The organism is Clostridium lacusfryxellense, assembly GCF_018861735.1.
In the GTDB taxonomy this organism is placed as follows: Bacteria; Bacillota; Clostridia; order Clostridiales; family Clostridiaceae; genus Clostridium_AD; species Clostridium_AD lacusfryxellense.
Map to the genome: position 1 here is coordinate 230,686 of NZ_JAHLEB010000001.1, position 93,149 is coordinate 323,834.

The 93,149-nt window shown below is 29.7% G+C and carries 87 protein-coding genes, 1 tRNA gene and 1 pseudogene (1 of these 89 running past the window's edge); 49 read left to right on the forward strand and 40 right to left on the reverse strand.

Annotated features, from left to right (window positions below):
- On the reverse strand, nt 1-1,385 hold the 5' portion of the coding sequence (locus tag KPL55_RS01160; RefSeq protein ID WP_216304865.1) for a glycoside hydrolase family 32 protein. 1,615 nt of this gene lie to the left of the window's left edge; the window shows 1,385 of its 3,000 coding nt (coding positions 1-1,385); its start codon is at nt 1,383-1,385; its stop codon lies beyond the left edge, outside the window.
- Nucleotides 1,386-2,024: 639 nt separating this feature from the next.
- Here KPL55_RS01160 and sacB point away from each other — a divergent pair.
- Together sacB and KPL55_RS01170 are read left to right on the forward strand one after the other, a co-directional pair.
- Entirely contained in the window at nt 2,025-3,473 is a 1,449-nt protein-coding gene (sacB, locus tag KPL55_RS01165) for a levansucrase (RefSeq protein WP_216304866.1), read from the forward strand.
- 185 nt (nt 3,474-3,658) lie between these two features.
- Nucleotides 3,659-5,143, forward strand: a complete 1,485-nt coding sequence (locus tag KPL55_RS01170) for a glycoside hydrolase family 32 protein (protein WP_216304867.1) — start codon at nt 3,659-3,661, stop codon at nt 5,141-5,143.
- Here the strand turns inward: KPL55_RS01170 and KPL55_RS01175 are convergent.
- Nucleotides 5,130-5,396, reverse strand: a complete 267-nt coding sequence (locus KPL55_RS01175) for a nuclear transport factor 2 family protein (protein WP_216304868.1) — start codon at nt 5,394-5,396, stop codon at nt 5,130-5,132. The genes KPL55_RS01170 and KPL55_RS01175 overlap by 14 nt on opposite strands.
- Before the next feature lie 116 nt (nt 5,397-5,512).
- Entirely contained in the window at nt 5,513-5,803 is a 291-nt protein-coding gene (locus KPL55_RS01180) for a DsbA family protein (RefSeq protein WP_281418783.1), read from the reverse strand.
- A gap of 27 nt (nt 5,804-5,830) precedes the next feature.
- On the opposite strand from KPL55_RS01180, the gene KPL55_RS01185 reads away from it, so the two are divergent.
- Nucleotides 5,831-6,454 (forward strand): CPBP family intramembrane glutamic endopeptidase, encoded by a 624-nt coding sequence (locus KPL55_RS01185; protein WP_216304870.1) that lies wholly within the window; start codon nt 5,831-5,833, stop codon nt 6,452-6,454.
- Between the two features lie 360 nt (nt 6,455-6,814).
- On the opposite strand, the gene srtD is transcribed toward KPL55_RS01185, so the two are convergent.
- The 3 genes from srtD to KPL55_RS26910 all read right to left on the reverse strand — a co-directional run bounded on the left by srtD (nt 6,815) and on the right by KPL55_RS26910 (nt 10,689).
- Nucleotides 6,815-7,459, reverse strand: coding sequence for a class D sortase, LPxTATN-specific (srtD, locus tag KPL55_RS01190; RefSeq protein WP_216304871.1), 645 nt, complete (start codon nt 7,457-7,459; stop codon nt 6,815-6,817).
- A gap of 72 nt (nt 7,460-7,531) precedes the next feature.
- Nucleotides 7,532-9,268, reverse strand: coding sequence for a fibronectin type III domain-containing protein (locus KPL55_RS01195; RefSeq protein WP_281418784.1), 1,737 nt, complete (start codon nt 9,266-9,268; stop codon nt 7,532-7,534).
- A gap of 125 nt (nt 9,269-9,393) precedes the next feature.
- Complete coding sequence (locus KPL55_RS26910; protein ID WP_216304873.1) at nt 9,394-10,689, reverse strand: VWA domain-containing protein; 1,296 nt, start codon at nt 10,687-10,689, stop codon at nt 9,394-9,396.
- A gap of 151 nt (nt 10,690-10,840) precedes the next feature.
- On the opposite strand from KPL55_RS26910, the gene KPL55_RS01205 reads away from it, so the two are divergent.
- The 6 genes from KPL55_RS01205 to KPL55_RS01230 all read left to right on the forward strand — a co-directional run bounded on the left by KPL55_RS01205 (nt 10,841) and on the right by KPL55_RS01230 (nt 17,914).
- On the forward strand, nt 10,841-10,981 hold the full coding sequence (locus KPL55_RS01205) for a hypothetical protein (protein ID WP_216304874.1): 141 nt from the start codon (nt 10,841-10,843) through the stop codon (nt 10,979-10,981).
- A 130-nt stretch (nt 10,982-11,111) separates the two neighbouring features.
- Nucleotides 11,112-12,065, forward strand: a complete 954-nt coding sequence (locus KPL55_RS01210; RefSeq protein WP_216304875.1) for a ParA family protein — start codon at nt 11,112-11,114, stop codon at nt 12,063-12,065.
- 15 nt (nt 12,066-12,080) lie between these two features.
- On the forward strand, nt 12,081-12,539 hold the full coding sequence (locus KPL55_RS01215; protein WP_216304876.1) for a hypothetical protein: 459 nt from the start codon (nt 12,081-12,083) through the stop codon (nt 12,537-12,539).
- Between the two features lie 616 nt (nt 12,540-13,155).
- Nucleotides 13,156-13,914, forward strand: a complete 759-nt coding sequence (locus tag KPL55_RS01220; protein ID WP_216304877.1) for an NERD domain-containing protein — start codon at nt 13,156-13,158, stop codon at nt 13,912-13,914.
- 320 nt (nt 13,915-14,234) lie between these two features.
- Complete coding sequence (locus KPL55_RS01225) at nt 14,235-15,290, forward strand: Shedu anti-phage system protein SduA domain-containing protein (RefSeq protein ID WP_216304878.1); 1,056 nt, start codon at nt 14,235-14,237, stop codon at nt 15,288-15,290.
- Nucleotides 15,291-16,033: 743 nt separating this feature from the next.
- On the forward strand, nt 16,034-17,914 hold the full coding sequence (locus tag KPL55_RS01230) for a dCMP deaminase (protein ID WP_216304879.1): 1,881 nt from the start codon (nt 16,034-16,036) through the stop codon (nt 17,912-17,914).
- A gap of 642 nt (nt 17,915-18,556) precedes the next feature.
- On the opposite strand, the gene KPL55_RS01235 is transcribed toward KPL55_RS01230, so the two are convergent.
- Together KPL55_RS01235 and KPL55_RS01240 are read right to left on the reverse strand one after the other, a co-directional pair.
- A complete protein-coding gene (locus tag KPL55_RS01235; RefSeq protein WP_376770418.1) occupies nt 18,557-21,535 on the reverse strand; it encodes a DEAD/DEAH box helicase in 2,979 nt (992 codons plus the stop codon).
- 384 nt (nt 21,536-21,919) lie between these two features.
- On the reverse strand, nt 21,920-22,318 hold the full coding sequence (locus KPL55_RS01240) for a (deoxy)nucleoside triphosphate pyrophosphohydrolase (protein ID WP_216304880.1): 399 nt from the start codon (nt 22,316-22,318) through the stop codon (nt 21,920-21,922).
- A gap of 551 nt (nt 22,319-22,869) precedes the next feature.
- Here KPL55_RS01240 and KPL55_RS01245 point away from each other — a divergent pair.
- From KPL55_RS01245 to KPL55_RS01270, 6 genes are all read left to right on the forward strand, one after another.
- Nucleotides 22,870-26,244, forward strand: a complete 3,375-nt coding sequence (locus tag KPL55_RS01245) for a DEAD/DEAH box helicase family protein (RefSeq protein ID WP_216304881.1) — start codon at nt 22,870-22,872, stop codon at nt 26,242-26,244.
- A 25-nt stretch (nt 26,245-26,269) separates the two neighbouring features.
- Nucleotides 26,270-30,010 (forward strand): DUF4391 domain-containing protein, encoded by a 3,741-nt coding sequence (locus tag KPL55_RS01250; RefSeq protein ID WP_216304882.1) that lies wholly within the window; start codon nt 26,270-26,272, stop codon nt 30,008-30,010.
- 381 nt (nt 30,011-30,391) lie between these two features.
- Nucleotides 30,392-32,134 (forward strand): MrcB family domain-containing protein, encoded by a 1,743-nt coding sequence (locus KPL55_RS01255; protein WP_216304883.1) that lies wholly within the window; start codon nt 30,392-30,394, stop codon nt 32,132-32,134.
- Nucleotides 32,109-34,592 (forward strand): DUF2357 domain-containing protein, encoded by a 2,484-nt coding sequence (locus tag KPL55_RS01260; protein ID WP_216304884.1) that lies wholly within the window; start codon nt 32,109-32,111, stop codon nt 34,590-34,592. The genes KPL55_RS01255 and KPL55_RS01260 overlap by 26 nt, the downstream gene beginning before the upstream one ends.
- 421 nt (nt 34,593-35,013) lie before the next feature.
- Complete coding sequence (locus KPL55_RS01265) at nt 35,014-35,553, forward strand: hypothetical protein (RefSeq protein WP_216304885.1); 540 nt, start codon at nt 35,014-35,016, stop codon at nt 35,551-35,553.
- Nucleotides 35,554-35,669: 116 nt separating this feature from the next.
- The gene (locus tag KPL55_RS01270; protein ID WP_216304886.1) at nt 35,670-36,077 is read left to right on the forward strand and encodes a hypothetical protein; all 408 of its coding nucleotides are present in this window, start codon (nt 35,670-35,672) and stop codon (nt 36,075-36,077) included.
- Between the two features lie 97 nt (nt 36,078-36,174).
- Here KPL55_RS01270 and KPL55_RS01275 read toward each other — a convergent pair whose 3' ends face one another.
- Nucleotides 36,175-37,023, reverse strand: coding sequence for an MBL fold metallo-hydrolase (locus tag KPL55_RS01275; protein WP_216304887.1), 849 nt, complete (start codon nt 37,021-37,023; stop codon nt 36,175-36,177).
- A gap of 225 nt (nt 37,024-37,248) precedes the next feature.
- On the opposite strand from KPL55_RS01275, the gene KPL55_RS01280 reads away from it, so the two are divergent.
- The gene (locus tag KPL55_RS01280; protein ID WP_216304888.1) at nt 37,249-37,764 is read left to right on the forward strand and encodes an SF0329 family protein; all 516 of its coding nucleotides are present in this window, start codon (nt 37,249-37,251) and stop codon (nt 37,762-37,764) included.
- 124 nt (nt 37,765-37,888) lie between these two features.
- Here KPL55_RS01280 and KPL55_RS01285 read toward each other — a convergent pair whose 3' ends face one another.
- Together KPL55_RS01285 and KPL55_RS01290 are read right to left on the reverse strand one after the other, a co-directional pair.
- Entirely contained in the window at nt 37,889-38,824 is a 936-nt protein-coding gene (locus tag KPL55_RS01285) for a ketopantoate reductase family protein (protein ID WP_216304889.1), read from the reverse strand.
- 18 nt (nt 38,825-38,842) lie between these two features.
- A complete protein-coding gene (locus tag KPL55_RS01290) occupies nt 38,843-39,415 on the reverse strand; it encodes a hypothetical protein (RefSeq protein ID WP_216304890.1) in 573 nt (190 codons plus the stop codon).
- A 274-nt stretch (nt 39,416-39,689) separates the two neighbouring features.
- On the opposite strand from KPL55_RS01290, the gene KPL55_RS01295 reads away from it, so the two are divergent.
- Entirely contained in the window at nt 39,690-40,415 is a 726-nt protein-coding gene (locus tag KPL55_RS01295; RefSeq protein WP_216304891.1) for a hypothetical protein, read from the forward strand.
- A 206-nt stretch (nt 40,416-40,621) separates the two neighbouring features.
- Here the strand turns inward: KPL55_RS01295 and KPL55_RS01300 are convergent, their stop codons facing one another.
- Together KPL55_RS01300 and KPL55_RS01305 are read right to left on the reverse strand one after the other, a co-directional pair.
- On the reverse strand, nt 40,622-40,825 hold the full coding sequence (locus KPL55_RS01300; RefSeq protein ID WP_312887184.1) for a DUF4177 domain-containing protein: 204 nt from the start codon (nt 40,823-40,825) through the stop codon (nt 40,622-40,624).
- A gap of 95 nt (nt 40,826-40,920) precedes the next feature.
- Entirely contained in the window at nt 40,921-41,082 is a 162-nt protein-coding gene (locus KPL55_RS01305; RefSeq protein WP_216304893.1) for a hypothetical protein, read from the reverse strand.
- A gap of 1,111 nt (nt 41,083-42,193) precedes the next feature.
- Here KPL55_RS01305 and KPL55_RS25880 point away from each other — a divergent pair.
- The 4 genes from KPL55_RS25880 (at nt 42,194) to KPL55_RS26240 (ending at nt 45,990) form a co-directional block, all read left to right on the forward strand.
- Nucleotides 42,194-42,286, forward strand: a complete 93-nt coding sequence (locus KPL55_RS25880) for a hypothetical protein (protein WP_246599261.1) — start codon at nt 42,194-42,196, stop codon at nt 42,284-42,286.
- 106 nt (nt 42,287-42,392) lie between these two features.
- Nucleotides 42,393-43,427, forward strand: a complete 1,035-nt coding sequence (locus KPL55_RS01315; RefSeq protein WP_216304894.1) for an ATP-binding protein — start codon at nt 42,393-42,395, stop codon at nt 43,425-43,427.
- 4 nt (nt 43,428-43,431) lie between these two features.
- Nucleotides 43,432-45,648, forward strand: a complete 2,217-nt coding sequence (locus tag KPL55_RS01320; protein WP_216304895.1) for a S8 family peptidase — start codon at nt 43,432-43,434, stop codon at nt 45,646-45,648.
- A gap of 213 nt (nt 45,649-45,861) precedes the next feature.
- The gene (locus tag KPL55_RS26240; protein ID WP_281418785.1) at nt 45,862-45,990 is read left to right on the forward strand and encodes a hypothetical protein; all 129 of its coding nucleotides are present in this window, start codon (nt 45,862-45,864) and stop codon (nt 45,988-45,990) included.
- Between the two features lie 235 nt (nt 45,991-46,225).
- Here KPL55_RS26240 and KPL55_RS01325 read toward each other — a convergent pair whose 3' ends face one another.
- Nucleotides 46,226-48,880 carry a hypothetical protein gene (locus tag KPL55_RS01325; protein WP_216304896.1) on the reverse strand — a complete coding sequence of 885 codons (2,655 nt, stop codon included), beginning with the start codon at nt 48,878-48,880 and terminating at the stop codon, nt 46,226-46,228.
- Nucleotides 48,881-49,551: 671 nt separating this feature from the next.
- Between KPL55_RS01325 and KPL55_RS01330 the strand changes: the two genes are divergently transcribed.
- The 5 genes from KPL55_RS01330 (at nt 49,552) to KPL55_RS01350 (ending at nt 53,956) form a co-directional block, all read left to right on the forward strand.
- Nucleotides 49,552-50,160, forward strand: coding sequence for a DUF421 domain-containing protein (locus KPL55_RS01330; RefSeq protein ID WP_216304897.1), 609 nt, complete (start codon nt 49,552-49,554; stop codon nt 50,158-50,160).
- Nucleotides 50,161-50,425: 265 nt separating this feature from the next.
- Nucleotides 50,426-51,379, forward strand: coding sequence for a methionyl-tRNA formyltransferase (gene fmt / locus KPL55_RS01335; RefSeq protein ID WP_216304898.1), 954 nt, complete (start codon nt 50,426-50,428; stop codon nt 51,377-51,379).
- A 9-nt stretch (nt 51,380-51,388) separates the two neighbouring features.
- Entirely contained in the window at nt 51,389-51,550 is a 162-nt protein-coding gene (locus KPL55_RS01340) for a hypothetical protein (RefSeq protein WP_216304899.1), read from the forward strand.
- Nucleotides 51,551-52,006: 456 nt separating this feature from the next.
- Nucleotides 52,007-52,576 carry a hypothetical protein gene (locus KPL55_RS01345; RefSeq protein WP_216304900.1) on the forward strand — a complete coding sequence of 190 codons (570 nt, stop codon included), beginning with the start codon at nt 52,007-52,009 and terminating at the stop codon, nt 52,574-52,576.
- 384 nt (nt 52,577-52,960) lie between these two features.
- Entirely contained in the window at nt 52,961-53,956 is a 996-nt protein-coding gene (locus KPL55_RS01350; protein ID WP_246599262.1) for an RpnC/YadD family protein, read from the forward strand.
- A gap of 314 nt (nt 53,957-54,270) precedes the next feature.
- Here the strand turns inward: KPL55_RS01350 and KPL55_RS01355 are convergent.
- From KPL55_RS01355 to KPL55_RS01380, 6 genes and pseudogenes are all read right to left on the reverse strand, one after another.
- Nucleotides 54,271-55,045, reverse strand: a pseudogene (locus tag KPL55_RS01355) (ABC transporter permease).
- A complete protein-coding gene (locus KPL55_RS01360; protein ID WP_216304901.1) occupies nt 55,046-55,807 on the reverse strand; it encodes an ABC transporter ATP-binding protein in 762 nt (253 codons plus the stop codon).
- Nucleotides 55,808-56,006: 199 nt separating this feature from the next.
- The gene (locus KPL55_RS01365; protein ID WP_216304902.1) at nt 56,007-56,195 is read right to left on the reverse strand and encodes a cysteine-rich KTR domain-containing protein; all 189 of its coding nucleotides are present in this window, start codon (nt 56,193-56,195) and stop codon (nt 56,007-56,009) included.
- An 18-nt stretch (nt 56,196-56,213) separates the two neighbouring features.
- Nucleotides 56,214-56,564 (reverse strand): DUF1048 domain-containing protein, encoded by a 351-nt coding sequence (locus KPL55_RS01370; protein ID WP_216304903.1) that lies wholly within the window; start codon nt 56,562-56,564, stop codon nt 56,214-56,216.
- 9 nt (nt 56,565-56,573) lie between these two features.
- Entirely contained in the window at nt 56,574-56,921 is a 348-nt protein-coding gene (locus tag KPL55_RS01375) for a DUF1048 domain-containing protein (protein ID WP_216304904.1), read from the reverse strand.
- Nucleotides 56,922-56,923: 2 nt separating this feature from the next.
- Nucleotides 56,924-57,226, reverse strand: a complete 303-nt coding sequence (locus KPL55_RS01380; RefSeq protein ID WP_281418786.1) for a PadR family transcriptional regulator — start codon at nt 57,224-57,226, stop codon at nt 56,924-56,926.
- Between the two features lie 229 nt (nt 57,227-57,455).
- Between KPL55_RS01380 and KPL55_RS01385 the strand changes: the two genes are divergently transcribed.
- From KPL55_RS01385 to KPL55_RS01405, 5 genes are all read left to right on the forward strand, one after another.
- Nucleotides 57,456-58,382, forward strand: coding sequence for an SMR family transporter (locus tag KPL55_RS01385; protein WP_216304905.1), 927 nt, complete (start codon nt 57,456-57,458; stop codon nt 58,380-58,382).
- A 97-nt stretch (nt 58,383-58,479) separates the two neighbouring features.
- Nucleotides 58,480-58,968: a DUF5673 domain-containing protein gene (locus tag KPL55_RS01390; RefSeq protein WP_216304906.1), complete on the forward strand. Its 489-nt coding sequence runs from the start codon at nt 58,480-58,482 to the stop codon at nt 58,966-58,968.
- Nucleotides 58,969-59,082: 114 nt separating this feature from the next.
- The gene (locus KPL55_RS01395) at nt 59,083-59,355 is read left to right on the forward strand and encodes a GNAT family N-acetyltransferase (protein ID WP_216304907.1); all 273 of its coding nucleotides are present in this window, start codon (nt 59,083-59,085) and stop codon (nt 59,353-59,355) included.
- Nucleotides 59,356-59,449: 94 nt separating this feature from the next.
- Nucleotides 59,450-59,815, forward strand: a complete 366-nt coding sequence (locus tag KPL55_RS01400; RefSeq protein ID WP_216304908.1) for a DUF4180 domain-containing protein — start codon at nt 59,450-59,452, stop codon at nt 59,813-59,815.
- A gap of 162 nt (nt 59,816-59,977) precedes the next feature.
- Nucleotides 59,978-60,319: a cupin domain-containing protein gene (locus tag KPL55_RS01405; protein ID WP_216304909.1), complete on the forward strand. Its 342-nt coding sequence runs from the start codon at nt 59,978-59,980 to the stop codon at nt 60,317-60,319.
- Between the two features lie 20 nt (nt 60,320-60,339).
- On the opposite strand, the gene KPL55_RS25885 is transcribed toward KPL55_RS01405, so the two are convergent.
- On the reverse strand, nt 60,340-60,720 hold the full coding sequence (locus tag KPL55_RS25885; RefSeq protein WP_312887185.1) for an EFR1 family ferrodoxin: 381 nt from the start codon (nt 60,718-60,720) through the stop codon (nt 60,340-60,342).
- 1,133 nt (nt 60,721-61,853) lie between these two features.
- On the opposite strand from KPL55_RS25885, the gene KPL55_RS01415 reads away from it, so the two are divergent.
- Complete coding sequence (locus tag KPL55_RS01415; protein ID WP_216304910.1) at nt 61,854-62,690, forward strand: nitroreductase family protein; 837 nt, start codon at nt 61,854-61,856, stop codon at nt 62,688-62,690.
- A 56-nt stretch (nt 62,691-62,746) separates the two neighbouring features.
- Here the strand turns inward: KPL55_RS01415 and KPL55_RS01420 are convergent, their stop codons facing one another.
- Nucleotides 62,747-63,865: an NAD/NADP octopine/nopaline dehydrogenase family protein gene (locus tag KPL55_RS01420; RefSeq protein WP_216304911.1), complete on the reverse strand. Its 1,119-nt coding sequence runs from the start codon at nt 63,863-63,865 to the stop codon at nt 62,747-62,749.
- Nucleotides 63,866-64,129: 264 nt separating this feature from the next.
- Here KPL55_RS01420 and KPL55_RS25890 point away from each other — a divergent pair, with 264 nt between their 5' ends.
- Entirely contained in the window at nt 64,130-64,306 is a 177-nt protein-coding gene (locus KPL55_RS25890; protein WP_216304912.1) for a (2Fe-2S)-binding protein, read from the forward strand.
- 160 nt (nt 64,307-64,466) lie between these two features.
- Here the strand turns inward: KPL55_RS25890 and KPL55_RS01430 are convergent, their stop codons facing one another.
- From KPL55_RS01430 to KPL55_RS01440, 3 genes are read right to left on the reverse strand one after another with little or no spacing between them, the layout of a single operon-like run.
- Nucleotides 64,467-65,108: an ABC-2 transporter permease gene (locus tag KPL55_RS01430; protein ID WP_216304913.1), complete on the reverse strand. Its 642-nt coding sequence runs from the start codon at nt 65,106-65,108 to the stop codon at nt 64,467-64,469.
- Entirely contained in the window at nt 65,108-65,968 is an 861-nt protein-coding gene (locus KPL55_RS01435) for an ABC transporter ATP-binding protein (protein WP_216304914.1), read from the reverse strand. The genes KPL55_RS01430 and KPL55_RS01435 overlap by 1 nt, the downstream gene beginning before the upstream one ends.
- The gene (locus KPL55_RS01440) at nt 65,965-66,345 is read right to left on the reverse strand and encodes a GntR family transcriptional regulator (RefSeq protein WP_216304915.1); all 381 of its coding nucleotides are present in this window, start codon (nt 66,343-66,345) and stop codon (nt 65,965-65,967) included. The genes KPL55_RS01435 and KPL55_RS01440 overlap by 4 nt, the downstream gene beginning before the upstream one ends.
- A 181-nt stretch (nt 66,346-66,526) precedes the next feature.
- Here KPL55_RS01440 and KPL55_RS01445 point away from each other — a divergent pair, with 181 nt between their 5' ends.
- The 5 genes from KPL55_RS01445 (at nt 66,527) to KPL55_RS01465 (ending at nt 71,710) form a co-directional block, all read left to right on the forward strand.
- A complete protein-coding gene (locus KPL55_RS01445) occupies nt 66,527-67,357 on the forward strand; it encodes a metallophosphoesterase (RefSeq protein WP_216304916.1) in 831 nt (276 codons plus the stop codon).
- Nucleotides 67,358-67,398: 41 nt separating this feature from the next.
- Nucleotides 67,399-68,013 carry a sugar O-acetyltransferase gene (locus KPL55_RS01450; protein WP_216304917.1) on the forward strand — a complete coding sequence of 205 codons (615 nt, stop codon included), beginning with the start codon at nt 67,399-67,401 and terminating at the stop codon, nt 68,011-68,013.
- A 51-nt stretch (nt 68,014-68,064) separates the two neighbouring features.
- Nucleotides 68,065-68,820, forward strand: a complete 756-nt coding sequence (locus KPL55_RS01455; RefSeq protein ID WP_216304918.1) for a MurR/RpiR family transcriptional regulator — start codon at nt 68,065-68,067, stop codon at nt 68,818-68,820.
- 176 nt (nt 68,821-68,996) lie between these two features.
- Complete coding sequence (locus KPL55_RS01460; RefSeq protein WP_216304919.1) at nt 68,997-70,322, forward strand: 6-phospho-alpha-glucosidase; 1,326 nt, start codon at nt 68,997-68,999, stop codon at nt 70,320-70,322.
- Between the two features lie 26 nt (nt 70,323-70,348).
- Entirely contained in the window at nt 70,349-71,710 is a 1,362-nt protein-coding gene (locus tag KPL55_RS01465; protein ID WP_216304920.1) for a PTS transporter subunit EIIC, read from the forward strand.
- Between the two features lie 181 nt (nt 71,711-71,891).
- On the opposite strand, the gene KPL55_RS01470 is transcribed toward KPL55_RS01465, so the two are convergent.
- Entirely contained in the window at nt 71,892-72,164 is a 273-nt protein-coding gene (locus KPL55_RS01470) for a ribosomal protein L7/L12 (RefSeq protein ID WP_216304921.1), read from the reverse strand.
- 309 nt (nt 72,165-72,473) lie between these two features.
- On the opposite strand from KPL55_RS01470, the gene KPL55_RS01475 reads away from it, so the two are divergent.
- Together KPL55_RS01475 and KPL55_RS01480 are read left to right on the forward strand one after the other, a co-directional pair.
- The gene (locus tag KPL55_RS01475; RefSeq protein WP_216304922.1) at nt 72,474-73,076 is read left to right on the forward strand and encodes a DUF3137 domain-containing protein; all 603 of its coding nucleotides are present in this window, start codon (nt 72,474-72,476) and stop codon (nt 73,074-73,076) included.
- A gap of 87 nt (nt 73,077-73,163) precedes the next feature.
- Nucleotides 73,164-74,072 (forward strand): VOC family protein, encoded by a 909-nt coding sequence (locus tag KPL55_RS01480; protein ID WP_216304923.1) that lies wholly within the window; start codon nt 73,164-73,166, stop codon nt 74,070-74,072.
- A gap of 94 nt (nt 74,073-74,166) precedes the next feature.
- On the opposite strand, the gene KPL55_RS01485 is transcribed toward KPL55_RS01480, so the two are convergent.
- Nucleotides 74,167-75,042 (reverse strand): YitT family protein, encoded by an 876-nt coding sequence (locus KPL55_RS01485; RefSeq protein WP_216304924.1) that lies wholly within the window; start codon nt 75,040-75,042, stop codon nt 74,167-74,169.
- A 127-nt stretch (nt 75,043-75,169) separates the two neighbouring features.
- A tRNA-Leu gene (locus KPL55_RS01490) sits at nt 75,170-75,254 on the reverse strand.
- Between the two features lie 145 nt (nt 75,255-75,399).
- On the opposite strand from KPL55_RS01490, the gene KPL55_RS01495 reads away from it, so the two are divergent.
- Nucleotides 75,400-76,212, forward strand: a complete 813-nt coding sequence (locus KPL55_RS01495) for a nucleotidyltransferase domain-containing protein (RefSeq protein ID WP_216304925.1) — start codon at nt 75,400-75,402, stop codon at nt 76,210-76,212.
- 105 nt (nt 76,213-76,317) lie between these two features.
- On the forward strand, nt 76,318-76,974 hold the full coding sequence (locus tag KPL55_RS01500; protein WP_216304926.1) for a DUF975 family protein: 657 nt from the start codon (nt 76,318-76,320) through the stop codon (nt 76,972-76,974).
- Between the two features lie 155 nt (nt 76,975-77,129).
- Here the strand turns inward: KPL55_RS01500 and KPL55_RS01505 are convergent, their stop codons facing one another.
- A complete protein-coding gene (locus tag KPL55_RS01505) occupies nt 77,130-77,789 on the reverse strand; it encodes a 3-oxoacid CoA-transferase subunit B (RefSeq protein ID WP_216304927.1) in 660 nt (219 codons plus the stop codon).
- A gap of 29 nt (nt 77,790-77,818) precedes the next feature.
- A complete protein-coding gene (locus KPL55_RS01510; RefSeq protein ID WP_216304928.1) occupies nt 77,819-78,535 on the reverse strand; it encodes a CoA transferase subunit A in 717 nt (238 codons plus the stop codon).
- A gap of 270 nt (nt 78,536-78,805) precedes the next feature.
- Between KPL55_RS01510 and KPL55_RS01515 the strand changes: the two genes are divergently transcribed.
- Nucleotides 78,806-79,051 carry a hypothetical protein gene (locus KPL55_RS01515; protein ID WP_216304961.1) on the forward strand — a complete coding sequence of 82 codons (246 nt, stop codon included), beginning with the start codon at nt 78,806-78,808 and terminating at the stop codon, nt 79,049-79,051.
- Between the two features lie 31 nt (nt 79,052-79,082).
- Nucleotides 79,083-79,571 carry a GNAT family N-acetyltransferase gene (locus tag KPL55_RS01520; protein WP_216304929.1) on the forward strand — a complete coding sequence of 163 codons (489 nt, stop codon included), beginning with the start codon at nt 79,083-79,085 and terminating at the stop codon, nt 79,569-79,571.
- Between the two features lie 62 nt (nt 79,572-79,633).
- Here KPL55_RS01520 and KPL55_RS01525 read toward each other — a convergent pair whose 3' ends face one another.
- The 5 genes from KPL55_RS01525 to KPL55_RS01545 all read right to left on the reverse strand — a co-directional run bounded on the left by KPL55_RS01525 (nt 79,634) and on the right by KPL55_RS01545 (nt 85,419).
- Complete coding sequence (locus tag KPL55_RS01525) at nt 79,634-81,310, reverse strand: ATP-binding cassette domain-containing protein (protein ID WP_216304930.1); 1,677 nt, start codon at nt 81,308-81,310, stop codon at nt 79,634-79,636.
- Between the two features lie 88 nt (nt 81,311-81,398).
- Nucleotides 81,399-82,037 carry a CPBP family intramembrane glutamic endopeptidase gene (locus KPL55_RS01530; RefSeq protein ID WP_216304931.1) on the reverse strand — a complete coding sequence of 213 codons (639 nt, stop codon included), beginning with the start codon at nt 82,035-82,037 and terminating at the stop codon, nt 81,399-81,401.
- Nucleotides 82,037-82,834 carry a DUF2705 family protein gene (locus KPL55_RS01535; protein WP_216304932.1) on the reverse strand — a complete coding sequence of 266 codons (798 nt, stop codon included), beginning with the start codon at nt 82,832-82,834 and terminating at the stop codon, nt 82,037-82,039. The genes KPL55_RS01530 and KPL55_RS01535 overlap by 1 nt, the downstream gene beginning before the upstream one ends.
- On the reverse strand, nt 82,831-83,727 hold the full coding sequence (locus KPL55_RS01540) for an ABC transporter ATP-binding protein (protein WP_216304933.1): 897 nt from the start codon (nt 83,725-83,727) through the stop codon (nt 82,831-82,833). Before KPL55_RS01540 ends, KPL55_RS01535 begins: the two co-directional genes overlap by 4 nt.
- A gap of 456 nt (nt 83,728-84,183) precedes the next feature.
- Nucleotides 84,184-85,419: a radical SAM/SPASM domain-containing protein gene (locus KPL55_RS01545; RefSeq protein WP_216304934.1), complete on the reverse strand. Its 1,236-nt coding sequence runs from the start codon at nt 85,417-85,419 to the stop codon at nt 84,184-84,186.
- 425 nt (nt 85,420-85,844) lie between these two features.
- Here KPL55_RS01545 and KPL55_RS01550 point away from each other — a divergent pair, with 425 nt between their 5' ends.
- From KPL55_RS01550 to KPL55_RS01560, 3 genes are all read left to right on the forward strand, one after another.
- On the forward strand, nt 85,845-86,438 hold the full coding sequence (locus KPL55_RS01550) for a CPBP family intramembrane glutamic endopeptidase (RefSeq protein WP_216304935.1): 594 nt from the start codon (nt 85,845-85,847) through the stop codon (nt 86,436-86,438).
- A 67-nt stretch (nt 86,439-86,505) separates the two neighbouring features.
- Nucleotides 86,506-87,072, forward strand: coding sequence for an accessory gene regulator B family protein (locus tag KPL55_RS01555; RefSeq protein WP_216304936.1), 567 nt, complete (start codon nt 86,506-86,508; stop codon nt 87,070-87,072).
- Between the two features lie 2 nt (nt 87,073-87,074).
- Nucleotides 87,075-87,212, forward strand: coding sequence for an AgrD family cyclic lactone autoinducer peptide (locus KPL55_RS01560; protein ID WP_216304937.1), 138 nt, complete (start codon nt 87,075-87,077; stop codon nt 87,210-87,212).
- Here KPL55_RS01560 and KPL55_RS26515 read toward each other — a convergent pair.
- The 3 genes from KPL55_RS26515 to KPL55_RS01575 form a co-directional block, all read right to left on the reverse strand.
- On the reverse strand, nt 87,198-88,463 hold the full coding sequence (locus KPL55_RS26515; protein ID WP_216304938.1) for a sensor histidine kinase: 1,266 nt from the start codon (nt 88,461-88,463) through the stop codon (nt 87,198-87,200). The two genes, KPL55_RS01560 and KPL55_RS26515, sit on opposite strands and share 15 nt — an antisense overlap.
- Nucleotides 88,464-88,477: 14 nt before the next feature.
- A complete protein-coding gene (locus tag KPL55_RS01570) occupies nt 88,478-89,218 on the reverse strand; it encodes a LytR/AlgR family response regulator transcription factor (protein WP_216304939.1) in 741 nt (246 codons plus the stop codon).
- Between the two features lie 274 nt (nt 89,219-89,492).
- Nucleotides 89,493-90,086 carry a TetR/AcrR family transcriptional regulator gene (locus tag KPL55_RS01575; protein ID WP_216304940.1) on the reverse strand — a complete coding sequence of 198 codons (594 nt, stop codon included), beginning with the start codon at nt 90,084-90,086 and terminating at the stop codon, nt 89,493-89,495.
- Between the two features lie 132 nt (nt 90,087-90,218).
- Between KPL55_RS01575 and KPL55_RS01580 the strand changes: the two genes are divergently transcribed.
- Together KPL55_RS01580 and KPL55_RS01585 are read left to right on the forward strand one after the other, a co-directional pair.
- Nucleotides 90,219-90,398, forward strand: coding sequence for a hypothetical protein (locus KPL55_RS01580; RefSeq protein ID WP_216304941.1), 180 nt, complete (start codon nt 90,219-90,221; stop codon nt 90,396-90,398).
- Between the two features lie 13 nt (nt 90,399-90,411).
- Nucleotides 90,412-91,059 (forward strand): flavodoxin, encoded by a 648-nt coding sequence (locus KPL55_RS01585; RefSeq protein WP_216304942.1) that lies wholly within the window; start codon nt 90,412-90,414, stop codon nt 91,057-91,059.
- A 56-nt stretch (nt 91,060-91,115) separates the two neighbouring features.
- Here the strand turns inward: KPL55_RS01585 and KPL55_RS01590 are convergent, their stop codons facing one another.
- Together KPL55_RS01590 and KPL55_RS01595 are read right to left on the reverse strand one after the other, a co-directional pair.
- Nucleotides 91,116-91,244 carry a small, acid-soluble spore protein, alpha/beta type gene (locus KPL55_RS01590; RefSeq protein ID WP_216304943.1) on the reverse strand — a complete coding sequence of 43 codons (129 nt, stop codon included), beginning with the start codon at nt 91,242-91,244 and terminating at the stop codon, nt 91,116-91,118.
- A gap of 155 nt (nt 91,245-91,399) precedes the next feature.
- Nucleotides 91,400-92,743: a metallophosphoesterase gene (locus KPL55_RS01595; RefSeq protein WP_216304944.1), complete on the reverse strand. Its 1,344-nt coding sequence runs from the start codon at nt 92,741-92,743 to the stop codon at nt 91,400-91,402.
- Between the last annotated feature and the right edge of the window lie 406 nt (nt 92,744-93,149).

The following is a 93,149-nucleotide window of genomic DNA, read 5'->3' on the forward strand; positions in this document are numbered from 1 at the left end:
CTTGGTGATTTTCCTGATTTTGAACGATCAATAGTTATCTTATCACTTTCAGTATTATACTTAACTATTGTTTCTTGACCTGCACCAACACGTAATTTAAATCCAACTTCTGTTGTATTTTCATCTGGCTTAAACTCTGCAATAATTTCATATTGGTCTCCTAATAAATCACTCATAATATTAGGCTGATCTGGAGATATTGTAACATTTTTAAAATTTGTAACACCTTTACGTAGTTTTTCATATTCTTTTATTGGTTGTTGAGTTAAACGGATTCCTTCATTTGTATTAACTAATTTTAATTCGCTTTGTAAAGTAAATTGTCCATTAAATGTTTTTGTTATTGGAGCGATATTATTACAGTAATCCCAATTATTCATCCAATTAATCATAATTCTTCTTCCATCAGGTGTGCCATTTTCATCTGTGCCATAATAAGTCTGAGCTGCATATGAATCTTTAGCAAAATTCATAACAAAACGCTCATCACTATCAGGAACAAATTTCCATACACCATCTACCTCTTTAAAATCACCAACACGATAATATCTTCCACCTTCACTTAATACCCATTTATTTTCTCCGATATCACCTACTTCTAATTTAAAAAGATCTGGGCATTCTGTTTGAATTTCTGGTTGCATTCCCTCTGGTTTCCAATTCTTTAAATCAGTTGATGAGAAGAATCTTAGCGGTCCCCCTGCTACTACCATCATCCACTTTCCTGATTCTTTATGATAGAATACTTTAGGATCCCTAAATGCTCCATTATTTAATGGATCATTTTCTGTTGAAATAACAGGATTACCTTCATATTTAGTCCATGTTCTTCCATTATCTTTACTGTATGCGATACTTTGTTTTTGTTTTTCTGTACCCTTATCATTTAGATAATCTTGAGTATAGATTGCAACTAATCCGCCACCTTTAATTCCATCAAAGAAACCACTAGTATTATCTTTATCTACAACTGCTGATCCTGAGTAAATTGTTCCGCCTTTATCTGGATACAAAGCAATTGGTAGTTCTTTCCAATTAATTAGGTCTTTACTAACTGCATGTCCCCAATGCATTGGTCCCCATACAGCATTATCTGGATTATATTGATAGAATAAGTGATATTCTCCTTTAAAATAAACCATTCCGTTTGGGTCATTTGCCCATGCCTTTGCAGGAGAATAGTGATACTGTTCACGATAATTTTCTAAATAATCGGTTGTAATACCCTTATTCCTATTACTACTTAAACTGTATTGTTGACCTAATGACGCATATGAAATATTTGATGCTGATGATTTTACCTCTGCTGATGCTCTCATTAAAGTAATACTTATTGTTGTCATAAGCGTAAGTACAATTAATTTTACTGTTTTTTTCTTGTTCATTTTATATCCCCCTCCAAATTAGTATGCAAAAACTCAATTGTATAAACAATTGATAACCCAAGCCAATAATTTTCCAAAAGCCACTATTAATTTATCCATTAGCTTAAATATAAATAATGTCTGTCTTGTGATAACGTTTTCAATTAACCCAATTAGACAATGCTATAAATATATTATAAGCTTATTTATAGCATTTTTAACCTATATTTTGTAATTATAACCATTACAATTATCATTGAAATTATTACAATTGTAATAATTGTGAAAAATGTCATAACAGAGTTCTGTGTTTTGCTAAAAAAGTAATGTTAAAACTATCATAAGTAACATCATTTGTGCGAAATTTATAGAAATAGGTAGTTATTTGTTGATGTAAAGGAGATAACCTGATTTGGGATATTTGACAGATATTCATTATTTATGTTAAATTTATGTCAAGCGGATATCATATTATAATGTTTGCTGTAATATTGTACTTTAAGCATTGAAATCAATCTTGTAAAGACAGTTGTAAATGGCCATTTGCAGATATGTAACTCGGACATATAAATTTTGTCGAGTGTGGGATCGATACCACAAAACTTTACGAAATATATAAATCACATAGCTTTAAAAAAATAAATATTAGGTGGTTAATTAATGATTAAATTGAAAATTGGTAACTTTATTTTGAGCGCTTCTCTTATTGGAATAGTACTTGTAGGAAGTCAAACTGTGGCTTTTGCGAAAAATGTTAGTGTGGACTACAAAGAAACTTATGATACTTCCCATATGACTCGTTCTGACATGTTGAAAATACCTGGACAACAAGACAATGCACAATTTAAGGTTCCTCAATTCGATATATCAACAATAAAAGATATTGCTTCTGCAAAGGGTAAAGATAAGGCGGGCAACGCCATTGATTTAGATGTATGGGATAGCTGGCCACTGCAAAACGCTGATGGAACAGTTGCAAATTACCATGGCTACAATATTAATTTTGCTTTAGCAGGAGACCCTAAAGATCCAAGTGATACGTTTGTTCATATGTTTTATCAAAAAATTGGTGACACATCCATTGATAGTTGGAAAAGTGCAGGGAGAGTATTTAAGGATACTGATAAAGATGTTCCAAATGATCCTTTTCTAAAAGATCAAAAGGAAGAGTGGTCAGGTTCTGCAACTTTAACTTCTAAAGGAGAAGTTCGCTTATTTTATACTGATAGACAGTCACCAAATGCACCCACTTATGGTAAACAAGTTTTAACAACGGCTCAAGTCAATTTATCACAGCCAACTGCGGATACATTGAAAGTTGATGGTGTAGAAGATCAAAAATCTATCTTTGACGGTGCAGATGGTAAAATTTATCAGAATGTTTTACAAAGTGTTGGAGTAGATAAGGACAACCATACGTTTAGAGATCCTCACTATGTTGAAGAAAACGGTCATAAATACCTTGTTTTTGAAGCTAATACTGGAACAAAAGACGGTTACCAAGGAGATAAATCTTTATATAATCAGGCTTACTATGGTTCAAGTAATGCATTTTTCCAAACTGAAAAAAATATATTATTGCAAAGCCCTAAAAAAGATTATGCTTCTGTAGCCAATGGTGCGCTAGGTATAATTGAAATAAATGATGATTATACTCTAAAAAAAGTAATGAAACCATTGATTACATCTAATACAATAACAGATGAAATTGAACGAGCTAATGTATTTAAAATGAATGGTAAATGGTACTTGTTCACAGATTCTAGAGGATCTAAAATGACTATTGATGGAATAGGCGATAAAGATGTATATATGTTAGGATTTGTAGCTGATTCATTAACAGGACCATACAAACCATTAAATAAAACCGGCCTTGTATTAAGCATGGATCAAGACCCTATGGATCCAACGTTCACCTACTCTCACTTTGCTGTTCCACAAGCGAAAGGTAATAATGTTGTCATTACAAGTTATATGACGAACAGAGGTTTCTTTGCAGACAAAAAATCTACCTTTGCTCCAAGCTTTTTAATGAACATCAAAGGATCAAAAACTTCTGTTGTACCAAATAGCACCCTTGATCAAGGACAATTGACAACTAATAAATAATGGACAGGAAAAATAAGTTAGTGATTAAAAAGTAAAACACAGTTATGAATAATATAATTGTCAGTTTGATTAGAAATCCAGTATAATTTTAAACTATACTGGATTTTTTTATTTCAAAATAAAGTTTAAAAAATATGCTCGTATCAAGAAATCAAATATTTTTTTTAAAAGGAGAGATAAGCAGGATGAAAAAAAGAACAGTTTCTATGGTTTTTATAATATTGATAGGCTTAATGTTATCAGGATGTGGAAGCGTTAATCAAGGTGGATTATCAATATTTCCAAAATCAAAACAAGGCTGGATAGGAGATCCTATGCCTTTTTTCGATGGTAAGAACTTTCAAGTGTTTTATTTGGAAGACCTTAGAAATGGTGATGAGGGATATCATCCATGGAGCTTATTTACAACAAATGACTTCTATAGCTATAAAAACGTAAACGCTGTTATCCCATATTCTCAAAATACATCTGATCAAGATATTGCATTGGGTACCGGTTCTGTAATAAAAGATAAGGACGGGTTATATCATGCTTTTTACACAGGACATAATCCAACGAAAGTACCGAAAGAAGCAATTATGAGTGCTACAAGCAATGACCTTAAAAATTGGACTAAAATACCAGCAAACACATTTTTTCCTTCAGAGCAGTATTCTGCTGATGATTTCAGAGATCCGTATGTTATTTATAATGAGGATTATAAACAATATTGGATGCTTATAACAACTAGACAAAATAATAAGGGTGTAATAGCATTATATACATCACCGGATCTGAAAAAATGGGCTGATGAAGGAATATTATTTACTAATGATATGGGAAATGATTCAAATATGGAATGTCCTACCTTAATTAAATATGGTAAATATTGGTATTTAACTTTCTCAGATCAATCTGCACAACGTGTTGTTCATTACAGAATAGCAAAGGATTCGAAGGGTCCATTTAATAAACCAAAACTAGATTATTTTGATGGTAACGGTTTTTATGCTGGAAGGCTTGAAAAGGATTCTAAGAATCTTTATATGTTTGGGTGGACACCAACAAAGGTAAATTATGATGATGCTGAGAAATATGACTGGGCAGGAAATTTAGTAGTACACCAGATTAAGCAGCAAGAAAATGGTGAACTTTATCCTTCTCCTATTGAAAAAATTGTAAAAAAGTTTAATCACTCAATTAAGCTTGATGCACTTGCTCAAACTCAAACAGTGAAATATTCAAAGCATGACTATTCTTTTTCAGGAGAACATTATGAGGTAGTAACTTTCCCTAAAATTGAAGGAATAAATAAAATTACAGGAAAAATAAAGATTAAATCTAAAACCAGTAGATTTGGGTTTATGTTCAATGTTGGGAAAGATGGTATTTCTCCTCTGAATATTGTTATTAATAATGAAACAAAGCAGCTCGAATTCTATAATGTTGCGACTGATAAAATTTTAAGTTCAGATCCTCAATCAGTAATCCCACTGGAATTTAAAGAAAATGATACTTTGGATTTTACATTGATAACAGAGGATTCAGTTTCTGTTTTATATGTAAATAATAAAGCCGCGTTAAGTTCACGGGGGTTTACTATGAATAATAATAAATGGGGAATATTTTCAATAGATAGTAATGTTGAATTTAGAGATTTGAAGCTAATAAACATGCCTAATTGGAATTAAACACCTTATTGACAGTTGCACTGTCTACAATTTGAATAAATTTTTTAACTTTGTCATTTTCATCAAACTCATATAGATGACAAAAATCAGCAATAAAGGATTTTCCGGTTAATTTATAGGTTCCGCTATATTTTCCATAGACGATAACAATGTTTTCATTAAATGTATATATATCGTCTTTAGCAGAATAAGCTTCCCATTCTGTTACTGTCAATTTTACATTATTTTGTTTTGTTTCAATTGTTTTAATCATAAAATTCTATCTCCTTTATACTAAAGTGTTTTTTAAATATTATGTGTTTAATCTTGATTATTCATGATCTCAAATTCTAGGCCATTTTTAAAAATAACTATAGAATTTGAGTTTATTTATTTGGTCAATGATCCAATGTTTTTTTCAATACGGGTTTTAACTTCCTCAAAGGGTAAATAACCAGAGGATACCAAGGTTGATTTTGCATTATTGACCAAAATTAAACTTGGATATGAGCTTACATCTAACTCGCTTGCAAAGTTAAATTGCTTAAAAGTCAAATCAATTAATTTCTTTGAAGAAAATTCTTTTTTGAAGCTATCACTATCAATTCCGAAATCTTCAGCTATTTTAGAATAAACCTCTACATCATTCATATTTTTACCATTAATAAAAAATATAATCAAGGAGAGTTTAAACCAGATTATATAGGAATGAAAGTAGATAAAAATAGCTTTAGGAATATTGGCTATGGGTTTGGGATAGTTGCTATAATGTTTATTTTGAGTTATTGTGCAATGTATACTTTTGGTATTATAACTTTTAAGGGTTATGGATTCGCTGGTCAATCACCAATAAACACTATTGGGACAATACTTCTAATACTTTGTACTACAGCTTTTCCTGGATTTTGTGAAGAAATAGTATATAGAGGGGTTATACAAAATTATTTAATGAAAAAGATGAGTACTCCATTAGCGTTGTTAATAGGTGCCATATGTTTTTCAATAACACATATTGGAAGATACCAGGATTTGATGTCATTATTGTGTATAGTTGTAATAGGGAGTGTTTTTGGATATATATTTGTAAAAACTAAATCTTTATACCTATCTATTGGATTACACTTTGCTTGGAATTTTTTCAGCTCACTTTTCGGTATTGGAAAATCAATGTTTAATACAAACTTTATTTTAGTGTTTGAAAGCTCTAAAACTAGTGATTTTTTTGCAAATCTAATAATAGCAATCACATTTAGCATATTATTTTTTGTTGTGGCATTTAAGTATAAAATGGATGAATCAAAAGGGAATTATAATTTGATAAATAAATCATAAATGGAGCCAGCGGATAAATTTATCTGCTGGCTCCATTTCTTTGGGTTTATATAAATTTATATTTAATTAAAGGGGGACTCTAATTAAAAAAAATCAATTACTTTCTATGTACTTATAATAACAATTCTTTGTGTCATTGTAGTGACAAAACTAAAGACTAATTGTAAATTTTCAACACTTATTGACAGGAGTGGTAATCTATGCTAGTACCTAGTACCTAGTACCTAGCACCTTAATAAATATTTTGAATATAACATATGGTATTGACTTGTTATGTTAAATTTATTGTAACATTCTTAATTAAGGTATTAGAATATTATTTGATTTAAAAATGCTAGACTATTATAGCTATAATAGTCTTTAGTGCACCAATTCTGCTTTTACTACAAACCTCTCAGGTGCGTCTCCTATATAGGAGAAAGGGTAACAAGTTACAAGCGTAAGTGTAGATTTTTTATCTTTTTCACTTATATATTTGTCATCCGGTTTTACTATTTTTGTTTCGTATATCGTATAAGAAAATGTACCTGTATAAGTTTCAATTACAATCATATCGGACAAAGCTACTTTCTTCAATCCACTAAATACTCCATCTCGATGTCCAAAAATAATGCAATTACCCTCTATACCTGGTAATGAGGATGAGAGATAATGTCCTGAACCTTTTAAAAGATCCTTTTCATCAGTTCCCTGAATAATAGGAATTTCTTCCTTAGTATTCTTAATAAGAATCTTACCCATTATTTCACCATTTTTTATATCTTTATTGAATATAGACTGTTTAATTATTTTAATTTGTGTGTTGTTTCCACTTTTTATTTTAGCTGATTCTTGAGAATTATTCTGAACATCTACAACATGGGTTTTATTATAATTCCATGTATTTAAAGATTGTTTATATGTTGATTTTGCTGAATATATTTTGTATGAGGCATAAACTATAAGTGAAATTGAACTTATACATAAAAATATAGAAGTTATTTTTACTAATGATGATTTTTTCAATGTATTGCCCTCCTATAAAAATATTAATAAAAAGAGTCCGTTAGTTATACTATCGGACTCTTTTGTAATCACTTACTTTACTTTTTTTCTTTTGCTGTCATAAATCCACAACCCTAGGCCAAACATAAATGTCATTAACCCTATAATAATATAATTATAGTATGGCGTAGCTGTCTTTGGCATACTCTGTGTTGATATCGTTGTTGGTGTTGATATTGCCGCTGGTGCTGCTACTGGGTCTGATATCGTTGTTGGTGTTGATATTGGTGTTGGCGCTGCTACTGGGTCTAATATTGTTACTGGAGTTGGTGCTACAGGAGTGGTTTCTACACTGTTGGAAACCTTACTATCTCCTATTTCATTGGTTGCCTTAACATCAAATGTGTATCTTGTTCCATTTGTTAATTCTTTTACTATTACTGATGTTGCTGTTGAATGTGTATCCACGGTTTTAATTAAAGTCTTCCCTGAATATACATCTATTTTATAATCTGTTATTTTACTTCCACCATTATTTTTAGGTGCTGTGAAATTTACTGTTGCTTGTCCATTTCCTGCTACTGCGTTTGTTGCGACTGGTGCATCTGGCACTGTGGCCACTGCTACAGGTATTGTTTCTACTCTGTTTGATATTTTACTATCGCCTACTTCATTGGTTGCCTTAACATCAAATGTGTAGGTTGTTCCATTTGTTAATTCTTTTACTATTACTGATGTTGCTGTTGAATGTGTATCCATGGTTTTAATTAAAGTCACCCCTGAATATACATCTATTTTATAATCTGTTATTTCACTTCCACCATTATTTTTAGGTGCTGTGAAATTTACTGTTGCTTGTCCATTTCCTGCTACTGCGCTTGTTGCGACTGGTGCATCTGGCACTGTGGCCACTGCTACAGGTATTGTTTCTACTCTGTTTGATATTTTACTATCGCCTACTTCATTGGTTGCCTTAACATCAAATGTGTAGGTTGTTCCATTTGTTAATTCTTTTACTATTACTGATGTTGCTGTTGAATGTGTATCCACGGTTTTAATTAAAGTCTCCCCTGAATATACATCTATTTTATAATCTGTTATTCCACTTCCACCATTATTTTTAGGTGCTGTGAAATTTACTGTTGCTTGTCCATTTCCTGCTACTGCGCTTGTTGCAATTGGTGCATCTGGCACTGTGGCCACTGCTACAGGTATTGTTTCTACTCTGTTTGATAATTTACTATCACCTACTTCATTGGTTGCCTTAACATCAAATTTGTAGGTTGTTCCATTTGTTAGTCCTGTAACTATTGCAGATGTTGCTGCGCTGTATGTATCCACTGTTTTAATGAAAGTTTCACCTGAATATACATTTATTCTATAGTCTGTTATATCACTTCCACCATTATCTTTAGGAGCATCAAAATTAACTTTTGCCTGTCCATTTCCTGCTACTGCACTCGTTGCTAATGGTGCTTCTGGTGTGGTAATAAGTGGAATCTTTCTGTTGTTATCAAATTCATCGAACATAAAATTTAGAGGACTATTATGATTATTGTTACTATAAGTATATATATTTTTTAAAGAAGTGGATGTCATAAATACATCTTCACCAACGGTGGTAACACTATCAGCATTAGGTATTATTACTTTGGTTAATTTTGAACAGCCATAAAATGCTTCAACTCCAATACTTGTAAGAGTATTAGGCATTATTACGTTGTTTAAAACTAAACAGGCCATAAATGCTTTAGCTTCAATACTAATAAGACTATTAGGCATTTTTACGTTAGTTAAAGCTTCACAATGCAATCTACTATCATGCAACATGTTGACAGTAGCATTCTTCACAGAAAGTTAAATTTGTTTTACATTTATTGGTTGGATGGTGCGACCACGTTACAGAAACTGTATGTTTATCTTTTGTTTTTACATGATTATCAAAGTCCATTCACCTACAAAAGTATTTCTTTTTCCTTTGCCTCTTTTAGCCATGTCGGAAATTCATTTAATAATTTATTATATAATTCTTCATCAGAAATTTTATCTACATCATCAAGTGAAAAGAAATTTGCATTATCCACTAATCTTCCTGGCATAATATCAAGTTTTTCAAGAATACCATAGTTTGCATTACCTATTCCTATAAACTGCCAAAACAATGGATAGTTTGATGATTCAATCATTATCTGTTTTATTTCCTTATTTTTATGGATACCACCATCACTTATAAATACTATAAAAGCAGGATGTTTACTTTTGTTTTCCACAGTATAATAGTTAATAACATCCCTCATTACTGGTGGCTCATCATTTGCTCCAAAGATTTTACCATCGAATAGGCCTTGCTTATTTTTCTCTAAAATCTCTCTGTTTATATAATTTTCATAATTATCCTCATTTACTGGGGGAAGTCTATGAAACCTGTGATCGAATATCCACATATCAAGAAAACCATCATCATCAAATTTAGCGGCCACAGCTGTAATACGATCGACAACTTTTTGAACTTTGCCTTCTTTATAAGAAGAAAACATTGAACGTGAGATATCTATTACTAATGCTACTCTTGATACAACTCCTATTAGTTTTTTCTTTTCTAATACTATTTTTACTTTATTTTTTAAAAGGTTTATTTTTGATAAATTAATTGTTGGTACGCAGGGGTCTTCAATTTGTTTTTCCTCTTCAACGCTAATTCCAAAGTTTTCACAGAGAGCTGCAAGTCCTCCGTTAAACCCGCTTCCAATAGCATTAAATTTCCATTCACCCTTATGTCTGTATATTTCTGCAGCAACTATAGCTGTTTCAACGATAAATGGATTTCCTATATTATAAGAAAGCACCTCTTCATTAGTATCGTCATTAAATATGTGAACTGCTATATTGCGGACCTGTTTGAAGCTTTGATCCTTTTTTTCATAATTATGCATGGTTATAGTAAATGCTATTTTCTCAACTGCTATTGGCATAGTTCTTAAGTTTATCTTTATTGTCTCACGTGCGCCATTAGCTGAATTAGTTATGTGGGTAACGGAATTTCCACCTCCACATGGGTTATTGTAAAATATAAAATCCTCATCCTTTGCTACTTTTCCTGTAGAACCAAGAAGAAATGCAGCACCATCAATTTCAAAATCTACATGTTCTAAATCACACACAGTCCAATTCAAGTGTACAGTTAATCTCTCAAGTCCAGGGGTTGTTTTTGTCATGTCTACCTTTTGACCCTTTTTCACCAAAATATCCATCAATTTACTCCCTTCTTTATCTTTAGGTATTGGTAAGGTATTCTACAATATGCATAACCCTAACCTTTTTTTACATCCTCAAAGGTATTTATAGTTTAAATTAATTCTTTATATAATTATATAACATTTGGGGATTGCTTAGCAAAACAAATTGATAGGTATTGTTGTTAACTGCGTTAAGGAATATAATAATGAACCAAAAGAAACTCAAACAACAGCAATTAACATGTTAAAGAAAAACCTTGGAAATAAAGTTTTTGAAAACTATTTGAGCGCTGGCGATGGTACTTAGAATCAAGCTAATAAAGAATAAGCTTTATCATAATTACTGTAATAATATGTTCCAATCGCATGATATTATACTAATTATAAAGATAAAAGAATACTAGTAATATAGGAGATTGATTATGGGGGAGATAATTATGGATAGTTGTAAAGTTATTAGTATTCTAAACTGGAAGGGAGGAGTGGGAAAGACAACACTGACTCATCATTTAGCAACAGGTATGCATAATATGAATTTTAAAGAAATTGGAGATTATTTTGAAATTAAAGGAGCTCCAAGAATTCTCTTAATTGATGCAGATGCGCAGTGTAGCCTTTCTACGATATGTTTAGGAGAAGATTTATTTGAAGATAAAATAGTTAAAAAAAAGGGTAAAACGCTGAATGATTTAATCGAAGCATTCTTAGTGGATGGCAGTCAAAATTTAGATGTTAGAGAATTTATAATAAAGAAGTCGGTTAGAGCAGATATAGATAAAAAATATGCTAGCATTGACTTAATTTCTTCACATCCTGATTTAATATTTACAGATATGAACATAGCAGTATACTCAAAGCCTGATTTTAAGAATAACCTTGTGAATTCGTCAATGTATAAGTTTCGAATGATAAACGATATTATAAAGAGGGTAAAAGACGATTACGATTTAGTATTTATAGACTGCCCACCAAATTTATACTATGTTACTCAGAATGCTTTGTTTGCCAGTGATTATTACTTGATACCAACAATACCAGATAAACTTTCTTGTTATGGAATACGCTCTATTTACAATAAGGTAAATGATTTGAATGATTTGTTAAAACAAAGTTGTGCTGGGTATGTAGAAACAAAGTTGATAGGTATTGTTGTTAATTGCGTTAAGGAATATAATAATGAACCAAAAGAAACTCAAACAACAGCAATAAAATATTTGAAAAAAAACTTTGGAAACAAAGTTTTTAAAAACTATTTAAGCGCTGGCGATGGTATTCCAAAAGCATATGAACTTAGTTATCCAGTATTTCAGTTAGAGAAGTCTAAGGCAGTTGCTGCAAAACAGTGCGAACAAATCAGAAATATTATTAGAGAATTTTCATCACGAATTTAAATGAGAGGTGCAGATATGAAGGTGAAAGAGTTAATAAGCATTTTTTCAAGAGCTGAGAAAGTTTTAAAACTATATGAAAACAAAACAGTGGATGAGATGATTGATGATATATACTTAAGGTTATGTACTACAAATATTGAAGACAAATATTTAGAAACATCTAATAACAATAATAATAATAATAATAAGAAAAAGACAGTTTCTAATATAATTATGGACCAGAATATTTATAAAAAAATTATTGATGAAATAAAAGATAAAGAAAAGCGAGAAATTATAGATCATATACAAGAGTTGAAAAAAGATGAGCTTATTCACTTAGCAAAATCATTAGATTTAAAGCTTAATAAAAGTAGTAAGAAAGGTATTATGATTGAAAGTATTGCAAGTTATTTTAGTTCTATTAATTTAAATCAAAAAGTAAGTGAGAGAAATGAAGAGGAATTACAGAAATTTATAAATTCAAATAAATAAATTTGTTTTAATTTATGACTAAGCCTATTAACAAATTAGTTTGTTAGTAGATACATTTAAGGAATCGGCTAAATGAAATATATCTACGTCCAATATATTCTGTAAATGCATTAAAGTTGATAATTGCAACTGGTGGTTCATATGGAATAAGGAAAATCTTCAATTGAGAACTCGAAAGTATCTAACATAAAATAGCAAAAGTTTATATCATAGAGAAATCTATGGGATAGGCTTTTTCTAATTATTTTAACCACAAATCAGTAATTAATGACAAAAATGTTACCTTATATAAAGGTATTTGGAAATTAATGTAGAATTATATCATATGAAAACTTAAGTGATTATAGGAAATTTATATATGAATAATTTGAAATTGTCAAATATGCACAATACTAATATCTCTTGGTTTTGGTAAATCAGCAAGTATCAAATATAAATACCTAGAATATCATTTGAATTTTAAAGACAACTACATTTATAAGTTATTGGATAAAGATTATATGGAAAAGTCAGTTGAATGTATTGGCAATGAGGTTGTTGACATATTTAAAGCGATAAACAAGTCGAGTAAGTTAAAAAGGTTATTACATAAGAGGGCATGAAGGAAGTGAGAGTAATGGAAATACTATTTGAGTTGTCAAAGAAGCTTTGGTATCTATGGGTGTTAGTTATTGGAGCAGGGGTATTAGAAATTTTCATGCCTAAGATCAAAGGATTCCTTGGTGAAAAGTCTGTTGCTCTTTTATTATCAGGTCTTGATAAAACAAAGTATAAGTTAATTAACAACATAATGCTACGAGTTGGAGATAAAACAACACAGATAGATCATGTAATAGTATCTAACTATGGTATTTTTGTTATAGAAACTAAGAATTACAAGGGTTGGATTATTGGCAATGAATTTAATGATAATTGGAAGCAGGTAATTTATAAACGTAAAGAAAAACTGCAGAATCCAATAAAACAGAATTATGGACATATACAAGCATTGAAAGAGATTTTAAATGACTTTGGAGATATAAATTATATTTCAATAGTAGCTTTTACAACAAGGGCGGAATTAAAAGTAACATCAAAAACGGATGTCGTGTACACTATAAATTTGCCTAAGACAATTAAGAAATACATGTCTGAGAACATAACTGATTTAGTTAAAGAGGATGTATATGCAAAATTAATTTCTTTAAATGTCGATAGTAAAGAAACTAGAAAAACTCATGTTAAAGCAATTCACAAGACATTAGCTAAAAAAGATATTAAAGTTAATAGGGATATCTGTCCTAAATGTGGTGGGAAGTTAATATTAAGAAATGGCAAGTATGGTCAATTTAAAGGGTGTAGCAGTTTTCCTAAATGTAGGTTTATTGCAAAATAGCAGTTAACACCATTAATTAACTATGGGGCTGGACTGTCACCTGAAAACAGTGAAGGCTGTTTCTATAAAATAATATTCGATATGAATATAATCTTTTATAGGTAGTTTACATTTATTGGTCTGCTGACACGACCCCGTTACAGAAATTGGTAACGAAGTGGACAAGTTCTGAGTATAATATGTAGCTAAACAAATTGTGGTTACAATTTGTTCATGTCCCCCGGTTTTTTTTATGAGCGAAGCGAATTTGCTAAAATTATAGTGAGAATGTATTTTTATATTATAAATAGTTTCTAAATATAAAGGGGGGTGCTGTTAGTATGGAAGGATTTAAAAAAGAACTTTTAAACATTGAAGAGAGAAGTGACAATGAATTATATTTAACAATAGTTGAATTGGGGAAATCAGAAGAGAAAAATTCCATAGATAAGTTAAAATATATTCTAAGGACTGGATTTAAACATGAATATGACAAAAAAATAATACCGTATTTAACATGCTTATCATTAATTAATAAAGGTATAGTAGGAATAAAAATAATAAAAGATTCTATAATAAGATCACCTAGACTTACATGGAGTAATGTTTTGTTTCATACTTTGCTAAATATAAGTGAAGGATTACTTCCTAGAAAGGCTATAGTTGGGTTTGAAGATTTTGAAAAAACCATAATAATTGATGATGACATTATTATGGCCGCCAAAAAATATCTATTAGACTTTTTTCATGAATCAAAAAATGATTATGAAAAGTTTGAGGCTGTCATAAGTTTTTTTTATATGGAAAATATGTATGTAGCATTCAATCGAGAAAATAATAAAGAATTAAGAGATGGTTTTTTCAGCTTAATATTTCAAACAAGTATAAATATTTCTTCTGGAATTATAGAGGAGTTTAGAGATTTAATTAAAGAAGAATTAAAGGAAGAAGAGTACCAAATATTTTTAAAAGAACATCTAGTATTTTTAAATCCATTAGCAAAACAGATAATAGATAAGAGACGGCTGGGAGATGATTATATAACAGACTTTGTAATTCATTTAATAAATGAAGAGTATATATTAGTTGAAATAGAGAAACCCCAGGATAATATCTTTACAGCTAATAATGAATTCTCTAGTAAATTCACACATGCATTTGGGCAAGTATTAGATTTTATTAATTGGATAGAACTTAACATTTCTTATGCGCAAACAAAATTACCTGGTATAAAATCTCCAAAGGGAATCCTGATTATGGGTATGAGAAGTACGATGTCAGAGATACAGAAGTTAAAGTTAAAAAAGTATAATGAAAATAGTCATAGTATACAAATATCAACATTTGATGATTTATTATCTAATTCAGAGAGATTATTAGAAAATTTACTTGCGTAAATCCGCTAACTGCAAAAGGGATAGTAAAAGACATTTTGATTTAGTAGAGCGTTATTAATGGAAGAATTCTGCTTAATGACACAGCAAGTATTTTAGAAGGTATATATGCAGACTTAATGGATTATATAAATATATGTACATACGAGGAAATAATTTAGGTGGACTATAGTATAACAAAAGGATAGGGTGAAGAATAATATTTTTTAAAGTTGTGGTCGATGGTGATTCCATTAAAATGAAAGTAATAAATTAGGGGAGGGAATTCGAAGATTTCAAGGGCAAATATGCCAGAGTGCAAGAAGTTGATTCGGAATTATGTTGATAAAACATTTGTATGTTAGGACCACGTTGAAGTAATATTCAATGTGGTTTTTACTATGCTAAAGGATTATTAAATATATAAGAGTTAGTCTTAAGCAAAGAAGGTTAGTCCATTTATTTAAGAGGTATGAAATAGTGGATAGTTAAGTTTTACTATTTATTATAAGGTCTTATAACTCCGATAAAGCTGGTATTTTAAAATAACTCATAATTTGTAGAATATAAGTAAATATTCTAATTAGAAGCTAATAATATAAATACAGGAAAAGTTTAAAAAAATGGTTAATATGTTATAATTTATAAATATATAGATTGTAGTGAGGTAAAATAAGCTCTTAGGTAAAGTTTATCATTAATTTAGGTAGTTTTTATAATAGGATAAGTAAAAAAATCTGTACTGTATGTAAAGGGGAGAGGTAGGTATGAGTGAAAATAATGTTAGTAATGCTGTGGACATGCTATTCGATGAAAGAAAAAACTTTATAATAATTGGACTAACTGGGAGAACAGGTTCAGGGTGTTCTAAAGTGGCGAAAATTTTATCAACAGAGAAATTTGTTGATTTAGAGTTAAATAAATCTGATTCTACTAAATTTAAAGATAATAATGAACGTAAAGATTCTATAGTATATAAATATATGGAAAAAAACTGGAGAAAATTTCAAACGATTGAAATTAGGAATGTAATTACGTCATTTATACTAGAAAATAATTTTGTTGAATTCAAGGAATATATGTTTGATAAACATAAAGTACCAGTGGGAATCTTAGATATTTTAGAAGAGGAATATAATGAAAAACACAATAAAATAATAGAAATTAATAAGAAATTATATAAAAAGGAAAGTGAATCAAATGAACAAAATGTATCCGATTTCTATATAAAAGAATTGTCTATTTATACACAAAGATTAAGACAAGAATTAAATAAATATAATGAAACCACATATACATTATTATATCAAGACATAGCTAATAATATTAGATCATCAGGAAATGCATTTTCAAGAAATTTTGATCCGGATAATATTTTTAAATTATCTGATAGAACTAATCATATAATTAAGATATTACGTGCAATAAATAATAATAGTAATAAAGAAAACCCACAAAAGGAAGGTAAAAGTACATTAATTGTAATCGATGCATTTAGAAACCCATATGAAGCGACATTTTTTAAAGATAGATACTCAGCTTTCTATTTGTTTTCTGTAAATTGTAATTCGGTAGATAGAGAAAAACGAATTGTTAAAGATAAGAATTTAAGCCCAGAGCAAATAAAAGAAATAGATAATAGAGAATATCCAGAGAATCAAGAGGGTGAAGAAATATTTTCACATCAGAATATAGAAAAGTGCAATGAGTTATCTGATGTTTATTTGTATAATCCGAATTCATATAATCAACAATTAGAAAAGGATATATTGAAATATATTAGTTTGATATTACATCCTGGAATTATAAGTCCTACTCATATAGAGCGATGTATGCAGATAGCTTATAATGCTAAAGTAAATTCAGGCTGTATATCCAGACAGGTTGGAGCAATAGTTACTGGTGAAAATTTTAATATAAAATCCATTGGTTGGAATGACGTTCCACAAGGACAAGTGCCTTGTAATTTAAAGAATTTGTTGAATTTGTATCCTGTAAAAGATGAGAAAGCTTTTAGTAAATATGAATTAGAAAATGGTGAATTTAAGGATTATGTAAAAAGTATTAGAGCCAATCCGGAAATAGATATAAAAAAAGTAGAAGTAAAAAATAAATTAAAGGGAAGAACTATATCATATTGTTTTAAAGATATTTATAATGGAATAAAAAACGATAAAAACCAAGTTCATACAAGATCACTTCATGCAGAGGAAAATGCTTTTTTACAAATTTCTAAGTATGGGGGGGTAAAATTAAAAGATGGATGTTTATTTACAACAGCTAGTCCATGTGAGTTATGTGCTAAAAAGGCATATCAAATTGGAGTGAAGAAAATATACTATATCGACTTATATCCAGGTATATCTGGTAGTCATATTTTGAATAATGGAGATAAAAGACCGGATTTAATATTATTTAATGGGGCTATAGGGCGAGCATATACACAGTTTTACACACCAATTTTACCTTATAAAGATGAAATTTATATGTTATTAAATTTAAATTTTAAGTATGTTAATATGCTGGAAGATTCTATGGAAAAGATAGTCAGGAATTTATTTGAGCAAGGATTAACTATAGAGAATATATCAAAGGCTGTAGAAATTTGTAAACAAGATATCGAAATGATTGTTAATAAGGTAATTTAATTTTATAAAGGAAAGATAAAAGTATCAAGCTAAAGAATTAACATCAAATTTAGTGGGTTTCACCTATTGTGCGTCGCCTCCACCATACATAAACAACAATTTTGATACCATGGAATACCCTTGAATTCAGGGGCGTTTGTTGTTTTTTAGGGGGGAATACATTGTGTAAATTGAGCTGAAGGCCATGAATTTATAGGCTGGAATGGAATAAATGCACACTCCTATGGATTTTGAATTATAGGGTGTGCATACTTTTTAGCGGAATATAATAAAAACAAGATAACAAGAAGTTATCCTGTTGCGGAATGTCAGTTGTCGCATATATTTTTACTTTTATTTTTATAATAACATGCTCTGCTGCAATATTTGATTTGTTTATAGCTCAATTCATTTCCACAATATAAACATATTTTATGGCTTGTGATTATACAGACATTCTTCTATCAGATAATTTGTTAACACCAGAATAAATAATAAGTAAACTTATTCAGTACGGCACCATTAAAGCCCTAGAAGTTTTAATCTTCTAGGGCTTTTGACATTTTTTAAATTGCTTACAATCAATTACAATTTTGATAAGTAAGAAACAGAGAGAGTTCATAATTGTTACAAAGATTAAATAAGCACTTTTATTATAAAAATTCACGAAATAATATAGTCAAAAAGATCTTCTCTTACAGGAGTATATAATTGATATTTAATTTCCACAGCAGCTTTATTTGTATTTTTCATAATAATGGGATTAGGAGTTCCAGTAGCCTTAATTTTACCTAGATAATAAAATTCATTTGATATTTTATCATCCTTATTTTTTCTTACAAACAAACTCATTTCAACATTATCTTTTTCAGAATTGTATATTTGTACAACATCAGGAGAGCTTTCTTTTCTACTTTGTTTAGATATTGCAATTAATTGTGATGTAGATTCAAATCTATCTTCATAGTTTATAGAATCACTAATATCTTGAGATTTCTTATAATTAATAAATACTGGAAAGGTTTTGGTTTTTATATTAAACTTGTAACCTCCAATATTAGTGGCAACCTCATTTTTTTCCCATTCTAATAATCTACACACATCCTCATATGTATATTTTTGATACAATTGAAAATTTGTATCCATATAATGATTACCGTAAGAGCTTTTATATCTATATATACCAAAGTAAATAAGTTCAACAACTATTTTCTTGAATTCTTCATTTTTTAAGTTTTCAATAAAAGCATCTGACGTTCTATACTCTAAACTATCTTTTTCTAAGAAGATACAATCCTTATATGTTGATTTAGCGCTTCCACTAGCAAACTGATTAGTAAGCACATTTACAATTGAGGTCTCCGTGTTTTCCTTAAAAGTTATATCATATTCTTCTTTTAGAATATGTTTTAGCCTAGATATTAAATCAAACTTATTATTTATTGCACATCTAATCATTTCTAACTCATGGATTCGTTTCCCAGAAGCAAGCTTTTTAGAAATAAACTCTATAAATGATTCTTGGACAGCATTAAGCTGCACCGTATATTCTTTTTCATATTTCGTTAAAAACTTATGATATGATCCTAGGCTATTATTATCGAAAATCCTAATAGGATCAATGGAGTCATGTAAATCAAAATCACTTAATCTTGGAATTTTACCTAGCTTTTGTTTTAAACTATTGTAGCTCTCCTTAATAAGTCTAATATCATTAAAATTGACTTTATCAATAGATTCAAAAATACGTTTTTTAGAAATTTCATCAAAATTCACAGTAGAGCAACCAGGAATTATTCTATTACCTTCCATAACATATTTTCTAATAGTATCTTTATTAAAGGTTCGATCTCCTGAAAGTGCTATAGGAATCAAAAAGTTACTATCATAGTTTCCAACAAAGTCTATGATGACAACAAATTCTTTATAATCATATTTTCTAAGACCACGTCCTAATTGCTGTATAAAAATTATAGCAGATTTTGTAGCCCTTAACATAACAACTTGATTAACTGATGGTATGTCTATTCCTTCATTAAAAATATCAACTGTAAATATATAATCTAAACAATTAATTACTTCATCTTGTTCTAAGCGCTCAATAGCTGCTTCGCGTTCTAGTTGTGTATTATCTCCAGTTAATGCTAATGTTCTTAAGCCACGAGTATTAAACTTAACTGATAATTCTTTAGCTTCTTTTTTATCACTACAAAATATTAGTCCTTTTACTCTATCACCACAATAACCATAAAAGTTAATTTTATCGATAATATGATTAACTCTTTGGTCATCTACTAAATATTTAAAATCTGTAGTATCATCTAATCCAGCACCATCTATAGATATATCTGTAATTCCAAAATAGTGGAATGGACAAAGTAAATCTTCCTCTAAAGCTTGTTGGAGACGGATTTCATATGCAACATTATAATCAAACATTTTAAAAATATCAAAATCATCAGATCTTTCTGGAGTAGCTGTCATACCTAATAAAAATTCTGGCTCAAAATAATCCACAATCTTTTGATAACTAATAGCACCAGCCTTATGAACTTCATCTATAACAATATAATCAAATTCATTCTTAGGAAAGCTTAATAATATTGCATCTTTTGATAAAGTTTGAACTGTTGAAAATATAAAATCTTTATCTATATCTTTTGAGTTACCTGAAAGAATACCCATGCTTTTAGTATCCCCAAAAACATCTTTAAAGCTATCTAGGGCTTGTTTTAAAATTTGTTCTCTATGTACAATAAATAGCGCTCTTGATGGATTGAAATTTCTAATATCAAAAGCTGATAAATATGTCTTACCCGTACCAGTAGCTGAGATTAATAAAGCTTTTTTAGCCCCATCATCTCTTACCTTATCTAAAGCTTGAATTGCAGATACCTGCATTTTATTTGGCTTTAGTGTGTACTGAGAAAGTCTGGGAACACTACTTTTCCTAGCAAGTTCTCTTTGTTTTAAATATATCTTTTCGTAAGCATCAATCCACTCTAAAGTTAAATTATCAGCTTCATGCCACATAGATCGGAACTCATTTAATACTTCATGTGTTAATGAGCCTTCCACTAAAGAAGATATCTTTATATTCCATTCTTTATTTTTAGTTAATGCTGCTTGAGTCAAATTAGAACTACCAATGATAAGCCTATAATGATCACTATGTTTAAAAATATATCCTTTAGTATGAAAGCTATTTTTAGAATATAACCTAATATGGATATTGGAAAACTCTAAAAGCTTCTTTAGTGCCTTAGGTTCACTAAAGTTCAGATAATCAGTGGTTAAAATTTCACCTTTGATTCCCTTGTTCTCTAAGTATTTAAAGGTCTCAAGTAAGGGAGTAACACCGCTACTTGTAATGAAGGCCACAGATATCATAAACTGATCGCAGTTCATAAGCTCTGCAACAATATCACTTAATACTTTACTACCTTTACTGTAATCATTTAAAATAAGCTTGGGGTTCAATGCTAAATTGGAAGTTACCAAGCCGTTTATTAATCCTGTTTCATTAGCGGTTAAAATTTCCTCGGCAATATTAATTTGAGCATGACGGCTTTCGTCAATTGGTTTAAAATCTATAATAGACTCTAAATTTTTATGTTTACCTATTTCAGTTAAAGTTTTCAAACTTACATTTCACTTCCTTCGAAAGCTGCTTATTTTATCTATGAATATATAATTAATTCTTGGTTTTAAAGTTAGCTGTTAATTATATTATCACATATATATACGTTTATAGGGGTATGTGGTTTCGTTATAATTTCAATAAATGTGGTGGCTGTTAACAATCTCCACATGATGTGATTTCACTTAATATTATAACAGATATGTATAATTATAACTTGGGAAATTATTTTGAAAAATACAATCGGATTCTGATTTTATTAGTAGTATTAGCTAATACTTAAGTTGTGTTAAAATTTATTTGCAATAAAATAATCTAAACCAACATAAGAGGATGAGATGGATGTTTATATGTAAAAATCAGAAAAGGTATAGCATTTTAGAATGCTATACCTTTTCGAGTGTTAGCTGATTTACAGCATTTATATCTGCTGGAGCCCAGTTTAAAGAAAGTAGATTCTCTCTAAGTAACCATATTAATTTTGAATGTTCACTTGCGGTAGGAGTACCGGATGTTATGCGGCACTTAACAGTAATTAGATTTACTATAAATTTATCATATTCATGAGTATTATCATTAAATATATCGGTAAATTCAACATCACAAGCAAGTTCTTCTTTTATTTCTCTTTCAATAGCTTCTTTTAAAGTTTCACTACCTTCTATTTTACCACCAGCAAACTCCCACATGTTTGGGAGAGACATTATTGGTGAGCGAAGAGCACATAAAATTTCATTGTTTTCATTTTCGATAATTGCGCCTACAACTTTTATTAATTTTTTCATACAAAACACCTCTAGATAAGTTTAGCATAAAAGGGGTGAATGTAAAAGTTATGGGTTGGTAATTATAATTTTTTGTCAACATCCACAATTTGATCATCAATTTCATATAAATCATCTATTGATCTTAACTAAATATAAATAGTGATCTTTTATATTCACACAAATGTTTTAATATTTGAGATTTTTTTGGCTTTTTAAAAAAAATTTAGTGTTAGAAAAGTTGATATTATTAAATTATTTTTCAGGATAAGGAACTAATATAAACGTAGTTTTCTGATATATGTACTATTAAGAAACACTGAGGTGTGAAGCAATATCACCTTGATACTTATTTAGTTAGATTAGACTTTAGAGATCTTAGTGAGCTCTTTTGTTATTCACAATTTTAATCTAATTTAATTATAATTTATATAAATAATGTTCTAAACAGTAATTACTTTAACCTTTCTAACATACTTTATCCAAGCCTAAAATATATAATTAGTATAGGAATATTAATGTCTTTTATGATGCTCCAATATGTTAAAGAGCAAAGGTGGCGATAAATTAAAATGAAAATGAATACAATAGATTCCACAATAATAGATAATAAAAGTAGGGGAACCGTTGGGGATTTCCTTAAAGCCAATATTGAAAAAGATTCAGAAATGTCAATTGTATCGGCATATTTTACAATTTATGCTTATATGGCTTTGAAATATGAATTGAATTCTATAAACAAATTAAACTTTCTCTTCGGAGAACCCTCTTTTTTAAGGTCAATAAATCCGGATAAGACTAGTAAAATGGAGTTTAAAATAGAAGATGATAAATTGACAATTCCTATTGAAAAGAGGCTAAAACAAAAGAATGCTGCAAAGGAATGTTCAGAATGGATTGAGAAAAAGGTAAACATTCGATCAATAGTTAAATCGAATTTCCTTCATGGGAAAATGTATCATATTAAGAAAGTGAGCAAGCTAGAAAAGGCAGTTATTGGTAGTTCCAATTTCACTGTAAATGGACTTGGATTATCAAATAATCCTAACATTGAATTGAATGTAGAAATTGATAGTGATAGAGACAGAAAGGATATTTTAAACTGGTTTAATGAACTTTGGAATGATCAGTCGGGCCTTGTTGAGGATGTAAAAGATGATGTATTAAAATATCTTAACCTTTTTTACCAGGACAATAGTCCACAAATGGTTTATTACAAAACACTATATCATATATTTGAGGGCTATATTTCTGAGCAAAAGGAAAATGATTTAATTGATGAAAGAGCAGGTTTCTTTGACACTGAAGTATGGAAAATGCTTTACGATTTTCAAAAGGATGGTGTTCGAGGAGCGATAAATAAAATAATAAAGCATAATGGATGTATAATTGCTGATAGCGTGGGACTTGGCAAAACCTTCGAAGCACTTGCTGTAATAAAGTATTTTGAGTTGTTAAATTATAAGGTACTAGTGTTGTGTCCTAAAAAGCTTAAAGAAAATTGGACAATATTTAGACGTAATGATAAATTGAATTTTTTAAATAATGATAGATTTAGCTTTGATGTGTTATGCCATACAGATTTAAGTAGAGAAGCAGGATATTCTGGAGATATCAATCTAGCAACGATAAATTGGGGAAATTATGGATTAGTTGTCATAGATGAGTCTCATAATTTCAAAAATGATAATATAGGAAAAAAAAATGAGAACGGTAATATAAAATTAAGTCGTTATGGACACCTAATGAACAATATAATTAAAGCTGGCATCAAAACAAAGGTGCTGCTACTATCTGCAACGCCTGTAAATAATAATTTGAAGGATTTAAGAAACCAAATATATTTTATTACAGAGGGCAAAAATGACACATTAAAAGAGACATCACAAATTTTAGATATTAAACAAACAATAAAAAATGCACAGACTCAATTTTCAAATTGGGCTAATCCAACGAAAAATCCGAATCGATCAACAAGGCGGTTGCTTGAAAATCTTGATTCATCATTTTTTAAATTGCTTGATGAATTGACCATATCTCGTTCACGACAACATATTATGAAATATTATAATGTAAACAAAATAGGCAAATTTCCAGTAAGGCTAAAGCCTATATCGAAAGCTCCTGGTATAGATATAAAAAAAGAATTTCCGAGCTATGATGTTTTAAATAGTGAAATCTTACATTACAAGCTTTCTCTTTTTAAGCCATCATCATATATTAAGGACGAATTTAAAGCTATATATAGATCTAGAGAGAAAGAATCAGGTTATAATTTTGATCAAGAAACAAGAGAAAACTATCTTATAGACATGATGAAAGTGAATTTTTTAAAAAGGCTTGAAAGCTCTATTGAATCATTTGAAATCTCAATGAAAAGAACTGTTGATAAAATAGAAAGTGTTGAAAATCGTATATTTAAATTTTTAAACGGTAACAATAGCGATCAGTTAGAATATGATCATTTAATGCTGCTTCCAGAGGATGAGGATAATGAAGATACAACAAATTTAATTGGAGGTAAACTTAAGTTTAATTTGGCTCATTTGAATTTAGATTTATGGCTAAAAGACCTTAACAGTGATAAAAAACAATTAAAATATCTGTATGATATTGCAGAAAAGGTGACTATTGTTAGAGATGAAAAATTAAGTGTTTTGATGAAAGTTATAGAGGGGAAACTCACTAATCCTATCAATATATTTATTAGTAGTGAGGGAAGAGAAAAAGCTAATAAGAAAATACTGATTTTTACAGCATTTGCTGATACAGCGGAATATCTTTATGCTTCTTTAAATCAGTGGGTTGTAAATGATTTAAATTTAGACATAGCTTTAGTTAAAGGTGGAAATGAAAATAAAACAACGTTCAAACCAGAGGGTTTTAAAAAACAGCTTGGTTATAATGAGATACTTGTAAACTTTTGTCCTCTTTCTAAAAATAGAAATAAAATGGGGAATATGCCTCAAGAGAATGAGATAGATATTCTAATTGCAACTGATTGTATCTCAGAAGGTCAAAATCTTCAGGATTGTGATTATTTAATTAACTATGATATACATTGGAACCCTGTTAGGATAATACAAAGGTTTGGGAGGATCGATAGGATAGGGTCCATTAATTCCAAAATTCAAATGGTGAATTTTTGGCCTACAGATGATTTGAATAAATATATAAAACTTAAGGATAGGGTTGAATCTAGAATGACATTGGTGGATATTACTGCATCTGGTGAGGATAATGTACTAACTGATGATCAGATAAAGGATGTTATTGAAGGAAATATATCCTTTAGGGATAAGCAACTAATTAAGTTGAAGGATGAAGTCCTTGACTTAGAGGACATTGAAGGAAATATAAATTTAAGCGAATTTAATCTAAGTGATTTTAGAGTTGATCTTGTTAATTATTTAAAGGCAAATGAAAAACTGTTAAGAGATACTCCCTGTGGAATATATGCTATTGTTTCATCTCCACAGAGTGCATTAAAAAACAACAGTAAATATGATGAATTAAACTCAACCGTGAAGAGTATGTTAAACCCCGGAGTAATATTTTGTTTGAAGAAAAAAGAAACAACAAAATACAATGAAACAATGAATCCATTGCAAGCGTATTTTTTAGTATACATGTATGAGGATGGAAATATCAAATACAACTATACTAATGCAAAACAAATTCTTGATATATATAGACTTCTATGTAGTGATAGAGAAACCCCGATTGATGAATTATGTGATCTCTTTAATAAAGAAACTAACCAGGGAACTGATGTAGATAACTATACATTGCTCTTAAAGAATGCGGTATCAGAAATAGGGAGAATATTTAGAAAACGTAGCTTAAAAGCACTACAATCAACACGTAATGCTGTACTTATTTCAAAAGAGAATCAAATTAATAATGCCAATGACTTTGAGTTAATAACATGGCTTATCATTAAATAACCAACAATTATTAGGAGTGGAGATTGTGAGTTTAAAAGATATTGTTAAAGCTAGTGTTATAAACTTTAACAGCAACTCACTCAGAGATAATGCAATAAACCTTTTTAATTCACTTGGATATAATACAAATAAAGATTTGTGTATAGAACTAAACACATTTGATGGATTCGAGGCAGATTTCTTAGAAGATAATAAAGGTTTTAATAAGGAGAAAGCATTGTCAAAGGAGTGGGAGAAGGTTGAATTATTATTTCAGCTCACTAATGAAGAAATAGAATTTATCGATACGGCTCAACAAGAGCATATTAATTTAAAAAAGTCAGACGCAGAGGATGTAAAAAATATAGTTAACTCATTGTTATTTTTTGCAATTGAATTAAGAAAAAAAGCTTACAGCAGTAGAGAACTTTCAGATATTACAAGAGAGATTAATAAAGTATTTCTTATTCCTGTAATTCTTATATTTAAGTATGATAATTATATTACATTATCATTAATTGATAGACGTATAAATAAAAATGATGAGACAAAGGATGTTCTAGAAAAAGTAACACTAATAAAAGATATTAATATTATTAACCCTCATAGAGCACATATAGATATTTTATGTGATTTACATCGTGGCGAACTTAAAGTTTCTAGCTTCAGTGAGCTATACGAAGCATGGAGAAAAATATTAAGCATTTCAGTACTAAATGAAAAGTTTTATGGGGATGTATCTAAATGGTTTAAATCAGCCATGGAAATTGTAAAACTTCCAGAAAGGCCGGATTATATTAAGGATGACAAAGAAAATAATAAGAACTTTTTAGTAAGGCTCATGTCAAGGTTGCTATTTTGCTGGTTTTTAAAAGAAAAAGGTCTTATTAATAAAAGGCTTCTTGAACCTATTGATTGTAATAATATAAAACACCATATATTAAAAGATGATGAAGAAATAAATTTTTTAGAATCCAATAGTTACTACAGAGGCATATTACAAAACATTTTTTACAAATGCTTAAATGAAGAGTATAAAAATATAGAAAGTTTTCAGTGGAAAAAATATATACATCAAGATTTTGACTATAGCTTATTAACCAAAATTCCTTTTATTAATGGTGGTACCTTTGATGCTATGCCTGGTGATAATTACAAAGAAAGTATTGAGGATATGTTATTAAAAGTTCCTAATAAATTATTCTATGGTGACAATGGTTTAAATAATATTTTATTAAGATACAAGTTTACAGTAGAGGAGAATACGCCATTTGAAGAAGATGTGGCACTTGATCCTGAGCTGCTAGGATGCACTTTTGAAAACCTTCTAGCTGAACTTGATCCAAACTTAGACGATGTAGTGATTAAAAGCATAAGAAAGCAAACTGGATCTTATTATACCCCAAGGAAAGTTATACAAGTAATGGTTAACGAGTCCCTTAATTTATATTTGCAAAATTATTTCTGCAAAATTCTCCTTTATGATATAAACAATGAAGAAAAAATATATAAATTAATATATTACAATCAAGTAAATGATAAGGAGGAAATGTTTCGTAAAAATGTTGTAATTGCATTAGACAATATAAGAATTTTAGACCCGGCTTGTGGATCTGGTTCTTTTCCCATGGGAGTGCTCCAGAGGATGGTTGATATATTAAATTTAGTAGATCATGAAAATCATCTTTGGTTAAATAAGTTATTGGAGAAGGTAGATATTTTAAATAAAAAAGATTTTGAAGCAACATACCGTAACATATTAAGTGACTACTCAAGAAAGCTTGGTTTAATACGGAATTCTATATATGGTATAGATATTCAGCCCTTAGCCGTTCAAATTACAAAATTAAGATTTTTTATATCTTTACTAATTGATCAAAAGGTAGATTATGATAAAAAAAATCTAGGGATACTTCCAATGCCAAATCTTGAAACTAAAATAGTATGTGCAGATTCTTTAAGAGATATAAAAAGTAATTTATTTATAGATTTAGATAAATTAATTAATAAAAGAAAAGAGTATTATAAGTATGGGATAACCCATGAAGAAAAAGAAAAAGTGGCAAATGAAATTGTTAGTGAACTTGAATATGTTTTTCCTAACTTTTCATGTCAGGTAACAGGGAGAAATATAAAAGAAGAAAACAGAAGGTTTTTAAAAGAATGGTTTATGCATAGTACTATATCAGCACCATTTTTTAATTCAGAATATTTCTTTCCTGAAATTGATAAGAATGGTGGATTCGATATAATAATAGGCAATCCACCATACGGTGGAGCTAAAATTGATGAGAAGATTCAGAAAATACTTAAGTTAGGTAGTAAAGATGTATATGGAGCTTTTATTTCTAGATTTTTATGCTCTGAGACTACACCATTAAAATATGGGGGCATATTATCTTATATAGTCTCCGATACTTTTATGACTATCAAAACGCACAAACAACTAAGACAGCAGATGTTAGATAATAAAATACACAAAATGATAAGGGTTCATTCAGACACATTTAATGCCACAGTAAATACAGCAATTATAATATGTGAAAAATCAAAGCCTGACGAAATTAAAGATGATTATTTATGTCAGATGGTAGATATGACAAATATAAGCTTCCACAAAAATTATGATAAGTTTGTAGAAACGATTAATATAATAACCAGTAATCGAATTCAAAAAGATGTCTCAAGTGAAGAATATGCAATATACAACTACTCTCAGAATTTGATCAAAACCAATAGTAACATCCCATTTTTTGTGGCTTCTCCAAAGCTATTTGCATTTATGAATGATTCAAACAAAGTTAGAAAGAGATGGATTGAAATTAAAGGCGAAAAAATTCAAGTAAGAGTAATTACTATGAATGGTAAGGAAATAGAAATAGTTAAACTGAGCCAAATAGCAGAAGTAAGACAAGGACTTGCTACAGGTGATAATCATGCATATTTATTTCAAAATCCTGAAGCCAGAGGCTCTTACAAAAGTATAAAAAATTATAAGGGATATATTTTAACTGAAGATGATATTAGTAGGATACATGCTAATGAGCAACTGAGGCAAGAAATTATATTACACGGGATTTCAAGAGATAATGAACGGGCCATAACGTACTTTGATGGACGATATATAATTCCCTATGATAAAGGTGGAGAATCTGATGCTGGTGAAGGATGGATGCCCAATTATTATGTTCCAACTAATTATTTTATTGATTGGAGCGAATGGGCGGTAGAAAGGATGAGGACTTTAACCATAGCGCAAAGGATTATTATAAATAATGAGGGTAAAGCTATTAGTAAGAAATATAAAACTCAAGTAGCGGCTGTTTTCAGAAGTATTGAAACTTATTTTAAAAGAGGAATTACTTTCTCAGATACTGGAGTTTATGCACCAACTTTTAGAATTGGATGCTCAGGTGTATATGATGTAATGGGAATGACAATTTTTACGAAAAATAACGATGAGAATTTTATGATTGGGTTACTATCCAGTAAACTAATGAAATATATCATTAAAAATTTTATAAATCATACAGTTCATACGCAGGTTGAGGGAATAAAAGCAACTGGTATAACTATGATTCATGAAATTAATATAAGAAATGAAATTATAGATTTAGTAAACAATATAATTGTCAAACAGAAAGTAAATAGGAAATATAATTACGCCATCTATGAACAAGTTAAAATAGATGAATTGATTTTTAAACTATACAATCTGACTGAAAAAGATATATTAGAAATCAAAGATTGGTACAGTAGAAGATATCCAAGGATATATAAACTATAATTAAATAGAAGAATATCATTTACCTGCTTCTAAAGCATAGAGTTACTTCTATGCTTTTTTTATCGATGAATTTAAGATAACTTAACATTATAGAGTAAATGCTTCAAAATGAAATTACTCTTCGTAGAAAGTTAAAAAAACGCATTGACTGAGCTTGATTTTATAGTTACTTATAAAACATGGACTTTTTTAATAAAGACTTTTTATTTGGGCTTAATTAAGTTGCACATAATATAGTGATGGATCAAATATCTTATGTTACTAAAAACACTAATTTATTATAAAGATATGGTAAATAATCCATACGTCAATAGTACTTTAGCAGGAGTTTGGAATATTTTGTAGAATTATATTATTATAGAAAAGAGGAGCGGGGATAAGATGTCTTTAAGAGAAAATTTATTAGATATAATGAAAAACTATAAAACTGAAATAATGAAAGGCAAGTTTGGACGAGACCATAGGATGTTCAAGCTTCTTAACTACGATGTTAAAGATGAGATTAAAAATAGTATTAACAATGAGAATTTAATTGTAAAAGGTTCTGCTGGGCAGGGCGGTTGGACAAGTTGTCCTTGGATTGCTGCCTACAACAAAGAAATAACATCAACCATCCAGGAAGGTATTTACATAGTATATTTATTTTCAGAAGACATGGAAAGAGTATATATTACATTAAATCAAGGATGTACTAATCTTAAAAAGAAACTCGGTAAGCGAAAGGCTACAGAACAAATGGTAAATACCAGGGCAAAGATTAGGGGTGGTATAGATTCTAAAGATTTTAGTGTAGATAATAGCTTAGCAGTTGGAAATAAAGACTATGAGGTAGGTTCAATATTTTATAAATTATATACCAAAAATAATATGCCACAGGAACAGCAGCTAATAACCGATTTAAAAAATATAATAACTATTTATGATGAGTATTACAATAATATTTTTTTAGGAAATGAAAAAAAGGGAAGTGAAGATATGGATAGTAGTATAGTTCATGAAACAAAAGATATGATAGAAGGAGTGAAAAGTTACATTGTATCAAGAAGCTTCGTATACCACTATAATGATCTAGCCAACGTCTATCTCTCCCTAAAAACTAAGCCATTCGCCATTCTTGCGGGGATAAGTGGAACAGGTAAATCTAAGTTAGTTAAATTATTTGCCAGTGCTGTTGGGGCTACTTCTGAAAATGGCCAATATAATATTATTAGTGTTAAGCCAGATTGGAATGATAGTACTGAATTATTTGGTTATAAGAATATAAATGATGAATTTGTTCCTGGTAAGTTAACTGAAATTATTTTTAGAGCTTCTATCCATGAGAATATTAATAAGCCTTATTTTATATGTTTAGATGAAATGAATTTAGCTAGGGTTGAGTATTACTTAAGTGAATATTTAAGCATTATAGAATCTAGAGAATTTGATGGGTATAATAATATTAAGACTGATAGATTATTTACTGGAGAATACTTGGCTGAAGGAAATAAGTATGCAAATTTAAGGATACCGGAAAATATTTATATTATAGGTACTGTTAATATGGATGATACAACTTTTGCTTTTAGTAGAAAGGTATTAGATAGAGCAAATACTATTGAGTTTTCGGATGTAGATTTAGATGCTTTAGATTTTGGTAATGAAGAATGTGAAAGTATTAATGTAAATAACGATTTTTTTAAGACAAGCTTCCTAACTATTAAGGATGCTTTAAATAGCGATGATGAATTTGTCAGGTCAACTAATGCTAAGGTTAAAGATATAAATGAAATATTAGAGCAAGGTAATAAGAATTTCGGGTATAGAGTTAGAGATGAGATTGTATTTTATATGTTAGAGAATAAGATTAATGATTTATTATGTGAAGATGATGCTTTTGATTTTCAGATAATGCAAAAGATATTGCCAATTATAACTGGTAGTGAGTTTCTAATTAAGGATATTCTAATTAAATTATTTAATTACTGTAATACGAGTGGTAAAGAGGTAACCGCTACATTGGAGTATATTAAAGAATGTGAAACAGAGCTGAAATCAGATAGGATTAAATATAAAAAGAGTGCAAAAAAAATAGTTATGATGTTAAGAGGTTATGATGATGGATTTACTTCATTCTGGGCGTAATGATAAACTTTTAGAAATAGATTGTATTGATGAATTCTCATTAACATTTAGTGGTGAAAGTATAAATAAGAAAGCAAGGGATTTAAGTATTAATATAAATACTACTGCAACACTCACTGTAGCATTGGAATATAAAGATAAGAATAAAATTATAGTGAAAGTAATAACTGATAATGGCGAGTTAGCAGAAGTTAGTGGACCTAATGTTAAACCATGTTTTTATGAAAATGGGAAATATCAGCTCATCTTAGAAGTTAAGGATAAGGGCCGTTATGAAGTAATTCATATGGGCAGTAATTTAAATAATGGGTTTCAGAAAATAAGTAATTGTTATATTGGAATGATTGATTTTTCATCAGATATTGGTTTGTCTAATTTTATAATTACTAAGTATGGAAAAGATATATTATCAATAGATATAGAAGTCTTTCCGTCGAAAATTGATTATCAAAAGGATTATAGAGATATTATGAATGAGGTAAATGACGAAATATATTCTTTAGCTTTTGCTCTTATGGGTAAAACTTATTTAGAAACTAGGCTTGTGGATACAAATCATCAAACTAATGCGGAATTCATTAGCATTTTAAGATGTATATTTGATGATCTAGAAAAAGCTATAAAAAGAATTATAGCGAACCCTAAGCATAACGTAGTAACTATAGAGTCCATCAGAAGGATAGAGAAATCAAGAGTACCTTCTCGTAATACGATTGCTTATCTTAGGAAAAATTCAAGCTGCCTTTCGGAAAATAAAAATGGATTCATTAAGGGAAAAGATAAAAACTATACTGCAGCGATGGTTGTAGATAAAAGAAAGATAACAACTACAGATATATATGAAAATCGATTTGTTAAGTATATGATAAGTAATATTATAAAAAGACTAAATGCTGTTGTGAAAAATATAGTTATAAATATGCTCAGCAATAAGGCTAATAATAATAGTAATAATATTGATGAAAAAGTTTTGCTACATAAGTTTTTGAAGAGTAAGATATCTATATTAGAAAAACACTTAAAAAATGGATTTAGTAATGTTAGTAATCTTACAGGTAAAAAGACTATGAGTTTAGTTTTTCAAATGGCTCCAGGATATAGAGAAGTTTATAAAAAGTATATTATGCTAAGTAAGGGTCTAGCTTTAGGAGATGGACTTTATCAAATGACTCCTAAAAAGCTATATTTGTTATATGAGATGTGGTGTTATATGAAGATACATCATATTCTCAGTGATTTAGGTTATCAGGTAGAGGAGTATGGAATATTAAAGTATAAGGATAATGGGTTCTATTTAACATTATCCCAGGACTCAGAGGCTAAGATGATTTATTCTAACAAGAAAAATAGGTTAGAGTTATGGTATAACAAGTCATATTCATCTCCAACCACTAATCAGAGACCGGATACTGTGCTTAATATTAGAAATTTAAATAATGAAAATGACAATAGAATTTATATATTTGATGCTAAGTATAGAATTAATGTAGATGATAAAGGAAATATAGGCCCAGTCGAGGATGATATAAATGTAATGCATAGATATAGGGATGCAATAGTATCAAAACTTAAAAATGAGATCCAATTTAAATATGATACCTTTGGAGCATATGTTATGTTTCCTTATGGAGACGAAGAGAAGTTTAAAGAACATGAATTTTATAAAAGCATAGAAGAGGTTAATATAGGAGCTTTTCCAATGCTTCCGGGAAGTACAAAGTTAATCACTAATCAGCTAAAGAAAATAATAGAACAATCATCATTAGATGCGAGAAATGATAGGGTAGTCATAGATGAGTATGATGATTATGGTAAGTTCAAGCATCTAAATGTAATGATTGCTAATGTGAAAGATGAAAATCACTTTAAAGTTTATAAAGAGAAGCTATTTTATCATATACCAGTAGCAAGTTTAAAAGAAGTTAGAGAGTCAGTTGAGTATATAGCATTCTATCAGTCAAATCTTAAGATTGAAGATGAGGGTGGAGTAAGATATTACGGGAAGATAAAAGAATGTTTAAAATATAAGCGAAAAGATTGTATAGAGATTAAAGCAAGGGCTGGCACTGAAAATGATGAATACATAAGAATTAATTTAGAATATATAAAAGTAGTGGATAATATAGTACCAATTCAAACAGGAACAAGGCTTGTAACTTATACAACTTTATATCTTTTGAAAAATGCAGAAAATACACATGAGTTAAAAGTAGAAAGCAGCTTAGAGCTTGTTGTATATAAAGTGCTGAAGAAGGTAGCTAAAGAGAAGTGTATTAAAATTAAGAAAATAGATAAAGAAAAGGACTCCAAAAATAATAAGATGGATAAGGGTAAGGAATATATTATTGGAGATGTGAGGGTAGAGATTGTTGATGAAATGGTGATAAAGATGAATGGCATTAGTACTAATGTTAATGAATTAGAAAAGAATATTTTAAGGACTATGGTTAATTTATAGATTCTACTAAACCTAAATAATATGGTAGGAACTGTTTATGAGGTAAAACAATATACTTAGATCAAGAGGAAAATGAAAGAGCCGAGTATGGTAAAGAGTTAATAAGTGAATTATCAAATGAGCTTACAAACGATTATGAAGAGGTTTCGATAAATGTAATTTATCAAGAATGAGAAAATTTTATGCGTTGCTTAACAATGTTGACGCACTGCGTCAAGAATTGAGCTAGACTAACTATAGACTGATAATTAAACTCAATAATGAAATAAGAAGAAAATTTTATATAGATGGATGTATTTAAAATAATTGGAGCATAAGGCAATTAGAAAGACGAACAAGTTTTTTAGGGTAGGATATTGCATCGCAATAGTAGTTACATATGGTAGATGGATCATTAGAATATTGGGAGGGAAAAAATGCTATGGGGGATAAGAAAATAGTTGTGATATTTCCAGGTGGAAATTATAGCATAGATTGTCCATTGTTATATTATGCAGGTCTTAAGTTTGAAGTTCGAGGATACAAAAAAGTAGCAATTAGTTATGGTGATTTACTTAAACGAGCTAAGTCATTAGATGAGTGTATCGGAGACATTAAGAGTACGGTGTTATCACAATTACAAGCCTATGATTTATCGAAATATGATGATATAGTGTTTGTTTCTAAAAGTTTGGGAACAGTGGTCGCTGGATGGATTGCGGAGGAATTATGTATTAAAGCAAGGCACATATATTTAACTCCTATAAAAGAAACACTAACTTATATTGAGAACGGGAAAAATATTATAATTGTAGTCGCAGGTACAAAAGATAAACAGTTGGATGCAGACATTCTAAAACAACACTGTATAAAAGAAAATATTTGTTTAAAACAAATTGATGGAGCTAATCATAGGTTGGAAGTTTTGAGCGATATGGATAAAAATATTGAAATATTAAGAGAGGTATTAGCTCTCTATTAGAGAAATAATATTTTTATGTTAAATATTTGAAATTTATAATAATATTCTATATAATTGAATAAGACGAATAAAATCTTCAATAAATTTACAATATTTTTTTTGTGTGGGGGAGAATTATGAAGTTTAATAAGGCTTATTCTATTTATCCGGTTGGTATAATCTTATTGATTCTACTGTTGTTTCTAACAAATATAGTTGATTTAATTCCTTCTGAAGAGATAAAGCATGTAGTTTATATCATATTAGAACTGTTAGTTTTAGCACTTATTATATTTGAAACTTATCAAGATATAAGAAAAAAACAGTTTACTACAAATATATACATAATATTAGTAGATATTATAGCAATTATTTCTTTTGTATCAGTAGTATATATAGGTTTCAAGAGTTACAATATGACAAATATAATAAATATTGAAATTTTACTACAAAATAAAATAAATGGTATAACGGCTTCGATATTTTTCTTTTGTGCAATTTTATTACAAAGTTATCTTAAAAGTAAGAAGTTTAAGATAAAGTAAAATCAATAAGATGCAATCTTCTTATAAAGCTACGATATGCCTCTATTTATAGGAGTTCCTATCATCAACGGTCATCTACCGTAGATAATTTACCTTATCATATTTCTATATTCAATCCATCATACGCAAATTCTATATTGTCATAATTCTTTGCTTTTTTCAAATAATCATCATATGATAATCCCCAGTCCTCGTCTAAATGAGTAATAATAACCTTATTGATATTATACTGTTTTTTCAGTTCAACAATTTCATTCATCACAAACAAATGTTTTCTCATTTCATTATTGTTATCAATAATAAAATTATCTTTTGCGACTTCTGAAGTTATTGTATTTCCAATTATCAATAAATTAGCATTATTAAATAAATCTTCATCTGGAAAAGGTTTTACATTACATGGTGCATAAATAACTTTTTTATCCTTTTGCTCAAATACGAATACTGAGCTAATCTTATTACTAACAGGTATGATTGTAATTTTTATATCATTTATTTTTAGTTCTCTATCAACAACATTTATTTTTATTAAATTATAGTTTTTTTCGTAATTTTCAACATACGGTCCGAATTTATTTTTTATTGAACGTATATCTTCAATTACATAATCCAATCCAAACACATTTATAGGTATCTTATTTTTAATTCCAACCGATAATTCACACCAATTTATTTTTATCTGTTCAAAAACTCTCATCCCTAGAGTATGGTCGGGATGCCAATGGCTATAAAGCACATTATCAATACTCTTTATATCAAATTTATTAAGTGCAATATTAATATCCTCTGGAGTATCAATTAATAAATTGATATCCTCTATAAATAATGAACAACCAAAACGCGAATATGGAGTTCCCTTCTCCCTCGCTTCTTTACATACTCTACAACTACATGTTGCTCTAGGTATTGACGTGCATCCTCCAGAACCTAATACTTTAAATTTCATGTAACTTACCTCCAATAATTTCTTTTTTCATCAAGTATAAGCTTTTTCTTTCTATATAGGAATATTATAACAGTATATAAAAACTGTCGCAATGAGGGGTAACCTAATGGAAGATCAGTTACTAAGTCTCTTACTGTTATTGAGTATTTTGTCCTATGTATAAATATGGTATACTTGCTTTAAATAAAGGGTAAAAATTATAGAAGATTTCTATAGGGGGCTTATATGCAAAGGAAATGGAGTAAAGTTAAGAAAAATCTAGAAAGTTTTATATGTGATTCATTAAAAAACAGAGTGGATTTCTTTGTTGTAAATTATAAGAAAGCACTAGATGGTTTAGGGAGGGCATACATAACAGTTGATAAGAGAGAAGTATTAAATATGTGCACATATACAGCAGAAAGTAGACAGAATACTATATATGATAAATTAAGGTTTCCGGATGAGAATTACAGGGTAGATGATTATGATACTAACAGAAGAATCAGTGATGAAGCACATGAGTTAACAAAAAACGAAGGTGTTTTTGGGCAGTATGACTTTTTTGATGCATTAGAAGTTTATTTTAGTTCATCTATTGATGAATCCTTAAATGCTGATAATATGCTTATAAAGATTTTTGCATTACTTGATAAACGAACTGGAAAAAGGACATTAGAAAAATTAAAAGATAAAATGAAAAATGACGTGGATATTGTTGACTATTTCTATAGGTTAAGATGTGTAGCAGAGGGCATATAGATTAGAATTATGGTACAACAAGTGTACAACAAGTCATAATCGCCATCAAACAAATAATCAAAGGTCAGTTTGCTAAGAACTTTGTAAGTTTGATGGACTCATTAACTATACAAAAATATCATACTTAAAATTTATTAACTTTTTTCAATTCCTCATAAAAAAATTCAGTCATAGGAATTTTCAGGCATCGACTTGATGCCAATTTTAGTAATTGTCCAGAGAAGGTCTCCAGCTCATTTTGTCTTCCTGAAATAATGTCTCTATTTAATGAACTTGTGGCTGATTCAGATTGGTTTTGTAGTATATGTTTGAAGTGTATGTCTTCAAGGTCGCCAGCAATGTTAATTTTTAGACTACGTGCGACGCTGCATGCTTCCGCTAATAATGTTTTCAGCTGTAACATGGAAATTTCATTTTTCCTAAGATCTCCGGTTGTGGCTTTATAATATGCTGTCACTATATTATAAGCACAATTTAATATATATTTTGTCCAAATAGCAGCTTCTATATCATTTTCTATAATGCATGTGATGTTTGCACCCTGCAATAATTTCTTCACTTCTAATAATATAATCTCACCACATTGATTTTGTCTTTCATAACCAATATGAACAACACCGTAAGGGCTGGTGTGATGAATGGAAAAATCTTTACTTGCTCCCGAGGTAATATAAATGAGGCCATCCAGAACATGAACTTTACCTATTAAATTTCGCAAGTTACTTGAAACATTAACACCGTTAAGCAATGGTATAATTACAGTATTTTCATCAATCATGGTTGATATTTCGGCGCAGACCTGCTCCAATGAAAAATTCTTGACACTAAGAATGATATAATCCATTACGCCCATTTCCTTTGCATTATTGCTTGCCATAGTAGGATAAGTCGTAAATTCACCAAAGGCATCGCTGTGTAATCTTAATCCGTTTTTTTTGATGGACGCAAGCCTCTCCCCCCTAGCAAAAAAATATATATTATCATAATGATGAGCAAGCATGCAGCCTAGGTATCCTCCAACACCGCCTAGGCCTACTACACAAAGTTTTTTATTGTTCATAGATATCTCCCCCTAGTTTTACTCGTTATCCCTATTATAAAGAATTTTTATTAGCTCATAAATCAATTGTGATAGTTCTCCACCTATAATATTTCCACTGTATTTTTCTCCTTTATAACTTATTAATAATGTTCCAAATCGCACTCCTGGATTGGAACCAGTTATATTCATTTCTGGCATTTCATCCATTAGGGAAAAATCAGCTACTATGTTATTTTTTTTACCATCAAACGTCACAATTTCATCCTCAGTTATTATAAATCCTATTCTTCCTTTTAATAAGTTTCCGTCTTCTTTATGAGCTATAACTTTGCTAATTTCTATACTTTTACCTAATTTTGTTTTAATCACATTACAAAATTTTATTAGATTCTTTTGATTTATATTCTCCAGCATCTTGAAATCTTCATTATTTATAATATCTACTTTTTCTTTTATTTTAAGAATCTTTTCTTTAAAACTCATTACTATTATCTCTTCTTTTTTTACTATTTTTTTAAAACTACCCTGGGATAGTGGCTTAAGTCTACACTGTGAACAGTGCTTTGAACCTCTTAAATAATTTTTACCACAATTAACACAGATCGGCATAATTTAATCCCCTTTCAATAACTTAATTAGTATTATATATTTACTGTTATTTTAACCCTATAATAGATATATTAATCTATTATATTCTATATTATATAACATTATCAACTAAGAGTGATAAGCATAAAATTAGAGAAGTAATCTAAATATAATTATGTTAAATATATGAATAATTGTATTGATATACAGTATAATTTAATATAAACACAATTGTTTGACAACATGAAGATTATTTATATACTGATTATTAAGTGAATTATTAGGAGATGGTAGAATGAAGAAAATCAATCCATTTATACTACCCTTATTTAGAAGTGTTTTGTTTATTATAGTTGGAGTGTTATTTGCAATAATAACCAAGCAATCATTAGAACAAGCAAGTCGATGGTGGTCTATAATATGTACTGCTATCAATATTATTACTATTATTTTATTAATAACTATTTGCAAAATTGAAGGAACTACCTATAAAAAGCTAATTGGTTATCATAAAGGTCAAGATAATCTGAAATATACATTGCTCATTGTTGTACTAATGCTTTCATTAGGAGTAGGTGGAATGTATGGATTTGGATTTATGATTTATGGTTATGTTCCTGTGACAATGATACAACCTATTCCTGTTTGGATTGCAATAATAAATACTATACTTTTGCCTTTAACTATAGTATTTGCTGAACTACCTTTGTATTTTGGATATGCACTAAACGGAATAGAAGAAATTACAGGCAACAAAATACTATCTATTATGTATCCAATGTTTTTCTATGAGCTGCAACATAGTTTTATACCTCTACTATATGACTGGAAACATATTATGTTTAGATTCTTGTCATTCTTGCCTTTAATGTTAGTATTAGGATTTATTTATTATAAAAAGAGAAAACTCCAATCTTTAATGATAGGTCACGCTATTTTAGATTTGGCAACATGTTCTCAAATTTTAATGACTTCTATATCTCCTGCATTATTTGAGATGATGAAAACAATGAGCAAGTAATATGTTTGGGTAATCAGTGATTATTCCTCAGATAATGCAAGCTACAATGAAAGATGAAGAGAAAATATAAGATTTATTTGGGTTATGCATGATACCAACAACAAACCATAAAATTAGGTATATAAATACGAAATGTTCATAAGAAGAGCCATATGGCTTGCCTTATGAACATTTCGAAACGTGCATTAATGTCTTAGAAACTATATTTATTTTCTTCTTTTAAAAACTGCGACAATTTCTCTACATTTTCCACCATCTTGAGTAGTTGAGAAACAAGACACTAATTCCCAACCTTGTTCTCCAAAATTATTAAGTTCATTATCAAAATTGCTTATATCTAGTATTCCACCCATAAATCCTTTGGATTCAACTTTAATACTTGTATATTCCCACTTCTCCAAGAAATCCACCTCAATTCACATATTTTATTTTAGTTAATAGTAAACCTAAACACGTAATATCATAAAATTGTTTTCTAATTTAATTATAACGCTTATTGATATAACTAGTCCACCATGTTATCATCTGCAATAAAATCTATATCAACATTTTTCTCGCGAAGTTTATTAATATAAATAACTGCACACCGAAAAGTCTTTTTATTCTTTGAATTTTCTTGTCTCACTGAAAAATTAACAGGCTTATTGTAGCATTTACAGTACTGCATATTGCTTAATTGTTTTTTGAAACTATTCAGTGGTAACACCTCATGAGTCACACCTCATGAGTCACATTATGCTCTCTACAGTACTTTACAAACCTATCATAAAAGCATGTATAATTAAGGCGTAGCACAAAATCTCCATCTAACAAGTCCTCATAAGGCCCCTCAGGCTTAGATGATTTATATTAATAAGAAAAATACATTAAGAGTTATGGTACAACATGTAATATACATCTCTAGTGGCTAGGCAAAGGCAATGTACTGTGATTAATAGAGATTTAAATAATAAAGATTACGATAGAATATATATATTCGATTCCAAGGAAAATCATATATCTTATTCAAATATAATAAATATCGCACCGTTGGTGCGAGAAATTAGTTGGAGTAAGAATATCGTAATTATGGAAAAATGCAAAGAAAGTTTATAACGATAACTTTACATAAAAATGACCAAACAATATGGTTGGACTAAAAAGTGTACTTATAATTAATTTAGGCAATAAAGCTATAAAAATTTTACTTCATAAAACAAATTTGATGAAACTGTGAATCTTTCTCTCTTGTAAATTATTTGCTTTATATCTAATACTATTGTTTTATTCTAATCATCTTATATCAGTTTCCACAAGATCCTTCTTTAGTATTTTGAATTTATCTTAATATCTAAATATCTAATTAGGAAAGGGATTTTCACGCTCTAATCTATTTAATATGAGAAAGTTTTATTTATTCTATAAAAGTGTCCAGTCAGTGATTGGACACTTAAGTTAGTGGCATTATTGAGAACTCCTATCTATTTCAGATGAGGCTGCAAGGACTTTTTATGAGAAGGAATCTATTAATTTGAATTGGTCTGTTAGAGAGCCAAAAAGACAAATTTCAACTTCTCTTTTTGAACGATTATTACTTTTAAACGGTGATGGTAATAAAGAAAGGGTTTTATAACTTTCAAAGATAGGTATAACATTTATAATCCTAAGGATATGCTAAAAGATTCGTATGGTTTTGGGTTTATAGGACTTCCTAAGACAAACCTTTTTTAAAAAAAGATTTGGAAAAAGCTCTTAATTTATAGCTTGAAAATTTTTTTCTTGAACTAGGTAGAGGATGTATGTTTGAAGGTTCGCAGCAAAGAATAACACTTGGAAATATACATTATTATGTGGATTTAGTTTTATATAATAAAATACTAAAAGCTTATTAAATCTATATAAATGATAAAACACGTCCCAAAACATTGACATGGCGTCCCAAATGAACTATAATAATATTAATAATAGTATAAAAAAAATGATTGGAGGTAAATGGTCATGAAAAAAAAGAATATAATTAATTTGATAAAATATTATTCAGAAAATAATGATGCGGGATTCAGAAGTGAAGCATATGAAATAGCTAAAGATTTTGATAGTGCAGGTGATTTTCAATTGTCTGAATATATTATGGCTTTATTATCAAATGTAAATACATTTGTACCTCAGATGACCGAAAATGATTCTGTATTTTTTCAAAGAATTGAACCGAGTCAGGAACCATTGCCGTTGCCGGAAGCGATTAAAGCGGATGTTATTGGTATAGTAAATGCAGTGGGTCATAATGCAGGTATTAATAAGTTTTTGTTTCAAGGCGATCCTGGTACTGGAAAAACAGAAACTGTAAAACAAATAGCTAGAATACTTGATCGCGATTTGTTTTTGGTTGATTTTAATTCAGTAATAGATAGTAAATTAGGGCAAACATCAAAAAATATAGCATCTCTTTTCCAAGAAATCAATCATTTTGTTTATCCGGACAAAGTATTGATATTGTTTGACGAGATAGATGCAATTGCTTTGGATCGAACAAATTCAAATGATTTAAGAGAAATGGGAAGAGCAACTTCAGCAGTTTTAAAAGGATTAGATAATGTTGATGAACGTATAGTTTTGATTGCTACAACCAATTTATTCGATTCATTTGACAAAGCATTAATACGTAGATTTGATTCGACGATTGATTTCAACCGGTATAGCAGGGAAGATTTGCTTGATGTGGCTGAAGCATTATTAAGTGAATTCTTAAATAAATTTAGATTTGCTGGTAGGAATATGAGATTATTTAAAAAGATAATGTCATTTATGGATAATATACCATATCCAGGTGACTTGAAAAATATGATAAAAACATCAATTGCTTTTAGCAAGCCAGGTGATGAATTCGATTATTTAATAAGATTATATCAAATTGTTAATAAGAATAGATCAGATAATTTAAAAGAATTACAGGGCAAAGGATTTACAGTAAGAGAAATTGAAATACTAACAGGCGTTTCTAAAAGTCAAGTATCACGTGAGCTAAAGGAGTGAGAATATGAATGATATATTACAATTAAAAGGACAATTTCAGCAGAAAGTAAGTTCATCAAGACCGGGTCCTTCAAATCTTCCTAGAAAAGCAAGTGTTGATGTAATGCACTTGGAAAAAATAAGAAAAGATATGATTGAAGTATTGGAATTTTGGGAACAAGATACAATACTTATTGACGCATTAGTTAGTGTTCGTTATATGAAAATTGCTGCGAAGAGTAATAGAATAAAAGGATTATTAAAGGGTGGGGGTAAAATCCCCAATGATTGTATTGTTGGTGCAAAGTTTACGGGAACTGAAAAAAAACAACATTTAATAACATATTGTGTTAGCATTGAAATTTTGAAAAAAACTGTTGTGAATTTAAATAAATGCATAAATATATTGCATAGTGATTTTGATGGAAAAATTACTTGTGATGAAGTAGAAGAAATAAACAATAAAACAAGAATATATGATACATCGGTTATTGCTAAAAGTAACTTTGTTAATATAATTGTTGATTCATATTATATTGACAAAGTCTTAATAGAAGAAAGTAGTGAAGAAGTTGAAGGTGAATCAATTATAACTATTTACAAAACAAGCTTAGATACAAAAAAAATAATGGAGAAAATAGGAATAGGATCTCTAATAGGAAAAATGATTGACGATACCACAATGCTTTTGTTTCCAGATCAATTGGCCATATTGAAACGTAAGGCTCCGTATTTGATTGCGATGGCAGTAAGTGATTTGTCTAGCTTGACAAGAGATGATTTCGAATTTCAATCAGAAAGCACAATTACAATTCCCAAACCAGAGAATGAACCTATTATAGGTGTTATTGATACGTTATTTGATAAAAATGTATACTTCACTGAGTGGGTTGAGTTTCATAGTACGGTAGATAAGGAACTAGAATCATCAGATAAGGATTTTTTTCATGGAACGGCAGTTTCGTCAATTATTGTAGATGGAGCAAGTATTAACCCAGAACTAGATGATGGTTGCGGTAGGTTTAGAGTGAGACATTTCGGAGTAGCTACAAGTGGAAAATTTAGTTCGTTTACAATAATGAAGGCAATAAGAGATATCATTGAAATGAATAAGGATATTAAAGTGTGGAATTTATCATTAGGGTCTGTAATGGAGATTCATGATAATTTTATATCACCTGAAGCTGCTGAACTTGATAGAATACAAAATAAATACGATGTAATATTTGTTATTGCCGGAACGAATAAGCCAAACTTTGAAAAAAAAAGATTAAAGATTGGTGCTCCAGCAGATTCAATAAATGCACTAGTAGTAAATTCTGTGAATTTACTAGGAAGACCTGCAACATATTCAAGAGAAGGGCTAGTACTTTCATTTTTTAATAAACCAGATATCAGTTATTATGGTGGTGATGGACCACAAAAAATTAGAGTTTGCACATCTACAGGAGAGGCTTATGTTGCAGGAACGTCTTTTGCAGCCCCATGGATATCTAGGAAAATGGCATACTTAATTCATATTATAGGGTTGAGCAGAGAAGCAGCTAAGGCATTAATTATTGATTCAGCTGTCGGATGGAAGAAAACAGAAGATCCATCAAATTTAATAGGATATGGTGTTGTGCCAAAGCGAATAGAAGATATTGTGCAATCTCCAAATGATGAGATTAGATTTATTTTATCAGGTGTATCTGAAAAATATGATACTTACAATTTTAATATTCCAGTTCCTATTTATAAAGAGAAACATCCTTTTGTAGCAAAAGCTACTTTGTGCTATTTTCCTAAATGTTCGAGAACTCAAGGCGTCGACTACACTAATACAGAACTGGATTTACATTTTGGAAGAATTAAAGATTCAGGGATAAAGTCTATTAATGGAAATCAGCAAAGTGTTGAGGGGGGGCATTATCTATTTGAAGAAGACGCAAGGAAATATTTTAGAAAATGGGATAATGTTAAACATATCAACGAGGAGTTGAAAAATGGAACAAGAGGAAAGAAGGCATACAACAATGGCCTGTGGGGAATAAGCATTAAGACCAAGGAAAGATTAAGTAAGCGGGATGGTGAAGGTCTAAAATTTAGTGTTGTTGTAACTCTTAAAGAAATAAATGGTGTTAATAGAATTGAAGATTTTATACATCAGTGTTCATTCAGAGGATGGCTAGTTAATAGAATCAATGTTGATAATTATATTGAGATTTATAATAAGGCAGAAGAAGAAATTTCATTTGATTAATTAAAGTATAAATAATCAGAAATATAGATATAGAAGAATTTAATGAAGTAAAACGTAAAAAGACGTCTAGAGTTTTCTCTTTACATAAAGAAAACCAGACGATTATGTCTGGCCCCCTTGTCAAAGGATTATCCAATAACATATTAATTTCGCAAATTAGTAGTCAAAGAAATTAATCTTTTGCAAGGAAAATTTGCATAGGAGGTGAAAATAATGGCTGTACATCATGGTGGTAAAGTTGGAAAAGCTGGCAAGACATTAGCAAGCAATTCATCGAGTAAAAGTGATAAAAGTAAAGCTGGGGCAACATTGGTAAAACACAAAGAAGAAAAACACAATTAGTAAATGGGCGGAGGAAACTCCGCCTGATTGCATAAGGGTGGTAAAAATCTTTGCGAAAAAGTGCATTCGAAGTCTAGGATTAACCACCTAATTATTAAAGCTGGATTATTGAAATTAAAAGTGCCAGATAAACCGACAAGTCCCAAATAAAAATATTATTCTAAAAAAGAGAATACATCATTTTCAAATAATTTATGGTAAGGCGATGACATCCAGTCATGTGTTATTATGTTCTTCAATCTACCATGTTATCATCTGCAATAAAATCTATATCAACATTCTTCTCGCGAAGTTTATTAATATAAATAACCGCGCACCTAAAAGTCTTTTTATTCTTTGGAAGTTCTTGTCTCACTGAAAAATTAACAGGCTTATTGTAGAATTTACAGTATTGCATATTACTTAATTGTTTTTTGAAACTATTCAGTGGCAATACCTCATGAGTCACATTATGCTCTCTACAGTACTTTACAAACCTATCATAAAAGCATGTATAATTAAGGCGAAGAACAAAATCTCCATCTAAATCTAGAACTGCATCATAGTCAATATCTCTTAAAAGTTCATTATTAGCTGCCATACGATTCATGGTTTCAAAATTTTGTTCGATAACTGTTTTATTTGATGTTCCTCCATCTAACAAGTCCTCATAAGCACCCATTTCAATTGCTGATAAAATCTCCTTCATAGTAAAACCTGTGCACTCTTGCATATTTAAATCTAAATCATTAAATACCCTCTTAAGTAGAGCTATACCGATCATACAGTTAGCTATAGAAGTTTTAACTCTATCATTTTTAATATAATTACCAATTAGTTTTTCTAAAATTGCGCTATGGATTTCTTTAATGTTTTCCTCTTCCATTTTTAAGGCCTCCTTCAATAGACTCGCTCCAAGTTTATTAAGTAAAATAGAATTTTCCTTTAATATTTCTAGACTTTCTTTCGTTTCTTCATCAAAATAGGAAGTTGCAAATATAACTCTAAGGCTTCTTCCTATATTTGCCGTTTCCTCAATACCTACTTCTCCTGACAAAATTACTGAAGCTCTAGGAATAAAACATCTATTTTTATCTAAGGTGGCTACACCTTTTATTCCTTTGTAGTTATCATAGGAATTTCTCATAACCCCTGATATTAAATCCACTTTATATTTACCTATTATGTGAGGTTTGTACTCTTCTAAAATAAGAGGTATAAAATTACTGCTGCTGGCGGTTTTGTTTAAGGCGAAATCTGTACATTGTGCCGCATTTAATATTCCATCCTCCATGCACAATATTGGTGTAATAATATATTTTATAGCACTACTTTTACCGCTACTACTTTCGCCTTCTATTAAAAGATGGTTGTATTGAATTTTATTATGTTTAAGCTTTTCTTTGAGAAACAAACCACTTACATAACCTAATATGGCAGCAGTATTTTTAAGTATACTAAATTTAAATAAGGAAGGTGCTACTAATAAAAGCTCTTCTTTTGTAATGACATCATTTTTTAGAATGTTAGTATTAAGTTCTGAGTATTGATTTTGCATAGTTATATCTAGCGTGGGATTTCCCCGGGAATTTAAAGCACCATGCTCAGTCGCAAAGCACCACTGATTATTAATTCTATGAAAGCCACTGTAGGTAACACCCGTGCGAGTATCGTGAGTTTTACTTGAGATAATAAATCTTATATATTGAAGATCTTCTATCCTTCCTATATAAAAAGTTTTAAAGCTATTTAGTGCTCTTCTAAAAGACAATACATCATCAAAATCAGAGCTTTTAAATGTCCTCTCACATATAACACCTTCATGGGTAACAATATCTCCTATAATTTGAGTATCGCCTTCATTTTCAATATAATATTTAGGATTAATAATAAAATTAGAAATGTTGATTATTTCTTTCTTACAATATTTGTAGTAACAGAACTCATCTTCAAAAATATTTCCTATAGTTTTAGTCTGCAATGTTACCTTTTCTACAAGTGGTTCACCTTCGGTATTAACTAAAGCAATTAATTCTTCTACAGTGCCTCCATTTCCTACCCAATCTACAATATCCTCCTTATGTTTTAAACCTGGAAGTTCTATTATTTTTATAGATTTTGACGTTTTCTTCAATGCATCTAGAACATCTTTTGCATAAGCCTTACCACTCTCATCATTATCAGGTAGAATTACTATATTAGCGCCGGTTAGTGAAGAGACATAATCTTCACTATAAGCTGAAAATCCCCTAGCACCAAAAGCAGTAGTAGTTCCTACTAGTCCTAACTTGAAAATCATATCAGCGCATTTCTCTCCTTCTACAAAGAAAATAGTCTTATCAGTATTAATGCCATCTAAAACTCGTGGCATCTTATAAATAATATGTCTCGCTTTCTTTATTCCAAAGCTCCAACTACTATTATCTTTAGTATAAGCCATGAAATCCTTCTTTCTTTTGCCTTTATCCATCCACTCTCGTCTACAAATCTTATATAATATATTTCCAAGTTCATCCTCATAATAATAATTAGCTGTAGTTTCCTTTTGATAATTGATATTTTGTTTCTGATGAAAGTCACGTTTTGTAGAAGGTTCAGGACCCTCTGTTTCAATTCTAATATTATATTTTGCACCTAAAAATTTCATACTATTATGGAATCCATCTATACCCTCGTTATACCTTACGGCAGTTAAAATATCACCTTTAGCTCCACAACTAAAGCAGCTCCAATACCGTTCACTGCTTCCTGGCACAATGGCTGCACTTGGATCCTCGTCCTTATGACTATGTGCACTTTTATTAAAACAAGTAAATTTTCTGTTTTTATTCTTGCTGCTATGTTCCATAACATAATCTTTTAAATGATCCTGTATTTCGCTAATACATCTTTGCGCAATTTTGCTCCCCATAATAAATCCCCCTAATTACTTTTGTACGGCTTAGATCACTAAGCATTATCTCTAGGATAAATCCCTGAAAAATAACAAGAATTATAAATGCATTACACTTTCAGTAAAGATATATGACCTTGCCCTAGGGATTTGCGCCAAAATCATTAAATTATTACGAAAAATTTTTTAAAATAGTAATCTTGTAAATAAATATGAGATATGTAATTAGGTTAGGTCATTGATATATAAGGGTTTATACGGGATTTGCTTATTGAATTACAAATTTATCATGGGGGGGTATGCACTGTAGTTGAGTTTTTAAAATTAGGACTTAGTTTTTGTAGAAAATTTTTATGCTTATATTAATATAGTATATTTGTTATTTTGTAATATATATATATAGTTATAGTTTAACGTAGATAGCTTAAGGGTTTGAGGTGATTACAAGATGGGGTAATAAATTGAAATAAATTGTAATGGAAAGGTAATTAGTATAGTGTCAGGCACCTAAATAAAGGGGATCAAATAGAGACGGAAGGTAAAAGATCAATTAGAGTATTATGGGTATATTGCTAGTTTAATGTATAAAACAATAAAATTGAAACAAAATAAGATTTGGGTAAAAGAATCTGCAAGAACAATGAAGTTGAAATCTAAAAAATACATTAATAGAATAAGGAGTTGAAAATATGGAATTAAATTGGATTTGGCAAGCAATTTTAATATTCTTTGTAGGAACTTTTATTTTAAGAGTAGGTGGAAGAAAATCAATTTCTCAAATGACTATATCTCAAACTATTGTAATGGTTGGACTAGGATCTTTACTTATTCAACCAGTAACTGGAAATGGACTCCTAATTACGTTTATAATAGCATTTATTTTAACTTTATTAATGGTAATTACTGAATATTTAGAGATTAAGGTAGATTTTTTCGAAACCATATTTTCTGGTAAAGCTGTTATTGTTATAGAGAATGGTAAAGTAAACATTAAAAATCTAAAAAAATTAAGACTATCAATAGATAAACTTGAAACTCGTTTGCGACAGGCTGGGATATCCTCTATAGAAGATATTAAATATGCAACAATTGAAGTAAGCGGACAAATAGGTTATGAGTTAAAAGATAACAAGAAACCACTGACACAGGAGGACTTTATTAAGCTAATGAACGAAATATCTCAGATGAAATCAATGTTTAGTAATAATATGAGCATGGAGTCAAAACAAAATCAAAATAATAATATTTTTGAAGAGGTAAATAGTAAAAAATATGAAGGTAACAAAAATGAACCATAAAAATGTTCACTAAAGGTAAAGTGCACATTTTTCTGATAGTGTGATAGTGCAGGTAAAAATGGCGTAGCGATTTCAGGTACATTTGGAAAGAACAGACTAAAAATCTGTGCTTTCTTATTATATAAAAACAAATCCCTTATATTTGAAATTTATGTTATGATTGGTATATAAGTAAGCTATAAGTTATTTCGTAGTCGTATTATATTGTATAACTAATGAATAACTACAAAATATATTTTGTAGTTATCAAAGGGAGGCATCAATAATGAAAATAGTTTTTATGGGAACTCCTGATTTTGCAGTTCCCTCATTGAAGAAAATGATAGAGAAATATAATGTAAGTGCGATTGTAACACAACCTGATAAACCAAGTGGAAGAGGGAAAAAGGTTGCAATTTCACCAATAAAAGAGGTCGGACTATCGAATCAAATTCCAATTTTTCAGCCCGAAAAAATAAAAACAGACTCTGTAATTATTGATAAATTAAAAGAAATAAAACCTGATTTTATTATTGTTGTAGCATATGGTCAAATCATAACTAAGCATATACTTGACATACCAAGACTCGGATGTATTTGTCTACATGCATCTCTCCTCCCAATGTATAGGGGGTCATCACCAATAAATTGGAGTTTAATAAATGGGGAAATAACAACTGGAAATACAACTATACTAATGGATACTGGTATAGATACGGGTGATAAGCTTATGAAAAGTGAGTTTGATATATCTGAATCTATGACAGCAGGAGAATTGTACAATTTATTAAAAATAAACGCTGCTGAACTGTTAGAGGAAACAATAAATGGCATTATCACAGGTGAAATTTGTGGGGTAAAACAACAGAGTGATGGAAGTTCTTATGTACAGATGTTAAACAAGGAAATGGCAAAGATTAATTGGAATGACAGTAGTATTAACATACATAATTTAATAAGAGGATTGAGTTTTTGGCCATATAAAAATATAAACTCATGGCCAACTGCTCATACTTATTATAAAGATATTCCAATTAAAATATTTAAATCCAAGTCATTAGAGGCAAATACTATTAAACCACCTGGGTATATCATAGATGCAAATAATGAAGGAATTACAGTCGCCACCAATAACGGTATTCTGATTATAGAAATATTACAGTTTCCAGGGGGGAAACCTCTTGAGGTAAAAGAATTTTTAAAAGGAAATAAAATAGAAAAAGGCATTGTATTATCATAATCATATCACATGAATAAAACAATAGGATTAGAAGATTTTATAATGCTTAAGCAAAATACTAGATTAGAAAATAGAGAAATATGTGTAGAAAACATATCCCTTATGGAAAGCACAAGAATCAATGGAAAGTTAACATATATACCACTTTATGTGTGTAAAATAGGTAAATAAAAAGGGGAGTTCACTTTGTGAACTTCCCTTTCAAAATATATCATATTTAATTTTAATTTAAGTAGAGCATAGCCATTATTTTTTCAATTAAAGTATTTTTCTGTGTCTTTTACATATATTAAAGACCTTTTACTTATAAAATCGTACTATCCTCTAAACACTGTGGAAATTCAATTTGAACCATTGGACTATCCCCTTTCTATTAGCAATTATTTTAGTTAATCTAATGAAAGTTAATAATTTTCTTTGTTTGGTTATGAACTTATAATAACATAGTAATTAATATTTGTAAAGACTTATTTTTAATTAATAATAAATATTGGTATAGATTTTTTATTAAGACTGAGACTGCCTTGGAGTTTTATTTTTTCATTTAAAGTATATTTCCATACATTTATTCTAATGATAATTAAGTAATAATGAAATAAAAAAATATACATGAAGGATGGATAAAAAATGAAAAATAAAAAAATTTCTTTAATATTAATTAGTGTTAGTATGACTACTTTAATATTTACTGGATGTGCTATGAAAAACTCTACGAAAACGCCGATGAATAATACTAATAAAACTAACCAAACTAACCAAACTAATAAATCTAACCAAGCTACATCAACTGACACAATGAAAAAACTTTATTCTAATGCTCTTAATGAACTAGTTACTGCTAAAACAATAACAACTACCCAATCAAAAAAAGTACTTGCAGCAATAACAAAGAATATGCCACAAGGTTCAGTCGCAAATAGTAGTAATAGAACAACCACTAATACAGGAACAGGAACAGGAACAGGAACGACAGGAACGCCAGAAATGACAGGAACACCAGGAACGACAGGATCAACAGGAACCGCAGGAACTGGAACTGGAACACCAGGAATAACAGGAACAGACACAACAAATGAAACAAACCAAAACGAGACAACAAATGATAGTAATGTAATTAATGAATTAAGATCATTAGTTAGTAGTAAAGTAATCACTCAGGGACAATCTGATATGATATACCAAAAAATTCATTTATAATTGGATTTGTGAATAAGTATGTTATTTTACCATAATAATGTGGACGAAATGGTATGGTAATTTTATAAACAAAGATAGCCAGGAAATGTATAATTAAAAGGGAATTCAATAATGAATTCCCTTTTAATTATATTAAGCTATAATTTTTTATAAATCCGCATTGCAAAGATATAAGCAACAACTATTATTGCTATACACCAAGCAAGGGCAACCCAGATATCATAATCTTCTAAACAATCCTGAATTTCGCTAATACATCTTTCTGTAATTTTTATTCCGATAAAAAAACATATAATTACTTTTATGCGGCTTAGATCACTAATGAATTGTAAAACACACATAAAAATGATAAAATAAAGCTAAGATAGGAAGTAGGTGTAACTGTTGATAAACACTGAAAATGAACAACGGGTAAAGTTAGATGAGATATTAAAATCGCTGTTTGCAGTATCTAAGAAAGTACTAATTACAATGATGAATAGCTTATTTAAAGAAGATTTTGATGTTGAAATGACAGACATAACGTTCGAAAATAATGAATTTGTTTCAGATGATTACGATATAATACGTGGTGATTTATTTTTAAAAATTTCAAAGGGGAATAAACCATATCATTATCATATAGAACTTCAGACTAAAAACGATGCAACGATGGTAATACGGATGTTTGAATATGGATTTAAAAAAGCAAAAGAACTAGCAAAATATCAGGTAGAAGACGAACAAGAAATAGTTATATATATTCCAAAGCAATTGGTTATATTTGTAGAGCAAAATAAAAATATTAAAGATGAATTAAAAATGAAATTAGTTTTTCCGGGTGGACAGGAAATAAAATATGCTGTGCCAACAATGAAATATTGGGAATACAGTGATATAGATATTATGCAAGATAAAATGTATCCACTGCTTCCTTTACAAGTATTCAAACTCAGGTACAAAATGGAACAAATAAAAAAGAGATATGGTGAAGGAAGTTCTGAAATAAAAGAAACTATTATGGAAGCAAAAAAGATATCAGAAACAATATCTAAAGAAGGAAGTCAATTATTTAACAATGCAGAAATAGACGGGGATGATTTACACAGAATATTGCTAGCAGTAGCAAATTTATTTGAATATCTTAATACAAAATATGGTGAGGATGAAAAATTAAATGAGGAGGTGCGTAATATGACTAAGACTCTGTATGATCCGGCTGTAGAACAAAGAGGGATAGAAAAAGGGATAGAAAAAGGAATAGAAAAAGGGGATATTAAGGCTAGAGAAGAAATGGTAAAAGAAATGTTGTTAGATGGTGAGAGTATTGTGAAAATTAAGAAGTACTCTAAGTTAAGTGAGGAAGAAATAGCAAAAATAAAAAATAAAATAATGCAATAAAACAATATAAAGTACTGTAGATTAACTTCTACGGTATTTTTTTACTTATCCATTTACATGTATTTTAAAAATACAAAAGGGGAGCCCACTTTAAACTTCTCCTTTAAAATATGTCATATTTAATTTTAATTTAAGTAGAGCATAGCCATTATTTTTTTTAATTAAAGTATTCCAACCTATTACTTATAAAATCGTACTATACTATAAACACTGTGGAAATTCAATTTGAACCATCGGACTATTCCCTTTCTATTGTCAATTAATAATAAATATCGTTTAGTCTATGATTAAAAGATAAATATGCTAAAAGTTTGTTATAATTTTTTATAAATCCGCATTGCAAAGATATAAGCAACAACTATTATTGCTATACACCAAGCAAGGGCAACCCAGATATCATTTCCTACGGGTTGGACTCCTAATAAATTCCGAATAGCTTCTACAATAGGCGTTACAGGTTGATTTTCTGCAAATGCACGTACTGTTGAAGGCATAGTATCTGTTGGTACAAAGGCAGAACTGATAAATGGTAAGAAGATGATTGGGTAAGAGAATGCTCCTGCACCATCTGGTGTTTTAGCAGCAAGTCCTGCAATTACAGCAATCCAAGTCAAAGCAAGTCAAAGCAAGTGTAAAGATACCAAGAATTCAAAATACGCCGAGCCATTCTAAGATTCCTGCGCAGGAACGGAAACCCATTAATAATGCAACAAGTATAATTACTACTACAGAAATTCCATTAGAAATTAATGAGGTTAATACATGTCCCCATAATACTGTAGAACGAGCGATGGGCATAGAGTGAAAACGTTCAAAGATACCACGTTCTTTATCTGTAAACAAACGGTAAGCTACGTATGCAATCCCACTACCAATGGTCATTAACATTATACCTGGTAATAGATAATCAATATAATTTTCTGTACCTGTTGTGATTGCACCACCAAATACATAAACGAATAATAACATAATTGCAATTGGTGTTATACTAACTGTAATAATTGTATCCATACTTCTAAAAATATGACGCATAGAACGTCCAAACATAACACCCATATCTTTGAAAAAATATTTATTTATAGATTCCATTTATTTCTCCTCCTTTTTACTAATGATTGTTAGGAATATTTCTTCTAATGTAGGTTGTTTTTCAACATATTCAACTTTTGCAGGTGGGAATAATTTTTTAAGTCCATCTAGTGTGTCTAGAGCAATGATTTTTCCTCCATGAAGAATAGCGATTTTATCTGCAAGTTTTTCTGCTTCCTCTAAATATTGAGTTGTTAAGAATACTGTAGTTCCTGCAGCTGATAACTCTTTTACAATTTTCCAAACTTCTAAACGTGCTTCTGGATCAAGACCTGTCGTTGGCTCGTCTAGGAAAATAATCTTTGGATTTCCTACAAGACTCATTGAGATATCAATTCTTCTTTTCATCCCTCCAGAGTAAGTACCAACTCTGCGGTCTGCAGCCTCTGACATACCAAAGCGATTAATTAACTCACTTGCTACTTGATTTGGATTTTTAAGATGTCTAAGTTTTGCTATCATTTGAATATTTTCACGTCCAGTTAAAATTTCATCTATAGCAGCAAACTGACCAGTAAGACTGATTGAACCTCTAATCTCCCCTGGATTTTTTTCAATATCAAAACCATTGATTACAACACTTCCGGAATCTGCCTTAAGTAAAGTAACCATGATTCTAATCATCGTTGTTTTTCCAGATCCATTGGAACCTAGTAATGCAAAGATACCTCCTTGCTCTACTTCAAAATCTACTCCTTTGAGTACTTCTACATCTTTGTAAGATTTCTTTACCCCATTAATTTGTATGATGTTTTTTTTCATTTACTTTCCTCCTTTTAGTCGGACCCCGGGGTAATTAAACCCACTCGCTCCCGCTCGTAAATTACCCGTTAAAGTCCATTTAGGACTTTAACCCCCTCTACAATGTAGTAATCTTACTCAAAGTTGCATCTAATCCTTAGAATGCAGCCTGAGTAGTTATCATAAAAAATGAGCCGACAACTGTGATTTCACTCACATGTTATCGGCTCTGCGTCTTTGCGTCTGGCTCTTTAATAACTGATATATTCATTTGTTTTACATTGATTATCGTTTCCAGTTTACACCTCGGACAAAATAGTGGGAAGTTTTCAAGCACTGTATCATCACGTATCTTGACCCTTGTTTTGTTTCCACAGACTGGGCATAAAATCCACTCATATTCACACACTCTAATCTACCATCCCTTTTACTTTGTTTTATTCGTAACCTTTTTCATGGCCTCATTAACTTCTTGGTTAACAGATTCTTGACAGATGTCTGTGTAAGTTTTTGAATCTTTGATTAGATCGTCGCAGAATGTCGCTACGTCACTGCCCGTCACTTCAAGCACGCCTTTCCCGAAGGTAGCGCCCTCTTCAAAAAGATCAATAATCCCAGAGAGTAAACCTATTCCGCCTTCTAGCTCAACAGGGCCGACCTTATATAGATATTTTTGAATCTCTTTATAAACAATCTGATAATCTTTTGGGAGCGCTTTGACACGCACCACGTGCGCTCGCCACTCTTTTTTGCCTTCGATGATATCTTGTATTCTCATTTTAGCCTCCTAATTACCTAATTTTTTAGCAATATTATTGTTGAGTTGCTTGCGCCACTTGTCGCGAAAGGAATTTGCCCCGTCTTCGCCGGCCAGCGCGGAGCAGAAGCCTTTTATATCGTCATCCAAAACCTCTTTTATACTCTGACCGTCCGCAGCCGTTTCTTCGAGAAGGCCAAGCACACCGTCAAGAATAGGCATGAGGTTGCGACCTGTAAAATCTGAGTGCGGCCAAAGATTAGCTTTAATTTTTTCCCATGCCGCTTGATAATCAGATGGTAGTTTTTTGGCTCGCAGTTCAAAAGTTATCATTTCTTTAGTCATGTCGCTTCCCGTGATTTTTTCCCAAAGATTCATTATTATTTCTCCTTTAACTCGTTAATTTTTGATGATACAAATTCCCATTTTGTCCAGAACCCCTTCAGCTCCTCGCGCCCCGCGTCGTTGAGTTTGAAAAACTTTCGTGGCGGTCCCATATCAGATGGCTTTTTTTCTATGTCCACTAGTTTATTCTTCTCAAGCCGCACCAAAATGGTGTAAACTGTCCCATCTACAACGTCTGAAAATCCTAGGGCGTTCAGCCTCCGCGTGATCTCGTAACCGTAGATTTCCTCGCGGCTTATAATTTCAAGGACGCTACCTTCTAGTACACCCTTTAACATTTCCGTAATATTTTTCAGTTGAATCACCTCTTCACTATTTAGCAATACTGGTATCTAGTATTAATTACTACCACTATATAGTATCACGTAGTAGTGGTGGTGTCAATATGATATATTTATTTTTTAGAGTGTATTTTTATAATTCATATAAAATAAATTGTAATTCACTTTGTATTTAATATATGGTAAAATAACGTAAACTAATTAGCTTTTCGAAAGGATAGTGCAAATGATTTATTTATTTTTAGCTATAATATGTAGTTCATCCATTGCACTTATTTTTAAATATAGTGAAGGAAATGAAATGAATAGGTATGCGGTTACCAGTTCAAATTATTTTACCGCATTTACAGTAAGCTTATTTATGATATTGTTTCAATCGCATATAAAAATTTATAATATGGGTATTTCACTAACCAATTTTGCTCATGAGTTTACAAAAGTTATAATAAAAAATAATGGTGTATTTTCAGAAGGTGCTAGTTTATCATGGGCAATATTGCTTGGATTGATAGGAGGAATATTCTTCTTTTTATCATTTGTTTATTATCAAAAGAGTGTAGGGAAAAATGGCGCGGCGATTTCAGGCACGTTTGGAAAGTTGGGAATTTTAGTTCCAATGATATTCTCTGTTATTATATGGAAAGAAATCCCCAGAATTCTACAATGGGTTGGAATTTTTATGGCGCTATTTTCAATTGTTTTTGTGAATATTTCTTCGAATAAAGATGAGAGTGGTAATATACGTGTAAACTTAACTTTAATATTGTTATTCTTATTTGGAGGAATGTCAGAATTTCAAAATAAGTTATTTCAACAATATGCTCTTGCAGAATATAAGAATGTATTCTTATTTTTTATATTTGTTATGGCATTTATCTTGAGTTTATATTTTGTTATAAAATCAAAAGCAAAAGTAACGAAGAAGGACTTAATTGTAGGATTTTTAGTTGGTATACCAAATTTATTCTCTTCATATTTTCTTATAATGGCTTTAAGCTTTATGCCTACATCTATAGCTTTTCCTGTATATAGTGCAGGAAGTATAATCTTTATAAGTCTGGGTGAAGTGCTTTTATTTAAGGAGAAGATATCAAAAAAGAATAAAGCTGCTATTTTATTAGTGATTTTAGCTTTAGTACTGATTAATATTTGATATCTATTGTAATAAGTTGTATTTCTAAATTATAGAAAACATGTTACAATTTAAGTGAAATTATGAATAAACAAATAGATTTTTGGAGGGGATATGAATGGATACTATTATAAAAATATATCTGATTATGATTATCTTTTTTTTGATATTAGTAATAATACAATTATATACAGTAATCCGTCAAGGGAAACTTATTATAAACGCAGAGAAAAGTAGGTTTTCTGCTATTTGGTGGGTTGTGGGGATTACAATTTGGATTCTGCTGATTATATTTTACTGTGTATTAGGGTATTTAAATTATAGGAATAACACTTATATTAATATTTTAGGGAATATAATGTGGATTGAAATTGCAATTTTTAATATATTAAGGATGCTTAAAAGTTCGGGAATAAGAGAAAATGGTATAAATGGCTCTGGAAGCTTTTATAAATGGTCTAAAGTTGAAAGTTATAGTTGGATATCACCAACTATTATTCAATTTGAAGTTAATACATTCTTCAAAACTAATTACAGTTTTAAATTTACCATAAAAGAACAATTAATATCAAAAGTAAATGAAACAGTACAAAAATACGTTCCTTAAATTATTTATAATACCTAGAATTGCAGGCACATTCACATTTGGATGATATAAATAATTTCACTGGGTATAATAATTACAAAAAGATAAATATCGTATGAAAGGGGAGTTTACTTAATGGATATTAAAAAAGGAGAAAATAGTTTTTTTGTAGGGGATAATGAGAAAGAATCATTAACTAAGATAGAATTTGGACAAATTGGTGATACGATAATAATCAATCATACTATTGTATCAGAACAGTTAAAAGGTCAAAATGTAGCCATGCAGTTGCTTGAAAAGGTTGTTGATCTTGCGAGAGAAAAAAATAAAAAAATAATTCCTATATGTACCTATGCTAAAGCTAAATTGAATAAAAATGATCAGTATTTAGATGTGCTACAAAAGTGAAGAAAAGGGTAAATTGCATTTTTCTAAAGTAAGAAGTGCTGCGATTTAACCTGATTAATTAGCACATTAGAAAGGCTATCATAGGAGGATAATTATGAAAATTACTACAATTAAAGAAAATGGTGTAGAAATTGCTGTTGTAAGCAGCAGTGAGTTAATAATAACTGATGTTCAGTCATCATTAGATTTCATAGCAACAGTAAATTATGAAGTAGGTTGTGAGCGTATAATTTTGAATAAATCAGCAATATGTGAGGACTTTTTCAACTTAAAAACACGGCTTGCTGGAGAAATATTACAAAAGTTTATTAATTATCATACAAAAATTGCTATAGTTGGAGACTTTTCTGTGTATACAAGCAAGAGTTTAAAAGATTTCATCTATGAGAGTAACAAAGGCAAGGATATATTTTTCTTGTCAAATGAAAAAGAAGCTGTTGATAAATTGAGCATTGTTTAAGTCATAATTGAAGAAACCAAGTTATAAACTTAATCAATATAATATAAATATTTATAATCTTAATAATTTGTTTTAAATCACATTCTTATGGCTAAAATAAATATACAATAGAGCCATAGGAAAGCAATAATAAAAGAAAATAAAATATTAGGAGGAAAAAATATGAACACTAAATTTTTCAAAAATATAGAGGTTGCAAAAGCATTAGGACTAAAAGAAGAGGTATTATATGTAGAGAATCAAGTTGTCAGTAAAACATTAACACAAACCAATAACGTTAGCATAACACTATTTGCTTTTGATAAGGGAGAAGAAATAAGTACACATTCAGCACCTGGAGACGCATTAGTATATGTAACAGAGGGACAGGTTACAATTACAGTAGGAGAAAATGCTCCGGTTAAAGTGAGCGAAGGCGAAATGATATTAATGCCAGCAAATACACCTCATGGACTCGTGGCTAATGAGAGATTTAAAATGATGTTAGTTATAGTGAATGGTTAGTAAAAAGCTTATCTTATAGATTAATCTATGAGATAAGCTTTTATTTTAATGTGAGGATTATGGTATCTTTCTTTATTTAATGAATCATTTTTATATTCAATTGCTTCATTTGGACACCAGTGAAGGCATGCCATACATTGCTCACAATGTTGTTTCCATGAAGGCTTTTTATCTATTATCTCTATATTTTTGACTGGGCATACCTTTAAGCAAATTCCACAGTTAGTACATTTTGAGTTCGTCCAAAAACCTTTAGAAAAATCACTTGGATTAAAAGCAAGGTACATTTTTTCTTCAGAGATCTTATCGTTTATAATATCGATTTTGTTAATTATATTATTATTAATTTTTGATACTATATTTAATGTGATCGATTTTTGTACTGTGAGGTAAGTTATCACTTAAATCTTTAGCTATCTTTAAAGAATTGCCTGTTCCACTAAAATAGTAAATAGTTGTACTCATTATATCAACTCCTGATAAATAAATTCATTATTATACTATCATAAAGATAATTTATTTACAATTTCTGTACAAGTCTTTGATACTTGAAGAAATATAATAATGTAAAAGTATACATAATATGCTATAATTTCGTTAGATTTAAGTCGAGTTTGTAATCTAGTATGTCTCAATATGTGGGGGTTTATTATACCATGTTATCATTAATTCTAATATTAATATCTATTCTATGTTTACTTTTGTATTCAGGATTTTTCAAAAAAAAATAAAGGCGCCATAAAGTATAGCAAGAAATGATGAGGATGAACGTTTTATCATTGAAAAACTTGACATTCAATATGTAAATATGCGTATTCCTAAGCTATCAAGTATGGATAATTTTGAATTTTGTACCGAAGATTTAGCTAAGATATATACTGATAAAATAAGAAATATATTGTTAAACATTAATGGATTTAAATAAACTATTTTATAAATACAAAAGGGGAGTTCACTTTGTGAACTTCCCTTTCAAAATATATCATATTTAATTTCAATTTAAGTAGAGTATAGTCATTATTTTTTAATTAAAGTATTTTTCTGTGTCTTTTACATATATTAAAGACCTTTTACTTATAAAATTGTACTATCCTCTAAACACTGTGGTAATTCAATTTGAACCATTGGACTATCCCCTTTCTATTAGAGATTATTTTAGTTAATCTAATGAAAGTTAATAAGTTTGTGGAATTACTTCCACGATCTTTGTAGTAAACAAAATTTTCTTTCTTTGTTTATGAACTTATAATAACATAATAATATATGTTTGTAAAGAACTATTTTCAATTAATAATAAATATCAGTTGATGCATAATTAAAAGATAAATATATTGTAGTAATATTATATAAGCTAGGCTGAAGTTTATATAATCTAAACAGGTTTAAGTAGGTTATTCCATGTATAAATATGGTATACTTGGTTTAAATAAATGTAAATTAAATTTTTAAAAATTAAAAAAGTTTGAATTGAAATTTGGTGCAATTTAATGATAAGTCTAAGCTTAAACTCAATGATAACTTAAAAGGAGCAAGTATGGAATTTCAAAAGTCAGTTATTGAACTTATAAAGATGAGGACATCGAGCAGATCATATGATCAAAAAAACATTGAAAGTATAAAACTTAAAAAGCTAAAGGATTATATTACAAAGATTAATGAAGAAACAAAATTAAGGGTTAGGTTTATATTTACACAAAGTAATGATAACGATGTTAAGCAAGTAAAAAAAATGGGGACGTATGGAGTTATATCAGGTGCCAATTCATTTATTATTGGAATATTAGATAAAGAAGAAAAAGATGCGCTTGAATTTGGATATTTATTTGAAAAAATTGTTCTCTTTGCAACGGATTTAGGACTTCAAACATGTTGGCTAGGTGGAACTTTTAATAAGAGTAATTTTGAACAAAATATGAGTTTACTTGATAATGAATTCATACCCATCGTTTCTCCTGTAGGAATAAAAAAAGAAAAGCCTAGAGTTTTTGAATCAGCTATGAGAGCACTTGTTGGTGCTAATAAACGAAAACCCTGGAGTGAATTATTTTTTGTAGCGGATAGTTTAGCACCATTAAATGAAGACAGTGCAGGTCAATATGCTGTTCCATTAGAGATGGTAAGACTTGGACCTTCTGCTTCTAACAAACAACCTTGGAGAATTATAAAGGAAGAGAATACATATCACTTTTATCTTTCCAGAACAAAAGGCTATGGAGTAACTGGTTATGATATGCAAAAAAACGACATTGGTATAGCTAAATGCCATTTTGAGTTATCTGCAAATGAGCTTGGGTTAAAAGGCACATGGGTAGAAATAAAAAAAATAAGCACACCAAATGACTGGGAATATTGTTGCAGCTGGTTTAATTAATATTTTAAAAGGGAAGTTCACTTTTTGTGAACTTCCCTTTTAAAATAATTTATAAATCACTTGTAATATGCAAACACATCTTCTCTTGAATGAATTTCGAAATTTTGTGGAAGTGGAAGAGCTTTTAAATCTTTTCCTACAAATCTACCATCTACATAATATTCAACTCCACAAAAGGTTTCAAACCACATAAGAATTTTATCAATAAATGGAGTTTTAACTTCCATCAATTCACAAAAACTCTTAATAATGCATAGTCCATATGGGAAATCTTCAAGAAAATATCTTGAATTAAAATCTGGAATATAACCTTTTTCTGTTTTTATAAGTGGAGACTGTATATTATTAAGTGCAGGTTTATTGCTAATTTGCTCAGTTATCTGCTGGGCGGTATCAGCTTTGAAATACGCCTTTACAAAACCAAATTTCTTCAAATCAATAGTTCCGAGCTTAAGGCATAAGTTCTGGACCTCTTCATCAGTGGCTATTAACATTTCTGAACATTCATCCGTCCACTCGTTATAAAATTGAATCATATTTTCCCAATATACTCCTTCTTTATAATTGTGAAAGATTCCATAAAGTCTTGCAGTATGAAGAATTGGATTAGCTGGTGTAAGCGAAACTTGTAGAAAATTTTCTAGGGGATTGCACTTCATATTAAGTATGTGTTCCAATGCCTTGCATACATCAGATGTATTACGAGCAGGAATAGCTCCTATAAAAAGTTCATCTTTCTTACCCAAGTCATACACAGATTTTCCGTACTCCTTTAATCTAGAAATACCATGAACCCTCTGAAATCCGAATATTGTACAGCCGTTTTCAATAAGATCTTTGCAATAGAATTCTCCACCACCATTACCTGGCATCATGCCAATCCAAACTTCTTTTTTTAGAAAAGGCTTTATTCTTTGAATCGTTTTACTGAATATATGAGATGGAAGAGTAGATATAATGATGTCAGCATCCTGTATAACTTCTTGTGGGTTACTAGATATCACATCAATCTTTCCTGTGTATTTAATTGTTCCATCATTATTACAAACCTCAATAATGTTGTTCCAATCATCTGGCCTGGAAGTCAATAGTCTTACAGAAACATCCTCGTTTCTTCCGATGTCTCCCATTAAAAGTGTACCTATATTTCCACCACCTAAAATACATACATTCATTCGTTATCCTCCTAAATTTAAGACTGTTTTTTTTGAGCCGTATTACTATTATAGCATATAAGCTAATATAACCCCATTATAACGCTAATATAAATATTCATAGTGTGGAGGCTTTCGTTTTCTCTATTTAACTTCGAATAGCTTTGAAATTAATATATTTTAGTAGGTTTTTGATGTTGATATATTGTATTGTAACAATAGTACATATTAAACTAATAAATGGTGAAACTAATTATATTATTAAAATTATAAGGAGGCAGTAAAGTGGAAGATATTAAAGTAGTATGTACTTGTTTAAATATCACAGTACAAGATATAACTAATGCTATTGAAAACGGTGCTAAGTCTTTTGAAGAAGTTCAAGCAGCTACAAATGTCAGTACTGGATGTGGTAAATGTATAGATTCAGTTAAAGAATTAGTAGATGAATTGTTAGCTTAGTGAGTTTGCAGTTGCTTGCTGTTTTATTTTCTGTGATTTTCTTTGAATTTCTTATAAGTCAAATATACAAAAGGAAACAAAGTGCATAAGACTACTACTGGAATTGGTAAAGCTTGCATAGTTATCGCTCCTTTCTCAAAATGAATAAGCCTTGCTGTAGTTATAGCAATTCTTTCTTTAAGTAAATTTTTGTAGAGACATTTATAGAAATAAAGAGAATAGCAATTATAGATACAATCGGAATTAGGTACTGGATAAACATAGGCAGTGCAGACAATGCCGTAAAATCGAGTTTGATATTGTTTTTTGCTAATATAGCCATTAAAAATGGCGACACCATGATTAATATCATGAAAAAATACTTTGTTTTTTCAAATCCCAATTTGTATTGCACAGGTGTATATATACCAAATAGGATTACTGAAATCAGCATAGTAATAAGGTAGCTAGATGGAGTAAGATGGTCTATCTTAATAAATATCAGTGCTAATATGTTGTATGCCAAGCCACAATAAGTAAAAATTAATATGAGAAAAGCATATCTTGCTTTTACAAGAGTACTGCGGGAGTATGGTGTAGCACATAGCAGTGATTCAGCTTTAGGGTATTTCATTTCTGCCATTAAAACATATTGATACAACATAAAGACTGTAAAAATCACCGACAATACAAATGCACTAAATCCCAAAAGTTGGGATGCTTGTATCATTAAAAATATAGGGATAGCAAATGGCAAAATTACTAAAAGTGGCAAAAAATTTTTTATAAGTAAGAAGTCTTTCTTAACAAGATGTAACAACATTATTTTCCGCCTCCTTCTACATAACTGAGCATAATATTTTCTATGGTAGGTCTTTCGACCAAAATGTCTTTTATGCTTTTTCGCACTTGAGATAATTTATTGGTGATGCCTGCAAAACCAAATCCTGTCTCTTGAATATTTAAGAACAGTTTTCTGGTTTCAATATTTAAATCATTACTATCACCTTTTACTAATCGATGAGTGTCAATCAACGTATCCTTTTCCTCATTAAACAAAATCTTGCCATTATTTATAAGAATTATCATATCTGCAATTTTATCAAGATCGGAAGTAATGTGCGTTGAAAAAAAAACGCTTTTGCCGCCTTGTTTCATATAATCTGTCAATATATCCATGAACTGACTTCGAATTAATGGGTCAAGTCCACTTGTAGGTTCGTCCATAATAAGTAAGTCTGCCTGATGGGAAAGTGCTAAAGTCAAAGCATATTTCATACGCATACCTTTTGAAAGTGTTGAGATTTTCTGACGTGGACTTAGCGTAAAACGTTCCATATAGGTTTTGTAATCACGTTCATTCCAACTAGAATATGCAGGCGCAATAATGCTTTTCATTTCTTTCATTGTAAGGTCATCATAAAAGCAGCCTTCATCCATCACAACTCCAATACGGTTTTTTAACTCAGGCCCATGCTTATCCATATCTTTTCCAAATATTTTTACATCACCGCTATTTCTTTTTATAAGACCAAGAATAGTTCGTATAGTGGTTGTTTTACCAGCTCCATTTATACCGATAAACCCTGTAATACAATCTTCCGGTAAAGAGAAGTTAACATCAGAAAGTGCAAATTCCGCATAAGATTTATTTAACCCTGATACTTCTAATACATTGCTCATTTTTCATCCTCCTCATATAAAATATCCATCATGGCGTTTAATTCTTCTTTAGAAATTTTTAATGTCTTTGCTGATAGAATTAAGTCCTGCATTTTTTGTTCAACAATACGGCGTTTAGAGTCACGTAGTAGTTCTAAATTACCAGCAGAAATAAAAGTGCCAATGCCAACCTGACTTGTAATAAAACCCTCTTGCTCTAATTCATTGTAGACACGACGTATAGTAAGAACGCTTACTTTCAAATCATTTGCAAAATTTCTTATAGACGGGAGTGGATCACCGTCAGACATCTCACCCTTAAAAATGATGTCTTTTAGTTGATCTTTTATTTGTTGGTATAGGGGTATATTAGATATATTTGAAATTAAAATTTTCATATAGTTTATCACCTTTCTTAAGTCGGTGTGTATCTTCTTAATACACACTATACACTTAGGGGGCTGTTTTTGTCAATATGTTAAAGGAAATTTAATAAAACTTTCTACATAATTTAGAAAACATGTTATAATTTTATTAAAGGTTATGCATATTTTATGCAGAGGAATTGGGGGAGGGTATATGAAACCTAAAGCTAAAAAAGCCCTAACAATGTTTTTGGTAATTATAACATTGATAGTATTTTGTATATGGCAAAACAACGGTATAATGGTGACAAAAATTAAATATTCTAATTCTAAAATTCCAAATGACTTTGACGGATATACAATTGTTCAGATTTCTGATTTGCACAATAAAGAATTTGGAATTAATCAATCTAAATTATTAAATAAAACAAAGAAGGCAAAACCTGATATCATAGTAATAACAGGTGACTTAATTGATAGAAATCATACAAATATTGAACTTGCTATGGAATATATAAGTGGAGCAGTGAAGATAGCCCCTGTGTATTTTGTATCAGGTAATCATGAGAAGTGGTCAGGAACTTATAAAGAATTATCAGATAAACTTACAAAAGCAGGTGTAACTATTTTAGACAATAAAAAAGTATCCCTGGATAAAAATAATAAAACTATAACTTTGATAGGAATATCAGACCCCGCTTTTTATCCAGATGATTATTGGGAAGGGAAACGATTAAAAACATTGATGATTGGTGAACAAAATAATTTTAATATTTTACTTTCGCACAGACCAGAATTGATGGATTTATATGTTGATAATCATGTTGATTTAGCATTTAGTGGGCACGCCCATGGTGGGCAATTTAGATTACCATTTATCGGGGGGCTAATTGCACCAGACCAAGGATTATTTCCTGAATTTACAGAAGGTAATCATGAAAAAGAAGCCACATCTATGATAGTTAGCAGGGGACTGGGAAACAGTATTATACCCTTAAGAATTTTTAACAGACCAGAAGTTGTCGTTGTAACTTTAAAAAAATAATAAAGGTTTAATATTATATAGGCTGAAAGGTGGTAACAACTATGAATCAGAAAGATAGAATGTTGGAGGGTCTGCCATATAAGGCATGGTTAGACGGATTAGCAGAAGAACGAATGGAGAATAAAAAGAAGATATATGAGTATAATCACTGTCTACCAGATGAAGATGAGAAAAGTGATAAATTAATAAGAGATATTCTTGGTAAAGCAGGTGTAGACATACATATTGAAGCACCCTTTCGTTGCGATTATGGAAAGAACATTGAAATTGGAGATTGTTTTTTTGCGAATTATAACTGTACTATTTTAGATGTGGGAAAAATAATCATAGGTAATAACGTACAATTTGCTCCGAATGTTTCTTTATATACAGCAGGTCATCCGATACATCCTGATTCGCGAAATTCTGGATATGAATATGGTATTGGTATAACAATAGGAAATAATGTTTGGCTTGGTGGAAATGTTGTTGTAAATCCTGGAGTTAACATTGGAAATAATGCCGTTATAGGTTCGGGAAGTGTTGTTACCAAAGATATTCCAGATAATATGATAGCGGTAGGAAACCCATGCAAGGTTATTCGTGAAATTACCGAAGAAGACCGTAAATATTACTATAAAAATAATGTTTTTGACGTTGATGATTACAACGTTTAGTATGAATAATATATATTTAAATGCTATAAAATATAAGGGATGATAACTAGAATGGGAATTAATAAATTATTACAAAATTCAGAATTAACGTTATTAGAACGGAATGTATTAAAGTACATTGTTTTAAATATAGATACCGTGATTAAGATGGGTGTAAGAGGAATTGCTAAAGCAAACTATACTTCAACATCTACTATTATGAGGTTATCTAAAAAACTAGGATATACAGGATTTGTAGATATGCATTATCACTTGTTACCTTTAATAAGAAAAAATGAATCAGGTTTTGAGGATTCCAATAATTTTCTGCCTAAACAGCAATTAGATTTATTATTAAAATATATAACAGAAAAACAGATTAATGATTTTCTCGATTGTCTAGATGAAAAAAGTGAAAAAATTAAATTTATATATGCCACAGGCTTCTCAGCTATAGCAGCTGATTATATTAATAAGAAACTCTTAGTACTAGGAAAACGATGTATTCTCTCAAGTGGAACGGACTCCGCAAGTGTATTCGAGAATAATTTAGATTATATTAATACTATGTTTGTTATCTCTAAATCAGGAGAAACAAGGCAGGTATTGTCAAAAGTAAAAACAGCTAAAGAAAATAAAATTAAGGTAATATCATTTACCGGAGAAACAGATAATTCAATTAGCAGGATTGCAGATGTAAGTTTTAAAATACAGGATAGTGATAGGTTAGATGATGGAAATACTAGTCCTAATATGTTTTTTCCTAATTTACTTACACTATTTGAATTTCTTATTTATAAAGATTATAAACGATTGGAAGACAAATAAAGCCTAAAATTTCATTTATGCTTTAGATTATAGGGCAAAAAAGCGAAACGTGTTACCTCATTAGGGTAACACGTTTCTTTGCATTGTAAACGTATATACAAGGTAATGGGTAGGGGTTACAATTCAATTATGAAATTTCACGTGAGATTTATGAGAAAATGAATGGAGGAAATAAAATGAAAAAATATTCTATTGTGATTGCAGGTGGTGGAAGTACATTTACTCCTGGAATTGTTATGATGCTACTAGATAATATAGATAGATTTCCACTTAGAAAATTGATGTTGTATGACAACGACGGTCAGCGTCAAGGTATTATTGGAGAGGCTCTTGAAATCGTATTAAAAGAGTGTGCTCCTGATATAGAATTTTCTTATACAACTGATCCTGAAGTGGCATTTACAGATGCTGATTTTTGCATGGCACATATTCGTGTAGGAAAATATAAGATGCGTGAAGCAGATGAAAAAATTCCCTTGAAATACAATGTGGTTGGTCAGGAAACTTGTGGGCCTGGCGGAATTGCTTATGGAATGAGGAGCATAGGGGGAATGATGGACCTTATTGATTATATGGAAAAATACTCTCCAAATTGTTGGATGTTAAATTACTCAAATCCTGCGTCTATTGTTGCAGAGGCATGTCGCGCTTTAAAACCAAAAGCTAAAGTGCTAAATATTTGTGATATGCCTGTAGGGACGCTAAGGCGTATGGCAGGAATTGTTGGATTACAGCCAAAGGACCTTGAAGTTCGTTATTTTGGATTAAATCATTTTGGATGGTGGACTAGCGTTAAGGATACCAAGGGTAATGACTTAATGCCTCAATTAAAAGAATTTATATCTAAGCATGGTTATATTACTAAAAAAGAAGTAGAGTCGCAACATATGGATGAAAGCTGGCAGGAAACTCATTTAAAGGCTAGAGATATTTTGGCAGTTGATCCCACATTTTTACCAAATACTTATTTAAAATATTATTTATTTCAAGATTACGTTGTAAAACATTCTAATAAAGAATACACAAGAGCTAATGAAGTCATGGATGGTCGTGAAAAAGATGTTTTTGACGCAGCAAAATCAATAGTAAAATCTGGGACTGCAAAAGGTGGAGAATTTCATATTGATAGTCATGCAACATTCATTGTAGACTTAGCTAGAGCGATTGCTTACAATACCCATGAAAGAATGTTGTGTATTGTTGAAAATAATGGAGCTATCGCAAATTTTGATTTTGATGCTATGGTTGAAGTGCCATGTATAGTTGGAAGTTGTGGACCAGAGCCATTATCAATGGGAGCTATCCCAATATTTCAAAAGGGATTAATGCAGCAGCAGTTAGCAGTTGAAAAATTAGTTGTACAAGCATGGATTGATGGCAGCTATCAGAAATTATGGCAAGCACTTACTCTCTCCAAAACAGTGCCAAGTGCAAGTGTGGCAAAAGAGATTTTGGATGATTTAATTGAAGTAAACAAAGAATACTGGCCAGAACTTAAATAACTATATTATTAAAGGGGTGAAGCGATATGGATTTTAAGCAATTAGCAAAAAGTATTGTTGAGGAAATCGGAGGAGTAAGCAATATAAGTCAGGTAAGCAACTGTTCTACAAGGTTAAGATTCGATTTAAAAGATCATTCGCTTATTAATGAAGATAAATTAAAAAAAATAAAAGGAGTAGCAGGAGTTGTAAATAGGGGAGGGTTGTTTCAAGTAATTATTGGTACTGAAGTTTCACATGTTAGAGATGAAATCGAAAAGTTAGGTAACATAGTCCAGCTAGACAATACAAGTAGTAAAAATAAAAAAGGTATTGTTAATAGTGTTTTAGATGTAATATGTGGATCAGTGACCCCAGTTATACCAGCATTTATTGCTGGTGGACTTTTAAAGGCTGTTTTATCACTTTTATTACTGGCTGGTTTAGTAACAAAGGCAGGTCAGACATACCAATTAGTGAATACTATTGCAGATGCAGCGTTTTATTTTATGCCTATTTTAGTTGCGTATGCAGCATCAAAGAAATTTAATTGTAGCCCTATTTTGTCTATGACAGTTGCAGCTGTATTATTGCATCCGAATTTAATTGCAATGAAAGTTGCCGCAGTGCCAGTGCACTTTTTTAATATTCCAGTAGTAATGGCTACTTATTCTTCCTCTATTATTCCATCTATATTGGCTGTATGGTTATTATCTTATGTGGAAAGGTTTGCAGAAAAAGTAGTGCCAAAAATGTTAAAAGTATTTTTGAAACCCCTTCTTATTTTAGCAATTGTTGCTCCAATTACGCTAATTGTACTTGGACCCATTGGTGCAATTATTGGTGATGGTTTAACAAATATATTTCTTTTCTTAGATCAATTAGGAACTTGGATTGTTCCTACAGTAATCGGATTTATCTATCCTCTATTAGTAATGACAGGTATGCATTGGAGTTTAATGCCCGTTTTCCTTCAAGAGTTAGCTACAAATGGGTATGAAACATTGTCTGGCCCAGGAGCCCTAGCATCTAATACTGCGCAAGCTGCGGCCTCATTATGTATTGCAATTAAATCAAAGAATATTGAGAAGAAGCAATTAGCTGGCTCCGTAGGTTTTACTGCATTAATGGGAATCACAGAACCTGCAATGTTTGGTATAACTTTAACTGATAAAAAGATATTGTTATGTGTAATGACAGGTGGTGGAATCGGAGGTTTCTTTGCTGGTATCTCAGGTTTAGTGAGATATGCTCCAGGTGGTGCCAGCTTACCAACATTGCCTCTATATATAGGTGATAATCCAAGGAATATTATATATGCGGTTCTAACTTTACTTATTTCATTTGTTTCTACATTTGTGCTTACATGGTTATTTGGTTTTAAAGAAGATAAAATTCAAGAAGCTTAATTGACAGATAACGTTTCAAAAAAGTAAAACTCCTACTTATAAAAGTGGGAGTTTTATATTCATTAGGAGTTGGTATAATGATGTATATTCATTAATAATTAAGGCGATTTTAACCCCAATCTCTATAGATGCTACAATAGGGATAAAGCAGTACTAACACAACATCATCTACTTAACAATTTTATATTTTAAATGAATCTACATATTCCTTAGCTTCCTTTAATCCAAGACCTTTAGCTTCTCTCACTTTCTTAATTGCCGGAATTTTTTTACCTTGTGAAATGAGAATTCTTATATCATCATCAAAAGAAGGTTCAGGCACTCCAACTTGCTTTGCAATTTTATCTAAAGTTAAATTCATAAGTGACATTTTTTTTTCTAAAGTACGGATCCTACTTGAAAGACTTGAAACTATAAGGAAAATCAGTAATATATATATGGGCATATAATCCATAAGAAACGCTCCTTTCATTTTAGGTGTGTTTTTCCCAAGACATATCATTTATATTAGGCTATGTTTTGCAAATGTGAAGTAAAGTATAGTTTATTTATATGATAATAATAGCATAAATTTCAAGTATAAGGGAGTACAATACTTGAATAATTATATTAATATATTATATAATTTAATCAGGACACTACCTAAAGTTTCTGCATGATTTTAAATTTACATAGTGTGCAGGAAAAAAACGTTTTATGTGGAAATAATTTAGATATGAATATAGTTTATGTTTATAAAAATGAAAATTATAGGAGGAATAGTATGGGGTTATTTGGACCAAGTAAAAAAGAAGTTTGGGAACAACTGTCTAGGGAGATTAATGCAGATTATATAGAGGGAGGTTTCTTTAAAGGTGGAGTTGTTAAGGCACATGTAGATAATTGGATTGTTATGTTTGATACATATTCAGTTGGTAGTTCAAACAATGTTAGAACATATACACGAATAAGAGCACCCTTTAAAAGCATGGATAGTTTTTATTTTAAAATTTATAGGAAAGGGCTTTTTAGTGATTTAGGCAAACTTTTAGGTATGCAGGATATTAGTGTGGGGTATGGTGAATTTGATGATGACTTTATAATAAAAGGTAATAACGAAGAATTGTTAATTAAATTATTTTCAAATGAAAAAATAAGAGAATTATTAGAACTACAGAAATCAATATATTTAGAAGTTAAGGATGATGATGGTTTTTTTATAAATCAATTTTCTAGCAATGTAGATGAATTGTATTTTGTAGTAAATGGTGTAATTAGAGATATTGAACGACTTAAAGACCTTTACGAGCTATTTGCAGAAGTACTAAAAGAACTTTGCGTTATGAGTATAGCTAGTAGTGAACAAGTAGAGGTTGATTTGAAATAAGGGTATGTTTATTTAATGATATTAATTGGAATGCTAGTAATATAAAGTTTGAAATTCTTTTAATGAGAATTAAGGAGGCAAATTAATATGCAAAAAATAGTTCCCCATTTATGGTATGACAAAGAGGCTAAAGAGGCAGCTGATTTCTATATCAGTTTATTTGATAATTCAAAGATTTTAAACACGACAGTTATCGGTGATACTCCTTCAGGAGACTCTGAAATTGTGAATTTTGAATTAGCTGGGCAACCATTCGCGGCAATAAGTGCAGGTCCTTACTTTAAATTAAACCCATCAATTTCTTTGATGGTTGCTTGTACGTCTGTAGAGGAAGTTAATACTAAATGGAAAGCATTGTCGGAAGGCGGAAATGAACTTATGCCACTTGGTGAATATCCATTTAGCAAGTGGTACGGTTGGATTCAAGATCGCTATGGACTGTCTTGGCAGTTAATGCTTGTTGATATTGGGCTAACGGTCCAAAAGATTACGCCAAATCTCCTTTTCTCAAATAATGTGTGTGGGAAAACCGAAGAGGCAGTGAAGTACTACACAGAAGTTTTCGAGAATTCAGAAATAGGTATAATAAGCAGATATGAAAGTGATGAAGCAAAGTCAGCAAAAGCGCAGGTCAATTATTCCGCTTTTAAGCTTTGTGGTGTTGATTTTTCGGCGATGGATAATGCGTTTGATGCTGATTTCAATTTCAATGAGGCATTTTCACTAATTGTAAATTGTAATGATCAAAAGGAAATTGACTACTATTGGGATAAACTTTCTGCAGTACCTGAGGCAGAGCAATGCGGATGGGTTAAAGACCAGTTTGGTGTATCATGGCAGATTGTACCATCAAATATGAGCGAAGTACTATTAAATGGAACAAAAGATGAAATTCAAAGAGTTACAGAGGCTTTTCTTAAAATGAAAAAGTTTGATTTAAATGCTTTGGAGGAAGCACGGTTGGGTATAAATGAAGGCGGAAAATGTGGAAAATAAATTTTTATTATTATTTGTGCCGCAGTGGATGCGGCAGAAGGGAGAGTTAATATGAAACCTGAATTATCAACAATTAAAATTGGTCATCATTATTTTATTTTTCAGACAAACGATCAAATCCAACTCCTTTACCCCATACTGAAATTACTGGCAAAACATCTATAAAGGCATCGGGATCTGTTTCTGCTATATATCTCTTAATTAACATAGATTCTCTTGGAGAACAGAGTGTTTGAAGTTTTAAACGCGATAAGTTCTTATAACCACCTTTTACCTCATAACTGGTGACGCCCCTTTTAATGCTGTGGATTATATATTGAGATATATCTTGATTATGATCACTTATTATCTCAAGCATGACTTTCTTTGAACCAAATCCAAACATAACGGCGTTGATCATATTAACCATTATGATTTGTGAAATAATAGCATAAAGTGCGATATTAGAATTATAAACTATAACGGATGACGCAATTAATGTTCCATCAATACAAAGTAAAATCTCACTTATACTTACAAAAGTAAAAATCTTATGATGAAGAATTTTCGCAACAGTATCAGTTCCTCCCATTGAAAATCCTCTTTTTAGAACAAGTCCAGAACCAATACCACATATGAGTCCAAAATAAACTGAGGCCAGCATCAAATCATTTTTAATAAAGGTATAATTAAACCTTTCAAAAACTATTAATACAAAGGGGAATACTATAGACAGTGTAATTATTTTTATACCTTCTCTTTTCCCCATAGATATCCAAGCAACAGCTAAAACTAAAATAGATAACACATAATAGATATAAGTATATTTAATATTAATCAATTTTTCTAGTATAATTGATACTCCGGTTATTCCCCCGGTAATTAATCCATTTGGTCTTAGAATAGAAGTAATTGAAAATGCAATCAATACACAGCCTAAGGCAACAAATATAAAATCCAATATGTTCTCATTTAAATTAATTTTAGTCAAGATAACACCTTCCTTCTAATTTATAATTATATCCATTTAAAGTATTTCCATGCTATATAGTTTTCGAAACTTACAAACACAATAAATGTGGAAAATAAAAAAAAGCACTCATAAAATGAATGCTTTTTGGTGCAGATGACAGGAATTGAACCTGCACGCCGTAAAGCGCTAGATCCTAAGTCTAGTGCGTCTGCCAATTCCGCCACATCTGCATAACTTATATTAATAGAATATTCTATCAACATAAATTATATTATCATCTTACCCTATATATGTCAATAAGATATTTTGTTTTTTTATAGCTATAGTATTATTAATTAAATTTTAGAATATCATTTTAAGAAGGAGTTGGTTTTTATGGACATTAATATGAAGGTAATTCAACTAGTTAAGGAGTTCTCAAAACTAGAAGAAGTGGACGGTATCTTATTAAGTGGATCACATGCAACAAAAACTAATGATAAGGATTCAGATTATGATATATACATTTATAGCTCGAAGGAAATACCGATAGAAAAGAGAAAGGTAATTACTGATAAATATTGTAACTACATGGAACTAAATAATACCTTTTGGGAGTGCGAAGATGATGGAGTTCTAAAAGAGGGTAATATTCCTGTGGAAATTATATATAGAGACCTAGATTGGATTGACGGATTACTCAATAGAACATTAGTAAAATGCGAAGCAGATATAGGATATACTACTTGTTTTTGGGGTAACTTCATAAATTCAATTATACTTTATGATAAAAATGGGGACTCAAGTAGATTGCAAAATAAGTACAAAATAGGCTACCCTCATGAATTAAAGCAAAATATAATAAAAAAGAATTATCCTTTACTAAAACTTCAAATTCCTTCATATTATTATCAAATAGAGAAGGCTTTAAAAAGAGATGATTATATCAGCGTAAATCACAGAGTAGCAGCACTGCTAGCAAGTTATTTTGATATTATATTTGCTGTAAATGAGATGGCACATCCGGGTGGGAAAAAAATTCTTAAAATCATAAAGGAAAATAATTTGAAAGTGCCAACAGATATGCGAATAAACGTTAGTAATATTTTAAAATATACATCATCAAATGACGAAGCAATATTATTAGAAATAGATTTATTAATTGGTAAATTAGATACACTTTTAAAAAGTGAAGAGTTATATTTATAGGCATATTTCACTTAGTCAGTGTATACTATTAACATAGGGTTATAATATTAATATGTCAGTTTAATTATGTGTAATTAGTTATATTATTAAGGGGAGGGTAAAAAAATGCCTCAAAAGAGCTGGGATTTAAAACGTAGGGCAAAGGAACAGTTAAGCGGAAAATGGCTTCAGGCTGGACTTGTGTGTTTCATTGCTTGGGTAGTTACAATGGCTTTTACAAATGGGAATGCAGTACACACCTTTCAAAATGTTTGGCAGAATGGAGAGTTAGTTAGAGTTAGGACTACAAACTCATCCAATGAACTAGGGAGTTTAGTGAATCTTATTTTGTCTGGACCAATAACCCTTGGGGTAACCTGCTATTTTCTTAAGTTGATAAGGAATGAAGAACCGTTAATTGAGAACATGTTTGGTGGATTTAAATTTTTTATAAAATCATTTGTCCTAAGTGTTATTATTAAAATTTTCACGTTCTTATGGATGTTGCTTTTTATCATTCCAGGGTTTATAGCTATTTTGAGATACTCTATGTCATACTACATTATGATGGACAATCCAGAGCTTAGTGCGTTTGAATCATTAGAACGAAGTAAACTCATGATGGATGGCTTCAAATTTCAATTGTTTAGTTTATGGTGTAGTTATATAGGGTGGTTCATATTAGGAATACTAACTATAGGTATAGGGTTTTTATGGATTAGCCCTTACTACGAGACAGCTAAAGCTAACTTTTATCAGGATCTAAAATTTAAAATAATCTAATATTCGAAAATCTTTGAAACTTACATTATAAGATATTGAGAATTTTAATTAAATTTATGAATATTGCAAAAAGTAAAACTCCTACTTATAAAAGTGGGAGTTTTATATTTAGACATTTAATTAAATCATACAAATAATATGATAATTAAATTGAACTATAGTTGGTACAAACATAGATTATCAGCCACTGTAAAGTCTGCTTCTGTAATGCTGCGAATATCATCAACTGTAAGCCCCTCTGCTATTTCAGTAAGTACTAAACCAGTTGACGTTATTTCAAACACTGCTTTTTCAGTAACTATAACATTGACTACACCCTTACCGGTAATGGGAAGATGACACTTTTTAAGAATTTTGGATCCACTCTTACTTGTATGCTGCAATGTAGCAATAACTTTGCGCGCACCAACCACTAAATCCATAGCTCCACCCATCCCTGGGGCATATCTTTCTGGTGCTAGCGGCATAGCCCAGTTAGCAATATTACCTTCTTGATCTACTTCTAGAGCTCCTAATATTGTTGCATCCACATAACCACCACGGATAATGCAGAATGATGTTGCTAAATCAAATACTGACGCTCCAGGTAATAAAGTAATAGGTTGACCACCAGCATTTGCAATATCGGGATCCTCATTACCTAAATGTGGAGTAGGGCCAAACATTAAGCAACCATTTTCAGACTGTAATATTACTTCCACACCCTCAGATAAATAATTGGCAACTGCCGTTGGCATTCCAAAACCTAAATTCACCACCTGGTCATTCTTTAACTCTTTAGCAGCTCGCCTAGCAATTAACTCTCTTGCTTCCATACCTAATTACCTCCTTTATAAAAAATTAATTATTTTATTTGCTGTGAACGAACCCATAAATCGGTATATACTTGCTTGTGTTCATCAAAAGAATAACCTTGAACAACGCCTTGAACAAATATGCTTGGGGTGCCTACGCTTTCGGCAGGTATACCACCAACTTCTACTATCTCATTAACCTCGGCTACAGTGTAATCAGCACCCATAGCCATAATTGGGTTTGTATTAATTGCTACACCTCTATATTGAATATTACCTAATCTGTCGCCTTTATAGCCTTTAATAAATGCGAAATCGGCTTTTAGAGGCAATTCAAGTAAATACTCCTTACCTTGCAAGGTAAGTTTTTGTTTACCTTCTTCAACTAGTGTACCCACGCCAGTAGGGGTAAGAACACCACCTAATCCAGAACCAGCCGCTCTGATTTTTTCAATGAAGCTTCCCATTGGATAATATTCAATTTCAAGATCACCGTTTCTAAATTGTTCCAAAGCAATCTTACAAGTGCCAGAATGAGCGGTAATTAACTTTTTAACCTGTTTATTTTTATATAGCAGTGCAATGTCAAAATTCTGACCAGGATGAGAATTTACAACTGAAATTAGTGTAAGGTCCTTAACACCTTTTTCTACTAATTTATCAATAGCTCTAAGCGGTGCTCCCACACCGAGAAAACCACCAAACATAATTGTCGCTCCATCGTGGACTTTTTCCATCACTTTATCTAAATCCGTAATTTTGTTCATGCGATTATCCCCTCTCACTAATAATAGATATTATATGATTATCTTTATATGTATACGTTAGATTTTGTATTGTATGCCAAGTATCATTTATAGCATATTATTAATCTTAAATATTCTATTAGTTCATTGAAAATTCACCTAAAACAGGATATGATTAAAGGAGTATAATGCAATATTTACTATATAATAATAATAATAATAAGTGGGGGAATTTCGATGAAAAGTAAAACTAAAAGAGCACTATTACTTTTAGTGATTTTAAGTCTGTCTATGTTTATGGTTGCATGCATTCCTGGTGATGGTGACTACTCTCAGATTAAGCCTGCAAACTTCTTTTCTGGTGTATGGCATGGATGGATTGCACCAATTTCTTTAATTTTAGGGTTTTTCACTCCCAATTACCGTGTATATGAGATAATAAACACCGGATGGGCATATGATTTTGGATTCTATATAGCTATTATTAGTGGATTTGGTGGATTATCTTTAAGTCGTAAGAAGAAAAAAGAAAAATAAGATGGATTAGTGCTATGAAAGGAGAATTATAATGAAAATTAAAATTAGACAAGCAGGCATAGAAGATCTAGATGCTATAACTAAAGTGGAAGCGTGTTGCTTTCCTGAGGCGGAAGCAGCTACGAGGATATCACTTGAGAAAAGGATTAAGACGTTTTCAGATACTTTTTTTGTGGCAGAAATAGAGGGCGAAATAATTGGGTTTGTAAATGGATGTATCATCAATGGAACTGTTATTTACGATAAACTTTATGAAGATGCATCATTACACAATCCGAATGGAAATTATCAGACTATCTTTGGACTTGACGTAATACCAGAGTATCGTAATCAGGGAATTGCAGCACAGTTAATGAATTATATGATAGAAGTATCGAAGGTATCAGGCCGCAAAGGTGTCATTCTAACGTGTAAAGAAAAACTTATTCATTATTATGCAAAATTCGGATACATAAATATGGGTATATCAGAATCGGTACACGGTGGTGCGCAGTGGTATGATATGGTTTTGAAAATATAACCCTTATAAAGGGTTATATCACCAATTATTATTGCCTAAGTGTCTAGTTTATTTTAGGAGGATCATAATTTATTGTTGAAGTATCCGTTTTTAGAAACCAATTCTTCGTAACTGCCATGTTCTATTAATTTACCGTGTTCCATCACTAATATTTCATCAAATTTTGATAGGTTATGATTGATTTTGTGTGTGACCATAATACCTGTAACATTCTTCAAATTCAAAATAGTATCTATAAAAAAAGAAACTGACTGTGGATCTAGGGCAGAATCGGGTTCATCTGCAAGTAGTATACTTGAATTTTTTAATATCTCTCTTGATATCACTATCTTTTGCTTTTCTCCTCCTGAAACAGAATTCAAATCATTTAAATTAGACTCCACTCCTGAAATATGTTTTTTTGAAAGTTCTTTAATTTTAAACCCATTAACTAATTCAGTGTATCTATTGTCATCATAATTCTTATATAAAGTTATATTGTCTTTAATAGATTTATTAAATAAGAACAAATCTTGATCAATATATGCTAAATTATCGTAAATAAAATCCACTTTTAAATCTCTAGTATTATTATTATCAAATTGAATATAACCTTCATATTCATCAAAATAATTTGCTATTAATTTCAAAATTGTGCTTTTCCCAGATCCGTTTCCGCCTACTATCACATATTTCTTATTTTTATTAAATCTAAAATTAAAATCTGTAACTGCATAGTCTTGATTACTGGAATATTTAAATGAAACGTTTTTTAAATCTATGTATTTATCAAAGGTTCCTTTGCTTAGATGCTGTATAGAATTATCATTATTATACTCAAGAATCTCATTACATTTATTTTTTATTTCCTGTACAGATTTAATCTGATTAATACTAGTCATAATTGCTATAATTGGTGATACTATATTAAAAAGTAACTGTACTAAAGCAATTAACGATCCAACTGTTATAACACTTTTTACTACTAGGGATCCACCAATTATGAAAACTAATAAAGTCAACATGGTGGTTAAGAACATTAAAAAGCCTTGCACTAACATCATATAATTTCTTAAATTGAATTTTGTATTTTCTAATTCCTTTGTTACATCTACACATTCAATAGATGCCATTTCAATTAGGTTAAAAGACTTCATAACCTTAAATCCATTAAGTATCTCTGTAATTTTGCTTACTGCCTTTTCATTTCTTCTACTTAAATTTTCGCTATATTCTTTCGCTTTTTTAGATAAAAATATAGGCAAAATTATAGCAACAATTAGTGCACCAATTATAAATAGTAACAACATTGGATAGAGTAACATTATACCTATAGCAGCAAATATAAATAAAGATATTTTTTCCATTATGTTTATTTTAGGTATAACATTACTGTCTTCATATCTATTTAAATCATTAAAAATAAAAGATATATACTTCGATAAATCACTTTTATAGAAAAATGGAATTTTAAAAGAAAAAATTTTTCTATACAAATTTTCTTTTAAATTAAGCATAACTATCTTTGTATATCCATTTTTCAATCTAGAGTATATAATAAAGCTAATAATTTGTATGATTACAATTATTATAGAAATGAATATTTTCCGGTGATAAGCATTAAAATCTTTTTGGGTCAAACAATCAATTATATTTTTAAAACTTAATGAAAATGCAATTGTTGAACCAGTATATACTAAGATTGAAATGCTGAGTAAAAAAAAGAAAATATATTTATTATTTTTAATCTTTTGCATCATGTCATTCTCCTCTTTTATTTATATTCTTAATTCTCAATTAAACATATTTTAGTTTATACATTTTCAGATTTGAGCTGACATTGAAAACCTAATTAAGCAATCCTGTAGATAACATATTGTTAATAAAATGTATCGTAACTGGTATATATAATTTATTGGTTTTTAAATATGCATACCCTGTAATGAGACCTAATGGAAACCTATAAAACAAATTTACAAGAGGTGGGTCTGCACTATGTAAAATAAAAGCGAATACTAAGGAACATAGTACTACTACAAAAACTGAATTTGAGAATATTTTTTTTGATTGAAAAAACATAACACCTTTGTTGAAAAATTCCTCTGAAAATGCTACCCCTAAATTTTGCAACGTGGCTATAATAATAATATAGACGGAATTCGTTCGGAGTATTAAAAAACTATATAAACTTATAATAACGGTTAGACAAAATATAAACTCTTTCTTAGTTATCTTTAATATACCAAAATCAGCGAGTGATACTTTATTATTTTTTTTAATAAATAGGTATGGTAAGAAAACAAAACTTAAGCCCATTGAAAACCATGTAATAAATATCTTAACAGGGTAATTCATTATATGAACAAAAATTCTGCTTAATGTAACACCACTTATTAATAAAAGCAGAATAGGTAAAAAAACAATACACATAAAAACAAGTATAGCTTGCAATTTTGTTGTACAAAAGCTAATATTACTTCTATTCATTATAAATCACTCTTCTCTAATTTTTTGACAGCTAATATGTTAAAAATAATAATATATATCACGCTAAGTAAAACAAGTAAAAAAAACAAATTTAATTTTTCACTATAATTTACAACTATTTGACTAGTTTTATCTAATACAACATCATTGATTCTAACTACATAATACATAGGATTTAGATTTCTAAAATATGGAACCTTAGTAGTATTCATGACTACCAAAGCTGTGGCAAAAATAATCCCTATTACTGCTGCTGGTTTAAAAAAAGCACCTAAAAATAGTGAAAACTGCGCTATAAGAATAAATGTTGCAACATATAAAGCTAGAGTTACAATAACCAAAGATAGCGTATTAATACCTAGAAATTTTCCAGTACCTATAGAAGGATTTTGACAAACAAAAACATAATAAATAGCAATATTTATAATAAAATCCATTAGAAAAGCTATTGTAGCAAAAGATATTATAGCTAAACTTTTCCCCAAATAAATTTTCATTCTATTTCTAAACCTAATAGTGTAAAGTAGTATACTTCCATCTTCTATTTCACTAGCTAGAATTCGAGAGCCTATAAACGCAAAAATCATCGGAGTAATAAATAAACTAGTGGAGTTAATAATTTGAGAACTTGTCCAAAATAAGGCACTCTGATTAATTGGTCCTTTATAACTTTTTGATAGAACCGCTACTCCTAATAACAAACTAATTGCTACTAAGGCCAAAAGTGCTAACCAGTCTTTTCGCTTAATAAGTTTAAAAATTTCTATTTTATAAATGGTAAATACTGATATATTCATATTTCTACCTCGCTTTTAAAGAAATCATAGAGAGAATTTTCTCTAATCTGAATGTCTGAAATTTTAATTTTATTAACAAAAAGAAAATTAAAAATTTCATTAATTAGATTTGTTTCAACAAATTCAATTGTATCACCATTAATAATTTTAATTTTTTCTTTAAAGTTATTAATCATAATAAGCTTTATTTGTTTTGGAATTAGTTCTTGGAAAATTACTGTATATGTTTTTTTATATGAAAATATATCGTCAAATACTTTTTTTCCATCATTAAACATAATGACCCGGTCACATATATCACTGACATCATCCAAATCATGACTTGAAAATAAAACACCTGCTTTTTTATCTTTTGCTTTCTGTACAATAACTTGCTTTAGCATATCTTTACCTAATGGATCTAATCCAACAAATGGCTCATCCAACATTAAAAATTGTGGGTCATGTAGTAGGGTTTGGGCAAGACCTAAACGCTGCTTTTGTCCAAAAGAAAAACTTTTTACATATGATCTTTTTTTCTTTTCTAGACCTACCAACGTTAATGTGCTATCTACTCTACTCTGTATTAACTTTTTATCATTAAAACCTGATGCCTTCATCAATAACACTAAATTATCATAAGCATTTAAATAGTCAAAAAATCTTGCTTCTATAAGTATTCCAAATTCATTTAGTAAGAAATTTTTTCGTAAAAGATTATCATCTTTGTAGATGACTTTTCCTGTATCAGGTTTAATATTCCCTGCTATACAATTTAAAAGTGTGGTTTTACCAGCCCCGTTTTTACCAATTAATGCAACAATTTCTCCAGCTTTTACATTGAATGACACATTATTTAATGCCTTAGTTTTTCCATAGCTTTTAGATAAATCTTTTATTTGAAAAAAACACATAAAAAAACTCCTCTCACTAATTAGTAATATTTAATTAAAATTAAAGACCCCTTATTTGTAAAATAATAAAGAGTCTTTAATTTTGATTTAATTTAATAGTTATATGGTTACCATTATCCATAATATTTTACAAATTACCATCCAAAATCAAAACAACCAACAATTGGAACACCAGCAGTAGTACAGCCTAAAGTTAGAGAAGTATTTTTAATCTCAAATAACATGTTTATCACCCCCTTACAAAATAATTTACTAGCAAAACTCAGAATCACTGATGGTGGATAGAGTTTTGCTGCTTATTAAAAAGGATTTACCCACAAAAATAGAAGAGTATATTGTATCAAAATTATGGACGAATCCTTATAAACATGGTTAAGAATCAAATTCTGAACTAACTAAAATGATTATTATAAATACCAGCAACGATGAAATCTATGTGATGAAAATAATCATAAATTAGACATTTAGCTTGTACATTTTTTTTAAATTTTCAAATTTACTCTCAATATGAGAATATGAAACTTCACAAAGATTATCATTCTCATAAATACTATGAGTGCTTAGATAGCTTCGTGCTCTACAATTTCCACCACAAAAATATTTATACTTGCAATCAGTACATCCTTCTATTTGATCTACACTGATATTTAAAAATGGATTTTTTTTAGTAAATACAATATCTTTTAGATTTTGATTTAAAATATTTCCAAGCTTAAGCTCATCTTTATGCAACATGTGACAAGGATATACAGAACCATCTGCTCCTATGCTAATTAAATGTCTTCCTGCCTCGCAACGAGTCTTACATTGAAGACTAAACCCATCCATTGGGGAATCTTGTATGACTATATCTTTTTGATCTTCAAGATATTCTGACATCAATTTAAAATCATTATCATCTAGCAGGTAATCTTTAAATATCAGATTATTTATGTCAACAGTTAAAACACTAAAGTTAAAGGGGACATTAAGTATTTTAGATAACTTTGCATACTCTTTCATATGCATAGCATTTTTTTTATGTAAGGTTATAATCATTTTTGTTGGTATTTTATCTCTCAAAAACTCAATTGTTTCTATAACTTTTGGCATAATACCCCTGTCTCTTATAAAAGATATGTTTTTATCATAACTATCCACGGATATACTAATTGCTTTAATGTAAGGCAAGGCTTCAGCATAAGCCTCAAGAGGCATTGTTCCATTACTAATAACCATCAAAGAAATCCCCAATGAATGTGCATATTTACATACATTTGAAAAATCTTCTCTTATAAATGGCTCCCCACCAGATATAACTACTTGCTTTATATTAACCTCGTTTAACTTGTCGAATATTTCGCAAAGTTCTTCAAATGTTAAATCAATTTTAATATTACGGTCGTCTACATATGAGTAACAACCAACACAATGTAAATTACACTTATCTGTTACATGAACATAAGCAGAGCTTATATAAGGTGGAACATTCTCTTCTTTTTTGAAAAAACTATTTCTATGCATAGCATTAATCAAATCTTCATCATTTTGTGAAATATCAATAGAATCACTTTTTTCTATAATTTTACTTACTAGGTGTCTTCCTTGTTCGTCCAATCCTAGAAACACACCTGTGGCACTATTACCAATCATATGGATTCCATCAACTTCAAATTGCAAAATATTTTCATGAAAATTTTCTTTTAATATCATCTTTTTCTCCTTTACTTTTTATTTTTATACTATTTTATAAATATAGTTATTATTTAATATATTGTTTGATTTATTACTTATTTAAGAAGATTTGTAAAATTTAAAATATTCAAATACTTTATAGTTTAAATGCTACACTATTTTTGAAATAGTTTAAATAGGATTAGCATAAAATATGATTATTTTAGCATATATACAATAAAATTTCTTTTGATGGTCATATAATAGTATATTATGTCTTTTCACTTGACTGATATATTTATATGTACTACAATAATGTTCACCTTATGTAAAGGTATTCAGCTTCGTTTATTCCAAGGACACATAGTGTTCTTCACTACTTATTATAGATAAAGTTGAATTGGTAACATATTTTAAACTTAATGAAGTAAAGAGTATTTATCTGTTTTTGATGGGGTGATACGATGGATTTAGGATTTATTTTGAAAGGAACTATAATGCAATTTATAGTTTTTTCATTTTCCCCTTTTATTTGGTGGCTTATAAAACACCGAAAACAAACTACATTTTTTAAATGGATAGGATTATTTAAGCCTAAAAAAATTGTTTCAAACAAAGGTGTTATTTTTGCTATTGCTGGATATATGATAATATTGCTAATTACACATATTCCAACTATAACAAAGTATACACAGCCGTCTGCCAATAAATATTCAGGTCTAACATTTGAAGCAGTTATACCTATTCTAATAGTGTGTTTTATACAGAACGGAGTTTGTGAAGAAGTGTTATTCCGAGGATTTTTAGGGAAACGATTTATAGCAATTTTTGGAGTGAAAGTTGGAAATGTTTCACAAGCTATTTGCTTTGGAATTGCACATGTTTTATTTTTTTCAGGAGACATAATGATAACATATATACTACTTATGATTACCACATCTGTTGGCGGATGGATGTTAGGATATTTTAATGAAAAGATATTTAATGGATCCATTATCCCAAGTATCCTTTTACATGGGTTAGGAAATTTTCTTATGAATATGTCTAAGTTTTTTTAAATCTGTAAGGAGAAAATGAGCACATGTTGCATTAGTAGTACAAATAAATTTTAAAGGTGAATTTCAAATGATAAATAAACTTGCATTTAAACTTACATCTTATATAGAAAAGCATGGCAAATTTAATAGACTGGAAGAATTAGAACAAATACAATACGCAATAACTACTATCTTAAGTGAAGTTTTTAAAATTATAGTCTTAATTATTTTATTTAGCGTAATTGGCAATTTAAACTATCTTTTATTTTCAATGATGATTTTATTGTCAATTAGACTTTTTTCAGGTGGTCTACATGCAAAATCTTTATTAGGTTGCTTAATGTGGACAATATTATTTTTTACTTTAACTTCAATAATTACACCACTATTACCTAGATTAAGTCCATATTTTTACTACATAGTTTTTTTATTAAATCTTGCATTAATAATAGTACAGGCCCCATACCCAAATCCAAAACGGCCAATAAAGAAGAAAAAAAGAAAGCTCTATTTAAAAATAATAGCCTTCTCTTTTTCACTATTTTGGACATATATTTTGATTTTCCATATAAATAATTTAACCTACTTGAACTGTGGCGTAGCCACTATCTTATTACAATCATTACAACTAATATATATAAAAAAGGAGGTGTGAATATGAAGAAAGCTAAAAAATCTAACATAATAAACATAATAGGATTATGTTTAATCGCTTTTGCTGGCATTATCAGTAACACTGCCAGCCTAGTTTTACTAGGAGAAGTAGAACCACCAAAAAGCTTATTGGATAAATAGTTTAAAAATTGTGAAATTTTCCTCTAAAGATAGTTGAACTTTACCACCTGTGCGTTCAACTATCTTTTTTGCATTATAAAGACCATATCCTCTATTATTACCAGATTTTGTTGAGAACCCTCTTTCAAATATTCTTTTAATATTCTCTGATTTTAAAGTTATTCCACTATTTATAATTTCAATAATATTAGATTTACCATCTAAATATACTTTTATAGACACTAGTTTTTCACCTTCTTGACTCTCAACAGCTTCAAATGCATTGTCTATAAGATTATTTAATATTTCTGATAATTCATAATCCTTTACCGTTGAAATTGCAAATAAATTATTTATACTGTATAAAAATTTTATATTTTTATTATTTGCTTCGCTCATTTTGCTATATATTATAGCTCTCAATATTGGATTACCTATATATACAATGTCTTCTATCACTACCATAGACTTGTTCAATGAGCATATATACTCTTTTAATTTATTTTTTAATTCAATCTCATTTGTACTGTCAATTAACCCATTAATAACATTCAAATGATTTTTAAAATCATGCTGCCTCGCACGAATCTCTTCAGTTATATTCTTTAAAATTTCACTATATTTACTTTGCACTTTAGATTCTTTTTTTCCTTGTTCAACTTTTATTATATAGAAATACAATAATATATTAATAGATAACATGGAAAATACAGTGAAAATAAATTTTACTATATTATCAAGAACTAGATTCATATTATAATCCCATATAACTTTGACAATTAATAAATAGCTTAATAAATTTATTATGAAATAGAATAAAATTCTTATATTTATATCATCAATAAAATATCTTTTTAATATAGGAATAAAATAATATATTACCACTGAAAAAAATAATATTATTAATTGCATAATAACACTTATAAAAAACTCACCTTGATAATTACCAATATATTTATTATATATAAACATACAGATAAGCTGCATTATCATAATAAAAGCTAAAATCATAAAAAATTCTACAGTTGTAATAATAATTTTCTTTTTATAAACTATACAAACTAAAAATATGATAGTAAAATAACTAATTATCATATTAAAATATATATTAAATCCAGTTATTGATGTTACTAATGCTCCAATTAATATTATAACTAAATTTTTTATTAAAATATCTTTATCACTTAGGCTAACTTTAGACCATAAAATGAAAATACAGATTTCCTCAATAAAAGTAACTATAAACGTCTCAATTATATCTATTACCTTCACTCCCTCTACCTTATCTACAATATATCAAATCCGTTATTTTTAAATCTTTCCATAATTACATTTTTACATTTATAACTTAAAAAAGCCGTTTTTTTATAATCCTCAAAAAATAATTCATAGGTATTTACATTTAGTTTTTTAATTTTAGTTATATAATTAACATTAACAGCAAAGGATTTATGACATTGAATAATATCATTGCTATTTGTTAATGATAGAGACTTTTTTAATGAAAGCCCTTTTACTTCATATCTATTTCTTTTAGTATGTACAGTGCATGTCCTATTATTAACTTCAATAAAAATTATTTCATCTAAATATACCTTTATGAAAACACCATCTCTTAAGTCAAAAATAGTATATTTTCTTTTAGGTACAGGAATGTTGTCTAAATTTAAAATTATTCGCTTACTTATATCTATTAATTTTGCTTCATCATATGGTTTTAAAATATAATCGTAGCAATGAACTTCTTTAAATGCTTGAGTTATGTATTCTACATGAGTTGTTAAAAAAATGATCCAACTAAATTCATATTTATGTATTTTTCTAAGTTCTATTGCTAAATCAAGTCCTGATGAGCTCCTTAAGAGAATATCTATGTAAAAAATATCTATTTCATTATCAGTTGAAATTTTTAAAGCATCATCTTTATCTTCTGCTCCATATATTATTAAGTTCTTATCTATTCCCTCCATCATTTTCTTGAAATTTTCCCTTTGTATGTTATCATCTTCAACTATTAGGATATTCATATAAACATACTCCTTTCAGATATTGTAAACATTCTTTAACATAAAAAATGAGTATATATAATATTTTATTATTCGATAAAAAAAATTTCATTCTTTTCTTTTTAAACTATAATATAACATATATAGTTAAATTTTTCAATACTTGCAATAAAATAATAAATTCTGACAAAAATTAAAACCTCTTACCACTTCAGCAGAGAGAGTTTGTAGGGAAAAGCATTGTATTTAATAGTGAGAAAGATTGTCATGATATGGCTTTAAAAATAGATAGCAGCTAGAAATTAAGATTTTTACGTAGTATCTTTTCTACTAATTCGAGATAATCACCTTCATATGAAAATGTTTTATATGAAAGCATAGTTGCAAGCCCATGGACCATTGACCACATAGCAATTATATCCTGCTCATAGTCTTCTTCTTTTACATGTATACTTTTAAAAAAATCAAGCGCACAATTTTCAAATATATTAAAAGTAGGATAGTCTTCGTTTTTAAGTTTATTTTCCGTAATGCCAATTTCAGATTCAGACTTTGTTAAAAAAGCAAATTTCAGATAATCAGGATTCTCAACCATAAACCAAACATATTTTTTCCCTAACTCTATAATTCTTTGAGCAGGATTATTTTTATATTTTGTCGCAACTTCATTTAAAGAACTCTCAAAATTACTAAATACATATTCTGATATCGCATTAATCAATTCTTCTTTATTTTTAAAATGCTTATATGGAGCTGCGTGACTCACATTGCACAAAGCTGCAACTTTTCTTAATGAAAATTTTTCTGCACCTTCTTCGTTAAATAACTTTAATCCCATCTTTATAAGACTTTCCTTCAAATCGCCGTGATGATATGTATCTGTTTGCATGTGTAAACCTCTTTTCTGAAAATTAATTATTATACTAAATATAATATCATAATATGTTGACAGTGTAAACTTAAGGTGATATTATACATGTATGTTAACGGTGTAAACATAAGTTTATTATTTAAAACATATATGAAAAGGAGAATTTTTAAATTTATAGTTATAGGATATGGAACGGATGTCACTAAGGATGAGGAAAAATCCTTTAAAGAGGTAATCATAGCAAATGCTATTAATTTTTCATTTGACAACCATAAGTCTTATGTAGTTAAAGATATATCTGAAGTAAAAACAATATTAGAAAATTTATAGGAGGTTTTATTTTATGATTAACTTATGTATTATTAATGGAAGTCCCAGGCAGGGAAAAAGTACTTCAAGTTATCTTATAAGTGAATTAATTAGATTATTTAATGATGATATTAAAACAAAAGAATATTATATAACTAATCTTATAAAAGATAAAAATTTATTAAATGAAATACTATTAAGTGATAAAATTATTTTTGTTTCACCTTTATATGCAGATTGTCTTCCAAGTACTATGCTTGAGTTTATGTCTATTTTTGAAAAGTTTATTAAGGAGAAAAATAATATAAAAATAGATATGTACTGTATTGTTAATTGTGGTTTCTTAGAAGGTAATCAAAATAAAATAGCAATTAATATTTATAAAAATTATTCGATAAGATTAAATCTTAATTGGCGTTTTGGAATTGGAATAGGTGGTGGTGAGTTTATGAAAGCATCAAGGGCTATGCCATTAAAATCTCCGATTAAAAAACCAGTATACAATGCTTTTATGGCGCTAAAGGAGGACATCGAAAATAATTCTAATGATAATATAAACAATATAACTACCAATGCAAAGATACCTAAATTTGTGTTTAAATCCGCTGCAACTGCAATGTGGAAATCAATGGCTAAGAAAAACAATATAAAAGTTGCGGATACTTATAAAAGAATTTATTAATTATATTTAACAAGTAAAAGGTAAAGCAAATTTAATTTTGCTTTACCTTTTACTTATTATTTTTTAGCTTTTTTAAAGATTCCTATTTCATTAGCAGCTTCTATTTTCATTTTAGATGATTTATTTTTTATTTTTTGTCCTGGATGTTTACTTTCTTGGTTATTTTTTTTGTCTATATGTGCCATTGTAAGATCCTCCTTTGATTAATTAATACTTAAAATAATATTATTTAAAATAGATATTCTAAAGTTAATATAACCAAATTAATTTAGTGTATGTACAAGAATTTCATGTGGTATAATCATCATAAAAAGATTAAAAATTTACACAAAAGGAGGGTTTATTTTAAATTGGGTATATGCAATTTATTATTATCTATACCATTGTTATACGCGCTATCTAAATATTTTTTTAAATAATTCGGATTAGTAGATTCTAATAATTTAAAGCCCTTAGAATTTATTATTGCTTCCTTATCTTTATTTGTTGTTCCACTATTTCGTGCTACATTTTGTTTAACTTTAGTTTTGGCAACTTCGCGACTTTGATCATCCGTAAACTCCTCGGCTAAATATAACCTATTAATTGAAGATTTATAGGCTTGGATTTCGTAGTAGTTTTTTGAATATACGTTAAAGTCTATTAAATTTGGGTCCTGCAGGTTTAATTTCTTTGCATAGCCTTGAACATCTACTTTAGAAGTATTATAGTCAAAGCCAGCTTTTGCATTATATTTTAAAATACCATATTGCTGAGGGTATACGCTTAGTGCACTTGATACTATATCATAAATAGGAGCACTACCATTATCATGTATCTTTATATCTTGGATATGGATATGTCCACTAAAAGTAATTTGTAGGCCTAACTCTTCAAAAACCTCCACAGCTTCTTTGCTATTATCAATAGTAAAATCTTTAGTAATTCCTTCTACATGGTTTAATAGATTTTGGTGCATCACTGTGACAATCTTTGCATTATGTTCCTTTGCAAGGTCGCTACATTTTTTTATCCATTCAAGGGTACTAGCACTAATTTTTCCTCCAGCCTCCGGATAGCCGAGGTTTATATTATTTTCATATTTATTAGTATCCAGCATTAATAACCAGGTATCACTTGAAGGGGTAGCCAGATAACTTAGGGTTTTTTTATCTCTTAATACAGCATCATTGTAACCAAAGTCTTTGTATATCTTACTAAAATCCGAATCGCTTATATAATCCGTTTTAGATTGCTTATCATCCTTAAAACTTCTCGCATAAGGATTGAAAATATCATGATTTCCTGGAATAACGTAAACCGCTGTACCTGAATTTTTCACTTCATTTAGTTTTCTTGCAAGTTCTATATGACTAGCTATTTCTCCGTTTGTTGTTAAATCACCACTTAGAATTAGAACATCGGGTTTTTTATTTTTGATGTCGACTACAAATGCATCCATTATTTCGTCGATATAGTTAAGTTGTTTTCCGTCACCTGATTCTATAAATGTATTGTAAGCTTTTCCAGTGTCACCTAAGTTTTTAGCTAAATAATGCATGTCTGATGCAACAAAAAATGAAACGTTTTTATTTGCTTTTATTTTAGGGTCAATTTTAATAACAGCTGTTTTATAGGACAAGGAAGTAAAAATAAGAGTAAGTATAAAGAGTGTCGTTATTAAAAAAGTTTTTTTGCTTTTCATTTATATCCTCCAAGGGGGCATTAATTTTTCTTCAAAACATAGTGTATTTATTTAATAAAATTACTATAATTATATTATAAACAAAAAACTTAAGAAAGATTAATTTTTCTAAAATAATTCATATAAGATATTATTGTTTCATTTGAAGCACAAAGAAAAAAATGAGAAATGGGAGCTAAAAAATTGATTTCACGACTTTTATTTTATTGGCTATTACATTAAATGGCCTTCATATCCTAGAAAATTGAACATTTATATATGGAAATTACATTATTAATAGTATAATTAAGTAAATGTGCGAGCTGCGAAGCAGCACGCAAATGCGTGATGTTTCCTCTTGGAAGTGGAAATAATTCTATTTTCATTAGTAAGTTATTAACATACAGTAGGGAAACCCTATCAGGAA

Excerpts from the sequence above, each read along its gene's own strand:
- sacB (WP_216304866.1), top strand. The coding sequence starts at position 2,025 with ATGATTAAATTGAAAATTGGTAACTTTATTTTGAGCGCTTCTCTTATT.
- KPL55_RS01170 (WP_216304867.1), top strand. The coding sequence starts at position 3,659 with ATGAAAAAAAGAACAGTTTCTATGGTTTTTATAATATTGATAGGCTTA.
- KPL55_RS01175 (WP_216304868.1), bottom strand. The coding sequence starts at position 5,396 with ATGATTAAAACAATTGAAACAAAACAAAATAATGTAAAATTGACAGTA.
- KPL55_RS01185 (WP_216304870.1), top strand. The coding sequence starts at position 5,831 with ATGAAAGTAGATAAAAATAGCTTTAGGAATATTGGCTATGGGTTTGGG.
- KPL55_RS01195 (WP_281418784.1), bottom strand. The coding sequence starts at position 9,268 with ATGTTGCATGATAGTAGATTGCATTGTGAAGCTTTAACTAACGTAAAA.
- KPL55_RS26910 (WP_216304873.1), bottom strand. The coding sequence starts at position 10,689 with ATGGATATTTTGGTGAAAAAGGGTCAAAAGGTAGACATGACAAAAACA.
- KPL55_RS01210 (WP_216304875.1), top strand. The coding sequence starts at position 11,112 with ATGGATAGTTGTAAAGTTATTAGTATTCTAAACTGGAAGGGAGGAGTG.
- KPL55_RS01215 (WP_216304876.1), top strand. The coding sequence starts at position 12,081 with ATGAAGGTGAAAGAGTTAATAAGCATTTTTTCAAGAGCTGAGAAAGTT.
- KPL55_RS01220 (WP_216304877.1), top strand. The coding sequence starts at position 13,156 with ATGGAAATACTATTTGAGTTGTCAAAGAAGCTTTGGTATCTATGGGTG.
- KPL55_RS01225 (WP_216304878.1), top strand. The coding sequence starts at position 14,235 with ATGGAAGGATTTAAAAAAGAACTTTTAAACATTGAAGAGAGAAGTGAC.
- KPL55_RS01230 (WP_216304879.1), top strand. The coding sequence starts at position 16,034 with ATGAGTGAAAATAATGTTAGTAATGCTGTGGACATGCTATTCGATGAA.
- KPL55_RS01240 (WP_216304880.1), bottom strand. The coding sequence starts at position 22,318 with ATGAAAAAATTAATAAAAGTTGTAGGCGCAATTATCGAAAATGAAAAC.
- KPL55_RS01245 (WP_216304881.1), top strand. The coding sequence starts at position 22,870 with ATGAAAATGAATACAATAGATTCCACAATAATAGATAATAAAAGTAGG.
- KPL55_RS01255 (WP_216304883.1), top strand. The coding sequence starts at position 30,392 with ATGTCTTTAAGAGAAAATTTATTAGATATAATGAAAAACTATAAAACT.
- KPL55_RS01260 (WP_216304884.1), top strand. The coding sequence starts at position 32,109 with ATGGATTTACTTCATTCTGGGCGTAATGATAAACTTTTAGAAATAGAT.
- KPL55_RS01265 (WP_216304885.1), top strand. The coding sequence starts at position 35,014 with ATGGGGGATAAGAAAATAGTTGTGATATTTCCAGGTGGAAATTATAGC.
- KPL55_RS01270 (WP_216304886.1), top strand. The coding sequence starts at position 35,670 with ATGAAGTTTAATAAGGCTTATTCTATTTATCCGGTTGGTATAATCTTA.
- KPL55_RS01275 (WP_216304887.1), bottom strand. The coding sequence starts at position 37,023 with ATGAAATTTAAAGTATTAGGTTCTGGAGGATGCACGTCAATACCTAGA.
- KPL55_RS01280 (WP_216304888.1), top strand. The coding sequence starts at position 37,249 with ATGCAAAGGAAATGGAGTAAAGTTAAGAAAAATCTAGAAAGTTTTATA.
- KPL55_RS01285 (WP_216304889.1), bottom strand. The coding sequence starts at position 38,824 with ATGAACAATAAAAAACTTTGTGTAGTAGGCCTAGGCGGTGTTGGAGGA.
- KPL55_RS01290 (WP_216304890.1), bottom strand. The coding sequence starts at position 39,415 with ATGCCGATCTGTGTTAATTGTGGTAAAAATTATTTAAGAGGTTCAAAG.
- KPL55_RS01295 (WP_216304891.1), top strand. The coding sequence starts at position 39,690 with ATGAAGAAAATCAATCCATTTATACTACCCTTATTTAGAAGTGTTTTG.
- KPL55_RS01305 (WP_216304893.1), bottom strand. The coding sequence starts at position 41,082 with ATGCAGTACTGTAAATGCTACAATAAGCCTGTTAATTTTTCAGTGAGA.
- KPL55_RS25880 (WP_246599261.1), top strand. The coding sequence starts at position 42,194 with ATGTTTGAAGGTTCGCAGCAAAGAATAACACTTGGAAATATACATTAT.
- KPL55_RS01315 (WP_216304894.1), top strand. The coding sequence starts at position 42,393 with ATGAAAAAAAAGAATATAATTAATTTGATAAAATATTATTCAGAAAAT.
- KPL55_RS01320 (WP_216304895.1), top strand. The coding sequence starts at position 43,432 with ATGAATGATATATTACAATTAAAAGGACAATTTCAGCAGAAAGTAAGT.
- KPL55_RS26240 (WP_281418785.1), top strand. The coding sequence starts at position 45,862 with ATGGCTGTACATCATGGTGGTAAAGTTGGAAAAGCTGGCAAGACATTA.
- KPL55_RS01325 (WP_216304896.1), bottom strand. The coding sequence starts at position 48,880 with ATGGGGAGCAAAATTGCGCAAAGATGTATTAGCGAAATACAGGATCAT.
- KPL55_RS01330 (WP_216304897.1), top strand. The coding sequence starts at position 49,552 with ATGGAATTAAATTGGATTTGGCAAGCAATTTTAATATTCTTTGTAGGA.
- fmt (WP_216304898.1), top strand. The coding sequence starts at position 50,426 with ATGAAAATAGTTTTTATGGGAACTCCTGATTTTGCAGTTCCCTCATTG.
- KPL55_RS01340 (WP_216304899.1), top strand. The coding sequence starts at position 51,389 with ATGAATAAAACAATAGGATTAGAAGATTTTATAATGCTTAAGCAAAAT.
- KPL55_RS01345 (WP_216304900.1), top strand. The coding sequence starts at position 52,007 with ATGAAAAATAAAAAAATTTCTTTAATATTAATTAGTGTTAGTATGACT.
- KPL55_RS01360 (WP_216304901.1), bottom strand. The coding sequence starts at position 55,807 with ATGAAAAAAAACATCATACAAATTAATGGGGTAAAGAAATCTTACAAA.
- KPL55_RS01370 (WP_216304903.1), bottom strand. The coding sequence starts at position 56,564 with ATGAGAATACAAGATATCATCGAAGGCAAAAAAGAGTGGCGAGCGCAC.
- KPL55_RS01375 (WP_216304904.1), bottom strand. The coding sequence starts at position 56,921 with ATGAATCTTTGGGAAAAAATCACGGGAAGCGACATGACTAAAGAAATG.
- KPL55_RS01380 (WP_281418786.1), bottom strand. The coding sequence starts at position 57,226 with ATGTTAAAGGGTGTACTAGAAGGTAGCGTCCTTGAAATTATAAGCCGC.
- KPL55_RS01385 (WP_216304905.1), top strand. The coding sequence starts at position 57,456 with ATGATTTATTTATTTTTAGCTATAATATGTAGTTCATCCATTGCACTT.
- KPL55_RS01390 (WP_216304906.1), top strand. The coding sequence starts at position 58,480 with ATGGATACTATTATAAAAATATATCTGATTATGATTATCTTTTTTTTG.
- KPL55_RS01395 (WP_216304907.1), top strand. The coding sequence starts at position 59,083 with ATGGATATTAAAAAAGGAGAAAATAGTTTTTTTGTAGGGGATAATGAG.
- KPL55_RS01400 (WP_216304908.1), top strand. The coding sequence starts at position 59,450 with ATGAAAATTACTACAATTAAAGAAAATGGTGTAGAAATTGCTGTTGTA.
- KPL55_RS01405 (WP_216304909.1), top strand. The coding sequence starts at position 59,978 with ATGAACACTAAATTTTTCAAAAATATAGAGGTTGCAAAAGCATTAGGA.
- KPL55_RS01415 (WP_216304910.1), top strand. The coding sequence starts at position 61,854 with ATGGAATTTCAAAAGTCAGTTATTGAACTTATAAAGATGAGGACATCG.
- KPL55_RS01420 (WP_216304911.1), bottom strand. The coding sequence starts at position 63,865 with ATGAATGTATGTATTTTAGGTGGTGGAAATATAGGTACACTTTTAATG.
- KPL55_RS01430 (WP_216304913.1), bottom strand. The coding sequence starts at position 65,108 with ATGTTGTTACATCTTGTTAAGAAAGACTTCTTACTTATAAAAAATTTT.
- KPL55_RS01435 (WP_216304914.1), bottom strand. The coding sequence starts at position 65,968 with ATGAGCAATGTATTAGAAGTATCAGGGTTAAATAAATCTTATGCGGAA.
- KPL55_RS01440 (WP_216304915.1), bottom strand. The coding sequence starts at position 66,345 with ATGAAAATTTTAATTTCAAATATATCTAATATACCCCTATACCAACAA.
- KPL55_RS01445 (WP_216304916.1), top strand. The coding sequence starts at position 66,527 with ATGAAACCTAAAGCTAAAAAAGCCCTAACAATGTTTTTGGTAATTATA.
- KPL55_RS01450 (WP_216304917.1), top strand. The coding sequence starts at position 67,399 with ATGAATCAGAAAGATAGAATGTTGGAGGGTCTGCCATATAAGGCATGG.
- KPL55_RS01455 (WP_216304918.1), top strand. The coding sequence starts at position 68,065 with ATGGGAATTAATAAATTATTACAAAATTCAGAATTAACGTTATTAGAA.
- KPL55_RS01460 (WP_216304919.1), top strand. The coding sequence starts at position 68,997 with ATGAAAAAATATTCTATTGTGATTGCAGGTGGTGGAAGTACATTTACT.
- KPL55_RS01465 (WP_216304920.1), top strand. The coding sequence starts at position 70,349 with ATGGATTTTAAGCAATTAGCAAAAAGTATTGTTGAGGAAATCGGAGGA.
- KPL55_RS01470 (WP_216304921.1), bottom strand. The coding sequence starts at position 72,164 with ATGGATTATATGCCCATATATATATTACTGATTTTCCTTATAGTTTCA.
- KPL55_RS01475 (WP_216304922.1), top strand. The coding sequence starts at position 72,474 with ATGGGGTTATTTGGACCAAGTAAAAAAGAAGTTTGGGAACAACTGTCT.
- KPL55_RS01480 (WP_216304923.1), top strand. The coding sequence starts at position 73,164 with ATGCAAAAAATAGTTCCCCATTTATGGTATGACAAAGAGGCTAAAGAG.
- KPL55_RS01495 (WP_216304925.1), top strand. The coding sequence starts at position 75,400 with ATGGACATTAATATGAAGGTAATTCAACTAGTTAAGGAGTTCTCAAAA.
- KPL55_RS01500 (WP_216304926.1), top strand. The coding sequence starts at position 76,318 with ATGCCTCAAAAGAGCTGGGATTTAAAACGTAGGGCAAAGGAACAGTTA.
- KPL55_RS01505 (WP_216304927.1), bottom strand. The coding sequence starts at position 77,789 with ATGGAAGCAAGAGAGTTAATTGCTAGGCGAGCTGCTAAAGAGTTAAAG.
- KPL55_RS01510 (WP_216304928.1), bottom strand. The coding sequence starts at position 78,535 with ATGAACAAAATTACGGATTTAGATAAAGTGATGGAAAAAGTCCACGAT.
- KPL55_RS01515 (WP_216304961.1), top strand. The coding sequence starts at position 78,806 with ATGTTTATGGTTGCATGCATTCCTGGTGATGGTGACTACTCTCAGATT.
- KPL55_RS01520 (WP_216304929.1), top strand. The coding sequence starts at position 79,083 with ATGAAAATTAAAATTAGACAAGCAGGCATAGAAGATCTAGATGCTATA.
- KPL55_RS01525 (WP_216304930.1), bottom strand. The coding sequence starts at position 81,310 with ATGATGCAAAAGATTAAAAATAATAAATATATTTTCTTTTTTTTACTC.
- KPL55_RS01530 (WP_216304931.1), bottom strand. The coding sequence starts at position 82,037 with ATGAATAGAAGTAATATTAGCTTTTGTACAACAAAATTGCAAGCTATA.
- KPL55_RS01535 (WP_216304932.1), bottom strand. The coding sequence starts at position 82,834 with ATGAATATATCAGTATTTACCATTTATAAAATAGAAATTTTTAAACTT.
- KPL55_RS01540 (WP_216304933.1), bottom strand. The coding sequence starts at position 83,727 with ATGTGTTTTTTTCAAATAAAAGATTTATCTAAAAGCTATGGAAAAACT.
- KPL55_RS01545 (WP_216304934.1), bottom strand. The coding sequence starts at position 85,419 with ATGATATTAAAAGAAAATTTTCATGAAAATATTTTGCAATTTGAAGTT.
- KPL55_RS01550 (WP_216304935.1), top strand. The coding sequence starts at position 85,845 with ATGGATTTAGGATTTATTTTGAAAGGAACTATAATGCAATTTATAGTT.
- KPL55_RS01555 (WP_216304936.1), top strand. The coding sequence starts at position 86,506 with ATGATAAATAAACTTGCATTTAAACTTACATCTTATATAGAAAAGCAT.
- KPL55_RS01560 (WP_216304937.1), top strand. The coding sequence starts at position 87,075 with ATGAAGAAAGCTAAAAAATCTAACATAATAAACATAATAGGATTATGT.
- KPL55_RS01570 (WP_216304939.1), bottom strand. The coding sequence starts at position 89,218 with ATGAATATCCTAATAGTTGAAGATGATAACATACAAAGGGAAAATTTC.
- KPL55_RS01575 (WP_216304940.1), bottom strand. The coding sequence starts at position 90,086 with ATGCAAACAGATACATATCATCACGGCGATTTGAAGGAAAGTCTTATA.
- KPL55_RS01580 (WP_216304941.1), top strand. The coding sequence starts at position 90,219 with ATGAAAAGGAGAATTTTTAAATTTATAGTTATAGGATATGGAACGGAT.
- KPL55_RS01585 (WP_216304942.1), top strand. The coding sequence starts at position 90,412 with ATGATTAACTTATGTATTATTAATGGAAGTCCCAGGCAGGGAAAAAGT.
- KPL55_RS01590 (WP_216304943.1), bottom strand. The coding sequence starts at position 91,244 with ATGGCACATATAGACAAAAAAAATAACCAAGAAAGTAAACATCCAGGA.
- KPL55_RS01595 (WP_216304944.1), bottom strand. The coding sequence starts at position 92,743 with ATGAAAAGCAAAAAAACTTTTTTAATAACGACACTCTTTATACTTACT.